The 99,714-nt window shown below is 74.3% G+C and carries 83 protein-coding genes, 1 other RNA gene and 2 pseudogenes (1 of these 86 cut by a window edge); 44 read left to right on the top strand and 42 right to left on the bottom strand.

Features of this window, described 5'->3' with window-relative positions; translation table 11 throughout:
- Positions 1–112: 112 nt before the first annotated feature.
- Positions 113–274, bottom strand: coding sequence for a hypothetical protein (locus tag ACPFP2_RS14035; RefSeq protein WP_424089591.1), 162 nt, complete (start codon positions 272–274; stop codon positions 113–115).
- A 90-nt stretch (positions 275–364) separates the two neighbouring features.
- On the bottom strand, positions 365–1,036 hold the full coding sequence (locus ACPFP2_RS14030) for a bifunctional DNA primase/polymerase (RefSeq protein WP_424089590.1): 672 nt from the start codon (positions 1,034–1,036) through the stop codon (positions 365–367).
- A gap of 250 nt (positions 1,037–1,286) precedes the next feature.
- On the opposite strand from ACPFP2_RS14030, the gene ACPFP2_RS14025 reads away from it, so the two are divergent.
- The 7 genes from ACPFP2_RS14025 (at position 1,287) to mctP (ending at position 8,233) form a co-directional block, all read left to right on the top strand.
- Positions 1,287–2,513 carry a helix-turn-helix domain-containing protein gene (locus ACPFP2_RS14025; protein WP_424089589.1) on the top strand — a complete coding sequence of 409 codons (1,227 nt, stop codon included), beginning with the start codon at positions 1,287–1,289 and terminating at the stop codon, positions 2,511–2,513.
- A gap of 16 nt (positions 2,514–2,529) precedes the next feature.
- Positions 2,530–3,108: a flavoprotein gene (locus ACPFP2_RS14020; RefSeq protein WP_424089588.1), complete on the top strand. Its 579-nt coding sequence runs from the start codon at positions 2,530–2,532 to the stop codon at positions 3,106–3,108.
- Between the two features lie 274 nt (positions 3,109–3,382).
- Positions 3,383–4,255, top strand: coding sequence for a Nif3-like dinuclear metal center hexameric protein (locus tag ACPFP2_RS14015; RefSeq protein WP_424089587.1), 873 nt, complete (start codon positions 3,383–3,385; stop codon positions 4,253–4,255).
- Positions 4,245–4,982, top strand: coding sequence for a zinc ribbon domain-containing protein (locus ACPFP2_RS14010; protein WP_424089586.1), 738 nt, complete (start codon positions 4,245–4,247; stop codon positions 4,980–4,982). The genes ACPFP2_RS14015 and ACPFP2_RS14010 overlap by 11 nt, the downstream gene beginning before the upstream one ends.
- Positions 4,983–4,985: 3 nt before the next feature.
- Positions 4,986–6,185 carry a bifunctional RNase H/acid phosphatase gene (locus ACPFP2_RS14005; protein WP_424089585.1) on the top strand — a complete coding sequence of 400 codons (1,200 nt, stop codon included), beginning with the start codon at positions 4,986–4,988 and terminating at the stop codon, positions 6,183–6,185.
- Positions 6,186–6,335: 150 nt separating this feature from the next.
- Positions 6,336–6,578 carry a DUF3311 domain-containing protein gene (locus tag ACPFP2_RS14000; protein WP_424089584.1) on the top strand — a complete coding sequence of 81 codons (243 nt, stop codon included), beginning with the start codon at positions 6,336–6,338 and terminating at the stop codon, positions 6,576–6,578.
- Complete coding sequence (gene mctP / locus ACPFP2_RS13995; RefSeq protein ID WP_424089583.1) at positions 6,578–8,233, top strand: monocarboxylate uptake permease MctP; 1,656 nt, start codon at positions 6,578–6,580, stop codon at positions 8,231–8,233. Before ACPFP2_RS14000 ends, mctP begins: the two co-directional genes overlap by 1 nt.
- Before the next feature lie 57 nt (positions 8,234–8,290).
- On the opposite strand, the gene ACPFP2_RS13990 is transcribed toward mctP, so the two are convergent.
- The gene (locus ACPFP2_RS13990) at positions 8,291–9,052 is read right to left on the bottom strand and encodes a sulfite exporter TauE/SafE family protein (protein ID WP_424089582.1); all 762 of its coding nucleotides are present in this window, start codon (positions 9,050–9,052) and stop codon (positions 8,291–8,293) included.
- A 141-nt stretch (positions 9,053–9,193) separates the two neighbouring features.
- Here ACPFP2_RS13990 and ACPFP2_RS13985 point away from each other — a divergent pair, with 141 nt between their 5' ends.
- From ACPFP2_RS13985 to ACPFP2_RS13965, 5 genes are all read left to right on the top strand, one after another.
- A complete protein-coding gene (locus ACPFP2_RS13985; RefSeq protein ID WP_424089581.1) occupies positions 9,194–9,712 on the top strand; it encodes a SigE family RNA polymerase sigma factor in 519 nt (172 codons plus the stop codon).
- Positions 9,709–11,127, top strand: a complete 1,419-nt coding sequence (locus ACPFP2_RS13980; RefSeq protein ID WP_424089580.1) for a hypothetical protein — start codon at positions 9,709–9,711, stop codon at positions 11,125–11,127. Before ACPFP2_RS13985 ends, ACPFP2_RS13980 begins: the two co-directional genes overlap by 4 nt.
- Positions 11,128–11,213: 86 nt before the next feature.
- Positions 11,214–11,631, top strand: an RNA gene (gene rnpB, locus ACPFP2_RS13975) — RNase P RNA component class A.
- A gap of 391 nt (positions 11,632–12,022) precedes the next feature.
- Positions 12,023–12,256, top strand: coding sequence for a hypothetical protein (locus ACPFP2_RS13970; protein WP_424089579.1), 234 nt, complete (start codon positions 12,023–12,025; stop codon positions 12,254–12,256).
- A gap of 274 nt (positions 12,257–12,530) precedes the next feature.
- Entirely contained in the window at positions 12,531–13,316 is a 786-nt protein-coding gene (locus ACPFP2_RS13965) for a maleylpyruvate isomerase N-terminal domain-containing protein (RefSeq protein WP_424089578.1), read from the top strand.
- A 203-nt stretch (positions 13,317–13,519) separates the two neighbouring features.
- Here ACPFP2_RS13965 and ACPFP2_RS13960 read toward each other — a convergent pair whose 3' ends face one another.
- The 4 genes from ACPFP2_RS13960 to ACPFP2_RS13945 all read right to left on the bottom strand — a co-directional run bounded on the left by ACPFP2_RS13960 (position 13,520) and on the right by ACPFP2_RS13945 (position 17,668).
- The gene (locus ACPFP2_RS13960; RefSeq protein WP_424089577.1) at positions 13,520–14,110 is read right to left on the bottom strand and encodes a dihydrofolate reductase family protein; all 591 of its coding nucleotides are present in this window, start codon (positions 14,108–14,110) and stop codon (positions 13,520–13,522) included.
- Positions 14,111–14,176: 66 nt separating this feature from the next.
- Complete coding sequence (locus ACPFP2_RS13955) at positions 14,177–15,016, bottom strand: helix-turn-helix domain-containing protein (protein ID WP_424089576.1); 840 nt, start codon at positions 15,014–15,016, stop codon at positions 14,177–14,179.
- 86 nt (positions 15,017–15,102) lie between these two features.
- Entirely contained in the window at positions 15,103–15,621 is a 519-nt protein-coding gene (locus tag ACPFP2_RS13950; protein WP_424089599.1) for a dihydrofolate reductase family protein, read from the bottom strand.
- Positions 15,622–15,697: 76 nt separating this feature from the next.
- The gene (locus ACPFP2_RS13945) at positions 15,698–17,668 is read right to left on the bottom strand and encodes an AfsR/SARP family transcriptional regulator (RefSeq protein WP_424089575.1); all 1,971 of its coding nucleotides are present in this window, start codon (positions 17,666–17,668) and stop codon (positions 15,698–15,700) included.
- A gap of 105 nt (positions 17,669–17,773) precedes the next feature.
- Here ACPFP2_RS13945 and ACPFP2_RS13940 point away from each other — a divergent pair, with 105 nt between their 5' ends.
- Entirely contained in the window at positions 17,774–18,652 is an 879-nt protein-coding gene (locus ACPFP2_RS13940; RefSeq protein ID WP_424089574.1) for an alpha/beta fold hydrolase, read from the top strand.
- A gap of 15 nt (positions 18,653–18,667) precedes the next feature.
- Here the strand turns inward: ACPFP2_RS13940 and ACPFP2_RS13935 are convergent, their stop codons facing one another.
- Positions 18,668–19,951 (bottom strand): MFS transporter, encoded by a 1,284-nt coding sequence (locus ACPFP2_RS13935; RefSeq protein ID WP_424089573.1) that lies wholly within the window; start codon positions 19,949–19,951, stop codon positions 18,668–18,670.
- A 174-nt stretch (positions 19,952–20,125) separates the two neighbouring features.
- Between ACPFP2_RS13935 and ACPFP2_RS13930 the strand changes: the two genes are divergently transcribed.
- Entirely contained in the window at positions 20,126–20,887 is a 762-nt protein-coding gene (locus ACPFP2_RS13930) for a PH domain-containing protein (protein WP_424089572.1), read from the top strand.
- Between the two features lie 172 nt (positions 20,888–21,059).
- Here ACPFP2_RS13930 and ACPFP2_RS13925 read toward each other — a convergent pair whose 3' ends face one another.
- From ACPFP2_RS13925 to ACPFP2_RS13915, 3 genes are all read right to left on the bottom strand, one after another.
- A complete protein-coding gene (locus tag ACPFP2_RS13925) occupies positions 21,060–22,103 on the bottom strand; it encodes a superoxide dismutase (RefSeq protein WP_424089571.1) in 1,044 nt (347 codons plus the stop codon).
- An 18-nt stretch (positions 22,104–22,121) separates the two neighbouring features.
- The gene (locus tag ACPFP2_RS13920) at positions 22,122–22,637 is read right to left on the bottom strand and encodes an NUDIX hydrolase (protein WP_424089570.1); all 516 of its coding nucleotides are present in this window, start codon (positions 22,635–22,637) and stop codon (positions 22,122–22,124) included.
- 82 nt (positions 22,638–22,719) lie between these two features.
- Positions 22,720–23,151: a hypothetical protein gene (locus tag ACPFP2_RS13915; protein WP_424089569.1), complete on the bottom strand. Its 432-nt coding sequence runs from the start codon at positions 23,149–23,151 to the stop codon at positions 22,720–22,722.
- A gap of 165 nt (positions 23,152–23,316) precedes the next feature.
- Between ACPFP2_RS13915 and ACPFP2_RS13910 the strand changes: the two genes are divergently transcribed.
- The 4 genes from ACPFP2_RS13910 (at position 23,317) to npdG (ending at position 26,851) form a co-directional block, all read left to right on the top strand.
- Positions 23,317–23,520, top strand: coding sequence for a hypothetical protein (locus ACPFP2_RS13910; RefSeq protein WP_424089568.1), 204 nt, complete (start codon positions 23,317–23,319; stop codon positions 23,518–23,520).
- Between the two features lie 83 nt (positions 23,521–23,603).
- Complete coding sequence (locus tag ACPFP2_RS13905; protein WP_424089567.1) at positions 23,604–24,533, top strand: histone; 930 nt, start codon at positions 23,604–23,606, stop codon at positions 24,531–24,533.
- Positions 24,534–24,598: 65 nt separating this feature from the next.
- Complete coding sequence (locus tag ACPFP2_RS13900) at positions 24,599–26,032, top strand: RNB domain-containing ribonuclease (RefSeq protein ID WP_424089566.1); 1,434 nt, start codon at positions 24,599–24,601, stop codon at positions 26,030–26,032.
- Between the two features lie 120 nt (positions 26,033–26,152).
- Positions 26,153–26,851: an NADPH-dependent F420 reductase gene (npdG, locus tag ACPFP2_RS13895; RefSeq protein WP_424089565.1), complete on the top strand. Its 699-nt coding sequence runs from the start codon at positions 26,153–26,155 to the stop codon at positions 26,849–26,851.
- 102 nt (positions 26,852–26,953) lie between these two features.
- On the opposite strand, the gene ACPFP2_RS13890 is transcribed toward npdG, so the two are convergent.
- The 3 genes from ACPFP2_RS13890 to ACPFP2_RS13880 all read right to left on the bottom strand — a co-directional run bounded on the left by ACPFP2_RS13890 (position 26,954) and on the right by ACPFP2_RS13880 (position 30,323).
- A complete protein-coding gene (locus ACPFP2_RS13890; protein ID WP_424089564.1) occupies positions 26,954–27,364 on the bottom strand; it encodes a hypothetical protein in 411 nt (136 codons plus the stop codon).
- 197 nt (positions 27,365–27,561) lie between these two features.
- Entirely contained in the window at positions 27,562–28,407 is an 846-nt protein-coding gene (gene panB, locus ACPFP2_RS13885) for a 3-methyl-2-oxobutanoate hydroxymethyltransferase (protein WP_424089563.1), read from the bottom strand.
- Positions 28,408–28,562: 155 nt separating this feature from the next.
- Complete coding sequence (locus ACPFP2_RS13880) at positions 28,563–30,323, bottom strand: NAD+ synthase (RefSeq protein WP_424089562.1); 1,761 nt, start codon at positions 30,321–30,323, stop codon at positions 28,563–28,565.
- Between the two features lie 214 nt (positions 30,324–30,537).
- Between ACPFP2_RS13880 and glnA (ACPFP2_RS13875) the strand changes: the two genes are divergently transcribed.
- From glnA (ACPFP2_RS13875) to ACPFP2_RS13865, 3 genes are all read left to right on the top strand, one after another.
- Positions 30,538–31,887, top strand: a complete 1,350-nt coding sequence (glnA, locus tag ACPFP2_RS13875; RefSeq protein WP_088975400.1) for a type I glutamate--ammonia ligase — start codon at positions 30,538–30,540, stop codon at positions 31,885–31,887.
- A gap of 108 nt (positions 31,888–31,995) precedes the next feature.
- Complete coding sequence (locus tag ACPFP2_RS13870) at positions 31,996–32,421, top strand: DUF350 domain-containing protein (RefSeq protein ID WP_424089561.1); 426 nt, start codon at positions 31,996–31,998, stop codon at positions 32,419–32,421.
- A 500-nt stretch (positions 32,422–32,921) separates the two neighbouring features.
- Positions 32,922–35,942: a carbohydrate binding domain-containing protein gene (locus ACPFP2_RS13865; RefSeq protein WP_424089560.1), complete on the top strand. Its 3,021-nt coding sequence runs from the start codon at positions 32,922–32,924 to the stop codon at positions 35,940–35,942.
- 124 nt (positions 35,943–36,066) lie between these two features.
- Here ACPFP2_RS13865 and ACPFP2_RS13860 read toward each other — a convergent pair whose 3' ends face one another.
- From ACPFP2_RS13860 to ACPFP2_RS13850, 3 genes are all read right to left on the bottom strand, one after another.
- The gene (locus ACPFP2_RS13860; RefSeq protein ID WP_424089559.1) at positions 36,067–36,516 is read right to left on the bottom strand and encodes a hypothetical protein; all 450 of its coding nucleotides are present in this window, start codon (positions 36,514–36,516) and stop codon (positions 36,067–36,069) included.
- A gap of 76 nt (positions 36,517–36,592) precedes the next feature.
- On the bottom strand, positions 36,593–37,546 hold the full coding sequence (locus ACPFP2_RS13855; RefSeq protein ID WP_424089558.1) for a S66 peptidase family protein: 954 nt from the start codon (positions 37,544–37,546) through the stop codon (positions 36,593–36,595).
- A gap of 28 nt (positions 37,547–37,574) precedes the next feature.
- A complete protein-coding gene (locus ACPFP2_RS13850; protein ID WP_424089557.1) occupies positions 37,575–37,991 on the bottom strand; it encodes a VOC family protein in 417 nt (138 codons plus the stop codon).
- Between the two features lie 78 nt (positions 37,992–38,069).
- On the opposite strand from ACPFP2_RS13850, the gene ACPFP2_RS13845 reads away from it, so the two are divergent.
- Genes ACPFP2_RS13845 through ACPFP2_RS13835 form a run of 3 tightly spaced genes read left to right on the top strand, consistent with a single transcriptional unit; the run spans position 38,070 to position 42,504 of the window.
- Positions 38,070–38,705 carry a TetR/AcrR family transcriptional regulator gene (locus ACPFP2_RS13845; RefSeq protein ID WP_424089556.1) on the top strand — a complete coding sequence of 212 codons (636 nt, stop codon included), beginning with the start codon at positions 38,070–38,072 and terminating at the stop codon, positions 38,703–38,705.
- Positions 38,706–38,714: 9 nt separating this feature from the next.
- Positions 38,715–39,482: a type 1 glutamine amidotransferase gene (locus ACPFP2_RS13840; RefSeq protein ID WP_424089555.1), complete on the top strand. Its 768-nt coding sequence runs from the start codon at positions 38,715–38,717 to the stop codon at positions 39,480–39,482.
- 1 nt (position 39,483) lies between these two features.
- Positions 39,484–42,504 (top strand): bifunctional [glutamine synthetase] adenylyltransferase/[glutamine synthetase]-adenylyl-L-tyrosine phosphorylase, encoded by a 3,021-nt coding sequence (locus tag ACPFP2_RS13835; protein ID WP_424089554.1) that lies wholly within the window; start codon positions 39,484–39,486, stop codon positions 42,502–42,504.
- 12 nt (positions 42,505–42,516) lie between these two features.
- Here the strand turns inward: ACPFP2_RS13835 and ACPFP2_RS13830 are convergent.
- Both ACPFP2_RS13830 and ACPFP2_RS13825 read right to left on the bottom strand, forming a co-directional pair.
- Positions 42,517–43,110 (bottom strand): annotated as a pseudogene (locus ACPFP2_RS13830) (class I SAM-dependent methyltransferase); the annotation flags it as partial.
- 36 nt (positions 43,111–43,146) lie between these two features.
- Positions 43,147–44,124 (bottom strand): annotated as a pseudogene (locus ACPFP2_RS13825) (NAD(P)/FAD-dependent oxidoreductase); the annotation flags it as partial.
- Positions 44,125–44,213: 89 nt separating this feature from the next.
- Here ACPFP2_RS13825 and ACPFP2_RS13820 point away from each other — a divergent pair.
- A complete protein-coding gene (locus ACPFP2_RS13820; protein ID WP_424089553.1) occupies positions 44,214–44,825 on the top strand; it encodes a helix-turn-helix domain-containing protein in 612 nt (203 codons plus the stop codon).
- Between the two features lie 341 nt (positions 44,826–45,166).
- Here the strand turns inward: ACPFP2_RS13820 and ACPFP2_RS13815 are convergent, their stop codons facing one another.
- Positions 45,167–46,813: a hypothetical protein gene (locus ACPFP2_RS13815; RefSeq protein ID WP_424089552.1), complete on the bottom strand. Its 1,647-nt coding sequence runs from the start codon at positions 46,811–46,813 to the stop codon at positions 45,167–45,169.
- Between the two features lie 44 nt (positions 46,814–46,857).
- On the opposite strand from ACPFP2_RS13815, the gene mptB (ACPFP2_RS13810) reads away from it, so the two are divergent.
- Together mptB (ACPFP2_RS13810) and mptB (ACPFP2_RS13805) are read left to right on the top strand one after the other, a co-directional pair.
- Positions 46,858–48,258: a polyprenol phosphomannose-dependent alpha 1,6 mannosyltransferase MptB gene (gene mptB, locus ACPFP2_RS13810; RefSeq protein WP_424089598.1), complete on the top strand. Its 1,401-nt coding sequence runs from the start codon at positions 46,858–46,860 to the stop codon at positions 48,256–48,258.
- Between the two features lie 14 nt (positions 48,259–48,272).
- Positions 48,273–49,769 (top strand): polyprenol phosphomannose-dependent alpha 1,6 mannosyltransferase MptB, encoded by a 1,497-nt coding sequence (mptB, locus tag ACPFP2_RS13805; protein WP_424089551.1) that lies wholly within the window; start codon positions 48,273–48,275, stop codon positions 49,767–49,769.
- 208 nt (positions 49,770–49,977) lie between these two features.
- Here the strand turns inward: mptB (ACPFP2_RS13805) and glnA (ACPFP2_RS13800) are convergent, their stop codons facing one another.
- A complete protein-coding gene (gene glnA / locus ACPFP2_RS13800; RefSeq protein WP_424089550.1) occupies positions 49,978–51,402 on the bottom strand; it encodes a type I glutamate--ammonia ligase in 1,425 nt (474 codons plus the stop codon).
- Positions 51,403–51,700: 298 nt separating this feature from the next.
- On the opposite strand from glnA (ACPFP2_RS13800), the gene ACPFP2_RS13795 reads away from it, so the two are divergent.
- Positions 51,701–52,102, top strand: a complete 402-nt coding sequence (locus tag ACPFP2_RS13795) for an RDD family protein (protein ID WP_424089549.1) — start codon at positions 51,701–51,703, stop codon at positions 52,100–52,102.
- Between the two features lie 58 nt (positions 52,103–52,160).
- Here the strand turns inward: ACPFP2_RS13795 and ACPFP2_RS13790 are convergent, their stop codons facing one another.
- A complete protein-coding gene (locus ACPFP2_RS13790; RefSeq protein WP_363879948.1) occupies positions 52,161–52,850 on the bottom strand; it encodes a DUF4191 domain-containing protein in 690 nt (229 codons plus the stop codon).
- Between the two features lie 196 nt (positions 52,851–53,046).
- On the opposite strand from ACPFP2_RS13790, the gene ACPFP2_RS13785 reads away from it, so the two are divergent.
- Together ACPFP2_RS13785 and ACPFP2_RS13780 are read left to right on the top strand one after the other, a co-directional pair.
- Entirely contained in the window at positions 53,047–53,217 is a 171-nt protein-coding gene (locus ACPFP2_RS13785; protein WP_172892394.1) for a hypothetical protein, read from the top strand.
- Between the two features lie 221 nt (positions 53,218–53,438).
- Complete coding sequence (locus ACPFP2_RS13780) at positions 53,439–56,333, top strand: helix-turn-helix transcriptional regulator (RefSeq protein ID WP_424089548.1); 2,895 nt, start codon at positions 53,439–53,441, stop codon at positions 56,331–56,333.
- A gap of 167 nt (positions 56,334–56,500) precedes the next feature.
- Here ACPFP2_RS13780 and ACPFP2_RS13775 read toward each other — a convergent pair whose 3' ends face one another.
- Both ACPFP2_RS13775 and lipA read right to left on the bottom strand, forming a co-directional pair.
- Complete coding sequence (locus ACPFP2_RS13775) at positions 56,501–58,231, bottom strand: DUF423 domain-containing protein (RefSeq protein ID WP_424089547.1); 1,731 nt, start codon at positions 58,229–58,231, stop codon at positions 56,501–56,503.
- 62 nt (positions 58,232–58,293) lie between these two features.
- Positions 58,294–59,340: a lipoyl synthase gene (lipA, locus tag ACPFP2_RS13770; protein ID WP_424089546.1), complete on the bottom strand. Its 1,047-nt coding sequence runs from the start codon at positions 59,338–59,340 to the stop codon at positions 58,294–58,296.
- Positions 59,341–59,733: 393 nt separating this feature from the next.
- Here lipA and aspS point away from each other — a divergent pair, with 393 nt between their 5' ends.
- A complete protein-coding gene (gene aspS / locus ACPFP2_RS13765) occupies positions 59,734–61,020 on the top strand; it encodes an aspartate--tRNA(Asn) ligase (RefSeq protein WP_424089545.1) in 1,287 nt (428 codons plus the stop codon).
- A 114-nt stretch (positions 61,021–61,134) separates the two neighbouring features.
- On the opposite strand, the gene lipB is transcribed toward aspS, so the two are convergent.
- Entirely contained in the window at positions 61,135–61,776 is a 642-nt protein-coding gene (lipB, locus tag ACPFP2_RS13760; protein ID WP_424089544.1) for a lipoyl(octanoyl) transferase LipB, read from the bottom strand.
- Between the two features lie 53 nt (positions 61,777–61,829).
- Positions 61,830–63,653, bottom strand: coding sequence for a DUF2079 domain-containing protein (locus ACPFP2_RS13755; RefSeq protein WP_424089543.1), 1,824 nt, complete (start codon positions 63,651–63,653; stop codon positions 61,830–61,832).
- 190 nt (positions 63,654–63,843) lie between these two features.
- Between ACPFP2_RS13755 and ACPFP2_RS13750 the strand changes: the two genes are divergently transcribed.
- Complete coding sequence (locus ACPFP2_RS13750; protein ID WP_424089542.1) at positions 63,844–65,064, top strand: PHB depolymerase family esterase; 1,221 nt, start codon at positions 63,844–63,846, stop codon at positions 65,062–65,064.
- Between the two features lie 104 nt (positions 65,065–65,168).
- Here the strand turns inward: ACPFP2_RS13750 and ACPFP2_RS13745 are convergent, their stop codons facing one another.
- Together ACPFP2_RS13745 and ACPFP2_RS13740 are read right to left on the bottom strand one after the other, a co-directional pair.
- Positions 65,169–66,068: a TIGR01777 family oxidoreductase gene (locus tag ACPFP2_RS13745; protein WP_424089541.1), complete on the bottom strand. Its 900-nt coding sequence runs from the start codon at positions 66,066–66,068 to the stop codon at positions 65,169–65,171.
- Between the two features lie 54 nt (positions 66,069–66,122).
- Positions 66,123–67,130: an aldo/keto reductase gene (locus tag ACPFP2_RS13740; RefSeq protein ID WP_424089539.1), complete on the bottom strand. Its 1,008-nt coding sequence runs from the start codon at positions 67,128–67,130 to the stop codon at positions 66,123–66,125.
- Positions 67,131–67,185: 55 nt separating this feature from the next.
- Between ACPFP2_RS13740 and ACPFP2_RS13735 the strand changes: the two genes are divergently transcribed.
- A complete protein-coding gene (locus ACPFP2_RS13735) occupies positions 67,186–67,563 on the top strand; it encodes a MerR family transcriptional regulator (protein WP_424089536.1) in 378 nt (125 codons plus the stop codon).
- Between the two features lie 132 nt (positions 67,564–67,695).
- Here the strand turns inward: ACPFP2_RS13735 and ACPFP2_RS13730 are convergent, their stop codons facing one another.
- Positions 67,696–68,610: an LLM class flavin-dependent oxidoreductase gene (locus tag ACPFP2_RS13730; RefSeq protein WP_424089534.1), complete on the bottom strand. Its 915-nt coding sequence runs from the start codon at positions 68,608–68,610 to the stop codon at positions 67,696–67,698.
- On the opposite strand from ACPFP2_RS13730, the gene ACPFP2_RS13725 reads away from it, so the two are divergent.
- Positions 68,601–68,942, top strand: a complete 342-nt coding sequence (locus ACPFP2_RS13725; protein ID WP_424089533.1) for a hypothetical protein — start codon at positions 68,601–68,603, stop codon at positions 68,940–68,942. The genes ACPFP2_RS13730 and ACPFP2_RS13725 overlap by 10 nt on opposite strands.
- A 4-nt stretch (positions 68,943–68,946) precedes the next feature.
- Here ACPFP2_RS13725 and ACPFP2_RS13720 read toward each other — a convergent pair whose 3' ends face one another.
- The 3 genes from ACPFP2_RS13720 to lpdA all read right to left on the bottom strand — a co-directional run bounded on the left by ACPFP2_RS13720 (position 68,947) and on the right by lpdA (position 73,847).
- Positions 68,947–70,278, bottom strand: coding sequence for a low temperature requirement protein A (locus ACPFP2_RS13720; RefSeq protein WP_424089531.1), 1,332 nt, complete (start codon positions 70,276–70,278; stop codon positions 68,947–68,949).
- A gap of 244 nt (positions 70,279–70,522) precedes the next feature.
- Positions 70,523–72,382 (bottom strand): 2-oxoglutarate dehydrogenase, E2 component, dihydrolipoamide succinyltransferase, encoded by a 1,860-nt coding sequence (sucB, locus tag ACPFP2_RS13715; RefSeq protein WP_424089529.1) that lies wholly within the window; start codon positions 72,380–72,382, stop codon positions 70,523–70,525.
- 73 nt (positions 72,383–72,455) lie between these two features.
- Positions 72,456–73,847, bottom strand: coding sequence for a dihydrolipoyl dehydrogenase (lpdA, locus tag ACPFP2_RS13710; protein WP_424089527.1), 1,392 nt, complete (start codon positions 73,845–73,847; stop codon positions 72,456–72,458).
- A 178-nt stretch (positions 73,848–74,025) separates the two neighbouring features.
- On the opposite strand from lpdA, the gene ACPFP2_RS13705 reads away from it, so the two are divergent.
- Positions 74,026–74,355, top strand: a complete 330-nt coding sequence (locus ACPFP2_RS13705) for a hypothetical protein (RefSeq protein ID WP_424089526.1) — start codon at positions 74,026–74,028, stop codon at positions 74,353–74,355.
- A 254-nt stretch (positions 74,356–74,609) separates the two neighbouring features.
- On the opposite strand, the gene ACPFP2_RS13700 is transcribed toward ACPFP2_RS13705, so the two are convergent.
- Complete coding sequence (locus ACPFP2_RS13700) at positions 74,610–76,181, bottom strand: leucyl aminopeptidase (RefSeq protein ID WP_424089525.1); 1,572 nt, start codon at positions 76,179–76,181, stop codon at positions 74,610–74,612.
- 165 nt (positions 76,182–76,346) lie between these two features.
- Between ACPFP2_RS13700 and gcvT the strand changes: the two genes are divergently transcribed.
- Positions 76,347–77,474, top strand: a complete 1,128-nt coding sequence (gene gcvT, locus ACPFP2_RS13695; RefSeq protein ID WP_424089523.1) for a glycine cleavage system aminomethyltransferase GcvT — start codon at positions 76,347–76,349, stop codon at positions 77,472–77,474.
- A 138-nt stretch (positions 77,475–77,612) separates the two neighbouring features.
- On the opposite strand, the gene ACPFP2_RS13690 is transcribed toward gcvT, so the two are convergent.
- From ACPFP2_RS13690 to ACPFP2_RS13675, 4 genes are all read right to left on the bottom strand, one after another.
- Complete coding sequence (locus ACPFP2_RS13690) at positions 77,613–78,908, bottom strand: DUF2314 domain-containing protein (protein WP_424089521.1); 1,296 nt, start codon at positions 78,906–78,908, stop codon at positions 77,613–77,615.
- A 64-nt stretch (positions 78,909–78,972) separates the two neighbouring features.
- Entirely contained in the window at positions 78,973–79,746 is a 774-nt protein-coding gene (cobS, locus tag ACPFP2_RS13685) for an adenosylcobinamide-GDP ribazoletransferase (protein WP_424089520.1), read from the bottom strand.
- Positions 79,736–81,712, bottom strand: a complete 1,977-nt coding sequence (locus ACPFP2_RS13680; RefSeq protein WP_424089518.1) for a bifunctional adenosylcobinamide kinase/adenosylcobinamide-phosphate guanylyltransferase — start codon at positions 81,710–81,712, stop codon at positions 79,736–79,738. Before ACPFP2_RS13680 ends, cobS begins: the two co-directional genes overlap by 11 nt.
- Before the next feature lie 48 nt (positions 81,713–81,760).
- A complete protein-coding gene (locus tag ACPFP2_RS13675; RefSeq protein WP_424089516.1) occupies positions 81,761–83,803 on the bottom strand; it encodes a protein kinase domain-containing protein in 2,043 nt (680 codons plus the stop codon).
- Between the two features lie 146 nt (positions 83,804–83,949).
- Here ACPFP2_RS13675 and ACPFP2_RS13670 point away from each other — a divergent pair, with 146 nt between their 5' ends.
- Both ACPFP2_RS13670 and ACPFP2_RS13665 read left to right on the top strand, forming a co-directional pair.
- A complete protein-coding gene (locus ACPFP2_RS13670; protein ID WP_088975355.1) occupies positions 83,950–84,150 on the top strand; it encodes a hypothetical protein in 201 nt (66 codons plus the stop codon).
- Entirely contained in the window at positions 84,150–84,947 is a 798-nt protein-coding gene (locus tag ACPFP2_RS13665; RefSeq protein ID WP_424089514.1) for a site-2 protease family protein, read from the top strand. Before ACPFP2_RS13670 ends, ACPFP2_RS13665 begins: the two co-directional genes overlap by 1 nt.
- A 521-nt stretch (positions 84,948–85,468) precedes the next feature.
- On the opposite strand, the gene ACPFP2_RS13660 is transcribed toward ACPFP2_RS13665, so the two are convergent.
- Positions 85,469–86,467 carry an aldo/keto reductase family protein gene (locus tag ACPFP2_RS13660; protein ID WP_424089512.1) on the bottom strand — a complete coding sequence of 333 codons (999 nt, stop codon included), beginning with the start codon at positions 86,465–86,467 and terminating at the stop codon, positions 85,469–85,471.
- A gap of 58 nt (positions 86,468–86,525) precedes the next feature.
- Positions 86,526–91,292: a WG repeat-containing protein gene (locus ACPFP2_RS13655; RefSeq protein WP_424089511.1), complete on the bottom strand. Its 4,767-nt coding sequence runs from the start codon at positions 91,290–91,292 to the stop codon at positions 86,526–86,528.
- Positions 91,293–91,583: 291 nt separating this feature from the next.
- Here ACPFP2_RS13655 and ACPFP2_RS13650 point away from each other — a divergent pair, with 291 nt between their 5' ends.
- The 3 genes from ACPFP2_RS13650 to ACPFP2_RS13640 are packed head-to-tail and all read left to right on the top strand — an operon-like array spanning position 91,584 to position 94,115.
- Positions 91,584–92,303 (top strand): ABC transporter permease, encoded by a 720-nt coding sequence (locus tag ACPFP2_RS13650; RefSeq protein WP_424089509.1) that lies wholly within the window; start codon positions 91,584–91,586, stop codon positions 92,301–92,303.
- A gap of 28 nt (positions 92,304–92,331) precedes the next feature.
- Positions 92,332–93,147 (top strand): ABC transporter permease, encoded by an 816-nt coding sequence (locus ACPFP2_RS13645; protein ID WP_424089508.1) that lies wholly within the window; start codon positions 92,332–92,334, stop codon positions 93,145–93,147.
- Positions 93,144–94,115, top strand: a complete 972-nt coding sequence (locus ACPFP2_RS13640; RefSeq protein ID WP_424089506.1) for an ABC transporter ATP-binding protein — start codon at positions 93,144–93,146, stop codon at positions 94,113–94,115. The genes ACPFP2_RS13645 and ACPFP2_RS13640 overlap by 4 nt, the downstream gene beginning before the upstream one ends.
- A 70-nt stretch (positions 94,116–94,185) precedes the next feature.
- On the opposite strand, the gene ACPFP2_RS13635 is transcribed toward ACPFP2_RS13640, so the two are convergent.
- The 3 genes from ACPFP2_RS13635 to nadA all read right to left on the bottom strand — a co-directional run bounded on the left by ACPFP2_RS13635 (position 94,186) and on the right by nadA (position 97,646).
- Positions 94,186–94,830: a DUF3043 domain-containing protein gene (locus ACPFP2_RS13635; RefSeq protein WP_424089504.1), complete on the bottom strand. Its 645-nt coding sequence runs from the start codon at positions 94,828–94,830 to the stop codon at positions 94,186–94,188.
- A gap of 35 nt (positions 94,831–94,865) precedes the next feature.
- The gene (murA, locus tag ACPFP2_RS13630; protein WP_424089502.1) at positions 94,866–96,221 is read right to left on the bottom strand and encodes a UDP-N-acetylglucosamine 1-carboxyvinyltransferase; all 1,356 of its coding nucleotides are present in this window, start codon (positions 96,219–96,221) and stop codon (positions 94,866–94,868) included.
- 225 nt (positions 96,222–96,446) lie between these two features.
- Positions 96,447–97,646, bottom strand: a complete 1,200-nt coding sequence (gene nadA / locus ACPFP2_RS13625; protein WP_424089500.1) for a quinolinate synthase NadA — start codon at positions 97,644–97,646, stop codon at positions 96,447–96,449.
- A gap of 68 nt (positions 97,647–97,714) precedes the next feature.
- On the opposite strand from nadA, the gene ACPFP2_RS13620 reads away from it, so the two are divergent.
- From ACPFP2_RS13620 to ACPFP2_RS13610, 3 genes are all read left to right on the top strand, one after another.
- Complete coding sequence (locus ACPFP2_RS13620; protein ID WP_424089498.1) at positions 97,715–98,851, top strand: glycerate kinase; 1,137 nt, start codon at positions 97,715–97,717, stop codon at positions 98,849–98,851.
- 160 nt (positions 98,852–99,011) lie between these two features.
- Positions 99,012–99,380: an iron-sulfur cluster insertion protein ErpA gene (gene erpA / locus ACPFP2_RS13615; protein ID WP_088975347.1), complete on the top strand. Its 369-nt coding sequence runs from the start codon at positions 99,012–99,014 to the stop codon at positions 99,378–99,380.
- Positions 99,381–99,588: 208 nt separating this feature from the next.
- A protein-coding gene (locus ACPFP2_RS13610) for a carbohydrate kinase family protein (protein ID WP_424089495.1) crosses the window boundary here: on the top strand, positions 99,589–99,714 show its 5' portion. The gene runs 852 nt beyond the window's last position; the window shows 126 of its 978 coding nt (coding positions 1–126); its start codon is at positions 99,589–99,591; its stop codon lies off the right edge, out of view.

Below are 99,714 nucleotides of genomic sequence, written 5' to 3'. Positions count from 1 at the left end.
CGCAGCGATCTTGCAGTTTTGGTGGGGACAAATAGGTGCATCTCACTTGTATCGCGCACCCAAAGTGCAAGATCGCCGCGGGCGGGGCGGGGCGGGGCGGGGGCGGGGCGGGTTAGCGGGCGGGGCGGCGGGTGCCGGCGGGGTGGGCGGCGGCGGGGCGGGCGCGTTCCGGGCGGGATCCGCCCGGGCGGGTGCCCGACCAGCGGTACGGCCGGCGGTGGTGCGGTGGCGGTTCGGCGCCGCCGGGGTGCCGTGCCGCGTCGTCCCTGGACATCTCGTACCCCCGCTCCTGGCGCGAGCGCGCCCTCACCGGTTCAACGACCCGGCCGCCGGGCGGGTCGCTGTCGGACACCGTGGAGTCGGATCAGTGACCCCGGCGGGGCAGCGGGAGCTGGCCGGGGAGCAGTTCCGGGGTGAGCGTCACCCCGGTGGCCCGCAGCGCCTCGACGACGATGTTCTGCACCAGGTACGAGTCGGGCAGCCGCCAGCGCGCCTGCTCCGGGGCGACCGCCCACCGCACCGGGCCCTCCGGCAGCCGGGTCGGCGGGGCGGCGACCCACGAGCCGGGCCCGTGGCGTACGACGTGGAAGCAGTGCTCCAGCTCGGGGCGGAGCGGGTCGCCGGGGCGGACCAGGAACATCCACCGGCCGGTCGGGGTCACCAGCACCGGGCCACGTACGGCCGGGCCGGCGGGGTGCGACGGGATCGCGTCGAGGACGTGCCGGCCGAGGTGGGCCGCCACCTCCAGCACGTCGAAGGCGCGTCCGGTGGGGAGCAGCACCCCGTGCGGGCGGCTGCGCCACCAGGTCGCCACCCGGGCCGGGTCGGCGCTGGCGGCGTGCTCCCAGTCCTCCAGGGCGGGGTGGCAGCCGACGGTCGGGCAGCCGGCCCGGCCGCAGACGAAGCGGCTGCGGGCCAGGCAGGCGCCCGGGGTCACCTCCCAGCCGTGCACGGCGTACCGCACGGCGATCCGGCGCAGCCGGACCCGTTCGATCGACGACAGTTGAGCGACCCGCGGTCCGACGTTCCCCCACATTCTCCTGATCTCCCCTCGCCCCGAACGAACGTCCCGTCAGGCGACGTGTCGAGCGCCGTCACTGCCGTAACCCGCGATCGTTGAGCTGTCGAACGGCTCGTGCAACTTGCACGAAAAGTACGAGGACTGGCCGTACGGCTGACGCACAACCTGTGCGACCAGCGAAAACCTGATTCGGACGGACCGCCGCGCCCGCGTGGGGGTCGGCCGGGTGATCCACCGGACGGCTGACGAGGGGGAGGAGCAAAGGATGGACGAGCTACCCATAGGGCGGCGGGTCGCCTACTGGCGCGGGCGGCGCAAGATGTCCCAGCAGGTCTTCGCCGACCGGCTCGGCAAGTCCAAGAGCTGGGTCGACAAGGTCGAGCGGGGCGTACGCCGGCTCGACAAGTTCTCCGTCCTCTACGAGATCGCCGACATCCTCCAGGTCGACGTGCAGCTGCTGCTCGGCAAGGACCCGGAGCGGCGCACCGACGCGCTCAACTGCATCGACCAGATCGAGGTGCAGGAGATCCGGGCCGCCCTGGAGCGGTACGACTCGATGAGCGCGTACTTCGACGCCGCGCCGTACCCGCCGCCGCTGGCCGACATGCGCAAGGCCGTCAACCACGCCTGGCTCACCTACCAGTACGGCCGCTACGGAATGCTCACCCGGGCCCTGCCGAAGCTGCTGCGCGACGCCCAGGCCGCCGACGCCGGCTACGGCGGCGAGCAGGCGAAGGAGGCCGCCCACCTGCTCGGGCAGGTCTACCAGATCGCCTCCTCGGTGCTGCGCAAGCTCGGCGAGTGCGACCTGGCGTGGCTGGCCGCCGACCGGTCGATGGCGGTCGCCCAGCGCGCCGACGACCAACTGCTGGCCGGCGTGGCCACCACCCGCGTCTGCAACGCCCTGGTCGCCATGGGCCGGGCCCGCCCCGCGCTGGAGCTGAACGTCACCATCGCCAACCGGCTCGCTCCGGGCGGCATGAACGACGCCGGGCCGGAGCGGCTCTCCGTCTACGGGATGCTGCTGCTCCAGGGCGCGATGGCCGCCGCCCGGATCGGCGACTCGGCGACCGTGGACGACCTGTTCAACGGCGCGCACGAGGCGGCCACCATGCTCGGCAGCGACCAGAACCACTACTGGACCTCGTTCGGGCCGACCAACCTGGAGCTGCACCGCGCCGCCGCCGCGATCGAGCTGGGTGACGGCGGCCGGGCCGTGGACATCCACCAGCGCATCCCGGAGCCGGCGTTCAACGCGCTGCTGCCCGAGCGCCGCGCGCACCACCTGCTCGACATCGCCCGGGGGTACGCCCAGATCGGCGACGTCGCCAACGCCGGGGAGATGCTGCTGCGCGGCGACCGGCTCGCCCCCTCGGAGATCCGCTGCCGGCCGATCGCCCACGAGGTGATGTCGGACGTGCTGCGTCGCACACGGGGTGCGCCGCCTCCGCCGATTGCGGAGTTGGCTGAGCACATGGGAGTCGGAGTATGAACGCGGTGCCGGCCGGATGAGCGGTCCGCACCCCACCAGCGAGCGCCGCGAGGTGCTCTACGTCATCGCCTGCGGTTCGCCGCTGGCACGTCACATCGGTCGCCTCGTCGAGCTGGCCCAGCAGGACGGCTGGGAGGTCTGCGTGGTCACCACGCCGGACGGGGCGAAGTTCGTCGACCGGGCCGCGCTGGCCCGGCAGACCGGCCATCCGGTGCGCACCCACTACAAGAACGCGGGTGACCCGGACCTGCTGCCCCCGGCCGACGCGATGATCGTCTGCCCGGCGACGGTCAACACCGTCAACAAGTGGGCGGCGGGGATCACCGACACGCTCGCCCTGGGCCTGCTGATCGAGGGGCAGGGAAAGGGGCTACCGGTGGTGGCGGTCCCGTTCACCAACGCCGCGATGGCCGCGCACCCGGCGTTCCAGACCGGCCTGGCCCGGCTGCGGGAGTGGGGGACCACGGTGCTCTACGGCGAGCACGTCGTACCGCTGCACCCGCCGGGCACGGGTGAGCGTCACCTGCACGCCTTCCCGTGGGAGGCCGCCGTGGCGGCGCTGCCCGGCCGGTGCCGCGCCACCTCGGCCGCCTGACCCGGACCCGCCCCGCCCGTCCCGGCCCGCCCGCGCCGCCGGCGGCGCGATCCGTCCGGCTGATCGACTCCGTGTCGGCGTCATGGCGGTGTCCCACCACCGCGCACCCCGCCACATCGCCGACACGGAGTCGATCATCGGCGTGCGGGGCGGGCACGACCTCGGGCGGGCGGCCGGAACCCGAGCCGGAACCTGGGGCGGGCCGGCTGTGCCGGGGAACACGGCCGACGGCCGTGGCCGTGCTTCCCGGTCCGCGCCGGTAAGCTGACCGGCCGTGAGCACAACCGCAGCCCCACCGACCGTGGCCGACGTGGTGGCGGCGCTGGAGCGCCGGTACCCACGGGCCTGGGCCGAGGAGTGGGACCGGGTCGGCCTGGTGCTCGGCGAGCCCACCACCGTCGTACGCCGGGTCGCCTGTGTGGTCGACGTGGTGCCGGAGACGGTCGCCGAGGCGCTCGCCGCCGGGGCGGACATGATCGTGGCGCACCACCCGCTGCTGCTGCGCGGCGTCTCCTCGGTCGCCCCGACGACGTACAAGGGGCGGATCGTGCACGACCTGATCCGCGCCGACGTGGCGCTGTACGTGGCGCACACCAACGCCGACGTCGCGGACCCGGGCGTCTCCGACGCCCTCGCCGCCCGGTTCGGGCTGACCGGGCTGCGCCCGCTGCACCGCCCGGCCCCGGGCTCGGCGGCCGACGGGCCGGGCCGGGGGACCGGCCGGATCGGTGAGCTGCCCGCCCCGATGACCCTGGCCGAGCTGACCCGGCACGCCGCCGCCGTGCTCCCCGCCACCGCCTGGGGTGTCCGCGCCGCCGGCGACCCGGAGCGGGTGGTGCGTACCCTCGCGGTCAGTGGCGGCGCCGGCGACTCCTTCCTCGCCGACGCGACCGCCGCCGGGGTGGACGCCTTCCTCACCGCCGACCTGCGGCACCACCCGGCCGGCGAGCACCTCGCCGCCGGCGGTCCGGCCCTGCTGGACGCCGCCCACTGGGCGACCGAACGACCCTGGCTGGACGACCTGGCCGCCCACCTCCGGGCCGACCTCGGCGTGGAGACCGTGGTGTCCGACCTGGACACCGACCCCTGGACCGTGCACGCCGCCGCGCCCGCACTGGACGACAAGGAGCCCCACCGTGAAGGCTGAACCCCAGGTCCAGCGCCGCCTGCTCGACCTCCAGGCGATCGACACCTCCCTGGCCCAGCTCGCCCACCGCCGCCGGGCGCTGCCCGAGCGGGCCGAGCTGGAGGCCCTCGCGCGTGAGCTGTCCGCGCTGGAGGACGAGCGGGTCCGTGCCCAGGTCGCCGTCGACGACCTGGACCGTGACATCGCCCGGCTGGAGAAGGACATCGACCAGGTCCGCGCCCGCAAGAGCAAGGACGAGGCCCGGCTCGCCGCCGGCACCGGCCCGGCCCGCGAGCTGGAGGCGCTCCAGCACGAGCTGGTCTCGCTCAACCGCCGGCAGGGCGACCTGGAGGACGCCGAGCTGGAGCTGATGGAGCAGCGGGAGACCGCGCAGGGCGTACTCGACGGCATCGAGGCCAAGCTGGCCGACGCGCGTGAGCGGCGCGCGGCGGCGGAGCAGCGCCGTGACGACAGCCTGGCCGAGATCGCCAAGGAGGAGGAGTTCAAGAAGACGGCGCGCAAGCCGCTCGCCGCCGACCTCCCCACCGACCTGGTCACCCTCTACGACAAGATCCGCGCGGACACCGGCCTGGGCGCGGCGCTGCTCACCGCCGGGCGCTGCGGCGGCTGCCGGCTGGAACTCTCCGGCGCGGACCTGGCCCGGATCCGCAAGACGGCCCCGGACGACGTGGTCCGCTGCGAGGAGTGCCGCCGGATCATGGTCCGCACCAACGAGTCGGGTCTGTAGCCGGTGGCGGTGCGCGCGGTCGTCGTCGAGGCCGACGGCGGGTCCCGGGGCAACCCCGGGCCGGCCGGCTACGGCGCGGTGGTCCGGGACCGGGACTCCGGTGAGGTGTTGGCGGAACGCTCCGAGGCGATCGGGACGACCACCAACAACGTCGCCGAGTACCGGGGGCTGATCGCCGGTCTGGAGGCCGCCGCCGAGCTGGGCGCGTCCGAGGTCGAGGCGCGGATGGACTCCAAGCTGGTGGTCGAGCAGATGTGCGGTCGCTGGCAGATCAAGCACCCGGGGCTGCGTCCCCTGGCCGCGCAGGCCGCCGCGCTGGTCGACCGCTTCGACTCGGTCCGGTTCAGCTGGATCCCCCGGGAGCGCAACAAGCACGCCGACGCGCTGGCCAACGCGGCGATGGACGCCGCCGCAGGCAAGGCGGTCCAGCGGGTCGAGGCCCAGGCGCCGCGCGAGGTGGCCGCCCCCGACTCGCCGGCCCGGGTCGCCGCCCGGGAGGCGGCCGCCCGCGCCGCGACCCGTACCGCCGGCAGCGACCCGGCGACGGTCAAGCCGTCCTGGGAGCCGCGGCCTAGCTTCACCGCCACCCGGCTGATCCTGGTCCGGCACGGCGAGACCGAATGGACCGTCCAGCAGCGCTACGCCGGCCGTGCCGACGTGCCGCTCTCCGACACCGGCCGGGCCCAGGCCCGGGCCACGGCCGCCCGGGTGGCCCAGCTCGCCCCGTCCGTCGCGGCCGTGCTCAGCTCACCGCTGTCCCGGTGTACGGCCACCGCCGAGGCGATCGCCGTGGCCCTGGGCGACCTCCCGGTACGTCGGCAGGACGACTGGATCGAGTGCGACTTCGGCGACTGGGACGGCAAGACCTTCGCCGAGGTGCGCGAGGGCTGGCCCGGTGAGCTGGACGCCTGGCTCGCCTCGACCCGGATCGCCCCGCCCGGCGGGGAGTCGTTCGCCACCGTCGCCGAGCGGACCGCCCGGGCCGTGGCGGGGCTGCGGGAGGCGTACCCGGGGGAGACCGTGGTCGTGGTCTCGCACGTCTCGCCGATCAAGCTGGCGCTGCGCGACGCCCTGGCGGCCGGCGACGATTTCCTGCACCGGCTCTACCTGGACGCGGCCGGCATCTCCGTGTTCGACATGTGGCCCGACGGCGGGGTCGCGGTCCGCTCGGTCAACGACACCGCCCACCTCGCCGCCCGCTGACCGCCCGGCCGCCCGGCCGTCGACCTGTGCCGTTCGGCGCAGGCCGGCGGCCGTTCGGCGCACCGGGCTCCTCCGATTGAACGTGACCGCGCTCACACGGTCGTAGCCTCCGGCCGTCACATGGCGAGTTACGACTTACCGGAGGTGTGTATGGCTGCACCGGACCCGGAGACGCCGCAGGCGGCGTCGTCCAGGGCGAAGGACCACAGTCCCTGGAACTGGTTGCTCTTCATCCCGATCGTGGTGCCGCTGATCCCGGCCCTCTTCAACACGGACTCGCCCCGGATCCTCGGCTTCCCGCGCTTCTACTGGCTGCAACTGGCCTACATCCTGCTCGGCGTGGCCACCACGACGCTGGTCTACCAGATGACGAAGAAGCGGGGTGGCCGCTGATGTGGCGTGACCATCTCACCGAGATCATCATCTTCACGGCGCTCTTCCTGCTGGTCAGCGCGATGGGTTTCGTGGCGGCCCGGTGGCGGGCGCCGCGCGACATGGCCCATCTCGACGAGTGGGGGCTGGGCGGACGCAACTTCGGCGGCTGGATCACCTGGTTCCTCGTCGGCGGTGACCTCTACACGGCGTACACCTTCGTGGCGGTGCCGGCGCTGGTGTTCGGCGCGGGCGCGATGGGCTTCTTCGCGGTGCCGTACACCATCGTCATCTACCCGCTGGTCTTCCTGGTGCTGTGCCGGCTCTGGTCGGTCTCGCACCGGCACGGCTTCGTCACCCCGGCCGACTTCGTCCGTCGCCGGTTCGACTCGCCGGTGCTGGCGCTGCTGGTGGCGATCACCGGCATCGTCGCGACCATGCCGTACATCGCGCTGCAACTGGTCGGCATCGAGGCGGTGCTCAAGACGATGGGCGTGACGGGGGAGAGCGCCCTCGCGCGGCACCTGCCGATCATCATCGCCTTCGCGATCCTCGCCGCGTACACGTACCAGTCGGGGCTACGGGCGCCGGCGCTGATCGCCTTCGTCAAGGACACCCTGATCTACATCGTGATCCTGGTGGCGGTGCTCTGGCTGCCGTACAAGCTGGGCGGCTGGGGTGCGATCTTCGACTCCGCCGAGGCGAAGTTCGCCGCGTCGCCGAACCCGGGCGACGGGATCCTGCTCAACGCCAACAACCAACTCCAGTACGTCACCCTGGCGTTCGGCTCGGCGCTGGCGCTCTTCCTCTACCCGCACAGCATCACCGGCGTGCTGGCCAGCCGGAACCGGGACGTGATCAAGCGGAACATGTCGGCGCTGCCCGCGTACAGCCTGCTGCTCGGGCTGATCGCGCTGCTCGGTTACATGGCCATCGCGGCCGACGTGAAGCCGCTGCCCGGGGCGACGGCCGGCAGCACCGACGGCAACACCGTCGTGCCGGTCCTCTTCGACCAGCAGTTCCCCGACTGGTTCGCCGGGGTGGCGTACGCGGCCATCGGCATCGGCGCACTGGTGCCGGCGGCGATCATGTCGATCGCGGCGGCGAACCTGTTCACCCGCAACATCTACAAGGAGTACCTGAAGCGCGACGCCACCGCGGCTCAGGAGGCCAACGTCTCGAAGATCACCTCACTGGTGGTGAAGGTCGGCGCGGTGGCCTGCATCGTCTTCCTCGACCCGCAGTTCTCCATCGACCTCCAGCTCATCGGCGGCGTGATCATCCTGCAGACGCTGCCGGCGGTGGCGCTGGGCCTCTACACCCGGTGGTTCCACCGGGGCGCGCTGGTCGCCGGCTGGGTGGCCGGCATGAGCCTGGGCATGTGGATGCTCTACCAGATCGGCAACCCGGTGACCGGCCGCAAGCACTTCGCCGGCTCCGCCTTCCCGCTGTCGGAGTTCGGCTTCGACACCAAGAAGACGATCTACGTGGGCATCGTGGCCGTACTGGTGAACCTGGTGGTCGCGGCACTGGTGACGCTGGCGCTGCGGGCGGCGAAGGTCGCCGACGGGGTCGACGGCACCGCGTCCGACGACTACTTCGCCGACGAGGGCGACCCGCGGGTAACCCCCGGCTCCACCCGGGACGCCGACGCCGCCCCGGAACCGGTCGCCTGACCGGGCACAACCGCCCGGGTGACGCGTGTTCCGCGCGTCGCCCGGGCGGTCGGCGGCTCACCGCAGTGCGCGCCAGAGCAGGTACAGGCCGATCACCGTGCCGAAGACCACGATCAGCGTCCTGAGCAGCGCCGACGGCAGTCGGCGGACCAGCCGGGCGCCCGCGTACCCGCCGACCAGCGTGGCCGGCGCGACCACCGCGACCGCCGCCCAGTTCACCGGCCCGAACAGCGCGAACACCGCCACCGTGGTCACCCCGACCACCGCCGAGAGCAGGTTCTTCACCGCGGTCACCCGGGCCAGCGTCGCGTCCAGCACCAGGCCCAGGCCGGCGACCAGCATCACCCCCAGCGCCGCGCCGAAGTAGCCGCCGTACACCGCGCCGACAGCGACCATGGCCTGCACGGCGACGGTACGGCGACGCGGCGACAGGTCACGCGGATGCCCGACCAGCCGGCGCAGCGGCACCTGAAAGGCCAGCACCGCGGTCGCGCCGAGCACCAGGAACGGCACGACCAGTTCGAACGCCCGGGCCGGGGTGGCCAGCAGCAGCAGGCAGCCCAGCAGCGTGCCCGCGACGGTGGTCGGCACCAGCGTGGCCAGCTTCCGGCCCGGCGGCAGGTCGGCCCGGCTGCCCGCCACGCTGGACAGGTAGCCGGGGCAGACCGAGACGGAGTTGCTGACGTTCGCCGGTACCGGCGGCAGCCCGACCGCGATCAGCGCGGGAAAGGTGATCAGCGAACCCCCGCCGGCCACCGCGTTCACCGTGCCCGCGGCGAGACCGGCGGCGAGCAGGAGCGCGGCGTCGGAGAGATCCATGGTGCCCCGAGGCTAGTACGCCCCGGTCGGGAACGCTCGGGGTCGGGTTCTCTCAACCTTCGAGGCCCCTGCCGCGTCGTTCCCTTCGACGGAGCGCGACGAAGGGAGCCGAGGTGCGGGATCGACACGGGGGGCCGGGGCGTGGATGACGCCGACTTCCGCGAGTTCGTCGAGGCGCGGTACGCGGAGCTGTTGCGCACGGCGTACCTGCTGACCGGCAGTCGCGACGCCGCGCAGGACCTCGTGCACGACACCCTGCTCAAGGTGATGCGGCACTGGCGCCGGGTCGACGAGCCGATCGCGTACGTGCGTCGGGCGATGGTCAACGAGCGCAACAGCCGGTGGCGGCGGATCGGGCTGCGCGAACTGCTCACCTCCGCCGTGCCCGACCGGTCCGGCCCGGACTCCGCCGACGCCGTCGTCGCCCGCGACGAGCTGCTGGCCGCGTTGGACCGGCTGCCCGCCCGGATGCGCACCGTGCTGGTACTGCGCTACTGGGAGGACCTGCCCGAGGCCGAGGTGGCGCAGACGATGGGCTGTTCGGTCGGGACGGTGAAGAGCCAGGCCGCGCGCGGTCTGGCGCGGCTGAGGGGCGTGCTGGGACGTGGGGTCGTCGAACGGCCGGGGCTGACCGGCAGGCTGATGGGGGAACGGGCGTGAGCGTGGACGAACTCCGGGCGGGACTGTCCCGGATCGCGGCGACGGTGGTGCCGGACGAGGACCCGTACGGCCGCTTCCTGCGACACGCGCGGCGTCGGCGTCGGCGGCGTCGGCTCGCGAGCTTCGGCGCGGTGCTGGCCGCGGTCCTGGCGGCCACCCTGGCCGGTCCCGGTCTCCTCGGCACGGCCGGCCCGGGCCGGACGGTGGACGACATGACCGTCCACGGTCACCCGGTCGACTCGGCGTGGACCTGGCGACTGATCGACTCACCGGCCCGGGGGAACCTGGCCGGGGACACCCGCTTCCTCGCCGAGCTGACCGGGCGGCTCCGGTCCACCGACCGGGTGTCCGTCGCCCCGGAGCTGTCGACCGTGAAGGTGCTCTGGGCGGACGACTCGACCGGCCTGCGCAGTGTCGTCCTCGCCTACCACTCCGACACCGCCGCCGCGCTGGTCAGCTTCCGGGCCGCCGCCGGCACCCCGCCGAGGGACCTGGTGCGGGGCGGCACCATGGAGGCGAACCTGCCGGCGGAACCCTTCGTCGCCCTGGACGTCAGCCACGACGAGCACCGCCGGCTGCTCGGGCTGGCGCCGGCCGGCTGCACCCTGGCGTACGACCGCTCCGGCCGGCTGACCGGCGCGGTGTACCGGCGGTGGAAGCCGGCACCCGGCGGCGACCACCTGATGGTCGAGCACACCCTCGCCCGCGGCTGGTGGCGGGTCGAATGCGACGGCCGCCTGCGGCAGGCGGGACCGCTGCAACCGCACGGCTGGCGGGTCGACACCAGCTGGCGGAGACCACCGGGCGTCCGGCCGGATCCGGCGAGGGCCGACTGGCCCACGGTGCGGGGCGCGGACGTCACGTACCGGAACCTGGTGGACCTCAGCGCCCTGGTCGGCGCGTCGCCGCCCGAGGTGCGCTGGGCGGGCCGGCTCGACGGGGACGAGGCGGTCCTCGCCGGGACGTCCGGGAGGGACAGCCCTCTGGTGCTCCAGGTGGGTGCCGGCGGCGACGGGCTGGTCGCGCTCGCCCCCGCCGGGCAGGCCGGACCGGACACCCCGCGCGCGGACCAGCCGGGGCAGGGCAGGCTCCCGCTGGTCGCCACCGGCGTGACCGCCGCGTACGACGTGGCCGCCGTCCGGGTGCCGGCCGTCGTGGACGGGTACCCGGTGCTCACCGACCGCCTGCTGGTGGTGCCGCGACGCAGCGCCGTACGGGTGGAGGCGGTCGCGGACGGCCGGGTCCGCGCCACCGGCCCGGTACGCGACGGCGCCGCGCTGCTCACCCTGCCGCTCGGCGCGCGGGTGACCCTGCGCGCGGTGGACGGCACGGGCGGGGTGGTCGGCTCGGGGGTGCTGCGGGAGCCGGCCCGCGGCGAGCGGCTCTTCAACGAGCCACTGGTCCGGGACTGGTAGCGGGGGAGCCGTCGACGGGGGCACGGCCCGGTGGCGGGGTGGAAATGGGCGCGGCCCCCGCGTCGTTAGGATGAAGGCGCGACGGACGAGTCGACCGGGCGGTCGCGTCGGCGGGCTCCGGCCCGCCGCCGAGGAACGTCCGGACTCCACAGGGCAGGGTGGTTGCTAACGGCAACCCGGGGTGACCCGCGGGACAGTGCCACAGAAAACAGACCGCCGGCCCGATACGGGACGGTAAGGGTGAAACGGTGGGGTAAGAGCCCACCAGCACCCCGGGTGACCGGGGTGGCTCGGTAAACCCCACCCGGAGCAAGGCCAAGAAAGGGCCGTCACCGCAAGATGACGGCTCGGCGCAGACGCTCGAGGGCTGCCCGCCCGATGTCTGCGGGTAGGCCGCAGGAGCCTGTCGGCGACGGCAGGCCGAGATGGATGGCCGCCGCCGGCGCGGATCCCGCGAGGGGTACGCGCCGCGCACAGAATCCGGCGTACAGGTCGACTCGTCCGTCGCCCACCAGCTCAGAGCCGTGATCAAGGCTCTGAGCTGGCCTCTTATCTGGCGCCGTTGGTTGACCTTGGTCATCGTCGCGTGGTGTTTGACGGCCTGGCCACGGCCTGGGACGGCCTGGAGACGGCCTGGGCGCCGGGTCAGTTGGCCTCGCCTCGGTCTGGCGCGCTCTGCCGTCTGAGGACCCTTCCCGGCCGGCGCATGGGGACCTGAGTCGATGGCCGGCGGCGGTGGGGAGGCCCCACGTCCTGGCGGCGGAGCTGGTGCCGCGACCGGGTGATCCGGTGGCAAGCCGGTTCCGGTGTTGGACTGGCGCGGCAGCCGGAAGCCCCGACGCACGACCAGGCCGACCGCTGGCTTCCGTAGCGGCCTCCGTGGTCCCATCCGTGGATGGGATGGGACGAGCGCGTGCCGGAGCTGCTGGCGCACTTGGGGGAGATGGGTCTGATCGGGCTCGTCAAGGTTGACGGCGAGCGGGAGCACAAGCCCTGGACAGTGGTGATCTCTGGCCAGCGGCTCGAAGGTGCGTCGATCAGGCTCGACGGCAACAGCCTTGACTACTGCCTGCGCCATGCGGTCGCCGCGCTTCGTGAGCGCTTTCCGGGCGAAGTCGCTCTGGGCTGAGCTTCGATCGTGGGGGGTGTCCCGGCGGCTGTCGGTGACCTGATGCCGGCCAGCGAGGAATGTAGCCGCCGCGCAATCGATGATCTTTTCCAAGAACCCCCGTCCGCAGGCTGATGTACGACCTTGGTCGAGTGGCAGCCGTACGAGTGATTCTGCGCGTTGCGGATGTCGTTCTCCGCGCGTCATCCAAGGGCACGTATCAGTGCCGGGGCGGCCGCCGCGTCGGCTGCGAAATTCGCTGTCCGGTCGTCGGAGCACAGTGGTAGAAAGCCGGGTGCACAAGATTCTCACGTTCTCTGATCATCTGCGGCTGATCAGCGAACGGTCGACCGCCTTCCGCGCTGCGGTCGCCGCAGCACCCAGCCTCGACCTGCAGGTGCCGACCCATCCTGAGCGGACGCTGTTCGACCTCGTGCAACACGTGGGAATGGGCCGCCGCAAATCAGCCGCAATCGTCGCAGCAGGGCCCGCAGACGCGCCTCCGGAGAAGTCGGCTTGGGAGGACGGCCTGGGTGCGCCTCGGGAACGCGAGGCTCTGCTGGCCTGGTGGACCGAGTCCGTCGAGCAGTTGACGAGCGCGCTGCGTGAGGCCGGCCCGGATCGCGGTTGTTGGACGTGGTGGGATGACTCGCCGTCACCGCAAACCTCTGGTGCATGGGCGCGGCGCCAGGTTCCCGAGATCGCGGTGTTCACCTACGACGCCCAGCTCACGGTGGGTGCCCCGCAGCCGCTACCGGAGGAGGTCGCCCTCGACGGTTTCGACGACTGCCAGTTCACCCTCTGCGCGACGACGGTCGCCTGGCCACACGACCCCGCCATCGTCGATTACCACGCCACCGAGGGCCACTCCTGGCGCCTTCGGCTTTCCCACGACGGAGCGCAGGTCGCCCACCTCACGCCCGCTGCCGGCGAGGACCCCGACACGGCCGACGCCTCCGCCCGTGGCACGGCCAGTGACCTGGTCCTGTTCTTCTACGGCCGCATACCGCTGGATTCGCTGACGTTCGAAGGCGACCGTCGCATCTTCGATCAGCTCGCAGCCTGGGACCCGTCCGTGTGACAACCGACGACATGCGATCTTCGCACCTGCGACGTCTGACGGCCTGCAGCGGCTGTCGCCAGGCTCCGCCCCCGGTCAGCACGGGTGCGATGATCTTAATCCGGCGACCAGGTCGACTCGTCCGTCGCCCACCGGCTCAGAGCAGCTATCAAGCTCTGAGCCGGCCGTTTTGTCTGGTGCCGTTGGTTTCTTCGCGTACCCGCTCAGCTCGATCGGCGGCGCACCCGATAGCGCAGGTGAAGCACCCGGTTGCCCTGAATCACCACGTCAGGATCCTCCAACAGGTGCTGCGCGTCGACCGACCCGAAGTAGCGCTTGCCGGACCCGAACACGACAGGTACGACGTCCATGCGTACCTCGTCGACCAGGCCTGCGGCAAGCACCTGGCCACCGACCTCGCCGGCGGCGACCTCGACCATGCGGTCACCCGCAAGCTCCTGCGCCTTGGCCACGGCTGCCTCGACGCCGTCGACGAAGTGGAACGGCGCCTCGGGGTCCCAGCCCTCGGGCTCCGGCCGGTGCGTCACGACGACCACGTGGTCGATTCCGCCCGGAGGCTTCCCGTCCCAGCCGTCCGTCATGTCGAAGACGTGGCGGCCGACGATTGTCGCCCCGATCTGCTCCCAGTACGGCCGGGTGTAGTCGTAGGACGTCTGCGACACCGTCAACTCGCCGCTGGAGTCCAACGGGACGTCACCGCTGGACAACCAGTCGAACAGCGGTCCGGGCTGGTCATTCTCGTCCGCGACGAAGCCGTCCACCGACACCGAGCTGTACATGACCACCTTGCCCACGGGGCGCTCCTCTGCTTTGGGATGCCCCCATATTGGCGTGTCGTGAGCTGTCGCTCTTGTACGAAATCAATCGGCCGGCAGCGGCCAGCTGTCCAGTACGTGGCCGGGATGCTCGCGCAGGAACTGCCGCCGGACTTCGACGTACCGGGTCGGCGTCAGCCCGGTGAACGCCCGGAACTCATGGCCGAAGTGGGCCTGGTCGAAGTAGCCTGCGCCACCGGCGAGGTCGCCCCAGTCGATCGGTCCGGCGGGGTTGATCGCGAACACGGTGGCGGCGAAGCGGCAGGTGCGGGCCAGCCGCTTCGGCGTGACGCCGATGAGCTCCTTGAACCGCTGTGCCAGATGAGTGCTGCTGACACCGGCTGCCACCCTCAGGTCGCCGATCGCCACCGCCCCGCTGGTCGCTGCGATGACGCTGCTCGTACGGCGGACCAGCCCCAGGCCGGCGGTCTCGGACAGCCGTCGCATCAGCTCCTGCTCGAGCAGCGTCAGCATCTCGTGCGGTCCGTCCGCCGTGGCCAGCCGGTCTCGCAGCTCAGCAATGGCGGGCCGGCCCCACACCTGCTCCACCGTCACCGGCCGGTCACACAGCTCGGCCGCGGGCATCGGCAGGAACGGCGCCAGCCCCCACGGCTTGAAGTGCACGCCGACGGACCGGGTCTCCGGCGGATAGCCGAACTCGAAGGCGCGGGTGGGCACGGTGACCACGCAGCCGTCGGCGTACTCGGCCGTCTCGATGTCGGTGCCGGCGCGGATGCGGAACGGCGCCCCGAGGTTGACGATGAGCAACGCCGCCGGCATCGGCGGCAGCGTCAGCCGGGCGTACGGCGACGCACCCTCCAGGTAGTAAAGGTCGTCGATCAGCCCGTCCAGCGGCGGTCGCGGCACTCCGGACACGTACTCCACGCCCACAGCATCGCCGACGCCCCGCCTCGAAACACAGCGCCACGAGATCCTCGGATAGGCCCGGAGCCCCGGGCCTATCCGAGTAGTCAGCGCTTTGTCTCGTACCTGGTCAGGACCACGCCGCCAGGGAACGTCCGGGTCTCCAGCAGGGTCAGGTTCACCCAGTTGTCCAGGGCCGCGAAGAACGGCGTGCCGCCACCCACCAGGACCGGATGGGTGACGATCGCGTACTCGTCGATCAGCCCGTTCCGCATGGCCACCGCGGCGAGTGTGGCGCCGCTGATGTCCATGGGGCCGCCGTCCTCGGCCTTGAGCCGGGTGATCTCGGTGACCGCGTCGCCGGTGACCAGGCGGGTGTTCCCGTCGACCGTGCTGGTCGTCGAGGAGAACACCACCTTCGGCATGTCCCGCCAGCGGCGGGCGAACTCGATCTGCGCCGGTGTGGCACCCGGTTGCTGGTCGGCGGTCGGCCAGTGGGAGCTCATCGTCTCCCACAGTTTGCGTCCGTACAGCGCCGTGCCTGTCGCCCCCACCCGGTCGGACCACCACTGGAACAGCTCGTCGCTCGGCACACTCCAGCCGAGGTCGTCGCCGGGCGCGGCGATGTAGCCGTCCAGCCACCATCCCGCAGTGGGCCTGGCGGTCCGCGACGGCCTGGATCTGCTGGCCGAACTCTCCTGCTCATCGGGTGCGGCGGAGGGCCGCGTCGAGGTCGTCGAGGTGACGTGAGACGGGGCCGGCGGTGAGCATGCCGCTGCCGGCCCCGGCCAGTTCGTCGGCGGCCGGCAAGAGTTCGATCCGGGCGCGTCTCATCACCGTCCGGTCGTCCAGGGCGATCGCGGCTCGGGCGGTGAGGCACCACAGGGCCTCGAACAGCAGGTCGCGCGGCGGATCCGGAACCTGCCGCAGCGCCGCGGCGGCATCGGCCGGGCGGTTGCGTCCCAGCAGGACGAGGGGACGCACCCAGGGCGTGTGCGGGCCCCATTCGGTCCCGTCGTCGAAGTGGGCTGGTTCCCCGTGCGACACCCGCAGGCACAGCAGGGCCAGCGGTAGGAGGCCCCGCTCGACGCCCGGCATGCCGGCGTCGGCGAGCCGTGCCGCCCCGTCGCGGTAGGCCGCTTCCGCGGCCTGTGGCGACGGCTCGGTCGCGGCCAGTCGCAGGGCGCGGTACCACTGGGTGAACACGCCGACCAGGGGGCGGTCGTACCGCTCGGCGAGCCGGTCCGCTGCGGCTGCGTGCCGGTCGCCGGTGGCGAAGTCCGCGAGCGCGCTGCGGGCCTGCAGCCGGACGAGATGACCGAGGATCTCGAACGTCCCCAGTCCGTGCCGAGCGGAGAGCGCGACGAGCTCGGCACCGATCCGGTCCCGTTGGGGAGCCAGGCCCGCGCGGTGAAAGGTCTGCATGAACACACCGTTCAGCGCGAAGGCCAGCAGGGCCGGGTCGCCCAGGCGGCGCGCGATCCGCTCCGCCTCCTCGGCGGCCTCGAGTCCGCGCGCCGCGCGGGTCCCGCGTGACTCCACCGCGATCGTGGCCAGCAGTCGGGCTCGGGTGGCCTCGGACGAGTCGGATCCTAGGGCGGTCAGGGTCCGCTCGGCCGCCGCCACGATCTGCGCCGCCTGCACCGGATCGTCCGACCGCGTCCAGATCGCGGGCACGTCGTAGCCGCCGATCACCCGGGCGGTGAGATCAGGATCGCCCAACTGCTCGGCGGCGGCGATGGCCGCGATCCGCTGCTCCCGGGCCGCCTCGAGTCCGCTCGCCCCCGTCACGGCGAGACTTCGCAGCAGGCCGACCGTCGACTCCAGCCGAGAGCCGGAGCCGGACGCCACCGTACGGTCGTACGCCGCTGCGGTCTCCGCCCAGACCCGTTGCGGTCCCGGTGAACCCGGACCGTCGCCGACCCGATCGGCCTGGCGGAGGATGTCGGTCTCCAGGCGGCGCAGTCGCGGGCTCGGATCGACGCCCAGCTGTTCCAGGAGCAGGCTGCGGGCTCGGCGCAGCACCGCGAGCGCATCACCCTGGCGTCCCGTGCGGTACAGGGCGAGCGCCAGCAGCCGCCACGCCTCCTCCCGCCACGGATGCTCGGCCACGTGCGCGTCGAGATCGGGTACGACGTCCGAGGCGCGCCCGACGTCCAGTCGCGCCTCGGCCCGCTGCTCGATCGCGTTCAGCCGTACCTGTTCGAGGCGGGAGCGCTCGACGCGCGACCACGGCTCGTCGTCGACGCCGGCCAACGCGGGCCCCCGCCACCAGCTCAGGGCACGATCGAGCCTCTCGAGTGCCTCGTGCGGGGACGCCGTGGACGCGACGGCGACCTCGTCCTCGAACCGCCAGGCGTCGACCGCATCCGGCGCCAACCTGAGCGCGTAGCCCGGGCCCTCCGTGACCAGCAACCGAGCCGACTCGCGCGGTGCACGCTGCGGCTCCAGCGCCCGCCGCAACGCCGCCACGAACGTGCGGACGCTGCCCACCGCTCCCGGTGAGGGCTCCTGCCACAGATCATCGACGAGGCGGTCGACCGGTACGACCCGACCGCGCGCGACGACGAGTCGCGCCAGCACCGCGCGGTGTTTCGGCCCTTTCAGGTCCAGCGGCGCGCCGACGCCGTCCCAGGCGACGACCGGCCCGAGAACACCGATGCTGACCTGCACTGACCGAACCGCCCTCCGCATTTGCGCTCAACGTATCGCGCTCATCGTCTGCTCATCCGCGACCGGCAGGCTGGGGATCGTCCGGCCGACGAGAAAAGGACGATCATGACAATTGCCATTCCCGGGTTCGACTACCAGCGCGTCGCGGTCGACGATGACGTGACCTTGAACGTGGCGGTGGGAGGTACGGGCAGCCCGATCGTGCTGTTGCACGGCTTTCCCCAGACCCACCTCATGTGGCGGCACGTCGCCGGCGACCTCGCCACCGACCACACCGTGATCTGTCCCGACCTGCGCGGCTACGGCGCCAGTGACAAGCCCGCCGCGCGCGAGGCCGACACGTACTCCAAGCGGACCATGGCCGCCGACATCGTCACCCTCGCCGGCAAGCTCGGCCACGAGCACTTCGCCCTGGCCGGGCACGACCGCGGTGCCCTGGTCGCCATCCGCGCCGGCCTCGACCATCCCGCGACGATCACCCACCTCGCCGTCCTCGACGTCCTGCCGACGCTGGACATGTGGGACATCCTGCACGGGTCCTCCGCCGCTGTCGCCTTCCACCTGTACCTGATGGCCCAGCCGCCCGGCCTGCCCGAGCAGATGATCAGCGCCAGCCCGGACGCCTTCTTCGGCTACTTCCTCGACCTGTGGGCCGAGAACCCCCGTGCCATTCCCGCGGACCTTCGGGCGGAGTACCTGAGAGCCTCGCGCGAGGCCGTCCCCTCCATCGTCGCCGACTATCGGGCCTCGGCCGGCATCGACATCGAACAAGACCGGGCCGACCGAGCCTCCGGGAATCGGCTGCCCATGCCGGTCACCGTCGTCCAGCAGGACTGGGGAGCCGTACTCGGCTACGACGCCGCCGCGCTGTGGCACACCTGGGCTGCTGATCTGGACCACCGAACCACGTCGGTCGGGCACTTCATGGCCGAGGAAGCGCCGGACGAGATCGTCAAGGCCCTGCGCTCCCTGCTCGCGCGGTAGCGAAGCCGTGTTGCGTCATCCCGGCTGGTGCGCGTACGGGCGGCTGCGCTCGGCTGCCCGTACCACGGTCGGGATGGCCAACCCCACCAGCACGAACACGCCGCCGAGCAGGAGCCAGCCGGGTGCGCCCCAGGTGACGCAGAACAGGGCGAGGACGGACGGCGCCGCGACGTTGGCCAGCCCGGTGCCGAATCCGAAGAGCCCGGTGTACTGGCCCTGCGCGTGTGCCGGCGCCAGCCCGAAGCGCAGTTCCAGCGAACCGGCGCTGTGCCACAGTTCGCCGACGGTGTGCACGCCGATGCCGACGAGGACGACGGCTGCGGCGAGCCTGCCCGGTAGTCCCGCGGCCGCCGCCATCGCCGCCATGCCCAGCAGGAACGCCACGCCGGAGCGGCGCATCACCCGGGCGGCGGCGGTGGTGGTGTCGACCCCACGACTCGCCCGGACCTGGAGCAGCACCACCAGGGCGGTGTTGAGCAGGGCCGCCGCGCCGACCAGCCACCGGGGCGCGTCGGTGTGCCCGACGATCCACAGCGGCAGGGCGAAGAGCAGCACCTGGTGGTGGATCGACAGGACGCCGTCGAGCACGGTCACCGCGAGGTACCCGCGGTCCCTCAGCGCCGTCCACCGTCCGCTTCGGGGAGGCGCCGGCAGGGGTGGCAACGAGGGCAGCGCCGCGACGACGGCGGCGCAGGCCAGGAAGCTGACCGCGTTGCCGAGCACGAGGGCCACGTACGCCGTACGCGTGTCGAGGTGGACCGCGAAGCCGGCGGCGACAGCGGCGCCGCTACCGGCGAGATTCGCCACCGAGCGCAGGTACGCCCGGTAGCGGGCGAGCCCGTCACCGCCCACGCCGCGCACCAGCGGCCCGCGCGCGGCCATGCCGGCCGCCCGGGCCAGCTCACCCACGCAGAGTGTCGCCACGAAGAGCCAGAAGGAGTGGACGAGCACCAGTGCGGCCATCGCCAACCCCTGTACGCAGAGGGTGAGCAGGTAGATCTCCCGTGGGCCGCGCCGGTCGGCCAGGTGTCCGACCGGCACCCCGGCGAGCAGCCCGACCACGCCGGCGATGCCCATGCCGAGGCCGACCTGCGTGACGGAGAGCCCGACGGAGCGGGTGAAGAAGAGCGCGGAGGCGACCATGAACACACCGCTGCCGACCATGTTGACGAAGGTGGCCAGGGCGAGGACGCGTTGGGACCGGGTCGGCGGCACCAGTCCCCGGCGGATGAGCCAGGACCCCCTGGCGGCTGCGGTGCCGGACGTCTGGACGTCCGGTAGATGAGGCGCGACGGGCATGGCGAATCGTCCTTCCCCCGTGGAATGCAGGCCGATACTGCCGAGGTCGGCGGTGCCGGGGAATCGGCTCGATGCTCGATACCGGCGGGTGGGGAACGCTGATAGTTTCGTTACCGAGGATGAGCGGCACGAACGGCTTCGATCCGGTGGTGCGGCCGACCTAGACTGCCGGCGGTGGACCCCCGTGCCGCCCGGTTGCTCGCCTGGCCCTTCGCCCTCGCCGCCGCCGCGCTGCGCTTCGCCTCCGAGTGGTGGCTGGAACCGCTCACCTGGCGGCTCACCTCCGCCGCCGCCGGCCTGGTCGCCTGGCTCGCCGTGGGCGCGGCCGGCATCCTCGTCCCGCTCGGCGTCTACCTGCTGCTGACCCGCAGCGCACGTCGTCGTCCGGCCACCTTCGAGGTCGACGGGCGGGCCCGTCGGTTCACGGCCCCGACCGCCCCGGCGTGGGTAGGACCGTGGTCGATCGTGGTGGGCTGGCTGACCGGTGGCGTCGTCATGGTCGAGCGGGTGCCCGGCGAGGACCGGGTACGCCTCTTCGACACCGGCGCCGTCCTGGTCGTGGAACTGGTGGTCGTCGCGCTCGTCCTGCTGCTCATCGGGGTCTTCCTCTGGTCCGACCGGCCCCGCCTGACCCTCGATTCGCAGGGCATCACGGTGCGGGGCCTGTTGCGCCGCACGACCGTCCGGTGGGACCGGCTGGTGCCCGGCGGACCGCCGGCCCCGTCGGGGAAGAGCACCGGCGTGCTCGTCCTGGCCGAGATCCCCGTACCGCCGGGACCCCGCGCGGTGCCGCGTACGGTGCCGGTGGGCCGGGCGCACGTCGATCCGGTCTTCCTGGCCGGCGCCGTCCGCCACTACGTCGCGGCCGCGGAACACCGACCGGCCATCGGCACCCCGGCCGAACTGGACCGGCTGCGCGCCGCCCTGGCCTCCTGAGCCGCGCGGCCGTCACAGGTCGACCCGTCGCGGTACGCCCGCCGGAGCCAGGCGGCTGTGCTGGTCGTGCGGGCGTCGGCCGACCGGCCCGGGACCGGGAGCGGCGGCCACCCGGCGATGGGTGACCGCCGCCGTCCCTCCTGGTTCCGCCGGCCCTCCGCCCCCGGCGGAACTACAGCGGCAGCCGAACGATGTCGTACTCGACGTCCGGCGCCGGCGTGGTGTCGAACCGGCCGTTGACCACGTACAACGACGAACCGAAGCGATCCCCGGTAGCCGGCACCTGGAACGCCGGGGAATCGAGTTCCCGGACCAGGGTGCCCGACGTGAACGTCGCGTCCAGCCGGATCTCGGCCGCCAGGTTGGTGAGGTTGCGGATGACGTGCAACGTGTGGCCACGCAGCACCAGCCCGTCACCCCGGGACAGCGAGTACCCGCCGAGATCGACGACGCGACTGGCGCCGGTGGTGGCGTCCACGCGGACCAACCGTCCGAGGAGCATCTGCACGACCAGCAGGTCCCCGTCGGGCAGCGCGACGATGCCGTTGTTGAAGGCGCCCGCGTCGGCGGCGGGACCGGACAACGTCAACACCTCGACGGCGTCGGCCTCGGGCAGCCGATCGCCGGGTCCCAACGGGACCACGTAGAGGACCGGGCGGGTCGAGTCCGTGAAGTACGCCGCCGTCCGCGTGATCACCAAATCGTTGATCAGACTCCCCGGCTGGTCGGTGAACTGGTACTGCTGGAGCCGGGCGCCGGTACGGGCGTCGTAGACGGTGGCGCCGCCTCCCGAGAAGTCGGCGGTCCAGAGCCGGTTGTGTCGGTCTACCTTCAGACCGGCCTTGTCGGTGCCGGGCGTGCCGGGGATGAAAACCGCACCCCGGCCGGTACGGAGGTCACCCCGCCAGACGGCGCCATCGAGGATCGATCCCACGTAAACGGTGGTGCCTCGGCCGATGGTCAAACCTTCCGGTGCGAAGCCGTCCGGCAACGAGATGGTGGTCGGGAAAGCACCGGTGGCGGCCGCCGGCCCACCGGTGCTGCCGGTCACCACGACGGTGATCAGCGGCACGAGCAGTGACGCGAGAAATGTGCGCAAGTGGAACCACTCCCTCACTCGTGATGGGTCTGTCACAGAAGGGAGCACCTTGATGCGCGGACCGGTTGTCACGGCCGGGCGACTCTTCGATGTCGGTGCTCGACAGCAGCCGGACACGACGGGGTCGCCCGAGCCTCACCGGACGGATCGGCCCGCGTCGTCGAACTCGTCCCAGGTCGTGCCGGCGGGCAGGTACCACGTGCCGGGGTCGGTGCCGAGGGCACGGGCGATGACCAGGCGGGCGTGCGCGTCCAACTCGGGCAGCCGGTCCGGCGGGAACCACTCGACCGCCACCGACTCGTCGTCGTTGACCCGTGCGGTGCCGGAGAGCAGCCGGCAGTGGAAGCCGAGGTTGAGGTACTCGCAGCGGTCCCCGTTGGGGTACGTGTGCGGGTGCGAGACGACGCTGCTCAGCCGGATCGGCTCGACGACCAGCCCGGTCTCCTCCTCGACCTCGCGCACCACGGCGGTGGCCGGCTGCTCGCCCGGCTCGACGAAGCCGCTCACCACCGACCAGCGGCCGTCGTCGGCGCGCCTGCCGAGCAGCAGCGCGCCCGCGTCGTCGCGGACCACCGCGCTGACACTCGGCAGCCAGAGCAGTTCGTGGCCGACGTGCTCACGCATCCGCAGGATGTAGTCCGGTACGCCCATCCGGCGACCCTAACCGCCCGCCGCACCGCCCGGCCCGCCGTCACGCCGCCCGGACCGTCACGTCGCCCGGCCGTCCGGACCGTCACGTCGGGCAGGGCACCCGCTCCATCGCCGCCGGTCCGGGGCCCGGGCCCACCACCTGCGCGAAGCACCCCGCCGCGGTGGCCCGCTGCCAGCCGAACAGGCTCGTGGCGGTCTTCACCACGCGTACCCGGAAGACCAGCCGGACCCCGGCGGCGCCGGACTCCACGGCGAGCACCTCGACCCCGTCGACCCCGCCAGCGACCCGGCGCAGCGCCGCCTGCCCCGCCGTCGGATCGGCCAGCAGTTGTGACCGGGTCCGTTGCGCGGTCGCGGTCACCGCCCGGTCCGCCCGCTGCTCCAGCCGGTGCTGCGAGCGGTCCCGCAACAGCGGCGCCGCCACCGTCACCACCGCCACGGCCAGCACCGCCACCACGCCCCCGGCGACCAGGCCGCGCCGTGCCCGTGCCGATGTTCCTCCCCCGAAACGCACGCCCGGATTCTCCGTCACCGACCCCCGCTCCGGCTGCCCCGTCGCACCGGGGCGCGGGTTCCGCCGTTCCGGCCCGCCCGCTCGGCAGCACGTCTACTGTGGAGACGGCGCGGGTATTTGCGCGATCCGGTGGCGGTCGGGCTGCTCCCGGTGCACAGTGATCTCATGAACGACAGCGGAAGTGGTGGGCACTACTACTGGTGCACGCGACACCACCGGGTCGAGACCGATGCCGACGTGTGCCCTGCGAAGCACGTTCTCGGACCGTACGACTCGGCTGCCGACGCGGAGGGCGCCCTGCAGAAGGTGCGGGAGCGCAACGAGGCGTGGGAGGCCGAGGACGCCCGCTGGGCCGGGGAGGGCAGCTAAACGGCGCGGGACGGCCCGCGTCGAGGAACTCCGTGCCTCCGTGGCGGGGCACGCGAGCGCATGTCCCCAAGGAGGGAACCGAGATGGCCGAAGCACAACAGGCCACCACCCGCCCGGCCGCCAAGAAGTCCGCCGCGGCGGCGCGGACCGCCGGCGCGACCCGGAGCACCGCGGCACGCCGGACCACGACCACGGCCACGGCGGCGGCCCGGAAGGCGCCGGCCGGCAAGGCGTCGCCCAGCGCGGCGGGCGCCGGGTCGGGGCGGTCCCCGGCCACCACGGCGACCGCGGCCAGGAGGACGGCCGCCGCGAAGAAGACGACCACGGCGGCGAAGAAGGCCCCGGCGAAGAAGACCACCACCAGGACGACGGCGAAGACGGCTCCGGCGACCAGGGCCACGGCGAAGAAGGCCCCCGCGAAGAAGGCCGCCACCCGGACCACGACCGCGGCGAAGAAGACCACCCCGGCCAGGACCACGACCGCGGCGAAGAAGACCACCGCGGCCAGGACCACGACTGCGGCGAAGAAGACCACCGCGGCCAGGACCACGGCGGGGGCGAAGAAGACGACCGCCGCGGCGAAGAAGACCACGGCCGGGGCGAAGAAGACGACCGCCGCGGCGAAGAAGACCACGGCCGCGAAGTCCGCGACCGCCGCCCGCAAGGTCACCTCCACCGGCCGCAAGGCCACCACCGCGGTCAAGAAGACCACCGGCGCGGCGAAGAAGACCACCGGCGCGAAGAAGACGACCACGGCGGCGAAGAAGGCCCCGGCGAAGAAGACCACCGCCAGGACGGCGCCGGCCTCGAAGACGACCGCCAAGAAGGCCCCCGCGAAGAAGGCCACCGCGACCTCCTCGACGACCGCGCGCAAGGCGGCGGCGAAGAAGGCGCCCGCGAAGAAGGTCACCGCCAAGAAGGTCACCGCCCGCAAGGCCCCTTCGCGTACGGCCACCGCCCGCGCCGCCGCGCCCGCCGCCGCCCGGTCCCGCGCCCGGAAGGCCACCGGCTGACCGTACGACGAACGCCGCCGCCACGCCGGAGAGCGGATCTTCCGCCGGGCTGCCAGGATTGACCCGTGGTCATCCGACGCGTAGTGGCGCCCCGTATCGACTTCGGCGCGCTGCGCCGTGAGCTGGGCCTGCCCGAGGGCTTCCCGGCCGCGGCGCAGCGCGAGGCGGACGAGGCGGCCGCCGCCGGGCCACCCGCCGGGGCCGACCGTACCGACGTCGCGTTCGTCACGGTCGACCCGGCGACCTCGCGCGACCTCGACCAGGCGATGCACCTCAGCCGCCGCCCCGGCGGGGGCTACCGGGTGCGGTACGCGATCGCCGACGTCGCCGCGCACGTGCGTCCCGGCGGCGCGCTGGAGGAGGAGACCTGGCGGCGCGGGCAGACCGTCTACCTGCCCGACGGCAACGTGCCGCTGCACCCGCACACGCTCAGCGAGGGCGCGGCCAGCCTGCTGCCCGACGTCGACCGGGCGGCGGTGGTGTGGACCATCGACCTCGACGGCGACGGCGCGACGGTCGCCGTCGCGCTGGAGCGCGCCCGGGTACGCAGCCGCGCCAAGCTCGACTACGTCGGGGTACAGGCCGCCGCCGACGCCGGGACGCTGCCCGAGCCGATCGCCCTGCTACCCGAGATCGGCGCCCTGCTGACCGAGCGTGGGCTGCGCCGGGGTGCGGTCAACCTGCCCCTGCCCGAGCAGGACGTCGAGCCCGACGGCGACGGCTGGCGGCTGGTGCTGCGCGGCCCGGTGCCGATGGAGGACCACAACGCGCAGATCTCGCTGCTCACCGGGATGGCCGCCGCCGACATCATGCTCGCCGGCGGGATCGGGCTGCTGCGGACGATGCCACCGCCGAAGCCGGAGGCGGTGGCCCGGCTGCGCGCCGCGGCCGCCCCGCTGGGCGTGCACTGGCCGGACGGGACCGGCGTCGGTGAGCTGCTGGTCGGGTTGGACGCCTCGCAGCCCCGGGCGGCGGCCTTCATCGACCAGGCGGCCGAGCTGATGCGGGGCGCGGCGTACACGGCCTTCGACGGCGCGCCGCCCGAGCAGCCCGGGCACGGCGGGGTGGCGGCCGCGTACGCCCACGTCACGGCCCCGCTGCGCCGGCTGGCCGACCGGTACGCCACGGAGGTCTGCCTGGCCCTGCACGAGGGGCGTGCGGTGCCCGACTGGGCCCGCGCGGCGTTGCCGAAGCTGCCCGAGGCGATGGCCACGACGGACCGCACGGCGGGCGCGGCCACCCGGGGCGCGATCGAACTGGCCGAGGCGGTGCTGCTGGAGCACCGGGTGGGGGAGACCTTCTCCGCCGCCGTGCTGGACGTCGACGCCCCGCCGAACGGGCAGCCGAAGCCGGGGCGGCAGCCCGGCGGCACGGTGGCGCTGGACGACCCGCCGGTACGCGCACGCTGCGTCGGCGACCTGCCGTTGGGTGAGCGGATCCGGGTCCGCCTGGTCACCGCCGACCCGGTGCGGCGCGCGGTGACCTTCGAGCGCGCCTGACCCCGCCCGCGCACCGCCCGGGTCGGGCATCCGCAGGCCGGGTGGCGGCAGGCCGGGCAGCGGGCATTGTCACAGCGCCGGACGCTGCTGGTGGGCGGGACGGTTTGCGAGGATGGCCGCATGGCTTACGACGCGACCACGCTGCCCGACGTCTCCGGGCTGACCGTCGGCATCATCGGTGGCACCGGCGACCAGGGGCGGGGTCTCGCCTACCGGTTCGCCCGGGCCGGGCAGACGGTGCTGATCGGTTCCCGTACCGCCGAGCGGGCCGCGCAGGCCGCCGCCGAGATCGCGGCGATGCCGGGGATGCCGGCCGGGGCCGAGGTGAGCGGGGCCGGCAACTCCGAGGTCGCCCGCCGCAGCGACGTGGTCGTCGTCGCGGTGCCCTGGGACGGGCACGCGGCCACCGTCGCCGAATTGGCCGAGCCGCTCGCCGGCAAGATCGTGGTGGACTGCGTCAACCCGCTCGGCTTCGACAAGCAGGGCCCGTACGCGCTGACCGTCGCCGAGGGCAGCGCCGTGCAGCAGGCTGCCGCCCTGCTGCCGGACTCCCGGGTCTGCGCGGCGTTCAACCACGTCAGTGCCCCGCTGCTGGCCGACCCGGAGATCGACCGGATCGACCTCGACGTGCTGATCTGCACCGAGGACCGGGAACTGGTCGACATCGTCGGTGCGCTGGCTGCTCGGATCCCCGGCATGCGCGGCATCTACGCCGGCCGGTTGCGCAACGCCCACCAGATCGAGGCGTTCACCGCCAACCTGATCGCCATCAACAAGCGCTACAAGGCGCACGCCGGCATCCGCGTCACCGACCTCTGAGCGCCGCACCGCCCGATCGTGGCAGGAGAGCGCCCCTTCCTGCCTTCCTGCCACGATCCGCGGGTGCCGACCGGCCGGCGTGCCGTGGCCGACGGGTACGGCTCAGAAGTTGAGGTCGACGCCGACCTTCTTGCAGGCGCCGTTGGCCTTCGTGCCGGCCTGCTGGAAGGCGGGGCTGTCCGCCGCCGTGGTCATGTCGGCGGCGGTAGCCACCTTGCCGGCCTCGGTGCCGAACGCGGTCAGCGCGGCGGCCACCTCGCTGCCGGAGTCGCCGGTCGCGGCGGTCGCCGCCATCCCCTTGGCCATGTCGGCGTACGCCTGCTTCAGCGCCGGCGTCGGATCGGCGCCCGACGACGCGGCCTTCACGACGGCGCTGCGCGAGTCGTCGGCGATCTTCTTCGCCGACTCGCAGAGCTTCTTGTCGGCTGCGGGATCCGCCGCGGCGGCGGAGGGGGACACGGACGGGGCCCCGGTGGTGGCGGACGCGGCGGCGGACGGCGAGGGCAACGTCACCGGCGACGGGTCCTCCCGCCACACGCGGAGAGCGCCACCACGGAGGCGCAGGCCAGGACAATGGTGAGGAAACGAGCACGATCCACGGGTGGGTACCCTAGCCGCTCCGCCCGGCTCGCGCGTGCCGCCCTCGGCGGAGACGGGCCAGCCCGGCCGGTGGACGGCGGGCCGACCGCCGTCCACCGGGCCCGTGGGCGTCAGAAGGTGTGCTCGGCGGCGGGGAACTCGCCGCCACGGACCTCGTCGGCGAAGCGGCGGGTCGCCTCGGTCAGCACGTCGGCCAGGTCGGCGTAGCGCTTGACGAACCGGGGCGCCCGGCCGGTGCGCAGACCGGCCATGTCCTGCCAGACCAGCACCTGGGCGTCGGTGTCCGGCCCGGCGCCGATACCGACGGTGGGGATGGGCAGCTCCGCGGTGATCCGCTTGGCCACCTCACCCGGCACCATCTCCAGCACCACCGCGAACGCGCCCGCCTCGGCCACCGCGTGCGCGTCGGCGAGCACCTCGTCGGCCGCGTCGCCGCGCCCCTGCACCCGGTAGCCGCCCAGGGTGTGCTCGCTCTGCGGGGTGAAGCCGACGTGGGCCATCACCGGGATGCCCGCGCCGACGATCGCGGAGATCTGCGCGGCGCAGCGCCGGCCGCCCTCCAGCTTCACGGCGTGGCAGCCGCCCTCCTTCATGAACCGCACCGCCGTGCGCAGCGCCTGCGTCGGCCCCTCCTCGTACGAGCCGAAGGGCAGGTCGCCGACGACCAGCGTCTGCCTCGTCGCCCGGACCACGGCCCGGACCAGCGGCAGCAGTTCCTCGGCGGTGACCGGCAGGGTGGTCTCGTAGCCGAAGACGTTGTTCGCCGCCGAGTCGCCGACCAGCAGCACCGGGATGCCGGCGGCGTCGAAGATGCCGGCCGTGTACTGGTCGTACGAGGTGAGCATCGACCAGCGCTCGCCGCGCTCCTTGGCGGCGATCAGGTCGCGGGTACGCACCCGTCGGGTGGCCGGTCCGCCGTAGAGGGCGGTCACCTCGGGCGGGGTGGACTCCACCATGACTGTCTCCTTTCCTCGAGGCCGCCTTCGCGGTCCCCGGGTTCCGCCGCGATCGTCGCACCGCGCCGGCCGCCGGCGGCAGGGTGGAGTGCAGGATTTCACTCCACCCCGCCGCTGCCGTCCGCGTCGCGCGCCCTCGCCGTGGCGGGAGCGGATCAGCCGTGCTCGCGCCAGCGGTTGGTGATCGGCAGCCGGCGGTCCCGGCCGAACGCCTTCATGGAGATCTTCGTGCCGGGGGCGGACTGCCGCCGCTTGTACTCGGCGATGTCCACCAGCCGGAGCACCTTGTCCACCACCGCCGGGTCGTGCCCGGAGGAGACCAGCCCGTCCCGGCCCAGGTCGCCGTCGACGTAGCCGATCAGGATCGGGTCGAGCACGTCGTACTCGGGCAGGCTGTCGCTGTCGAGCTGGCCGGGGCTCAGCTCCGCCGACGGCGGCTTGCCGATGGAGCTCTCCGGGATCGGCGGGGTCTGGCCCCGGGCGTCGGCGTCGGCGTTGCGCCACTTCGCCAGCCGCCAGATCAGCGTCTTCCAGACGTCCTTGACCGGGTTGAATCCGCCCACCGAGTCGCCGTACAGGGTCGAGTAGCCGACCGCCAGCTCGCTCTTGTTGCCGGTGGTGAGGACGAGGTGGCCCTCCTGGTTCGACAGCGCCATCAGGATCACGCCGCGCACCCGGGCCTGGAGGTTCTCCACCGCCACCCCGGACAGCGACAGGTTCGCCAGGAAGCCGTCCACCATCGGCTGGATCGGCTCGATCCGGTAGTCCAGGCCGGTCCGCTTGGCCAGGTCCTCGGCGTCGGCCCGGGAGTGCTCGGAGGAGTGCTGGCTGGGCAGGGAGACGCCGACGACCCGGTCCGGCCCGAGCGCGTCCACGGCGATCGCCGCCACCACCGCCGAGTCGATGCCGCCGGAGAGCCCGAGCACCACCGACGGGAAGCGGTTCTTGTTGACGTAGTCGCGCAGGCCCAGCACCAGCGCCTGCCAGACCTCGGCCTCGTCGGCGACCGGCGCCATCGTCCCGCCGTCGGCCGCCGGGCCCGCCGGGGCCGCCGGGATCGCCTCGACGCTACGCCGCAGCACCCGCATCCCGTCGGCCAGCTGCTCGGTCTCCGCGCCGACCGGGCCCGCCCCGGGCAGCTCGACGTCGTGCACCAGCAGGTGCTCGACGAACTGCGGGGCGCGGGTGAGCAGCGTGCCGTCGGCCGTCACGATCATCGAGTCGCCCTCGAAGACCAGCTCGTCCTGGCCGCCGACCATGTTGACGTACGCGATGGTGGCCCCGGCCTCGGCGGCCCGGCGGCGGACCAGCGGCAGTCGGACGTCGTCCTTGTTCAGCTCGTACGGCGAGCCGTTGATGTTGACGACCAGCCCCACGCCGGCCTGCCGGGCCACCGCGAACGGGCCGCCGGCCTGCCAGAGGTCCTCGCAGATGGTCAGCGCGACGTCCACGCCGCCGACGCGCACCACCGTCAGCGCGTCGCCGGGCACGAAGTAGCGGTCCTCGTCGAAGACGCCGTAGTTGGGCAGGTGGTGCTTGAAGTAGGTGGCGGCGATCCCGCCCCGGTGCAGCAGCGCGGCGGCGTTGCGCGCCCCCCGCCCCGGCTCGGCGTCCCCGGCGACCTGCGGGGGGCCGTCCGCGTCGAGGTAGCCGACCACCACCGGCAGGTCGCCGAGACCGTCGGCGGCGAGGTCCGCGGCGAGCCGCTCCAGCGCGGCCCTCGACGCCGCCACGAAGGAGCGGCGGAAGACCAGGTCCTCGACCGGGTAGCCGGTCAGCATCATCTCCGGGAAGGCGACGAGCTGCGCGCCGGCGTCGGCGGCCTTCCGGCTCCAGGAGCGGACCAGCTCGGCGTTGCCGGCGAGGTCGCCGACGGTCGGGTTGACCTGGGACAGGGCGAGACGCAGGGTGGGCATGTCCTCATCTTGCCCCAGCCGTCCGGCGCCGACCGGGCCGCTCCGGGGAGACGGCGGCCACCCCGGCGGGGCCGGGGACCGTCCGGCGGGACACGGCGGGACGGGCGGCGGCGGGTCGCGTAACGTCGGCGTAACGAGGCCCGGGGACACTGGGCGGTCAGGTCGGGTGAAGCCCGGTCGAAGGCGGACAAGAGTGTCGCGGAAGGTTGGGGAAGTGGACCGTCAGCAGGAGTTCGTCCTCCGTACGCTGGAAGAGCGCGACATCCGGTTCGTCCGGCTGTGGTTCACCGATGTGCTCGGCACCCTCAAGAGCGTGTCGGTGGCCCCCGCCGAGCTGGAGGCGGCCTTCGAGGAGGGCATCGGCTTCGACGGCTCGGCGATCGAGGGCTTCGCCCGGGTCTTCGAGTCCGACATGGTGGCCATGCCCGACCCGACCACCTTCCAGGTCTTCCCGTTCGAGGGTGGGGTCAGCGGCGAGAGCGCCCGGATGTTCTGCGACATCCTGCTGCCCGACGGCAGCCCGTCCTGGGCCGACCCGCGGCACGTGCTGCGCCGGATGCTGTCCAAGGCGGCCGAGAAGGGCTTCACCTTCTACACCCACCCCGAGATCGAGTTCTTCCTGCTGGAGAACGGCCCGATGGACGGCTCGGTGCCGACCCCGGTGGACACCGGCGGCTACTTCGAGCACACCACGCACGCCGTCGCGCGCGACTTCCGCCGCCAGGCCGTGCTCGCCCTGGAGCGGATCGGCATCTCGGTGGAGTTCAGCCACCACGAGGTCGCCCCCGGCCAGCAGGAGATCGACCTGCGCTACGCCGACGCGCTGACCACCGCCGACAACATCATGACGTTCCGGCACGTGGTCAAGGAGGTGGCGCTCTCCACCGGGGTGCAGGCCACCTTCATGCCGAAGCCCTTCACCGACCAGCCGGGCAGCGGCATGCACACCCACCTGTCGCTGTTCGAGGGGGAGCGCAACGCCTTCCACGACTCCGGCGACCCGATGAAGCTCTCCAAGGTGGCCAAGTCGTTCATCGCCGGCCTGCTCACCCACGCCCGGGAGTACACCGCGGTCACCAACCAGTGGGTCAACTCGTACAAGCGGCTCTTCCCGCAGGCGCTGCCGGACCGGATCACCGAGAGCCCGGCGTACGTCTGCTGGGGCCACCTGAACCGTTCCGCGCTGGTCCGGGTGCCCGCGTACGGCAAGCCGAACTCGGCCCGGGTGGAGGTCCGCTCGCCGGACTCGGCGACCAACCCGTACCTGGCCTTCGCGGTGATGCTCGGCGCCGGGCTCAAGGGCATCGAGGAGGGCTACGAGCTGCCGCCGGGCGCCGAGGACGACGTCTGGTCGCTGTCCAGCGCCGAGCGTCGGGCCATGGGGTACGAGGCCCTGCCGGAGAACCTGGCCGAGGCGATCGACGTGATGGCCGGCTCCGAGCTGGTCGCCGAGGTGCTCGGCGAGCACGTCTTCGACTTCTTCCTGCGCAACAAGCGCGCCGAGTGGGAGCAGTACCGCCGCGAGGTCACCCCGTACGAGCGGCAGCGCTACCTGTCCCTGTAGGCCGGTCCGCCTCGGCCGTGCGGGTCTGCCGTTGGTGGCGCGCGGGCGCTATCGTCTCGATCACCGTGCCGGCGCCCCTGCCGGACGAGGGTGGTCGGGAGGCAGTCGGTGCTGGAGGATCTGCTCAGCGGGGCGTGGCAGAGCGTGGTGTTCGGGGTGGTCGGAGTCGCCCTGATGGCCGCCGGGTTCCTGCTGGTCGACATGCTCACGCCCGGGAGGCTGCGGGAGCTGATCTGGGTGCGCCGCAACGGCAACGCCGCGCTGCTGCTGGCCGCCAACCAGCTCGGTATCGCCGGGATCGTCTTCACCGCGATCCTGACCAGCTACAGCGACTTCACCAAGGGGCTCGCCTCCACGGTGGTCTTCGGGCTGATCGGCCTGCTGATCATGGCGTTGGCGTTCTTCGTGCTCGACCTGCTCACCCCGGGCCGGCTCGGCGAGATCATCTGCTCGGACGAGCCGCACCCGGCGGCCCGGGTCAGCGCCGCCACCCACTTCGGCGCTGCGCTGATCGTCTGCGCCTGCATCGCCTGAGCGCGGGCTGTCGTACCCCCGGGCCTGGCCTGCCGGGGCCGGCCGCGCGGGGCCGCCGCGCTGCGCAAGCTGTTCGCGTGGCTGCCGGCCGCCGACGCGGCCGAGGCGCACCGGCGGACCCGGATTCTGGGGCGTGCTGTCGGGGGCGCGAGGTGGGGCGGGAGACGCTACAGACCTGATCGCATGGACGGATCGGACCGGGATGGTCGGCCGATCCATCCATACGATCAGGTCCGCAGCGTCCGACCACCGCGTCCTTCCCCACCGTCTTACGGTCGAGACCGTCGAGACCCGTCAGCTTGCTTCATGCCTCGAAAGGCATTCCCGCAGGTGCAAGCTCTTTCAGTGATCGGCCGCAAAACACTTCCCGTATGTCGATTGTGAACCTCTAGTTTCATCCCATTCAAGCTGGTAACTTCCTGGCACCGCGTTCGCAAGTTCTTGCAACGCCTTCAGTTACTTGCGCCCTCCGCATAGGCGTGAGTGTCAGGAGAGCCACCATGAGGCGGACAACCACCACCACCCGTCGCCGGTGGGGCGCGCTCGCGCTCGCCGCCGGCCTGGCCGCCGGCCTGCTGCCGCTGACGGCAGCGGCGGCGGCCGACACCGTCACCGTCTACTACCAGCCCCCGACGGCCTGGGGATCCTCGGTCAACATCCACTACGGCGTCGACGGCGCGGCCTGGACCCCGGTGCCCGGCGTCGCCATGGACGCCGCCTGCACCGGCTGGCGGCGCAAGACCATCGACCTGGGCGCGGCCGGCGGCCTCCAGGTCGTCTTCACCAACGGCGCCGGCGTCTGGGACAACAACAACGGCGCCAACTACCGGCTCGGCACCGGCACGGTCACCGTGGCCGCCGGGAAGATCGGCTCCGGCGACCCGTGCGCCACCTCGAGCCCGTCACCGAGCCCGTCGAGCAGCGCCGGCCCGTCGCCCGGCGAGGCCGCCGCCGAGGTGTACTACCACCTCGCGACGCGCGGGTGGAGCGCGGCGAACATCCACTACCGGCCGAACGGCGGCACCTGGACCACGGCGCCGGGCGTCGCCATGGAGGCGGCCTGCGCCGGCTGGGCGAAGCGGACGATCAGCCTCGGCGCCGCGACCGGGCTCACCGCCGCCTTCAACGACACCGCCGGCACCTGGGACAACAACAACGGGGCCGACTACACCATCGGCGCCGGCCGCAGCACGGTGAAGGCCGGTGTGGTCACCGCCAACGCCGCCGACCCCTGCGTGCCCGTCGCCCCCGACACCACCGCGCCGTCCGTGCCGGGCGGCCTCACCGCCGCCGCCGACGGGCTGTCGGCGACGCTGGCCTGGACCGCGTCGACCGACGACCGGGCGGTGACGGGGTACGAGCTCACCCGTACCGGCGGTGCGACCGGCACGGTCACCGTCACCACCACCGCCACCCGGTACGTCGCGTACGACCTCGCGCCGCGCACCGCGTACTCCTGGACCGTGCGCGCCCTCGACGCGGCCGGGAACCGGTCGGCGGCGAGCGCGCCCGCCACGGCGACCACCGGCGCCGCACCGCCGGTGGGTGGCTCGCCGCTCGGCGGCGACCCGCGTGAGGACAGCATCTACTTCGTGATGACCGCCCGCTTCGCCGACGGCGACGGCGGCAACAACCGGGGCGGCAGTCAGCACGTGAAGTCCGGCAACGCGGCCAACGACGACCCGATGTTCCGGGGCGACTTCAAGGGCCTGATCGACAAGCTGGACTACGTCAAGGCCCTCGGCTTCTCCGCGATCTGGATCACGCCGGTGGTGCTCAACCGCTCCGACTACGACCTCCACGGCTACCACGGCTGGGACTTCCACCGGGTCGACCCGCGCCTGGAGAGCCCGGGCGCGAGCTACCAGCAGTTGATCAACGCGGCGCACGCCAAGGGCATCAAGATATTCCAGGACGTGGTCTACAACCACAGCTCCCGCTGGGGCGCCAAGGGCCTGTTCACCCCCACCGTGTACGGCACCCGCGACGAGCAGTGGAAGTGGTGGTACGACCAGCCGCAGGCCGGCCGGGCGTACGACCCGATGGTCGAGCACGACGGGAACGACCCGACGCTGACCGCGGCGCAGAACGCCAAGGCCAAGGGTCGGCCGTACACCGGCGACCTGTGGTCGTCCACCGCGCCGGCCGGCAACCAGTGCCTGCGCTGGGGCACCCCGAACGGCTCCTACAGCCAGGAGGGATACACCGTCCACCACTGCCAGTGGCCCAGCCCGACCAGCAAGCTCTTCCCGGCCGACCTCTACCACCAGTGCTGGATCGGCAACTGGGAGGGCGAGGACTCCCGCAGTTGTTGGCTGCACGAGGACCTGGCCGACTTCAACACCGAGAACGCCACCGTGCAGCAGTACCTGATCGACGTCTACAACAAGTACATCGACATGGGGGTGGACGGCTTCCGGGTCGACACCGCCGTGCACATCCCCCGGGTCACCTGGAACCGGCGTTTCCTGCCGGCCATCCAGCAGCACGCCGTGGCCCGGCACGGCGAGAAGGGCAAGGACTTCTACGTCTTCGGCGAGGTCGCCGCGTTCGTCAACGACAAGTGGAACCGCGGCTCGGTCAACCACTCCGCGCAGTTCTTCACCTGGAAGGAGCGCAAGGAGTACAGCCCGGACGACGTCCGCGCCGCGATCGAGCAGTACGACTACGAGCAGCTGCTCGGCCCGAACGGTCAGCCCACCAGCGACAACGCCTTCCTGCGCGGCAACGCCTACCACGCGCCGGACCACTCGAAGTTCTCCGGCATGAACGTCATCGACATGCGGATGCACATGAACTTCGGCGACGCGCACAACGCCTTCGGCAACGGCAAGGACTCCGACGACAGCTACAACGACGCCACCTACAACGTCGTCTACGTCGACAGCCACGACTACGGGCCGAACAAGTCGAACACCCGCTACGCCGAGGGCACCGACGCCTGGGCGGAGAACATGAGCCTGATGTGGACGTTCCGGGGCGTCCCCACCCTCTACTACGGCTCGGAGATCGAGTTCCAGAAGGGCGCGAAGATCGACTGCGGGCCGACCTGCCCGCTCGCCACCACCGGCCGGGCCTACTACGGCGACCACCTCGCCGGCAGCGTCACCGCCAGCGACTTCGGGGTGGCCGGCAGCGCCAGCGGGGCCGTCGCGGCCACCCTGGACAAGCCGCTGGTCAAGCACGTACAGCGGCTCAACCGGATCCGCCGCGCCATCCCCGCCCTGCAGAAGGGGCAGTACTCGACCGAGGGGGTCAGCGGCGGCATGGCCTACAAGCGCCGGTACACCGGCGGCGGGGTGGACAGCTTCGCGCTGGTCACCGTCTCCGGGGGCGCGGCCTTCACCGGCGTGCCGAACGGCACGTACCGTGACGCCGTCACCGGGGACGTGAAGACCGTCACCAACGGCACCCTCACCGCCTCGGTCAGCGGCAAGGGCAACCTGCGCGTCTACGTGCTGGACCTGCCCGGCAACCCCGCGCCGGGCAAGATCGGCGCGGACGGGCCGTACCTGCGCTGACAGCGCACCCCGTCCGCCCGGACGGACGGTTCCGCTCCCGGTTCGCGGCGTGTCGCGGTGTCCACTCGTTCGGACACCGCGACACACCGCAAACGGGGACGCGTCCGGGCGAGGGCCGCCCCGGTCAGCTGCCGGCCGGACCGCCGCCGTGGTGGCCCCGGCCGCCCGGGCCCGGGAAGACGCCGGACTCGGCGGCCTTCGCGATCGCGTCGGCCTGCTCCTGGGTGAGCTTGCCGTCCTCGACGGCCTGGGCCAGCCGCTCCTTGAGCCTCGCCTGCCGGTCCTCGGTCGACGGGCGCTCCGGCCGGTCGGCCCTGCGCTGCTCGTGCAGCTTCTCCAGGGCCGCCGTCACCTTGTCGGCCGGGACGCCCAGCTCCTTCGCCAGCGCCTCGGCGAACTCGGCCTGCCGCTCCGCCCGGCGGTCCTGCCGGTCGGTGTCCTGCCTGGTGCTGGCGCTCGGTGACGGCGTGGCGTCCTCGGCGAAGGCCACCGTCGGGGCGGCGATCCCCACGCCGAGCACCCCGGCAGCGGCCAGTCCGGCCAGCAGGTGTTTCTTCGACATCGTGCGGGACATCGGTGTCTCCCTCTCGTCGGTGTGTGTTGCCGTCACCGACGGTGACCCCGATACCTGGGACGAACCCGTGCCGACCCTATGAATGCGCTGACAATCCCGCCCCACGGACGGCGGGGGCGACGGTGAGGGTGCCGGCGGTGGCGTCGAGCACGGCCGGTGTGCCCACCGGGACGGTGAGCTGGCCGACGCCGTGCCCGATCGGCAGGCCGCCGAGGACGGGGACGCCCAGGTCGCCGAGGCGTTCGGTGAGCACGTCGGCGACCGTGGTGTCCCAGCCGTCGGCGCACTCGGTAAACTGGCCCACTGCCACCCCGGCGAGCCCGTCCAGCGCCCTGGCCCGACGCAGGTGGGTGAGCATCCGGTCGACCTTGTACGGCGGCTCCTGCACCTCCTCGACGAGCAGCACCGCACCGGTGAGGTCCGGCATGTCCGGGGTGCCGATCGAGGCGGTGATCAGGCAGAGGTTCCCACCGAGCAGCGGTCCCTCCGCCCGCCCCGGCACCCGTACGCCGAAGGTCTCCTCCTCGGCGACCGCCGCGACCGTCACCGGTTGCGTGGTCATCAGCGCGGCGTGCAGCGACTCCGCCGAGCGGGGTGGGGTGCGCTCGTCCAGCCAGGCCGCGCCCGGCCCGTGCACGCCGGCCAGCCGGGCGCCCCGCCAGAGCGCGAACTGCAGGGCGGTGATGTCGGAGAAGCCGGCCACCACCTTCGGGTCCCGGCGTACCGCGGCCATGTCGATCAGGTCGACCACCCGCTGCGCGCCGTAGCCGCCCCGGGTGCAGATCACCCCGCGCACCTCGGGGTCGGCGAAGGCGGTGTTCAGGTCGGCGGCGCGCAGCGCGTCGTCACCGGCGAGGTAGCCGCGCCGGGCGTACACGTTCGGGGCGAGCACCGGGCGCAGCCCCCAGCCGGTCAGCAGCTCGACGCCCCGGGCCACCCGCTCCGGCCGGGTCGGCCCGGACGGCGACACCAGCATCACCGTGTCGCCGGAACGCAGGACCGGCGGGCGCAGGCAGTCGTCGGTGATCACAGCGGCAGAGCCTAGTGCGCGGGCGGGCTCACGCGTCGACGTACCGGGCGGCGTACTCGCCGGTGGGTGGGACGGGCGTGATCACGTCCACGAGCACGCCGTCGGGGGCGGCGACGATGAAGTGCCGTTGGCCGAAGTCCTCACTGCGCAGCTCCAGCTCGACCGTGAGGCCGCTGCGGACCACGAGCCGCTCCCACTCGGCGTCGACGTCGTCGACCTCGACGTTGAGCAGCAGGCCCCGCACCGGCGCGCGGTACGCCTCGGGGAGCGTCGGGTGGGTGTGGTCGAGCAGCGCCAGCTCGTACGCCGGCGGACCGGGGCGGCGCAGGCTGACGTACCAGTCGGCCTCGAAGGTGGTCTCGAAGCCGAAGTGGCGGCGGTAGAAGTCGTGGGACTCGTCGAGCGTGCGGGTGCAGATCACCGGATAGAAGCTGGTCAGATTCATGGCACGATTCCCTTCGCATGCCATCGGTATGCGAGAGGACGGTAGTTCGCATACCGTCGGTATGTCAATGGAGGGGCGATGGCGCAGGGCGTACGGGCGCAGCAACGGGAGCAGACCCGCCGGGAACTGCTGCGGCAGAGCCGGCGGCTCTTCGCCGACCGCGGTTACGCGGCGGTCGGGCTGGCCGAGATCGTGCGGGTGGCCGGGGTGACCAAGGGCGCGCTCTATCACCACTTCGCCAGCAAGGAGGAGCTGTTCCGGGCCGTGCTCGCGCAGGCCCAGGACGAGGTCGGCCGGCGCGTCGCGGCCGCCGCCGACGCGCACGACGACCCCTGGACCCGGTTCACCGCGGGCTGCCAGGAGTTCCTCACCGCCAGCACCGACCCCGACCTGCAACAGATCATGCTGGTCGACGGCCCCTCCGTGCTCGGCTGGCACGAGTGGCGGGCGCTGGACGAGGCGGCCTCCGGCCGCCACCTGGCCGAGGCACTCACCGACCTGCTGGCGGCCGGACTGATCCCCCCACAGCCGGTCGCCCCGCTCACCCACCTGCTCTCCGGCGCCATGAACGAGGCGGCGCTCTGGCTCGCCCGCTCGACCGACCCGGCGGATCTCTCCGCCACCCGAGCGGCGCTGAGTCGGATGCTCGACGCCCTGCGCGCCGACAGCACGGGCGGGCCGTGCCGCTCCGACGCTGTCCACGCCACCCGATAGCCTCGACCCGTGGCGACCGCGCTGGTGATCGAGAACGACCCGACCGACGACCTCCGCAGGCTGGGGGAGTGGCTCACCGAGGGGGGCCTCGACCTGCGGGTGCTCCGTCCGCACGCGGGCGACGCGCTCCCCGCCGACCTCGAGGGGTACGCGGCCCTGGTGGTGCTCGGCGGCGAGCAGCAGGCGTACCCGCGGCCCGACGGCACCCCGGGGGCGCCCTGGTTCCCCGCGCTGGAAGGGCTGCTGCGCAAGGCCGTTCGGCACCGGGTGCCCACCCTCGGCGTCTGCCTCGGCGCGCAACTGCTGGCGACCGCGCACGCCGGCGTGGTGGAACGCAGCCCGTCCGGCCCGGAGGTCGGGCCCGCCGTGGTCGGCAGGCGGGACGCCGCCGAGGCCGACCCGCTCTTCCGGTACGTGCCGCTCATCCCGGACGTGCTGCAGTGGCACACCGACGAGATCACCGAGCTGCCCCGGGGCGCGACCCTGCTGGCCGCCTCCACCCGGTATCCGCACCAGGCGTTCCGCCTCGGCGACCGGGCCTGGGGTCTGCAGTTCCACATCGAGTGCGACACCGCGATGATCGCCGACTGGTCGCGCGACTCGGCGCTCCTGGCCGAGCTGGGGTACGACCCGGAACTGGTGGTGGCCGCCTGCGACCGGGTGATGGCCGACGTGGAGGAGGTCTGGCAGCCGTTCGCGATCCGCTTCGCCGCCCTCGCCCTCGGCGAGCTGGGCGACGACACCGTCCGCACCGGCCTGCCCCTGCTCGGGCACTGAGATGACCCGACCGGCCAGGGGACGTTTCGCCCGGTACGGCTTCGCCGAGGGCGACGGCGGGGCCCGCGCGGCGGACCTGCTCGGCCCGGACGGGCTCGGGCTCTGGCGTACCGAGGAGCAGGAGCCCGCCGACGAGCCGGCCGCCGAGCTGCTGGCGGCGCTGTCCCGGGCCGCCGATCCGGACCTGGCCCTGCGCCAGTTGCACCGGATGGTCGAGGCGGAGCGGCGCGCCGCGGCCACCACCCCGGCCGACGGTTCCGCGCTGATCGCCGCGCTCTGCGACGACCCGGGACTGCGCCGCCGGCTGGTCGCCGTGCTCGGCGCCTCCTCGGCGCTCGGCGACCACCTGGTGGCCAATCCGGAGCAGTGGACCGTGCTGCGTACCGCCCCGGACGGGCTCGCCCCCACCGCCGACGGCACGCTCGACCTGGCCCTCGCCGGGCGGCTCACCGCCTCCACCCAGCCGGTGGCGGTGCTGCGGCAGGCGTACCGGCTGGCGCTGCTGCGGATCGCGGCGGCCGACCTGACCGGCGGGCGCGGCCTGGAACAGACCATGGCGGCGCTCTCCGCGCTGGCCGACGCCACCCTCGCCGCCGCGTACGAGATCGCGGTCGACGAGCTGCCCGAGGGGACGCCCCGACCCCGGCTCGCGGTGGTGGCGATGGGCAAGTGCGGCGGCGACGAGCTGAACTACGTCTCCGACGTCGACGTGATCTTCGTGGCCGCCGACGACGCCGACCTGGCCGCCGGCACCACCGTCGCCGCCCGGCTGATCGGCGTCTGCGGGCTGGTCGCCTGGCCGGTCGACGCCGCGCTGCGTCCCGAGGGCAACCGGGGGCCGCTGGTGCGCACCCTCGCCAGCCACCTCGCCTACTACCAGCGATGGGCCCGCACCTGGGAGTTCCAGGCGCTGCTCAAGGCCCGGCCGGCGGCCGGTGACCTCGACCTGGCCCGGCAGTGGGCCGATGCGCTCGCCCCGCTGGTGTGGCGGGCCGCCGAACGCCCCGAGGCGGTCTCCGACGTCCGGGCCATGCGTCGCAAGATCATCGAGAACATCCCGCCGAAGGAGCTGGAACGCGAGATCAAGCGCGGTCCGGGCGGGCTGCGGGACATCGAGTTCGCCGTCCAGCTGCTGCAACTGGTGCACGGCCGCGGCGACGAGTCACTGCGGCCGCCCGGCACCATCCCCGCGCTGCGCGCCCTCGTCGCCGGTGGCTACGTCGGCCGGGCCGACGGCGAGGCGCTGCTGCGCGGGTACCGCTTCCTGCGCGGCGTCGAGCACCGGCTCCAGCTCCAGGGCCTGCGCCGTACCCACACCGTGCCGACCGAGCCGACCGCCCTGCGCTGGCTCGCCGCCGCGCTCGGCTACACCGCCACGCCCGGCCGCAGCGCCGTCGAGGCGTTCCGCGCCGACTGGGTCGCCCACGCCACCGAGGTACGCCGGCTGCACGCCAAGCTGCTCTACCGGCCGCTGCTGGAGTCGGTGGCCCGGGTGCCCGCCGACGGGCTGCGGCTCACCCCGGAGGCGGCCCGGCACCGGCTGGAGATCCTCGGCTTCGCCGACCCGGCCGGGGCGCTGCGCCACCTGCAGGCGCTCACCGGCGGCGTCAGCCGGACCGCCGCCATCCAGCGCACCCTGCTGCCGGTGCTGCTCAGCGAGTTCGCCGACGCCCCCGAACCGGACCGTGGCCTGCTCAACTACCGGCAGGTCTCCGACAAGCTCGGCAGCACCCCCTGGTACCTGCGGCTGCTGCGCGACTCCGGGCCGGTGGCCCGCCGGCTGGCCCGGGTCCTCTCCTCCTCCCGGTACGCGGCGGACCTGCTGGCCCGGGAGCCGGAGGCGCTGCGCCTGCTGGCCGAGGAGAACGAACTGGCCCCGCGTTCGCGGGAGGTGCTCTGCGAGGGCTTCACGGCCGCTGCCGCCCGGCACGACGACCCGGTGGAGGCCACCCGCGCGGTCCGCGCCCTGCGCCGCCGGGAACTGGTCCGGATCGCCTGCGCCGACGTGCTCAGCCGGGCCGGCGGGCTCGCTCCCCGCCCCGAGCGGGGCTCACCCGCCGTCCCGCTGGCCGACGTCACCGCCGTCGGCACCGCGCTCTCCGACGTCACCGACGCCACCCTGGCCGCCGCGCTGCGCACCGCGCGGGCGGCCCACCCGGCGCTGCCCGGGCTGCGCCTGGCGGTGATCGGCATGGGCCGCCTCGGCGGGTACGAGTCGAACTACCTCTCCGACGCCGACGTGCTCTTCGTCTACGACCCGCCCGCCGGGGCGGACGAGAGCGCGGCCAGCGCCGCCGCGCGCGACATCGCCGAGGAGCTGCGCCGGCTGCTCGGGATGCCCGCCCCCGACCCGCCGCTCGGCGTCGACGCCGACCTGCGCCCCGAGGGTCGGCAGGGCCCGCTGGTCCGCAGCCTCGCCGCGTACGCCCAGTACTACGCCCGCTGGTCGAAGGTGTGGGAGGCGCAGGCGCTGCTGCGGGCCCGCTTCGTCTGCGGCGACGCCGGGCTGGGCGCGGAGTTCGAGGCGATGGTCGACCCGGTCCGGTACCCGGCCGACGGACTGACCCGCGAGCAGGTGGTGGAGATCCGCCGGATCAAGGCCCGGGTGGAGAACGAGCGGTTGCCCCGGGGCGCCGACCCGGCCACCCACACCAAGCTGGGGCGTGGTGGCCTGGCCGACGTCGAGTGGGCGGTGCAGCTGCTCCAGCTCCGCCACGCCGGGGCGCGTCCGGCGCTGCGCGGCACGCGTACCCTCGACGCGCTCGCGGCGGCCCGCGACGCCGGTCTGGTCGATCCGACCGACGCCGCGGAGTTGGCCGCCGGCTGGACCCTGGCCGCGCAGGTCCGCAACGCGCTGATGCTGGTGCGCGGCCGCGCGGGGGACCAGCTGCCCCGGCACGGGGTGGAGCTGGCCGGGGTGGTCCGGCTGCTCGGCCACGACGACCCGGGCGAGTTCCTCGACGAGTACCTGCGTACCGGCCGACGGTCCCGGGCGGCCATGCAGCGGGTCATGGAGTCCTGACCCGCGCCGCCGTCAGCGGCGGCGCACCAGCACGAGGTTGTCGACCAGCGTCCCCGTCTCGCCGTCCGGGCCGGTGCCCTCCCGGTGCAGCGTCTCCACCCGCTCGGTGTGCCAGGCGTCCGGGTCCAGCTCCAGCGCGGCCAGGGTCTCCTGCGGGGTGGGGAAGCACACGTCCGGGTGGTGCGCGCGGGCCCAGGGCGGCATCTCGCCGTGCTCGACGATCAGCAGCCGGCCACCGGGGGCGACCGCCCGGGCCGCCGCCCGCAGCACCCGGTCGCGCGGGAACTCGATCGGTGACTGGAGGAACTGCGCGGTGACCAGGTCGAACCGCCCGTCGGGGAAGCTGCGGGTCAGGTCGTGCCGGCGGAAGTCGATCCGCTCGGCCACCCCGGCGGCGGCCGCCTCGGCCGCCGCCCGCTCCAGCGCGGTACGGGAGACGTCGACCGCGGTCACCCGCCAGCCCTGCCGGGCCAACCAGACCGCGTCGCCGCCCTCACCGCAGCCGAGGTCCAGCACGGTTCCCGGCGACAGCGCGCCGGCCACCTCGACCAGGTGCGGATTGGCCCGCCCGCTCCAGTACCGTTCCCGCGCGGCGTACAGCTCGTCCCAGTGCCGTGCGGTCTCCTCGTCGACCGCCCCGGTGCCCGCCTGCGCCGCGCGCCGGGCGGCGACCGCCCGGTCGGTGTCCTCGGCGACCAGGTCGGCGTTGACCGCCGCGCCGGCCCTCATGCCGCCGGCGGCGGCCACCACCACGGTGGCCCCGAGATCGGTCACGTTGCCGGCCACCCACACCCCGGGAACCGACGTGGCCCCCGTCGGGTCGGCGGGCACGTGCGCGCCGACCACCTGACCGGCCATCACGAACTCGCCGGTGGCCAGCCCGAGGCCGGCGAGCAGGTCGGCTCGGGCGTGGAACCGGGGTCCCACCGCCAGCGCCTGCCGGGCGACCACCTCGCCGCAGGCCAGCCGGACCCCGGTGAGCCGGTCACCGGCCACCTCCAGCGCCGCCACCGCGCCCTCGACGACCCGTACGCCCCGGGCGGCGAGCTGTTCCGCCTGCTCCGGCGGGAGCGCCGGCGCGGTGTGCGCGAACAGCACCACGTCGTCGGTGAGCTGACGGAACAGCAGCGCCTGGTGGACGGCGGTCGGCCCGGTGGCGAGCACGCCGACCGCCCGGTCCCGGACCTCCCACCCGTGGCAGTACGGGCAGTGCAGGACGTCGCGGCCCCACCGCTCGGCGAGCCCCGCCACGTCGGGCAGCTCGTCGACCAGCCCGGTGGTGACCAGCAGCCGGCGCGCCCGGACCCGCCGCCCGTCGGCCAGCTCCACGTCGAACCGGAGCCCGTCGGGGTCGTCCCGCCGACGGGCGGTGGTCACCGTGCCGTCGACCACCTCGACGCCGTACCGGGCGACCTCCGCACGGCCCGTCGCGTACAGCTCGGCCGGGGGCACGCCCTCGTTGGTGAGGAAGTTGTGCACCTGACCGGCGGGGGCGTTGCGCGGCTCGCCGCCGTCCACCACCAGCACCGAGCGACGGAAGCGCCCCAGCGCCAGGGCCCCGCTGAGCCCGGCCGCGCCGCCACCGACCACCACCACGTCGTACGTCGAGTCGTGCGTCATCGTCCCCGTCTCCTCACCGGCGGGCCCGTCCCGCCGACGTTCCGGATCGTCCGCGCGGACCGGCCGGGGTGACAACTATCGTTGCGAGAATGGCAAACGATTCGGGTCCCGGCGACGAGGAGACCCTGACCTCGGTCGGGCCGCGCCTGCGGGCGCTGCGCCAGCAGCGCGCGGTGACCCTGGCCCAGCTCTCGGCGGCCACCGGGATCTCGGTCAGCACGCTGTCCCGGCTGGAGTCCGGTGGCCGCCGGCCGACCCTGGAACTGCTGCTCGCGCTGGCCCGGTTCCACCGGGTGCCGCTGGACGACCTGGTGGGCGCGCCGGAGACCGGCGACCCGAGGGTGCACCCCCGGCCGGTCCGGCGGGGCGAGGTGACCATCCTGCCGCTGACCCGCCGCCCCGGCGGTGTCCAGGCGTACAAGATGATCTACCCGCCGGGGGCGCGGGCCGGCAACCCCGAGCAGCAGGTGCACGAGGGCCACGAGTGGCTGTACGTGCTCTCCGGCCGGTGCCGGCTGCTGCTCGGCCGGCACGACCTGACCCTGGAGGAGGGGGAGGTCGCCGAGTTCGACACCCGCACGCCGCACTGGTTCGGCAACCCGTACGACACCCCGCTGGAGATCCTGAGCCTCTTCGGGCCGCAGGGGGAGCGCCTGCACGTCCGCGCCCGCCCGTCCCCGACCCGCCCCGATCCCACCTGACCGCCCCCGTTCGGGAGTGGCCGGCGCTGCCGGTCGCGGTGCCGGTGGCGGTGCTGGTCGCGGTGCCGGTGGCGGTGCTGGTCGCGGTGCTGGTGGCGGAGGTTCGGTCGGGTCCGGCTCTGGTGCGTGCTGTCCGGCATGGGGGTGAGGTGGAGGCGCTACGGACCTGATCGCATGGATGGATCGCAGGGTGGGCGGGGCGATCCATCCATGCCATCAGGTCCGTAGCGTCCGAGCACCGAGGTCCGTTCCCACCGGCGTCCCGCCGAGATCGCCGACGGCCGGGCGGGCGGATCCGGGTGGGGCCGGGCGGAGCCGGATGGGTACGGGCGGATTGCCCGTCAGCTCCCGAGGGTGTACGTGCCGGCGCGCGGGACGCTGACCGTCGTCCAGTCCCCGTCGGCGGCGACCGTCGCGCCGCCGGAGGCGGTCAGCCAGCGGCTGTGCCGCACCCGTACCGGCACCGTGCCGGGGCCCGCCGTCCGGAACGTCACCGAGGCGCCGTCCTGGTGGAGCAGCTCACCGGGGGCGGCGACCAGGGGTTTCGGCTCGCTCACCGCGTACAGCCGCCACCGGTCGTCCGACCAGACCTCGGTGAGGTACGGCAACCCGGCGGCGACCAGCTCCGCCTCGGTCCGGCCCACCCAGGACAGCGGTGCGTCGGGCACGGCGACGTACTGCACGGCGTTCTCGTCCAGCCAGGCGCGGTAGCTGTCGGCGGTCAGCGGCACCCCGGTGCCGGCCGCTCCGGGCACGGTGGTGAAGAAGAGCGGGTTGCGGGCGATGTCGGCCTGCCGCAGCCAGCCCCGGGCCAGCGGCGTCTCGCCGAGGTGGGCGGCCTCCCAGTAGTCCCGGGTCGGCGGCACCTCCACCCGGCCGGTGAGCCCGCGCCGGTCCAGCTCGTCGCGGAGCGGGTCGAAGAAGGCCCGCCCGGTGGTCGGGTCGCCGATGCCCCGCAGGTCGGCGGCGACCACCGGCGGCTGCCACCAGGCGACCGCCACCAGCAGGCCGGCCAGCGTCACCGCCCCCACCACCCGCCCCGGGCGCCCCCGCCCGGCCCTCGGTCCGGCCGAGTCGTCGCCGAGGTGCGCGGGCAGCCGGTCGGCCAGCCACCGGGGCGGACGTGCGGCGGCGGCCAGCAGCGGCAGCGCGAACATCACCACCAGGCGGGTCGCGTTCAGCCCGACCGGGGTGTGCACCAGGGCCGCCACCAGCACCCCGGCCGCCGACAGCAGCGCGCCCACCCGCACCGGCCGGTACGTCACCAGCGCCGCGACCAGCAGGCTGGTCAGCACCGCCCGGACCGTGTCGGTGCGGCTGATGTTCATCCAGCCACCCTCGCCGAAGAGCAGCCCGGTCACCCCGAGCGGCAGCGCGGCGGCGACGCCGAGCAGCAGGCCGTCGGCGTACCGGCGGGTGAGCAGCAGCGCCGCGCCGGCCAGGCCGACGAAGAGGCCGGCCACCGGGCTGGCCGCCGACGCCGCCAGCGCCCCCGCCACGACCAGGACCGGCCGGAGCACCCGCCGGAGCCGACCACGCCCGACGACCGGCGGCGGGGCGTGCGTGGGCAGGGTCAGCGCCAGCAGCGCGGCCACGCCGAAGGCCACCCCCAGGGCGTACGTCACCCGGCCGGAGACCAGGTTGCCGGCGATGGTGAGCACCCCGACCAGGCTGCCGAGCAGGGGCCGGGGCACTCCGGTGCGCACCAGCAGCGCGGCGAGCGCGACGGCGGCCCCGACCAGGGCGAGCGCGCCGGTGACCCGGACGCCGAGGGCGGCCATCAGCGGCGGCGACACCAGGCTGTAACCGAGCGGGTGGATCCCCCCGTACCAGCGCAGGTCCACCAGGGCGTCGCCGTGGGCGGCGAAGAAGTCCGCCCGGGCCACCTGCGCGGACAGGTCCGAACCCATCCGGGGCAGGGCCAGCCACACCCCGGCCAGCACGGCGGCGCAGCCGGCGGAGAGCCCCACCACCCTGCTTCCCCGCATGCCCACCTCCGGTCCGCGACCACCGTACTGGCAGCATGTCCGACGTGCCTCACCACCTCTCGCGCTGGACCGGACTGGCCGGTTCCGTCCTGCTCGCCGTCGCCGCGTACCTCGGCGGCGCGTTGCCCGACGGAGAGCTGCGCCCCACCCCCGTCAGCATCTGGCAGGGCCGGCACGGTCCGCTGATCATCGCGAGCTGGCTGGTCGGGACCGGGCTGATGGCGTGGGCGTGGTGGTCACTGCGCGAGCGGGTGCCCTCGGCCCGGTGGGCGCTGGTCACCGCCGGGCTCTGGCTGCTCCCGCTCCTGGTCGCGCCGCCGCTGGGCAGTCGGGACGTGTACGCGTACAGCTGCCAGGGCGCGAGCTACGCGGCCGGGATCAACCCGTACGAGCAGGGCGTCTCCGCGCTGCCCTGCCCCTGGCTGGACACCATCTCGTACATCTGGCGGGACACGCCGGCACCGTACGGGCCGCTCTTCGTGATGATCTCCGGCGCGATCGTCGGGGCCACCGGCTCCCTCTACGCCAGCATGGCGCTGTTCCGGCTGGTCGCGGTGGCGGGGGTCGCGCTGACCGCCGCCTGCCTGCCGGTGCTGGCCCGCCGCTGCGGGGTGCCGGTCGGTCGGGCGCTCTGGCTGGCGTTGGCCTCCCCGCTGGTCGGCGTGCACCTGGTCTCCGGCGCGCACAACGACGCGTTGATGGTGGGCCTGCTGATCGCCGGGCTGGCCGTGGTGGCGAGCCGGCCGGGGCGCTTCTGGCCGTTGCTGGCCGGGGGAGTGCTGCTCGGCCTGGCCGGCGGGATGAAGGTCACCGCCCTGGTCGTGGTGCCCTTCGCCGCCCTGGCGGCGATGTCCGGGCCGTACTCGATCACCAGGCTGCTGCGCGACGGCGGCCCGGTGGCCGGCGGCGCGTTGGCCGCGGTGATCGGCGCGACCCTCGCCGCGGGCCTGAACTTCGGCTGGATCGCCGGGCTGGAGCAGGGCGGCCTGGTGGTCGCCTGGACCTCGCCGTCCACCGCGCTCGGGCAGACCGTCGGGTACGTCGCGGCGCTGTTCGGCGCGCACGTCGACGCGCTGCCGGTGACCCGGGCGATCGGCGTGCTGGTCCTCGCCGTGCTGCTCGTCTGGCTGTGGTGGCGGGCCCGCACCCGCGATCCGCTCCGGTACGCCGGGCTGGCGCTCGCCGCGACGGTCGCCCTGGCCCCGCTGTTCCACCCCTGGTACTGGATGTGGCCGCTGACCGTGCTCGCCGCCACGGCGCACCGCACCGGTTGGTTCAGCCTCGTCGCGCTGGTGTCGTCGTTCCTGGTGCTGGCCGACGGCACCGGCCTGGCCCGGTACACCAAGATGCCGGGAGCGCCGCTGATGACGTTGTTGGTGATCGTGGTCGTCGTGCGGTTGGTACGGTCGGCACGGGCGGCTCGCCGGCCGGCCCCCGCCGACTGAGGAGAGGTCCGCCGGTGACCGAGCCCGGCTCGCCGTCCGACGCCCGCGCCCGGTCCGCCCGGTACGCCGGCCTGGCCGGCGCGGCGCTGCTCACCGTGGCGGCGTGGCTCGGCGGCGCGATGCCGGCCGTCCCGCCGGTCGGCCCGGGGGCGATGCCGTACGGCCCGGCCGCGCTCGGCTGCTGGCTGCTCGGCACCGCGCTGATGGTAGGCGCCTGGTGGTCCCTGCGCCACGGTGCGCCGTCGGCCCGGTGGGCGTACCGCACCGCCGGACTGTGGCTGCTGCCGTTGCTGGCCGCGCCCCCACTGGCCAGCCGGGACGTCTACTCGTACGCCTGCCAGGGCTGGGCCTACGCCGCCGGGCACGACCCGTACACGGTCGGGGTGGCGGCGGCGGGCTGCCCGTGGGTCGACTCGGTCGCGCCGATCTGGCGGGACACCCCCGCCCCGTACGGGCCGCTGTTCCTGCTGCTGGCGGCGCTGGCCGCCACCCTCGGCGGCGGCCTGCTCGGCACGCTGGCGCTGCTGCGGTCGCTCGCTCTGGCCGGGGTGCTGCTGGCCGCGTGCTGCCTGCCGGGGCTGGCCCGGGCCTGCGGCGTGCCCATCCGCCGCGCGGTGTGGCTCGGGCTGGCCAGCCCGCTGGTCGGGGTGCACCTGGTCGCCGGCGCGCACAACGACGCGGTGATGCTGGGGCTGCTCCTGCTCGGCCTGCTGGTGCTCGTCCGGCTGCCCGGCAGGCCGCGTGCGCCGCTGGCCGTCGGGCAGTCGGGCGCGTTGCTGGTCGCCGGGGTGCTGCTCGGCCTGGCGGTGGCGGTGAAGGCGACGGCGGTGGTGGTGCTGCCCTTCGCCGCGCTCACCGCGGTGCGCGGCCGGCACACCGTCGGGGCGCTGCTGCGCGACGGCGGCCTGCTCTCCGGCGGGGCGGCGATCGCGCTGGTGGTGGCCTCCGTCCTGTCCGGCCTCGGGCTGGGCTGGGTCGGCGGGTTGGCCCGCAGCGGTGACTCGCAGCAGTGGACCTCGCCCCCGACGGCCGTCGGCTTCGTCGTGGACTACCTCGGCGAGTTGGTCGGGCGGGAGGCGGGCGCGGTGCCGGTGGCCCGGGCGGTCGGGCTGGTGCTCCTCGCGGTGCTGCTGGTGGCGCTCTGGTGGCGGGCCTGGGCGACGCTGCGCGGACGCGACGACGTCCGCCCGGCCGCCGCCGCGCGTACCGCCCTCGTCGCGGCAGGCGTAGCGCTGGCCGCCACGGTGGCCCTGGCCCCGGTGTTCCATCCCTGGTACGCGACCTGGCCGCTGCTGGTGCTGGCGGTCTCGACGACCCGGACCACCTGGTTCACGCTGCCCTGCGCGGTCGCCGCCTTCCTGACCCTGCCGGACGGCACCTCGCTGGCCCGCTACACCAAGGCGCCGGGGGCGATCGCGATGACGGCGCTGCTGCTGGTGCTGGCGGTGCTGGCGGCCCGGGCGCTGCGGCGCCCGCCCGAGCCCGGGCCCACCTGGCGACGGCCAGGTTGATCGACACGGTGGCGCCGACGTGGCGGGGTCCGGGGGCGCGCTGACACCGCCACCTCGGCGACACGGAGTGGATCATGCGCCGGGCCCGCGAAGCCGGCCGGGCCCGACGAGGTCAGGCGCGAACGGGGCCGGGCACGACGCGGCCGGGCCGGCCCCGCGAGCGGAGCCGGCCCGGCCGGTGCTGGTGGAACGTGTGTCCGACGACTGCTCAGCAGTCGAAGTACATCGCGAACTCGTGCGGGGTCGGGCGCAGGCGCACCGGGTCGACCTCGTTGGCCCGCTTCCAGCCGACCCAGGTGGAGATCAGGTCGGGCGTGAAGACGCCGCCGTCGAGCAGGTAGTCGTGGTCGGCCTCGAGCGCGTCGAGCACCTCCGGCAGCGAGCCCGGAACCTGCTTGACGTTGCCCCACTCCTCCGGCGGCAGGTCGTACAGGTCCTTGTCGATCGGTGCCGGCGGCTCCATCTTGTTCTTGATGCCGTCCAGGCCGGCCATCATCATCGCCGAGAAGGCGAGGTACGGGTTGCTGGACGGGTCCGGCACCCGGAACTCGACCCGCTTGGCCTTGGCGTTGCTGCCGGTCACCGGGATACGGGTGCACGCGGAGCGGTTGCGCTGCGAGTAGACCAGGTTGACCGGCGCCTCGTAACCCGGCACCAGCCGGCGGTACGAGTTGACCGTCGGGTTGGTGAAGGCCAGCAGCGACGGGGCGTGGTGCAGCAGGCCGCCGATGTACCAGCGGGCGGTGTCCGACAGGCCGGCGTAGCCGGTCTCGTCGTAGAACAGCGGCTCACCGTTGAGCCAGAGGCTCTGGTGGGTGTGCATGCCGGAGCCGTTGTCACCGAAGATCGGCTTCGGCATGAACGTGGCGGTCTTGCCGGCGGCCCACGCCTCGTTCTTGATCAGGTACTTGAAGAGCTGGAGCTGGTCGGCCGAGTGCAGCAGGGTGGAGAACCTGTAGTTGATCTCCGACTGCCCGGCGGTGCCGACCTCGTGGTGCGAGCGCTCCACGGTGAAACCGGCGTCGACCAGACGGCGGACCATGCTGTCGCGCAGGTCGGCGAGGTGGTCCACCGGCGGCACCGGGAAGTAGCCACCCTTCATGGCGGTCTTGTAGCCGCGGTTGCCGCCCGCCTCCTCGCGGCCGGTGTTCCACGCGCCCTCGATCGAGTCGATGTAGTAGAACGACTGGTGGGCCGAGGTCTCGTGGCGGATCGAGTCGAAGATGTAGAACTCCGCCTCGGCGCCGAAGTACGCGGTGTCGGCGATGCCGCTCGCCGCCAGGTACGCCTCGGCCTTCTTCGCCACGTTGCGCGGGTCCCGGGAGTACGCCTCCCGGGTGAACGGGTCGTGGACGAAGAAGTTCAGCGCGAGGGTCTTCTGCGCGCGGAACGGGTCGATGAAGGCGGTGGCGACGTCCGGGAGCAGGAGCATGTCCGACTCGTGGATCGACTGGAAGCCACGGATCGACGAGCCGTCGAACGCGAGGCCGTCGGTGAAGACGCTGTCGTCGAAGGACTCCACCGGCAGGTTGAAGTGCTGCATCACGCCGGGCAGGTCACAGAAACGTACGTCGACGAACTTCACGTCCTCGTTCTTGAGGTATCGCAGGAGTTCCTCGGGATTGGCAAACACACGTCCTCCTGGCACGTCCACTCCGGGGCTTGGCACTGGCGACGGTATGGCCGCAGGGTTGCCCGGCCGTGTCTCCTCTGTTTCCGCCGTGTTACGTCGCTCGCGGAGCGTCATCTGGGCCGCTCAGTCGTCCCCGGATCTCCGTTCGGACGATACCGGCTGGGGCGGTGTATCGCATATTGATGCGTTTGGCCCGTTTTCCCGACCCGCGCCGACGACCCTGTCCGGACCGTGACCGACACCCCTGGTGGCCGCCTCCGACCGGGACCCGGCGCCCGCCCTCGCTACCCTGACCGCTGTGAGCAACCCCGCCGCCGTACCGGTGCCGCCCGCCGCGGACCCCTCCTTCACCCCGCCGAGCCTCGGGCGTCGATTCGGCGCGCTGGTGATCGACTGGGTGCTCTGCCTGCTGGCGTCCAACTTCTTCGCCGACCCCGTACGCGACGGCTGGGCCCCGGTGCTGGTGCTGATCGTCGAGTACGGCTTCTTCCTCGGCCTCTTCGCCCAGACCCCCGGCATGTGGATCACCCGGATCCGCTGCCTCGCCTGGGCCGACGGCGGCCGGATCGGGCCGGTCCGGGCCCTGCTGCGCGGCCTGCTGCTCGCCCTCGTCGTGCCCGCCCTGATCATGGACGAGCACCGCCGGGGCCTGCACGACCGCCTCACCGGCTCGGTCATCGCCGCCGCCCCCCGCCCCTGAGGCGTACGACGAAAGAGCCGGGCCCGACGGCCCGGCTCTTCGCGTACGTCGGAAGGGGTCAGCGGCCCCGCGACTGGCGGAACGCGCCGCGCGGCGGCCGCATGTTCTTCGGGATCGCCCCCTTGGGCATCTGCGGGCGGGCGGTGAGCGCCTTCAGCCGCTTGTCCAGCGAGTTGACGTCCTTGCCGCTGAGGGCGCGCGGCAGCCGCATCAGGGTCATCCGCAGCTTGCGGACCGGCAGCTCACCCTCGCCCTGGCCGATCACGTAGTCGTGCAGCGGGGCGTTGCCGATCACCTTCGCCAGCCGGCGCTTCTCCTGGCCGAGCAGGCCGCGTACCCGCTGCGGGTTGCCCTCGGCGAGCAGGATCACGCCGGGCCGCCCGATCACCAGGTGGACCATGTCCATCTGGGTGGTGGAGCTGACCGCCGGAGTGACCCGCCAGTCGCCGCGCATGCTCTCCATGATCTGGGCGGCCGCGCCGGGCTGCCCCTCCGCCGCGTTCATCATCGCGGCGTTGGACCGCAGGTTGAGCACGATCAGCACGGCGAGCAGGGTGAACAGGATGCCCAGCGGCAACCAGAGCCAGCCCCACAGGATCACCGCGACCACGGTGAGCGCGAGCGGGATCAGCACCGCGCCGGCGACCAGCGGCGCGAACCACCTGTCCTGCTTGGCGGTGAACTTGAACACCATCCCGATCTGCTTCAGCCGTTGGCCGAACGAGACCTTCTCCTGGGGCTTTGCCATGCCGCAGAGTCTAGTGGTCGCCGCACGCCCGGTTGATCCGCAGGCCGGCTGAGTACCTTACGTCGCTCGGACGGCCGATTCCGGCCCGGGTAAGGAGGGGCGGCAGCCGAAGATCAGGCGGCGCACCCATGCCCCGGGGCCACCTTCGCGCGCAGAGTCGGTGTCAGCGAACGACGACGATCCGAAGGAGCCCGACATGTTCGGCAACGACGCAGACTTCCTCCTCTCCCTCCACCGCAGTCACGCCGCCGAGCTGCGGGCCGACGCCGAGGCGGACCGCCTCGCCCGGTCCCTGCCGCGCCGGCACGCCCGCGGCTGGCTGAGCCGACGGCAGCGCCCGGGCCGTACCGACGCCGCCCGCCGGTGACCCCGGCCCCGCCCCCGGCGGCGGCCCCGGCCCTCGCCGCCGGGCCGACGGCGCCGCGCACCGCCTCCGGCCCGACCGTGGCCCCGGCCCCACCGGCCGGGGCCACCGCCGTTGCGACCCACGCCGACGGCCCGGCGGGCGTCGACACCACGGCCGTGGGGACCGACCGGACCGGACCGCACCGCCCGGCCGGCCGGGACGGCGCCGGGAACGCACGTGGCATGCTCGACGCCGTGACCGTACGCGCCGCCAGCACCGTCCTCGTCGGCCGGCAGGACGAGCTCGGGTCGCTGCGCGCCGCCCTGGCCCGCGCCCGGGCCGGACAGGCCAGCACCGTCCTGGTCGGCGGGGAGGCCGGGGTCGGCAAGACCCGCCTGCTGGAGGAGTTCGGCGCCCTGGTCACCGCGGGCGGCGACCGGATCCTCGTCGGGCAGTGCCTGGAACTGGGCGAGGCCGGCCTGCCCTTCGCGCCGTTCGCCGCCGCGCTGCGCGAGGTGCTGCGCCGCGACGGCCCCGCCGTCTTCTCCGGGTACGAGCCGGAGTTCGCCCGCCTCCTGCCGGAACTGGCCCGGGTGCCCGCCGCGGTCGCCGCCCCGCCCGGTCCGGCGCTGTCCGACACCCCTCGGGGCTACCTGTTCGACCTGGTGGGGGAGCTCTTCCACCGGCTCGCCGCCGCCCGGCCGCTGGTGCTGGTGATCGAGGACCTGCACTGGGCGGACCGCTCCACCCGCGACCTGATCGGCTTCCTGGTCCGGGCCGCCCGCACCGCCCGGGTGCTGCTGGTCTGCACCTACCGCACCGACGAGCTGCACCGGGGACACCCACTGCGCCCGTTCCTCGCCGAACTGGACCGGGCCCGCAGCGTCGAGCGCATCGAGCTGGGCCGCCTCGACCGGGACGGCACCGCCGCGATCCTCACCGACCTGCTCGGGGCCGAGCCGGCGGCCCGCGCCGTCGACGACGTGCACGAGCGCACCCAGGGCAACCCGTTCTTCATCGAGGAACTGGCCGCGGCCGGCGACCCGGTCGGCTGCGCCACCCTGCCGGAGACCCTGCGCGACCTGCTGCTCGCCCGGGTCGACCGGCTCCCCGACACCGCGCAGCGGGTGCTGCGCATCGCCGCCGCCGGGGGCACCCGCTTCGCCCACCAGCTCCTCGCCGAGGTCGCCGGCCTGCCCGAGCCCGAGCTGGAGGACGCGCTGCGCGCCGCCGTCGCCGCCCAGCTCGTCGTCGCCGACCCGGAGGGCGACTACGAGTTCCGGCACGCCCTGGTCCGCGAGGCGGTCCACGACGAGCTGCTCCCCGGCGAGCACGCCCGCCTGCACGCCCGGTACGCCGCGGCCATCGAGGCGCAGCCGAACCTGGTCGCCGCCGGCCGCGCCCCGGCCGAGATCGCCCACCACTGGTACGCCGCCCACGACCATCCCCGGGCCCTGCTCGCCGCCCGGGTGGCGGCCCGCGCCGCCGGCGACCGGTACGCGTACGCGGAGCAGAGCCGGCTGCTGGAACGGGTGCTGGAGCTGTGGGAGCTGGTGCCCGACGCCGCCGACCGGCTCGGCATGGACCACCTGGCCGTGCTGGAGGAGACCCTCGACGCGGCCACCACGGCCGGCGACTACGGCCGGGCGATCACCCTCGCCCGGGCCGCGCTGGCCGAGGTCGACGCCGACGCCGAGCCGCTGCGCGCCGCGCGGCTGTTCGACCGGCGCGGCCGGCTGCTGGCCCTGCTCGGCAAGAGCGACGGCAGCGTCGAGCTGCGCGAGGCGTACCGGCTGGCGGCCGGGGTGCCGGACGGCCCGCAGCGGGTCCGGCTGCTCGCCGACATCGCCGCCCACCTGGTCCGGATCGACCCGGAGCAGGCCGCGGCGGTGGCCGCCGAGGCGCACACCGCCGCCGAGGCGCTCGGTGAGGACCTCGCCCTGCTGCCCACCCGGATCGCCATGCTCTGCCGCAGCGACCAGGCACCGGACCTCGGGCTGGCCGAACTGCGCCGGGCCGAGGCCCGGGCCCGCGCCGCCGGCAACGCCCCGGCGCTGGTCAGCGCCCTGGTGCACCTCTCCGACGTGCTCTTCGAGCTGGGCCGGTACGCCGAGTCGGCCGAGGCGGCCGCAGCCGGGGTGGCCGAGGCGCGCCGGGTCGGGATCAGCCGGTCGACCGGGGCGTACCTGCTGTCGAACCGGGCCGAGGCGCTGATCGCCCTGGGCCGGTGGGACGAGGCCGACGCGGCCTGCGTCGAGGCGTCCCGGATCGACCCGCCCGGGGTGTCCGGGCTGCACTGGCTCCAGCTGCGCGCCGGGCTGCGGCTGGCCCGGGCCCACCCGCGCGCCGACGAGCTGGTCGGCCGGGCGCTCGGCTTCCTGGCCCGGCCGTACCTGTGGCCGAACCACCGGCTGCCCCTGCACGAGCTGCGCATCGAGGCGGCCCTCGCCGCCGACGACAAGGTGGAGGCGGCCCGGGCGGCCCGCGCCGCGCTCGCCGACGACCGGCTGCCGCACCTGCCTCGGGAGGGGTGGCCGGTGCTCGGCGCCGCCGCCCGTACCGCCGCCCGGATCGACGACCGGGACCTCGCCGCGTCGGTCGCCGCGCTCGCCGCCGACCTGCCGGCCCGCCACCCGGCGGAGCGGGCGCACGCCGCCCAGGTCGCCGCGCTGCTGGCCCCCGCCGGCCGGGCGCTGCCCGCCTGGCGTGCCGCGGTCGAGGCGTGGCGGGCCGACGGCCAGCCGTACGCCCTCGGCCGGGCGCTGCTGACGCTCGCCGAGGCGGCCGCGGCGGCGGGGGAGCGGGAGCAGGCCGGGGCAGCGGTCGAGGAGGCCAGCGCGATCGCCGGGCGCCTCGGCGCGACCCCGCTCGCCGAGCAGGCCGCCACGCTGGCCCGACGGGTCGGCCTGCGCGGGGCGCGGGCCGGGACGGCGCTGCTCACCGCCCGGGAGCGGGAGGTGCTGCGGCTGGTCGCCGAGGGGCACAGCAACAGCCGCATCGCCGAACGGCTGTTCATCTCGCCGAAGACGGCGAGCGTGCACGTCTCCCGGATCATCGCGAAGCTCGACGTCGGCAACCGGATCGAGGCGGCCGCCCTGGCGCACCGCCTCGGCCTGCTCGACCCCGACCGCGGCTGACCCTTCCGGCCGGTGACGACTCCGGGCGTCGAGCCGGACCGACTGCCGGCGGCCACGGAGGCAGGCTGAGCGCGCCGGTGGTCCAGGCCGGGCGGGTCCGCCAGGTTCGGCCGTTCGGCGGCCCCGCCCCGCCCTTCGGTGTGCCCCGCCCGACGGGGCCGGCGCGTTCAGCGCGGCGGCAGCCAGATCTGCCAGCCCTCGACCGTCAGCACCCGCGCGCCGGCCGGGGGCCGCCGGTGCAGGGTGCCCGCCAGCGGCGAGCCGACCGGGGCCACGTACGCGGCGGCGTCCGCCGACGTGACCGCCCGCCGGTAGCCGGGCAGCCGGTCGAAGCCGGGGCGCAGCCGCGCGTCGACGACCGCGCAGACGATCTCCTCCCGGGCGGCGAAGGTGAGCCGGTTGCAGGTCCAGTACTCGCCGTACACGTGCCGGACGCCCTGCTCGCGCAGCGTGTCGAGCATGGCCCGGTGCCGCCGCGCCTCCGCCCGGTTCTCCGGCACCGTGCCCAGCGTGCCGGCGGTGGCCACGGCGGCGGTGGCGAGCACGGCGGCGAGGACACCGACCGCCGCGACCCGTACCAACGCCGCGCGGCCCGTCACGCCGAACAGCCCAAACCCGCCGGTCGGCCCGGACCCGTCGGTCGGCCGGCGGGCCGCCCGCCAGAGCGGCCAGAGCAGGGCAGGCATCGAGATCAGCAGGCAGGACAGGTAGCGGGAACTCTCCACCGGGGTCCGCCCGGCGGCGCTGCTGACCGTGTACGCGGCCAGCGTCCCGACCGCGCCCGCCACCAGCGCCAGCCGCACCGCCGCCCCCGCCCGCACCGCCGCCTCGCCCGATCCCTCGATCGATCCCGCTTGCGGGATGTCGCGGCGTTCGAGGGGCTCCGACACCGCGACACGCCGCAAACGGAGTGGATCACGAATCGGGCCCGAGGTGGCGGGGCCGGCGCGCAGCCCGTGCCAGGCCGACAGCGCGGCCAGCGCCAGCAGCACCGGCAGGGCCGCCGACCACCACAGCTGCCAGGTCGCGCAGTGGCTCGGCGCGCAGAGACCCATGCCCAGCGCCGGCCCGAGCACCAGCCCGCCGTGCAGCCGGTCGGCCCAGCCCGCCGCGGCGTCCCCACCGCTGGCGGCGAGCACCGCCGAGACGGGATCACGGCCGTGGACGAGGCTGTGCCCGAGCAGCGGCGCGGCGCCGAGCACCGCCGCGCCGGCCAGCAGCGCGCCGCAGCGTCCGCGCAGCTCCCGCCGGACGGCGCCGACCAGCACCGCCGCGAGCGGGAGCAGGTACGGCAGCAGCAGCGGGTCGACCCAGACGGTCAGCCCGGCGAGGAACCCGAACGCGGCGAAGCGCCACCGCCGGCCGTCCGGTCGTCCGGCGGCGAGATCCAGTGTGAGCAGGGCCAGCCCCACCCCGACGGGGTTCAGTTCGGGGTAACCGCCGCCGGCGATGAGCTGGTTCTTGACGATCCGGTCCGAGCCGAGCGCCAGCACCGCGACCACCAGCAGGGCGAACCAGCGGTCCCCGCCGAGGCGACGGGTCAGCCGCCAGCTCAGGTACAGGAAGAGGGCGTACAGGGCGAGCAGTGGCAGCCGCAGCGCCGGCCAGGACGGGCCGGCCACGGCGACCAGCGGCGCGGCCAGGTACGCCTCCAGCGTGCCCATGTACGCCTGGCCGTAGAAGAAGACGGGGAAGTCCTCGCCCCGGGCGATACGCAGCGCGGCGAGCCCCATGGTCGCCTCGTCGCTGTTGGTGCGCGGTGTGTCGGCCAGCAGCAGCGCGCACCGGTACGCCACCGCGGCCAGCCCGACGATGAGGGCGAGCAGGCTCGGCACGGGCCACCGGGGCGTACGCGGACGGGCCGCGTCGCGCGGCTGCGGGCGTACCCCGGTGGTCATGCCTGTGATCATGGCATCCGCGGCCCCGGCGCAGGACCGGTGACGCGGACGCCGGCGCGGCCTCAGCCGGCGGCGGTGACGCCCTCGCGGGCCGCCAGGGCCTGCTGGTAGAGCCGACCGGCGCGGTACGACGAGCGCACCAGCGGCCCACTCATCACGCCGGCGAAGCCGATCTCCTCGGCCTCCTCGCGCAGCTCGACGAACTCCTCCGGCTTGACCCAGCGGGTGACCGGGTGGTGCCGGGGGGAGGGGCGCAGGTACTGGGTGATGGTGATCAGCTCGCAGCCGGCGTCGTGCAGGTCGCGCAGCGCCTGGGAAACCTCGGCCCGCTCCTCGCCCATGCCGAGGATCAGGTTGCTCTTGGTGACCAGGCCGTCGGCGCGGGCCTGGCGGATCACGTCCAGCGAGCGGTCGTAGCGGAACGCCGGCCGGATCCGCTTGAAGATGCGCGGCACCGTCTCGACGTTGTGCGCGAGCACCTCGGGACGCGACCCGAAGACCTCGGCGAGCTGCTCGGGGACCGCGTTGAAGTCGGGGATCAGCAGCTCGACGCCGCAGCCGGAGCGCAGGGCGTGGATCTGCCGGACGGTCTCGGCGTACAGCCACGCGCCGCCGTCGGGCAGGTCGTCACGGGCGACACCGGTGATGGTGGCGTAGCGCAGCCCCATCGCGGCGACGGACTCGGCGACCCGGCGCGGTTCGTCGGCGTCGAACTCGGCCGGCTTGCCGGTGTCGATCTGGCAGAAGTCGCAGCGCCGGGTGCACTGGTCGCCGCCGATGAGGAAGGTGGCCTCGCGGTCCTCCCAGCATTCGTAGATGTTGGGGCAGCCGGCCTCCTGGCAGACCGTGTGCAGCCCTTCGCGCGAGACGAGCCCGCGCAGCTGGGTGTACTCCGGGCCCATCTTGGCCTTCACCTTGATCCACGGCGGTTTGCGCTCGATCGGCGTCTCGGCGTTGCGGGCCTCGATCCGCAGCATCCGCCGCCCCTCGGGGGCGACCGTCGCGGAGGGCGTTGGCTGCTGAGTCGTCGGCGCGGAGTGCTCGATCGTCACGAAAACGAGCCTACGCCGGTCGGTCGCGGTCGATGAACGGCGGGCGACCGGCGTCACGCCACAGATGTTGTGACACCGGACACCTGGGCCGGGAAAATGTCGTCATAGCGCGCGGGATCCGGTGCTAGCCTCCCCGGCAAAGCTGTGACGGAGCCGAGTAGCGCACCGATCCGCCAGCGCAGAGAGCCGCCGTTGTGCTGGAAGGCGGTCTGGCGCCGGAGCGTGAAGACCCTCCCGAGCCGCGGGAAGAACGGCACGCCCCCGCGTGCCCAGTAGAGCCCGCCCGGCTGGCCCCGGTGAAAAGGCGACGAACGAGGCTCCCGCGCAGGCGGGGGCGAAGGTGTGGTGGCACCGCGAGGTTCCCGCTCGCCCACACCTGCCGGGGCCGAGGCGATGCTTCGCCGCCCGAGGGCGGCGCAGGCGTCGCGATCGACCAAGGAGCAGCCCACCATGCAACGCATTCTGTCCTCCCAGCTCACCCGCCATGTCGGCGGGACCGTGAAGATCGCCGGCTGGATCCACCGCCGCCGGCTGCTCAAGTCGGTGGCCTTCCTGATCGTGCGGGACGCCGCCGGCCTGACCCAGGTGGTGGTCACCGACGCCGCCGTCCGCGCGACCGTGGAGTTACTGCCGGAGGAGACCGTCGTCGAGGTCACCGGCACGGTGGTCGCGAACGCCACGGCGCCCGCCGGGGTCGAGCTGACCGACCCGACGGTACGGCCGCTCGGCCCGCCCGCCGTGCCGCCGCCGTTCGACCTGTACCGGCCGGCGCTCACCGCGACCCTGCCCACCCAGCTCGACCACGCGCCCGTGGCGCTGCGCCACCCGACCCGCTCGGCGGCGCTGCGCGTCTCGGCGGCGGCGGTGGCCGGGTTCCGGGCCGCGCTCGACGCCCGCGACTTCGTGGAGATCCACACCCCGAAGGTGGTCGGGTCGTCCACCGAGAGCGGGGCGAACGTCTTCGCGCTGGACTGGTTCGGCCGGCCCGCGTACCTGGCGCAGTCGCCGCAGTTCTACAAGCAGCTCATGGTGGGGGTCTTCGAGCGGGTCTACGAGGTGGGCCCGGTGTTCCGGGCCGAGCCGCACGACACCGTCCGGCACCTGGCCCAGTACACCTCCCTCGACGCCGAGCTGGGCTTCGTCGCCGACCACCGGGACGTGATGGCCGTGCTGCGCGACACCCTGGCCGTGATGCTGGGGACGGTCGCCGACCGGGCCGGGGGCGCCGTCTCGGCGCTCGGCCTCGACCTGCCCGAGGTGCCGGCGCAGATCCCCGCCGTGCACTTCACCGAGGCGCTGACGATCGCCGGCGCCCCGGCCGACGAACCGGACCTCGCCCCCGCGCACGAGCGGGCGCTGGGGGAGTGGGCCCGGGCCGAGCACGGCTCGGAGTTTCTCTTCGTCACCGGGTACCCGATGGCGAAGCGGCCCTTCTACACCCACCCGGACCCGGCCCGGCCGGCGTACTCCAACGGCTTCGACCTGCTCTTCCGGGGCGTGGAGCTGGTCACCGGCGGGCAGCGGCTGCACCGGTACGACGACTACCTCACGGCGCTCGCGGCGCGCGGCGAACCGGTCGAGCCGTACGCCGGCTACGTCGACGCGTTCCGCCACGGCATGCCCCCGCACGGCGGCTTCGCCATCGGCCTGGAACGCTTCGTCGCCCGGGTGGTCGGCGCGGCGAACGTGCGGGAGGTGACGGCCTTCCCCCGCGACCTGCACCGCCTCACGCCGTGACCCGCTGACGCCGCCCGCCGGGCCGACCCCGGCGGGCGGGCGCGGCGCCGGTCAGGCGGGGCCGAGCAGGTCCCAACGGTGTGACGAGATCCAGCCGCACCGACCCGGCCGCGCTCAGCCGGCGACGATGGTGGGCAGGCGGCGCTCGACCACCGGCAGGACGTCGGCGACGGTGACCGGGCGACCCAGCTCGGCGGTGAGCGAGGTGACCCCGGCGTCGCGGATGCCGCACGGCACGATCCGGTCGAAGTACGTCAGGTCGCAGTCGCAGTTGATCGAGAAGCCGTGCAGGGTGACCCCACGGGCGACCCGGATGCCGATGGCGGCGACCTTGCGGGCCGGGCCCCGGTCGTCCTCGGGCACCCAGACGCCGCTGCGCCCCTCGACCCGGCCGGCGGCCAGCCCGAACTCGGCGCAGACGTCGATCAGCATCTGCTCGGTGCGGCGCACGTACGCGACCACGTCCACCGGGTCGGGGAGCTTGACGATCGGGTAGCCGACGAGCTGGCCCGGACCGTGCCAGGTGATCTTGCCGCCGCGGTCGACGTCGATCACCGGGGTGCCGTCCATCGGCCGGTCCCACGGCTCGGTGCGCTTGCCGGCGGTGTAGACGCTCGGGTGCTCCAGCAGCAGCACCGTGTCGCCCTGCTCGCCGGCCACCACCGACTCGTGCAGCCGCCGCTGCTCGTCCCAGGCGGCCTGGTAGTCGAGCACCCCGGCCTTGACGGCCGTCAACCCGGAAGTCGTCGCAGTCACCCCACCAGCCTAGCCCCGTCACGCTGCGCCGTCGCCAGGTGACACCCGTCGCGTCAGGTGGCGGGGACCTTCCACAGCCAGACGTCGTCGACCCGCTGCGGCTCGCCGAGCAGGGCGGTCACCGTGCGGCGCAGGGCCTCCTCGTCCAGGTCGTACTTGGCACCGTGCACCTCGTCGGGGAGCACGACCACCTCGACGCCCCAGTACCGCAGGTCGTCACGGACGAGACGGATGCTGCCCTCGGTGACGATCGGCACGAGACCGGTCCGGCCGGCCTGGTCCATGAGCGTGTCGAAGGTACGCGGCGGCGGGCCGATCCGGCCCCGGCCGTCCGGACCGCCGGGGCCGAGGAAGAACCCGGCCGGGATACGGAACTCGCCCTGCCGGTGGGCCAGCGCGTGCGCCTGCCAGCGCTGCCCGTCCGGGGTGACGTCCAGGGTCAGCGGGACCGGGGTGAGCACCCCGCCCGGGGAGACGTACTGCCGCCAGGTGCCCGCCGTGATGAACTCCGGGACCGGCGGGCGGGCGCTGGTCAGCAGCGGCGTCGGCAGCAGCGGCAGCAGCGCCGCCGCGAACCCGGCCGCCCACGCCGCGCGGACCCCGCCGCGCGGCGGTTCGGCCCGGAACTGGTCGATCGTGTACGCCAGCAGCAGGCCGAGCACCGGGGTGACCACCAGCGCCAGCCGGGCCGGCAGCGCGGCGTTGACCACCGGCAGCCCGTCGAGCAGGGCGAAGGGGAGCATCTGCCCGGTACGCCGCCCGGCCCAGGTGGCCTGCGGTCCCCAGGAGAGCACCGCGAAGACGGCGGCGGTGACGCCCAGCGCGGCGAGGGTGGCCCGACGGGGCGGCGCGGCGGCCCGCCACAGCGCCACGGAGCAGGCGACGGCGAGCAGCAGCAGCGGCAGCCCGAAGAACGAGTTCTCCTCGGTCGGGTTGGGCGCCAGCGTGGTGTCCAGGCCCGCCGCCCCCGCCAGCGACCGGTCCGGGTACGCCCCGAACGCGGCGACGTCCTCGGAGTGGATCACCGGGTCGAAGCCGGTGCCGTGGAAGCGCTGCGGGCCGGCGAAGTGCAGCCAGAGCGGGTACGCCAGCAGCACCCCGGCCACCAGCGCGGTCACGCCCAGCCCGCGCAGCAGGTCCGGCAGCGCGGCCCGGGCCTCGGCCCGGCGGGCCGGGTGCAGCGCCCAGGCGGTCAGGAAGACGCCGAGCGCCAGCGCGGTGAAGAAGAGCCCCTCGGCGGCGATGGAGAAGGCGACCGCGACCAGCACCCCGAGCACGATCCCGCCGCGCAGCCACCGGCCGGGCCGGCGCAGCGCGAACACCGCCCACACCAGCAGCGGCACCAGCCAGCCGGCGGTCCAGTTCAGGTGGGCGTTGGCGTGCGACACCATGCCGGGGGAGTAGGCGACGAAGAGTGCGCCGACACCGGCGGCGAGCCGGCTGCGGACCAGATGCCGGGAGAGCAGCCAGTACCAGGCCAGCGCGGTGGCGGCCAGGTTGAGGGTGAGGATCACCAGGAAGGTGGCCGGCGGCCCGATCAGGTACGTCAGCGGCGCGAACACCGCCGCGTACACCGTGATCGAGGTGTTGACCGCGAGGTTCACCCCGTCGGGGACGTTGAGCAGGTGGGTGAAGAGCGGGTTCTCCCCGTGGGTGAGCGCGTGCCCGCCGAAGGCGAGCAGCCACTCGAACAGCGCCTGGTCGCTGGCGTTGACGAGGATCACCCGGCTGTTCGGGTCACGCCACAGGCCGCTGGTCACCCAGCCGGCCAGGGCGAGCGCGACCAGCGCGACGGTCAGGTCGGCGCGGCGATCCCGGCGGGCGACGGGGGTGGCGGCGGGGGGCTGGTCGGCGGCCAGGGTCGGGGAGGTCGGCACGGAGCGGACGTTACCAACCGGACCCGCACGCACCGGGCAGACACGGAAGCCGGCCGGCCAGGTCCCACCGACCCATATTCGGCCGTCGATGAATGTGGGGCCGGCGGCCATGTCATCACCCTGTCGCAGCGACGTAACGTCGCGGCAATTCGGGGGTGACCCAGTTCGCATCCGTCGTCAGGAGGTCGCCGTGCGCCGCTGCCCATCCATCCTCACCCGACTCGCCGGGGCGGTCGCCGGGGCCGTCCTCGCGGCGGCCGCCGTGGTCGCCGTCGCCGCGCCCGCCCAGGCCGCCACCCTCACCCAGGTCACCGGTTTCGGCTCCAACCCCGGCAACCTCGCCATGTACGCGTACCGCCCGGACGGGGTGCCGGCCGGCGCGCCGGCCGTGGTGCTGCTGCACGGCTGCACCCAGAACGCCGCCGGCTACTTCACCAACTCCGGCTGGCGCAAGTACGCCGACCTGTGGCGGTTCACCCTGATCGTGGCCCAGCAGCCCTCGGCGAACAACGCCAACTCCTGCTTCAACTGGTTCGGGACCGGCGACACCGCCCGGGGCCAGGGCGAGGCGCTGTCGATCAAGCAGATGGTCGACCACGCGAAGGCCAACTACGGGGTGGACCCGGCCCGGGTCTACGTCAGCGGCCTCTCCGCGGGCGGGGCGATGAGCGCGGTCATGCTCGCCACCTACCCCGACGTGTTCGCCGCCGGCTCGGTCGTCGCCGGCGTGCCGTACCGCTGCGCCACCAGTACGACCAGCGCGTTCTCCTGCATGAGCCCCGGCGTCGACAAGACCCCGGCGGCCTGGGGCGACCTGGTCCGCAACGCCTACTCCGGCTACAGCGGCAAGCGGCCCCGGGTGGCGATCTGGCACGGGACGGCCGACTACACGGTCGCGGTCGCCAACGCCACCGAGTCGCGCGACCAGTGGACCAACGTGCTCGGGGTGTCGCAGACCCCGACCCGTACCGCCTCGCTGCCCGCCGGCACCGGCCTGGAGGTGTACGGCAACGACGCGGTCCGCCTCTACCGGGTCTCCGGCATGGGGCACGGCACCCCCGTCGACCCGGGGTCGGCCACCGACCAGTGCGGCACCGCCACCTCGTACTTCCTGGACACCATCTGCTCGACGTACCGGGACGCGCTCTTCTTCGGTCTCGACGGCGGCGCGACCCCGACCCCGACCGCGACCGCCTCCCCGACCCCCACCGCGTCCCCGACCCCGAGCCCGACCGCGTCCCCGGTCTGCGTCACCGCCAGCAACTACGCCCACGTGACCGCCGGCCGCGCCTACCACTCCGCCGGCTACGCCTACGCCCTCGGCAGCAACCAGCGGATGGGCCTCTACAACACCTTCTACACGACCACCCTCAAGCAGACCGCCCCCGCCCACTGGGTCATCGGCTGCTGACCCCCGTCCCGCTCCACCCTGCGTCGATCATGAAGTTGTTGCCGGCCACCTCGGCGTGTCGTGGCAATAACTTCATGATCAACAAGTGGGGGCGGGGGTGGGGGTTAGTCCTGGAGGGCGGTGTGGAGGGCGGTGGGGAGGTCGGGGTGGGTCCAGGGGAAGTGGGCCTTGGTCAGGATGCCGGGGAGGACCCGGGTGCTGGTGAGGGCCTCGTGGGCGAAGCCGCCGAGGGCGACCTTGAGGGCGAGCGCGGGGATCGGCATGATCGCCGGGCGGCGTAGCTGGCGGGCCAGCTCCCGGGTGAACTCGGCGTTGGTGACCGGGTTCGGGCCGACCACGTTGACCGGGCCGGCGATGTCACCACGGTCCAGCAGGAACAGCACCGCGTCCAGCCAGTCGCGCATCGAGATCCACGGCAGCCACTGCCGGCCGCTGCCCAGCTTCCCGGCGATGCCGAGTCTGAACGGCAGCAGCTGCGGCTTGAGCAGTCCGCCGTCGCGGTGCAGCGGCAGCCCGGTGCGCAGCCGCACCACCCGTACCCCGGCGTCCTCGGCCGGACGGGTCGCCGCCTCCCAGACCCGGCAGACGTCGGCCAGGAAGCCCTCACCGGCCGGGGCGTCCTCCTCCACCGCCCGGTCGCCGGTGTTGCCGTACCAGCCGACCGCGCTGGAGTTGAGCAGCACGGTCGGCCGGTCGGCGGCGGGCAGCCCGGCGATGGTGATGGACAGGGTGGTGGTGCTGTCCACCCGGCTCGACCGGATCAGCGCCCGGTACTCGTCGTTCCAGCGCTTGTCGCCGACCCCGGCGCCGGCCAGGTTGACCACCGCGTCCGCCTCGGCCACCACGGCCGGGTCGAGCTGCGCGGCCGACGGGTCCCACTGTCGTTCGTCGCGGGTGCGCGGGGTTCGCCGCACCAGCCGGACGACCTGGTGCCCGTCGGCGGTGAGGCGGTCGACCAGCCGGGTGCCGAGGAAGCCGGACGCGCCGGCCATGAGGATCCGCATGTTCATATCTTCGGGTACGCGGCCCGATCCGGATGCGTTCAGCCGAACCGACCCTCAGCGGGCCGGCACCCCGCGCAGGTCGGCGAGGAGTCGCTCCACCTCGGCGAAGGCGTCGGCGGCGAGCGGACCACGGGCGAGGGCGCCGATGTTCTCCTCCGCCTGGTCCACCGTCCGGCACCCGGGAATGGGCAGGGTACGCGGGCTGCGCGCCAGCAGCCAGCCCAGCGCGCCCTGGGCGAGGGTACGGCCGTCGGCGGTCAGCGCCGCCCGCACCCGTGCCACCCGGTCGGCCCACTCGGCGGTGGGCACCCCGTCGGTGAACCAGGGCAGCCACTCGGGGGCCACCCCGCGCACGTCGTCGCCACCCCGGGCGGCCGGCGTGCCCTGGTACTTTGCGGTGAGCAGGCCCATGGCGAGCGGGCCCCGGTTCAGGCTGGCCAGGTCGTACTCGTCGCAGACCGCGAACATCTCCGCGTTGTCCCTCAGCACCGACTGGTCGTGCTGGATCGCCGTGCAGTGCGGCCCGGCCGCCGCGAAGGCCCGCGCCGAGGCCGGGTCGTCGGTGCTCCAGCCGTACGCCCGGATCTTGCCCTCGGCCACCAGGTCCTCCAGCGTCTGGACCAGGTCGAGCGCCTGCGGCGCCGGCAGCGCGTTGAGGTGTAGCTGGTACAGGTCGACGTGATCGGTGCCGAGCCGGCGCAGCGAGCCCTCCAGGCTCCGCCGCGCGTACGCCGGGCTGGCGTCCTCGCCGGTGGCCTGCCGGGTGGCCTCGTCCGTGGGGTAGCCGAACTTGGTGGCGATCACCGCCCGGTCGCGGCGTCCGGCCAGGGCGCGGCCGAGCACCCGTTCGCTGTGTCCCGCGCCGTAGTTGCTGGAGGTGTCGAAGAGGGTCGCCCCGAGGTCCAGCGCCCGGTGGACGGTGCGGACCGACTCCTCGTCGTCGACCTCGCCCCAGCCGAGCGGTTGGTCCCCGGCCCAGAGCGGCCCACCGATCGCCCAGCAGCCCATGCCGATGGCGCTGACCTCGATGCCGCTGCGGCCCAGTCGTCGTGTCGTCGTCATGGCCTCCACCTTTCAACCTGGAGCGCGCTCCAGGTCAAGCGCTAACCTGCGGGGCATGAGCGGATACCCACCCTCGGAGGCCGCCCGGCGCAGCGGCTTCAGCCTCGACACCCTCCGCTACTACGAGAAGATCGGCCTGCTCAGCGGGGTCGGTCGGACGTCCGGCGGGCGGCGGGTCTTCACCGACGACGACCTGGGCTGGCTGGAGCTGTTCCGCTGCCTGCGCGACACGGGCATGCCGATCGCCCAGATGTGCCGCTACGCCGAACTGGCCCGCGAGGGTGAGCACACCGCCCGGCAGCGGCAGGAGCTGCTGGAACGGCACGCCGAGCGGGTCGAGGAGCAGATGGCCCTGCTCCGCCGCCAGTACGACCATCTCCGCGCCAAGATCCGTTACTACGAGGGCGTCACCGGGGCGGTCCCGACCGGCTGACCGCGACCGGCGACCGGGGAGCGGTGCACCCCTCCGGGCGCTACAGACCTGATGGCGTGGATGGATCAGCCGGCTCTGCCGGTGCGGTCCCTGCCGGTGTGGGACCGCGATCCAGCTGCGCCATCAGATCCGTCAGGCCAGTCGCGCGAGCACCGGGGTGAGCGGCTCCAGCGCGTCGGCGCGTACCACGAAACGGGTGACGCCCCAGCGGCGCTCGTGGGCGGCGAGCGCCGCGACGATCTCGTCGACGGCGCCGATCAGCACGAACGGTGTGGCCAGCAGTTCCGCGACGGTGAGGCCGAGACGGTCCGCCATCTCCGCGGCGGCGGCCTCCGCGTCGTCGGTCACCACCACCTTCTGCACCAGCGCCTCCAGCGCCGGCGGGTCGTCCCGACCCGCCGACCCGGCGGCGACGCAGGCGAGCTGCGCCTCGATCTGGTCGGCCCGCCACCGCACGTCGTGGGCGTGGCCGTCGGCGAGGGTACGACCGAAGCCCGTCAGCCCGACCACGTCGGCGTGCCCGCCCGCCCAGCGCAGCAGCGTCGAGTTGGCGGTGCCCACGGTCAGCGGAACGCGCCGCTGCACCGGGCGGGGTGACCGCAGCCGCGCCTCGCGCATCGCCAGCTCGGCGGAGTCCACGCTCACCTCGTCCCCGTCGAGCAGGGCGCGGACGGCCTCGGCGACGGCCACGCAGCGGCGTACCCGGCCGGCGACGTCGGGCCGCTCGCGCCCGACAGCCCGCCACTCGGCGGGGGTGTGACCGGCGCCGATGCCGAGCCGGGCCCGCCCGCCCGAGACGAGGTCGAGGGTGGCCACGTCGGCGGCGAGCAGCATCGGCTCCCGGACACCGGCGTTCGACACGTACGACCCGAGGCCGATCGTCGAGGTGACCGCCGCGGCGGCGGCCAGCGCGACGAAGGGGGACGTGACGTCGCCGGGGTGGTCGGCGGCGAGCAGGGCGTCGAAGCCGGCCGACTCGACCCGGCGGGCCAGGTCGAGCCAGTTCGCCGCGTCGGTGGGGGTGGCCTGGAGCGAGAATGTCGTCACCGGCCCAGCGTGCCGCCGGTGGGCCGGTCGGGGCCAGCCCGGACCCGCCGGTTCTGCCGAAGGGCGAATCCGCGGGCGGGCGCGACCGGACAGCCGTGCACCCGGCGCACCTGATGGACACCCCGATGGTGCGGCACAGCGGCCTCACCCCGGCCGTCTCCGTGGACCAGGGCGCGCTGCCCACCCTGCGGCTGGTCGTCGACTCGGCCCTCGACGGCGTGACCGGCCGCTACTTCGACCGGTTCGACGACGCCCGGGCCCACGAGCAGGCGTACGACGCCGAGGCGGTCACCCGGCTGATGGCGGCCACCCGCGCCCTGGTCGGCGATTGAGCGGTCACTGCCGCTGCTCGTCCGGCCCGTCCTCGTGCCAGCGGGCCCGGAACGCCGCCTCCTGCGCCTCGTGGGTGGTGCGTTCCTGGAAGACCACGTCGCGCAGCGCCTGCCGGGCGTCGTTCATGGTGATCACCTCGACCGCCACCAGGCCTACGCAGATCGCGGTGAGCACCGACAGCGTCGCCAGCCCCGGCAGGTGTTCGCTGACCGGGATGGCGGCGGCCAGCAGGAGCACGGCACCGACCCGGCTCCACGACAGGGTGTGCAGGGTACGCAGCTGGAAGAGCATGTTGCCGACGAGGTAGAGGATCACCCCGACGAAGAGCACCGGCGCATGGATGCCCTGCGCCGGCTCGGTGACCGGCACAGCGGGGTTGGTGACGTCGTGGACGATCCCCTCCGCCCCGAGCGCGAACAGGATGATCCCGGCGATCATCGGCAGGTAGCAGTACGCGTAGGCGTCCCGGGCCATCGCCACCCGGGCCCGGCCCAGGGTGGCGTGCAGGGCGATCCGGGCGGCCGGTCCGACCACGTCGTAGTGGGCCCACCACAGGGCGGCCGTGAAGAAGATGCCGAGTACGGCCGCGACGACCGCCGGCCAGCTCGGCGGCTGCCCGAGCAGATCGCTGCCCACCCCGACGGAGATCACCGACTCGCCCAGCGCGATGATCAGGATCAGGTCGTAGCGCTCCGTCCAGTGTTCGGCCGAGGCGACCCCCCAGCCCCAGGTGCCGCCGATGATCCCCGTGCTGTACTGGAGCACCACCACGGCCATCCACAGGCCGTCCCGGACCAGCCCCGCCCGGCCCAGGTCGTCGATGTGGGTGGGGATCAGCGCCGCGCCGAGCAGCAGCAGCGTGCTGAACACGATCTCCGGCAGGAACCGGAACACCTGGCGACGCTCGTGCGGGGTGTCCCGTACGACGTCGATGTACAGGACCATGTGCACGGCGCGGATCACCACGTAGCTGACCGCCACCACCACCGGCCCCGTGGTGCTCCGTCGCGGGTCGCCGAACGCCTGCGGCAGCGCCAGCGCGAAGCAGAACAGCGCGGCCATGCCGACCACCATCAGCACCGGCACGAAACCCTCACCGAGCCGGATCCGGGTGGCCACCACGCTGTGCACCACCCAGGTCCACCAGAGCACCGCCAGCACCAGCATGCCGTGCAGCAGCGCCTGACCGGTGATCTCCACGGCGGTGGCCCGGGTGATGATGAAGAACGAGAAGACGAAGACCAGGTCGAAGAAGATCTCGAACCGGTCCACCCGGGCTCCGGGCGCGACCGCCACGGCCGGTCCCAGCCGACCCCGCCCCCGCCCGCCGCCCACCGGTCGAGTCTGCCAGCGCCCACCCGGGCCCTGGGCCGGAATCGGGGTCTTCACCCGCTCCCGCCCGAGCCGCGCCGCGCCCAGCCGCGCCCGCGCCGCGCCGCCCTCGCGCCGCCTCGCGCGGAGTGGCACACGGCGGGGCGCGGGAGCGGGACGCGGAAGGGTGCGGCGCGGCGCGGGAGCGGGACGCGGAAGGGGCGCGCGGCGGGTGCCGCGCGCCCCTTCCGGGCAGTTTCCTACCGGGTCACAGACCCAGCTCGGCCTCGAAGTTGCCGGCCTCCAGCCGCTCCTTGACCGTGACCAGGAAGCGGGCCGCGTCGGCGCCGTCGATCAGCCGGTGGTCGTAGGACATGGCCAGGTAGACCATCGACCGGACCGCGACGACCTCGCCCAGCTCCGGGTCGTTGACCACGACCGGACGCTTGACCACGGCACCCGTGCCGAGCATCGCCGACTGCGGCGACGGCACGATCGGGGTGTCGAAGAGCGCGCCCCGGCTGCCGGTGTTGGTCAGCGTGAAGGTCGCCCCGGCGATCTCGTCCGGGCTGATCTTGTTGGTCCGGGTGCGCTCGGCCAGGTCGGCGACCCGCTTGGCGATGCCGCCGAGGTTGAGGTCACCGGCGTTGTGGATGACCGGCACCAGCAGCCCGCGCTCGGTGTCCACGGCGATGCCGAGGTGCTCCGCGTCCGGGTAGGTGATCGTCCCGGCGTCGAGGTCCATGCTGGCATTGACGATCGGGTGCGCCTGCAGGGCCTCGATCGCCGCGAGGGCGAAGAACGGCAGGAACGACAGCTTGACCCCGTGCCGCTGCTGGAAGGAGTCCTTCGCCCGGGCCCGCAGCTTGGCGATCCGGGTGACGTCCACCTCGACCACCGTGGTCAGCTGCGCCATCTCGTGCAGCGACTGCTGCATCCGCTTGGCGATGGCCGCCCGGATCCGCGGCAGCTTCTCGGTGGTGCCACGCTTCGCGCTCGGCTGCGGCTTGGCGGCCGGCTTGGCGGCAGCGGCGGCGGCCGGCTGCTGCGCCGGGGCGGGGGCGGCCTTGGCGGCCTTCGCCTTCTCGGCCGCCTCCAGCACGTCCTGCTTGCGGATCCGGCCACCCACGCCGGTGCCGCTGATCGAGGACAGGTCGACGCCGTGCTCGGCGGCGAGCTTGCGTACCAGCGGGGTCACGTAGCCCGCGGCCTCCTCGCCGCCACCCTGGGCGGGGGCGGTCGGACGCTGCGGAGTCGGCGTCGGGGCGGCCGGCTGCGCCGCCTGCTCGGCCTTGGCCGGCTGCTGCGCGACCTCGGCCTCCGCGGCGGGCTCGTTGTACGACATGCCCGGGGTCGGCTCCTCGACCTTCGGCTCGGGCTTCGCCTCGGCCTTCGGCTCCGGCTTCGGCTCGGGCTTGGCCTCCGCCTTCGGCTCGGGCTTGGGCTCCGCCTTCGGCTCGGGCTTGGGCTCCGGCTTCGCCTCGGCCGGGGCGGCGCCGGCCGCACCGATGATCGCCAGGTCGGCCCCGACCTCGGCGGTCTCGTCCTCGGCCACCTTGATCTCCAGCACGGTGCCGGCGACCGGGGACGGGATCTCGGTGTCCACCTTGTCGGTGGAGACCTCCAGCAGCGGCTCGTCCACCTCGACGGTCTCGCCGACCTGCTTGAGCCAGCGGGTGACCGTACCCTCGGTGACGCTCTCGCCCAGGGCCGGCATCTTCACCGGGGTGCCCTCGCCCGACGGCGCGGGGGCGGCCTGCGCCTGCGGCTCCGCCGGGGCCGGCTGCTCCTGCTCCGGCTCCGGGCCGGTGCCCTCGGCGGCGGCCGTCGGCTCGGCGGCCGGCTCGGCCTCCTGGGCCGGGGCGGCCTCGCCGCCACCGGCCTGCTCGCCCTCACCGGCGATGACGGCCAGCTCGCTGCCCACCTCGGCGGTCTCGTCCTCGCCGACCACGATCCGGCTCAGCACGCCCGCCGCCGGGGACGGGATCTCGGTGTCGACCTTGTCGGTCGACACCTCGAGCAGCGGCTCGTCGACCTCGACGGTGTCGCCCTCCTGCTTGAGCCAGCGGGTGACGGTGCCCTCGGTGACGCTCTCGCCGAGCCGAGGCATGGTGACCGATACCGGCATCTTCTAAGACTCCTTCATTCCCCTGGTGCGATCACGCCCGTCTGCCGCCGGACGCCGCGGAATCACTTCTCGATCAGGCGTGCGCGTGCAGCGGCTTGCCGGCCAGGGCCAGGTGCGCCTCGCCCAGGGCCTCGTTCTGCGTCGGGTGGGCGTGCACGAGCTGCGCCACCTCGGCCGGGTAGGCCTCCCAGTTGTAGATGAGCTGGGCCTCGCCGATCAGCTCGCCGACCCGGGCGCCGACCATGTGCACGCCGACGACCGGACCGTCCTCCACCCGCACCAGCTTCACGAAGCCGGTGGTCTTGAGGATCTGGCTCTTGCCGTTGCCGCCCAGGTTGTAGTTGTAGCTCTTGACCTTGTCGGCCCCGTACTGCTCCTTGGCCTTCGCCTCGGTCAGCCCCACCGACGCCAGCTCCGGGTCGGAGTAGGTGACCCGCGGGATGCCGGCCTCGTCGATCACGGCCGGGTTCTGGCCGGCGATCTCCTCGGCGACGAAGATGCCCTGCTGGAAGCCGCGGTGGGCGAGCTGGAGGCCGGGCACGATGTCGCCGACCGCGTAGACGTTCGGCACGCTGGTGCGCAGCCGCTCGTCGGTCAGCACGTAGCCGCGGTCCATCTTGACGCCCTGCTCCTCGTACCCGAGGTTGGCGGTGTTGGGGCCGCGGCCCACGGCGACCAGCAGCAGCTCGGCCTCGACGGTCTCGCCGCCGGAGATGGTCAGCTTGACGCCGTTCTCGGTCTTCTCGACCTTCTCGAACGGCTTGCCGACCTTGAAGTTGATCTTCCGCTTGCGGAAGGCCCGCTCCAGCGCCTTCGACGACTCCTCGTCCTCGGCGGCGACCAGCCGGGGCAGCGCCTCGACGATGGTGACGTCCACGCCGAAGGACTTCCACACGCTGGCGAACTCCACGCCGATCACGCCGCCGCCGAGCACGATCACCGACGAGGGGACGCGGTCCAGGGTCAGGGCGTGGTCGCTGGTGATGATCCGCTCGCCGTCGACCTCCAGGCCGGGCAGGCTCTTCGCGTACGAGCCGGAGGCCAGGACGACGTTGCGGCCGGTGTAGCGCTTGCCGTCCACCTCGACGACGTTCTTGCCGACCAGCTTGCCGGCGCCCGCCACGAAGGTGATGTTCTTCGCGCTGCCCACCAGGCCCTGCAGGCCCTTGTACAGCCGGGAGACCACGCCGTCCTTGTACGAGTTCACCGCCGCCATGTCGATGCCGAGCAGCTCGGCCTTGACGCCGAACTGCTCCGACTCGCGGGTGGAGTCGGCGACCTCGGCCGCGTGCAGCAGGGCCTTGGTCGGGATGCAGCCGTTGTGCAGGCAGGTGCCCCCGAGCTTGCCCTTCTCGATCAGGGCGACGGAGAGGTTCAGCTGGGCGGCACGCAGCGCCGCCGCGTAGCCGCCGCTGCCACCTCCGAGAATGACGATGTCGAAGGTCGCTTCGTTCGGCTCGCTCACGTCCAACTCCCAGGTCGCGTCGCTGCATCGGGGGTCACGGCGGGGTAACAGGCACACCCCACCTCGGTCATCTTGTCACCACTGCGCACAGCGCGCGTAGTGAGGTGCCCAACGACACGTCGCCGACACGTACGCTTGGCACCGACTTCGATGACGCACGGGGGAGGAGAGAAGTCGGGTGGGGTTCTTCCGACGACGTAAGAAGGCGGTCGGTGTCAGCCGTGACCGCCCCGCCGACCGCGCCGACCTCGACCATCTCGAGAACTTCGTCCGCACCCGGCGTGGGGTCGAGGCGTACATCGAGCCGCGGACCACGGTCACCGAGACCACCGTCATCCTGATCGCCGACGACGGGGAGTGGACCCGCCGACGCGTCGAGGGCCCCGAGGGCGCCCGACGCTTCGCCCACCGGCTCGCCATCCCGATCTACGACGTCCGGCTGATGGGCTATCCGCAGCGCATGCGCGACTACAACGAACGCCGCAAGCGCCGCCCCGAACTCTTCTGACCCACCCACCCACCCGTCGCCGCACCGCGCCCGCCCCTCGCCGTCGACCGGCTGCAATTTCACGGAAAGAGTGGCCATTCCGCGCGGAATGGCCACTCTTTCCGTGAAATAGTGCGGATCTTGGGCTGCCGTCGCGGGCGGTGGGGCGGTGGGGCGGTGGGGGTGTGCGGGCAGGGGGTGGGAGTGGGCAAGTGGGGAATGGCGACGGGGCGCCTCCCCGGAGGGAGGCGCCCCGTCGTGGTGTCGGGAACCCGTCAGCCGTTGGCGGCGACGTCCTCGACGAGCTGCACCAGGGTCCGGACCGGGACGCCGGTGCCGCCCTTGGTCCAGTAGCCGGTCGCCTCACCCGAGTGGTAGCCCGGGCCGGCGATGTCGATGTGCGCCCACGCCACCTCCTCGGTGACGAACTCGCGCAGGAAGACCCCGCCCTGGAGCATGTGACCGGCCCGGTCCATGCCCGCGTTGACCTGGGAGATGTCCGCGACGTCGGAGTCCATGCCCTTGCGTACGTCGTCCGGCAGCGGCATCGGCCAGGCCGGCTCGCCGACGGAGTCGCCGACGACCCGGACGCGCTCGCACAGCTCCGGGGTGCCCATCACGCCGGCGATCCGCTTGCCGAGCGCGACGACCTGACCGCCGGTCAGGGTGGAGGTCTCGAACAGGTAGTCGGTGCCGTCCTCGCAGGCCCGGGCCATCGCGTCGGCGAGGATCATCCGGCCCTCGGCGTCGGTGTTGAGCACCTCGACCCTCTTGCCGTTGTACATGGTGATCACGTCGCCCGGGCGGTAGCTGGTGCCCGACGGCATGTTCTCCGCCATCGGCAGGTACGCGGTCACCGCCACCGACGGCCGCACCGCGGCGATCGCCAGCATCGCGGCGCCCACCGCGGCGGCCCCGGCCATGTCGGACTTCATCTCCCACATGCCCTGCGCCGGCTTGATCGAGATGCCGCCGGTGTCGAAGGTGATGCCCTTGCCGACCAGCGCCACCCGCTTGCCGTTGCCGCCGCCGGACGGCGTGTAGGTGAGCTTGACCAGGCGCGGCGGGGCCTCCGAGCCCTGGCCGACGGCGATGATGCCGCCGTACCCGCCGGCGCGCAGCGCCGCCTCGTCGAGCACCTCGACCCCGAGCCCGGCCGCGCGGGCGGCCTCGGCGACCGCCTCGGCGAAGGCCGGCGGACGCAGCTCGTTCGGGGCGGTGTTCACCCAGTCGCGGCTGGTCCGCACCGCACCGGCGACCGCGGTGGCCCGCTCGATCTCGCCGCGGGCGGTGGTGTCGGCGGCGTCCGGCACGGCGATCAGCACCTCGGTGACCGGTTCGCGGCGGGTCGGCTGCGGCTTGGTCTTGTATCCGGCGAACCGGTAGCCGCCCAGCAGCGCACCCTCGGCGACGGCGCGCAGCGCGGCCGGGGCGTCGGCGTCGTCGGGCAGCGGCAGGGTCAGCGCCACGCGCGCGGCGCCGGCGAGCGCCCGGACGACCGCGCCGGCGGCCCGGCGAAGCGTCTCCGGGGCCGGGGCGGCGCCGGTCGGCTCGGGACCGAGTCCGACGGCGGCGACGACCGGGGCGGTGACGGTGCCCAGCGTGGCCAGCTTGGTCACCTCGCCCGGAGCGCCGGTCGCGCCGAGCAGCGCCAGCGTCTCGGTCAGCTTGCCGTCGAAGGCGGCGGCGATGCTCTCCGCGCCGCTGGCCAGCAGCAGGGTGCCGGCGAGGCCGCTCGTGGCGTCCTGCTCTCCGGTCTGGCTGTGCACGCCGATCACGATCGCGTCGACGGCAAGCTCGGCGGGGTCGGTGTCGACCAGGCTCAGGGTGGTGCTGGGCGATGTCACTGAAGCTACTCCGGGCGGGCCGGGCCGGTCGCGTCGTCGCGTACCGGCGATGAAGGTCTTCCGGCGGCAACCTACCCGCCGGAAGCATGGCTGTCCCGCGGAACACTGTCCCGACGGGTCCCGCCGATGCTAACCAGCGGTGCAGCTCCCGGTAAGTTCCCACCCATGACGGACGTGACCCCCGACGCCGCCGCGACCCGGCTGCGCCGTTCCCCGCTGCACGAGCGGCACACCGCTCTCGGCGCCAAGTTCGCCCCCTTCGGGGGCTGGGAGATGCCGCTGGAGTACGCCGGCGGCGGCGTGCTGAAGGAGCACACGGCGGTGCGTACCGCCGTGGGCGTCTTCGACGTGTCGCACCTGGGCAAGGCGCGGATCACCGGGCCCGGCGCGGCCGGGTTCGTCAACTCCTGCCTCAGCAACGACCTGGGCCGGATCGGGCCGGGCCGGGCGCAGTACACGCTCTGCTGCGACGACGCGACCGGCGGCGTGGTGGACGACATCATCGCCTACCTGCACGCCGACGACCACGTCTTCCTCATCCCGAACGCGGCGAACACCGCCGAGGTGGTACGCCGGCTGCGCGCCGCCGCGCCGGCCGGGATCACCGTCACCGACGAACACGAGGCGTACGCGGTGCTGGCCGTGCAGGGCCCGCGCTCGGCGGAGCTGCTCGCCGCGTTGGGCCTGCCGACGGAGCACGGCTACATGAGCTTCTCCCCGGCCACCCTGGCCGGCGCCGAGCTGACCGTCTGCCGCACCGGGTACACCGGCGAGCTGGGCTACGAGCTGGTGGTGCCCGCCGAGCACGCCGTGGCGGTCTGGGACGCGCTCTTCGCCGCCGGTGTCGAGCTGCGGGCGTGCGGGCTGGGCGCCCGGGACACGCTGCGCACCGAGATGGGCTACCCGCTGCACGGGCAGGACCTGTCGCTGGAGATCACCCCGGTGCAGGCCCGCTCCGGCTGGGCGGTCGGCTGGGACAAGCCGGCGTTCTGGGGGCGCGACGTGCTGCTCGCGGAGAAGGCCGCCGGCCCTCGGCGTACGCTGCGCGGCCTGGAGGCGGTCGACCGGGCCATCCCGCGCGCCGGCATGGCCGTGTACGCGGGCGGCGCGCAGGTCGGCACGATCACCAGCGGCACCTTCAGCCCGACGAAGAAGCAGGGCATCGCCCTGGCCCTGCTCGACACCGACCCGAAGCTCGCCGACGGCGATGTCGTCGAGGTCGACATCCGGGGCCGCCGCGCCCAGATGCGGGTCACCCGGCCCCCCTTCGTCCAGCCCTCGGTCAAGAGCTGACCCGACCCCCCCGCACGGCCCTCCCGCCGCACCCCCTCGCCGTTGACCATGAAGTTATCGCCTCCTCGCCCGGCGTGTCAGGGCGATAACTTCATGATCACCGCAGGTGGTGGGCGCGGACGGCGCGGTGGGGTGGGGTCAGTGGGAGGGGTGGGGGCGTTCGCCGGCGTCCAGGACGGCCTGGGTCCAGCCGCCCTCGATCACGCCGGTGCCGTCCAGCAGGGCCCAGTCGACGACGTCCGCGGACTCCACCACGACCGGGGAGCCGATCCGCACCGTCGGGTCGGTGTTGGCGTCGCTGGCGCTCGCCCCGACGATCCGCTCCGGCGTCTCCCACGAGGTCACCCCCGCCCATACGTACTCGGGGCCCTCGTCGCCGGGGAGGCCGTACTTCACCACGAGCTGTGACTCCGGGGGGAGCTGACCGGCGAGGAACCGGGCCCGGATGTCGTCCAGACCGGCCCGCGCGGTGGCGACCGCCCGGCTCATCGCGTCACCCGAGCGGGCGTACCGGACGTCGGGCTGGATGCCGGAGAAGAGCGTGGCGCAGGCCGCCGCGAAGTACTTCCCGTCCGGTCCCGGGTGCCCGGGCGGCGGGCGCAGGCTGAGGAACGAGTCGGCCTCCGGGTCGGTGGCCGGGTCCAGCTCCAGCCGCAGCAGCACCGGGGCCGTCGCGCCGTGCTGCTCCGGATTGCCGTACGCCACCGCGATGTCGTGCCCGGTCACCGTGGCCAGCACCGGCAGCTGCACGAACGCCGGCACCTCCTCGCCGGCCAGCCCGTCGGTCCAGTCCCGCAGCAGCCGGCGGGCCGCCCCGGTCATCACCGCGCCCCAGGCCCGGGTGAGGTGGTCCGGCACGCCCTGGGTCTGCAACTCCAGCAGCCCGAAGCGGCGCAGCCCCTTGGTGGTGAACCAGAGCCCCTCCGCGTCCGAGGAGTACGGCACCAGCACCCAGTCGACGAGGCGTACCCGGCCGTGCTCGTCGGGCAGCGAGCGCAGCGCCGTCGCCGGGTCGAGGAACTGCAGGCCGAAGACGTCCACCACGTCGCCGTCGACGGACTCGGCGACCGCGGCGGCGACCGCCCGGGCCGCCCACTCGTGCGCCGGCGGCCAGCCCGGCCGGTACTCGGCCTGCACCACCACCAGGTGGCTCGCCGCGGCCAGCCGGCCCAGCTGCGCCTCGGTGGCCCCGAACGCGGTGAGCAGGTCCGGCGGCAGCTGCGGGAACTCGTCGATCGACCGGGTGTCCACGCTCATCAGCGGACTGTCCAGCATCTGCGTCGCCAGCCCGTGCACCGGCGGGGCCAGCCGTCCCTTGAGGGCCCGCACCGCGGTCTTCGGGCTCACCCGGGGCAACCCCGCCATCGGCACCAGGTAGGTCGCGCTCAGCGACTCCGGCACCGGGACCGGCAGGAAGTCGTCCGTGATGAGCATGCGTCCCCCAGTGCGCCGCGCCGGTGCCGTCGGGGCAAACGCTACCCGCCGCCGCGCGTCGTGTTCAGCCGGACAGCACGACCCCGAGGTAGACCAGCGTGGTGACCAGCTCCACGCCGGCCCCGAGCACGTCGCCGGTGACGCCGCCGAGCCGGCGTACCACGTGGCGCAGCAGCCCGACCGCGACGGCGAGCGCGACCAGCACGGCCAGCGGCCCCTGCCACGGGCGACCCGGCGCCGCCGGGACCGCCGCCAGCGCGACGGCGACCGTGCCCGCCACCAGCGCCACCGGGCCCACCGTGCCGGCGACCAGCGCGCCGAGCCCGTCCGGCCGGGCCGCCGGCACCCCACGCCGGCAGGCGAAGGCCACCGCGAGCCGGCCCGCCGCCGTCGCGGCGACCACGCCCGCGAGCGCCGCCGGCCACGACCGACCGGCCAGCTCCGCGAGCGCCGCCGTCTGCAGCAGCAGTACGACCACCAGCGCGACCACCCCGAACGGCCCCACGTCCGGCTTCTTCATGATCTCCAGCGCCGCCGCTCCCCGCCGGTACGACCCCAGCGCGTCCACGGTGTCGGCGAGCCCGTCCAGGTGCAGGCCCCGGGTGGCCAGGGCGGCGCAGCCCACCGTCACCCCGGCGGCCACCAGCGGCGGGGCGAACGCGCCCGACAGCAGCAGCACCCCGGCCAGCGCCGCGCCGAGCAGCGCCCCGACCAGCGGGGCGAGCGCCATCGCCCGGCCGGCCACCGCCCGGTCGATCCGACCGGCGCGCACCGGCACCGTGGTGAAGGTGGTCAGCGCCAACCGCAGGGCGTCGGCGCGGCCCGGCTCAGCCGGCACGCCGGCCGGACGGGTCCCGCTCCGGTGGGCCGGTGGGGCCGGCCGGCTCGGGCTCGGTGAAGTCCGGTTCGGTGGTGGTCGGGCCGGGCCCGGCGGGCTCCGGCTCGGCGAAGTCGGGCTCCGACGTGGTCGTCGGCCCCGGCCCGGCCGGCTCGGGCTCGGTGAAGTCCGGCTCGTCGACGTCCGGCCCGCCCAGCCGTGGGTGGGTGGGCAGCCCGGCGGCCAGCGACAGCACCGAGCGCAGCAACGGCAGCGCCGCCAGCGCGTTCGCCCCCTCGCCGAGGCCCAGCCGCAGGTCGAGCAGGGGGGTCAGGCCGAGCACGTCGGCGGCGAGCCGGATCGCCGGGTGACCGCCGTGGTCGGCCAGCAGGCACCAGTGCCGGGCCTGCCCGGCCAGGTCACGGCTGATCATGCCGGCGGCGAGGCCGACCGGGCCGTCCAGCATCACCGGCAGCCGGCGGGCGGTCGCGCCGAGCAGCACGCCGGTGGCCACGGCGACGTCCCCGCCACCCAGCTCGGCCAGCACGTCCTTCGCGTCGCGCGGGGAGCGGCGGGTGCGGTGCAGCGCGTCCCGCACCGCCGCGCAGCGCACCATCCAGGCCGCGTCGTCGATCTCGCCGTCGGCGGTGACCACCCGGCCGAGCACCGCCGGGGCCTCCGCGCCGGCGGTCGCGGCGAGCACCGCGGCGGCCGCCGCCTCGGTGCCCGCGCCGCACGCCCCCAGCACCAGCAGTTGTACGCCCGCGTCCGCGGCCTCCTCGGCCAGTCGCCAGCCGTACCGCAGGGCCGACTCGACGGCAGCGGCCCCCAGCGCCGGCTCCTGCTCCATCGGCGCGGACGACGGGGCGTCCACCACCTGGAGGCTCGCGCCGATCTCGGCGGCCAGGCGGGCCAGGGTGCCCCGGCCGGCGCGGGCCTGCCGGGCGAGACGGGACGACTCACCGGGCGGAGCTCCGGCGGCGGCCCCGCCGGTGTGGTCGCCGTGCAGCAGCAGCACCCGCACCGCCGACCAGGGGACGGGGGTGGGGGTGCCCTGGGTGGCGGCGGCGAAGCCGACCACCCGCGCCAGCGCCCCGAAGCCGGCGCCCGGCACGTCCAGCGTGCCGAGCCGGTCGACCGCCTGCGGCCCGGCGTACTCGTCGGGCATCGGCAGCTCCATGCCGGGCTGGATGACCAGGCCGGTGGCGACCATCGGCAGGGCCATGGTGGGCGCGGCCCAGGTGGTGCCGTCGGCCTGTGCCGCCGGGGCCGGCACGGCCGGAGCCTCGGGGGTCAGCACGTCGGGCAGGGGCGTGTGCGCCTCGGGGGTCGGCGACTCCGGCAGGGACGGCTGCGCCTCGGGGACGGTCGGCGGCGTCCCGGTCGCGCCCCGCACGGCGGGACGGGCCTGCGCGGGCACGTCGACCGCCCGCGCGGCGGCGGCCGGCTTGAGCCAGACCGGCTGGCCGGCGACCACCAGCGCCACCGCGTCGCAGGCGTTGGCGACGGCCCGGTTCGCCGCGCCGAGGGCGTCGGTGAACGCCCGGCCCAGCGGGGTGGTCGGCACCAGCGACAGCCCCACCTCGGGGCTGACCAGCACCACCCGCGCCTCGGTGTCGCGTACCGCCGCCGCCAGTTCGGCCACCGTGGCCACGTCGTCGGCGGGCTGGTGGGCCGGGTCGAGCAGCACGGTCACCCAGCCGCCCAGGTCGTCCACGAGCAGCGTCTCGTTCGGCCCGGCGGCGGCGAGCACATCGGCCAGCCGGCGCGGGTCCGCCGCGGTCTCCTCGGTGGTCCAACCGCCCGGTCGGCGTTCCCGGTGAGCCGCCAGCCGGGCGGCCCACTCGGTGTCCTCCGGGTCGCCGGCGGCTGCGGTCGCCACGTACCGCACCGTCGGCGCGTCGGCCACCAGGGACTCGGCGAACTCCGACTTGCCCGAGCGGATGCCGCCGAGCACCAGGACCGTCTTCCACCCGTCAACGGACATGCCCGTACCTTAAGGCCGCCCGACGCGTCGCCGCCGGGCGGCCCGGACTCAACCGCAGTGCTCGAAACCGCTGCCGTAGCTGGCGCCGCCGGTCGCGCCGCCCCACTTCACGCAGGTGCCGGCGGCCCCGGCCCGGACCGGTCCGGCGTAGTACTCGAACGTGCCGCTGTCGGTGCTGCGGGGCTTGCCCTGCACCTCCAGGTACGCCGACGCGGTGGTCCGCTCGCCGACCGCCGTGTCCTTCATGGTGACCACGCAGTTCGCCTTGACCGTGCCGTTCCACAGCAGGTACACCCGGCCCTTGCGGACGCCGCCGGAGGTCAGCGTCGCCGAGTCGACGACCTGGTAGCCGCTGCCGCAGACCTGCGCCGGGGTGTACGGGTTCTTCCGCTGCGGTTCGCCGGTGGTCGGACCCGGCTGCGGGGCGGTGCTGGTGGACGGGCCGGCCGCGGGCTCTCCGCCGGGGCGCGGGCCGGCCGTCCCGGTGGTGCCGGCGGTCGGGGCCGCCGAAGCCGACCGGGTGCCGGTGCCGCTCGCGCCGGGCCTCGGCGGCGCGCTGCGCGTGCCGCTCGCCTCCGGTACCGGCTGCGGGACCACCGCCGGCGCCGACCCTTCCGGCAGCGCCGTGCCGCCGCCCCGGGCCGGCTCGTCCGGTTGCAGCGCCACCACCGCGCCGACCCCGGCCAGCAGGGCCACCACCGCTCCCGCCACCCCGGCCAGCGCCATCCGGCGCCGCCGGACCCCGCCGCCGGCCGGGTCCTCCCGGGTCGGGCTGGTCTCCGTCGCCGCGTACCGGCTCGGGTAGCCCGCCGGTGGCGTCGCCTGCTGCCCACCCGTCACGCCCGGGTACGGCCCGCCCGGGTACGGCTGTCCGCCGGCCGGGAACGGCGGGGCGGGCGGCTGTCCGGCCGGAGCGGGCGCGCCCGGCGGCGGTGCGGCGAGCGCGCCGCTCTGCTGCCACGGGGGCGCCACGACGCCGGGAGCGACGCCGGCCTGCGCGGCGGCAGCGCCCGGGTGTCCCGGTCCGCCGGGCTGACCGGTGCGGGCCGGTCCGTCGACTGCCAGGGACGGGCCGGCGGCGACCGATCCCCCCGACGGGTCGCCCTCGGCCGGTGCGCCGGACGGGACCGCGCCGGACGGGACCGCGCCGGACGGGACCGTGCCGGACGGGGTCGGTGGGTCGGACGGGACGGGCGGCGTGGGCAGGGCGGGACCCTCCAGCGCCCACGGCGGTCGCGGCGGCGCCGCCAGCACGGCGAGCGTGGCATCGCGGGCGTCCAGGGCGCCGTCGGCCAGGGCCGCCGCGCTGGGCCACCGGTCGCCCGGGCTCTTGGCCAGCGCCCGTTCGATCACCGCCGCCACCGCGGGCGGGGTGCCCGGGGGCAGCGGCGCCGGCTCGTCCTGGGCGTGCCGCAGGGCCACCTGCAGCGGGTTCTCCCCGGCGAATGGCGGCTGCCCGGCCAGGCAGTAGTACGCCACCGCGCCGAGCGCGTAGACGTCCGTGGCCGCCGAGACGGGCTGTCCGGTCGCCTGCTCCGGTGACATGTACGAGGCGGTGCCCAGCACCATGTGCGCCGCGGTGAGCGAGGCCATGGTGCTGGAGCGGGCGATGCCGAAGTCGACCAGCACCACCGTCCCGTCCCGCTTGACCAGCAGGTTGCCCGGCTTGACGTCGCGGTGCACGATGCCGGCGGCGTGCGCGGCGTGCAGCGCGGCGGCGGCCTGGGCCACCACGGACATGGTCGACGCCGGGTCGAGCCGGCCGGCCCGCCGGACCCAGGTGACCAGCGGCTCCCCGTCTACGTACTCCATCACCAGGTAGCTGACCTCGCTGCCGTCGGCGAGCGTCGCCGAGCCGAAGTCGTGCACCGCGACGATGCCGGGGTGCCGCAGCGCGGCCATCATCCGGGCCTCGGCGTGGAAGCGGGTGGTGAACTCGGGATCCTCGACCAGCGACGGCAGCAGCACCTTCACCGCGACCTCCCGGTCGAGCAGGGTGTCGAGGCACCGCCAGACCGCGCCCATGCCACCGGTCGCCACACGTTCGCTCAGCCGGTACCGGTTGCTGAGCACCACTCCTTGAGTCAGCACCGCGCCACCGTACCGGCCGGTGGCGCTGCCGGTGATCACCCGGCGGCCCCTCCCGGCCCGGGTGAGCGTCGCGCCGTCGGGCAGGGAGCCGACTACGCTTGCGGGGTCCGTCCCGGGGACGGTGGAGCGGCGAGGGGAGACGCGGCATGGCGTGGAGCTGGCGGTACGAGGGCGCGGACGGCGCGACGGTCGAGGGGCCGACGGAGTCGTTCGGCAGCCAGGCGGACGCCGAATCGTGGATCGGCCAGACCTGGCGGGAGCTCGCGGCGTCCGGCGTCACCTCGGTCGCGCTCGTCGAGGACGACCGGGTCGAGTACCGGATGAGCCTGCTGCCGACGGCGGAGTGATGGCGTACGACCGCCCGGGGGAGCCGCTGGTGCTCGGCGTACCCCGGGCGGCGTTCCGCCCCAGCCCGGTCTTCCTCGCCCTGGTCGCGCTCTTCGTGGCCAGCGGGGTGATGACCTGGAACGGGTTCGGCAACGTCCGGTTCGACGTGTTCCTCTTCGTGGTGTCGGGCTGGCTGGTCTCGCTCTGCCTGCACGAGTACGCCCACGCGGTGGTCGCGTTCCGGGCCGGCGACCGGGACATCGCCCACCGGGGCTACCTGACGTTGAACCCGCTCAAGTACACCCACCCGCTGCTGTCGATCGTGCTGCCCGTGGTGGTGGTGCTGCTCGGCGGCATCGGCCTGCCCGGCGGCGCGGTCTGGGTGGACCGGCACGCCATCCCGGGCCGGCTGCGGCACACCCTGGTCAGCCTCGCCGGCCCGGCCACCAACGTGCTGTTCACCCTGGTGCTGGTGGCCGCGCTGCGAGTCGGCAGCGAGGCGTTCGGCGGGCCGGTCGAGTTCTGGGCCGGACTGGCGCTGCTGGCGTTCCTCCAGCTCACTGCGAGCCTGCTCAACCTGCTGCCGGTGCCCGGCCTGGACGGCGGCAACATGATCCAGCCCTGGCTGAGCCCGCAGTACCGCCGGATGTACGACCTGTTCGCCCCGTACGGCTTCATCCTGCTCTTCGCGCTGCTGTGGAACCCGCGCATCGGCGGCTGGTTCTTCGACGCGGTCTTCGCCATCGGTGACCTGCTCGGCCTGCCGCCCTGGCTCTACGGGCTGGGCCTGGAGCTGATCCGCTTCTGGCAGGGCTGACCGCCGGTCACCGCCTGCCGGTCACCGCCTGCCGGTCGACGCGTCGGCCGCCGCACGTCTGCGACACCGTCTCCGGCGCTCGGGGTGAGGGTTGCGGACGCTACGGACCTGATCGCACGGATGGATCGGCGGAGCACCGATCCATCCGTGAGTTCAAGTCTGTAGCGCCCACACTTCCTCCCGTCGGAAGGTGGTCGGGCCGGTCACGCGGTCCCGGCTTCGTGGTCGCGTCATGCTCCCGTCACGCAGTCCCGGTCTGTGCCGGCCGGGCCTGCGCAGTTCCGGCCGCGCCGGCACCACACCACCCCGCTGACGCCGGCACGGCCGTAGGCACCGCACGGTTCCGACGAGGTGGCGCGCACCGGCACGCCGCACCGCTACGACGGCCCGATCGGGCCGACGCCTGTGCCGCCGGGAGCCGCCGCGCAGCGGCGGGGCGCGTCAGGCCCGGCGTACCCGGGAACCGGCGTACCCGGGAAGGGGCCGGACCGGCGCGGAGGCCGCGCCGGTCCGGCAGGGTGTCACGGACGCTGGGCCGGGCTCTCGGTCTTGGCCGCGTCCCGCTCGGTGACCGGCTCGACGATCTCGTCGATCGCCTTGAGCAGGTCGGCGTCGAGCTTCACACCGGACGCCTTGACGTTGTCGTGCACCTGCTCCGGCCGCGACGCCCCGATGATCGCCGAGGCCACGTTCGGGTTCTGCAGCACCCAGGCGACGGCGAGCTGCGGCATGGTCAGCCCGGCCTGCTCCGCGAGGGGCTTGAGCCGCTGCACCCGGGTCAGCACCTCGTCGGTCAGCCACTGGGCGATGAACCCGGCGCCCGACTTCTCGTCGGTGGCCCGGGAGCCGGCCGGCGGCGGCTGCCCCGGCAGGTACTTGCCGGAGAGCACGCCCTGCGCCATCGGCGACCAGACGATCTGCGACACGCCCAGCTCCTCGCTGGCGGGCACGACCTCGGTCTCGATGACCCGCCACAGCATCGAGTACTGCGGCTGGTTGGAGACCAGCGGAATGCGCAGCTCCCGGGCCAGGGCGTGCGCCTCGCGGATCTGCGACGCCTTCCACTCGGAGACGCCGATGTAGTGCGCCTTGCCGGAGTGCACGACGTCGGCGAACGCCTCCATCGTCTCCTCCAGCGGAGTGCTGTAGTCGTAACGGTGGGCCTGGTAGAGGTCCACGTGGTCGGTGCGCAGCCGGCGCAGCGAACCGTTGATCGACTCCATGATGTGCTTGCGGGACAGGCCCCGGTCGTTGCGCCCCGGGCCGGTCGGCCAGTAGACCTTCGTGAAGATCTCCAGCCCCTCGCGACGCTCACCCGCCAGGGCCTTGCCGAGCACCTCCTCGGCCCGGGTGCCGGCGTACACGTCGGCGGTGTCGAAGGTGGTGATGCCGGTGTCCAGGGCGGCCCGGACACAGGCCAGCGCCGCCTCCTCCTCGACCTGGGAACCGTGGGTGATCCAGTTGCCGTACGAGATCTCGCTGACCATTAGGCCCGAGCGGCCTAGGTGTCGGAATTCCATGCGTCCGACCCTAGTCCGGTCCGATCATGACCACCCGTCGGCGCGGCGGCGGGGTGGCTCAGAGCACCGGGTGGGCGTCGGCCAGCAGCAGGTCGATCTCGGCCAGCACCGCGTCCCGGCCCGGGTGCACGGGGTCGATCAGCGACGCGCCGTGCCGGTCCAACGCGCCCCAGCGGCCGGTGCCGTCGGTGGCCAGGAAGGCCACCGGGTGGATCACCAGCGCCGGATGGGCCGGCGCCACCAGCACCTTCCCGGCGCGGTCCACCACGCCGCGCAGGCCGCCGACCTCCACCACGGCCAGCCCCTCGTCGGTGAACCCGTCCACCTGCCGGCCGTCGGCCAGCATCGTGCGGAAACCGTGGTAGCGGGGCGGGACGACCATCCGGCCGTCGCGGTTCACCGCGCCCCAGCCGCCCCGGCGGACCGCCGCCACGCCGCCCCGGAACGGACGTACCTCCTCGAAGCCGCCGTGCGTCACCTCGGTGCCGTCCGGCTCGATCGCCGTCCAGTCCGCGTCGCCGCCCCGGGACACCCAGGCCAGGCCGTTGGAGAAGGCGCGCACCGTCGCGTACGCCGGGGCGAGCAGGGTCGCACCGGTCTCGTCGAGCAGCTCCCAGCCCGGGGCGTCCGGGCGGCGCACCCAGGCCGTGCCCTCGGCGAAGGGCTGCGCCTCGGCGAAGGTGTAACCGATCACCAGCTCACCGTCGGCGTCCGCGTAACCCCACAGACCCAGGCCGCCGTCGAACGTGGGCACCGGTGAGCGGCGTCCGCGCAGCACCTCCTCCCGGGTCCGGGGGTACGGCCCGAAGCCGCCCCGGGCCGCCGCCCGCGCGTGCACGGCGTCCAGCGAGATCCTGATCCGCTCGGTCAGCTCCGGGTCGTCGGCGCGGCGCAGGTCCAACGCCCGCTCGAAGTGCTCGCACGCCTCCATCAGCCGGCCCTGGTCGTAGCAGGACCGCCCCGCGTGCTCGTGCAGGGCCGCGCGCAGCCGGTCCGGCAGCTCCGTCGAGTTGGCCTCGGCGAACAGCCGGTCGGCCTCGGCGTGCTCGCCCTTGCGGCGCAGCACCTCCGCCAGCCGGGCCCGGGCCAGGGCGGTCCGCCGCAGCTCCCCGGTCGCCTCGGCGTAGGTGAGGGCGAGCCGGCCGTCGGCGAGGGCGTCGTCCAGGTCGTCCACGACGCGGGAGACCACGGCACGCAGGCTCAGCAGCCGGGCCCGGGCCCGGTTGTCCAGGGAGACGCCGAGCTTCTCGGTCAGCCGCCGCCGGAGCGCCCGCAGCTCGTCCGGGTCGTCGACGACCTCGCACAGGGTGTCCTGGTCGAGCCGCCACCGGTACGCGGCCAGCACCTGCTCCGGGTCGCCCTGGGCGACGGTGGCGGTGGCCGGCGCACCGGCCACCGGAGCGGACTTCGGTGTCGACGGCGCGCTGTCCGGCGCGGTCGTCGTCGGCGCCGTGGCGGCCTGCGGAGCCGGCCCGTCCGTCGGGTGGTCCGCCGGGGCGACCGGGTGCGGGTCGGGCTGGTCCGCCGGCGTGGTGTTCCGCACCGAGGGTGCGCTCGCCGGACGCGGCGGCAGGACGGACGCCGAGGCGGCCGGCGACTCCGCCGGGTGCGTCTCGTCGTCGGGGGCCGGCTGCGCGGCGTCAACCCTGGTGGCCGCGTCCTCGGCCGGCTCCGGGCCGGGACCTCCGGCGGCCGCCGTGGAGCCCGGGTCGTGCTGGTCGACCGGTTCCTCGACGGTGGGGGTCGGCGCGGCGGTCGCGGTCGGCTCCGGGTCGTGTTGGTCGACCGGTTCCTCGGCGGTGGGGGTCGGCACGGTCGACGCCGGCTCCGACGACCCGGGAGCGGCCGTCGCGGAGACGGGGCGGAACGCCTCGTCGGTCGTCGTGGCGACCTCGTCGTCGGCTGCCCCGGGTCGCCGAACCGCCGGGTCCGTCTCCGACGGCGCACCGACGGCCGGCGGTGCGGAGACCTGGGCCGGGGGCGCGGAGACCTGGGCCGGTGGGGCGGACACCGGCCGGGCGGCCAGGGGAGGCCCGGAGACGGGTCGCCCGACCACCGGCGGCACCGGGGCGGCCGGCGGGGGAACGGGCTCCCCGGCGGCGTCGGCAGGCGCGGCCGGGCGCGGCGCCGCCTCGGGCGCCACAGGTGACGGCACCGGGGCAGGTGGGGCGGACACCGGGCGGGCGCTGACCGGCGGCGCCGTCCGGTTCTCCTGCGGATCCGCGACCGGGACGACCGGCGGGGTCGTGGCGGGCCAGACCACCGGCACCGGGCCGGCGTCCACCGGGTCGCGGGGAACCGCGCCGGTCGGCGGCCTCGGGCCCACCCCCGACGATCCATCGTCGTCCACGCCGTCGTGGCCGGCCGGCGTGGAGAGCGACGGTGGGGCCGGGCGGTCCGGGGCGGTGGCGGGACCGGGCGGGGCGGAGACGGGCCGGTCCGACCCCGACGTTCGGCCGGGAGTCGGCGGCGCGGCGTCGGCCGGCGACGCGTCCGGGTTCGCTGCCGGCGCGATCCCGGTCCGCTGCGAGGTCGGGGCCGGCGTCGTCCGAGTGGCGTCCGTGGGGGACTGGCGGGCAGCCGGGGCGCCGGAGGAGGCGCCCTGGTCGGCGGGGGCCCCGGTCGCCGGGGCGTCCTCGGACGGGGGTGGCGCCGGCTTGGCCGGGCGGAACCACGCCGCCGCGCTGTTGGGCACGGAGGTGCGGGCCGGGGGCGTCACGGGGGCGGGAGTGGGCGGCGGTGGGACGTACCGACGGGGGCGTTCCGGAGTGATCTCCAGGGCGGGACCGTCGGCCGCCCGTGCCGCGGGCTGCGGACCCGGCTCGCCGCCGGGGCCGCCGGAGACCGGGCGGGCGTCGGTGGACCTGTCGACGGGCGCGCCGGACGTCGGCCGGGGGACACCCGGACCGTCGGCGGTGGACCAGGTGACGGGCAGGTCGGTACGGGACCGGGCCTGGTCGGGGCGAGCGGGTGCGCCGGAGGTCGGCCGGGGGACACCCGGACCGTCGGCGGTGGACCACGTGACGGGCCGGGTGGGCGCGCCCGAGGTGGGGCGGGTGACGCCCGGACCGTCTGCGGTCCGGTCCGCCACGCGCCGGTCGACGGGTGCGCCGGAGGTGGGTCGGGGGACGCCCGGCCCGTCGGCCGTGGACCAGGTGACGGGCCGGTCGGAAACGGGTCGGGCGGGCGCGCCCGAGGTGGGCCGGGGGACACCGGGGCCGTCGGCCGTGGACCAGGTGACCGGTCGGGTGGGTGCGCCGGAGGTCGGCCGGGCGGTGGCCGGCCCGTCCGCGGTGGGTTGGGCGACGCCCCGGTTCGCAACGGGTGGCCGTCCGGCGTCGACGCCCGGCGGTACCGGCGGCCGGCCCGGGCCCGCCACGGGGACACCCGGGACGGGCGGACCGGACACCGGAGCGCCCGGGACGGGGACACCGGAGGTCGGCGCGGGGGAGATCGGGGCGGGTGAGACCGGCGCGCCGGAAACCGGACGGGCCGGCGTCCCCGGGCCCTGGCCGGGGCCCTGACCGTGGCGGTGGCCCTGACCGTGGCCGTGGTCGGGGCGGGTCGGCGGGACCGGCCCGGCGGTGCCGGGGACCGGGCCGCGCGCGGCGGGCCGGTCGTCGGGGCGGGCCGGCCGGGCGTCGGGCCCGGGCTCCGCCGGGCGGCGCTGGTCGGGACGGGGCTCCGGCCGGCGCGCGTACTCGGGCCGTGCCGGGCCGGGCCGGTGCCCGGCGTCACGGTCGCGGGTCCACGGCTCGCGGTACGCCTCGGCGGGCGGCACGGCCTCCCGTGGGCGCCGGTCCGGGTACGCCTCGGCCCGGCCGGACGACTCGCGCCAGGGGCCGCGCTCCTCGGCGCGCCGGCGCTCGTCGACGTACGGCCGCTCGTCCGGGCGGCGGTACCCGTCCGGCTGCGGAGGCGGGTCGCTGCGCCGCTGGTCGTCGTAGCCGCGCTGCGACCGCTCGTCCGGGCGGGGTGGCAGCCGGTGGCCGTCGTCGTACCCGTGCGGGCGGCGGTCGTCGTACCCGCGCGGGGCCGGCGGGCGGTCGTCGTGCTCGCGGCGGCGCTCGTCGTGCTCGCGGTAGCGGCCGGGGAACTCGTGGTCGGTGCGGCCCCGGTGGTCGCCGGGGACCGGCTCGCGGGCGTCGCGCCGCCGGTCGGGCCCGCCGCCGGCACGGTGCGACGGCAGCGCCTCGCCCGGCTCGGGCAGCCAACCGGGCTCACCACCCCGGACCGGCTCGGGCCGAGGGCCGGGGGAGACCGGGGTGACGCCGGCCGCGGGGCGCTGCGGCCGGCCGTCGTACCGGTCGGGGCCACCACGGTCGGGGGCGCCACGGTCGGGGGCGCCACGGTCGGGGGCGCCACGGTCGGGGGCGCCACGGTCGGGGGTGCCGCGGTCGCGGTGCCAGGCGGCCTCGCGAGAGCGTTCGGTGGGGCCGGGGCGCTGCTGCTCGGGGCGGCCGGCGTGCCGGTCCGGCTCGGGCTGGCGGCGTTCGCGTACCCAGATCCGCTCGCCGGCCGGCGGCCGGTACGGCTCGTCCTCGGGTCGTTCGTCGTCGACCGGGTGTCCGTTCCAGCGGGACAGGTCCTCGTCGTGGTCGGCCCAGGACCGCCCGAGGTACGTGCCGTCGGGGCGGGTCGGGGCGAGCGGGGGCACCTCGGCGCGGCCGACTGCGGCGGCGCGACCGCGCGCGGGCGGCGGGACGTGCCGGGAGCCGATGTCGCCGGGGTAGCGCTGGCCGGGAAACTGGGGGTGCCATTCGGTGGTCGGCTCCACCACCCAGGAGGGCTCGGCCGGGTCGTGCCAGCGGTAGCCGCTGCTCATCGAGGGCCCTCGACGTCGCGCGTGCGGCGCGGCCCGATGCCCGGCTCGCGTCGCTCGCTCACGGCGGTGTCACCTCGTTGGAAATTGTCGTGCCGGGGCCCTCACCTGCCGGTAGAGTCGCCCGCCCCGGCACGGCATGGCTGGATGGAGGGTAGCGGCGTGGGCTCGGTCACCGCCACTGTGGCACCGCCCACGGACTCAAACGTTATCCCACGGTTTCGGACATTTTGGGCCATATCACGATCTGGCTTCCGACGATACGCCACCTACCGGCAGGCCGCCGTCGCGGGCGTGGTCACCAACTCGGTCTTCGGCTTCCTCAAGTGTTACGTCCTGCTCGCCGTGGCCGGCACCGCCGGCGCGGCCGCCGGGTACGACCGGGCGCAGTTGGCGACGTTCGTCTGGGCCGGCCAGGGGCTGCTCGCGGTGGTCCTGCTCTGGGGCTGGACCGACCTGGCCGACCGGATCCGCACCGGCGACGTCGCGACCGACCTGCTCCGCCCGGTGCACCCGGTGACCAGCTACCTCGCCACCGACCTGGGCCGCGCCGGGTACGCCGCACTGGCCCGGATGCTGCCCCCGGTGCTGGTCGGGCCCCTCTTCTTCGACGTCCACCTGCCCACCCGCGCGGCCACCCTGCCGCTCTTCCTCGCCTCGGCGGTGCTCGCCGTGGTGCTCTGCTTCGCCTGCCGGTTCCTGGTCAACGCCACCGCCTACTGGTTGCAGGACGTGCGCGGGCCGATGATCCTCTGGACGCTCGGCTCCGGGGTGCTGGCCGGGCTCTACTTCCCGCTGCGCTTCCTGCCCGAGGGCGTCCAGTGGGCGCTCTGGCTCGGCACGCCGTTCCCGAGCCTGTTGCAGACCCCACTCGACGTGCTGGTCGAGCGGGACCCGACGCCCACCCAGCTCGGGTTGGTCGCGCTCCAGGCCGGCTGGACGGTGCTCCTGCTGGCCGGCTGCCGGTGGGTGCAGCGCCGGGCCGAACGCCGGCTGGTGGTGCAGGGTGGCTGAGCCGTCCGCCGGGACGGCGGCGTGCCAGGTGGCTGAGCCGCGCGGCGGGACGCTGGCCGCGTACCGGGCGCTGCTCGGGGCGCAGGCGCGTTCCCAGACGGCGTACCGGACCTCCTTCGCGGTCGACCTGCTGGGCAATGTCGGGGCCACCGTCTTCGACGTGCTGACCGTCCTGGTGCTCTACGGGGTGACCCGGGAGCTGGGCGGGTTCACCCTGCGCGAGACGCTGGTGATGGTCGGGCTGACCGCCGTCGCGTTCGCCACCGCAGACCTGCTGGTCGGCAACGTCGAGCGGCTGCCCCGGTACGTGCGCACCGGCCTGCTCGACGCCGTGCTGCTGCGGCCGCTGGGCGCGCTGCCCCAGTTGCTGCTGATGGACCTGCCGCTGCGCAAGGTCTCCCGGGCGCTGTTCGGGCTGGCGGTGTGGGTCACGGCGCTGGTCACCGCCGGGATCGACTGGACGCCCGCCCGGGTGGCGCTGGCGGTCGTCGCTCCGCTGGCGGCCGTGGTCTTCTTCGGCGCGGTCTTCGTCGCCACCGCCACCGTCTCGTTCTTCTGGGTGGAGTCGGGGGAACTGGCCAACTCGGTCACCTACGGCGGGCGTGACTTCACCTCGTACCCGGTCACGGTCTTCGACGGCTGGTTCCGCGCGGCCTTCGCGTACGGGCTGGGGTTCGCCTTCGTCAGCTACCAGCCGGCGCTCGCGCTGCTCGGCCGCGCCGACCCGCTCGGCCTGCCGGCCTGGGCCGGCTGGGCCGCGCCGGGCGTCGCGCTGCTCGCCCTCGCCGGCGCGGCCGCGGCCTGGCGCGTCGGTGTCCGCCATTACCGGAGTACGGGGTCATGAGCCTGGTCATCGACGCGCAGGGGCTGCGCAAGGAGTTCACGGTACGGGTCAGGGCCGGCCGGCTGCGCCGGCGCAAGCGCGTGGTCACCGCCGTCGACGGGGTGGACCTGCGGGTCCGGCGGGGCGAGATGCTCGGCTACATCGGTCCGAACGGGGCCGGCAAGTCCACCACCCTGAAGATGCTCACCGGCGTGCTGACCCCGTCGGCGGGGCAGGTCCGGGTCTGCGGGCTGCGCCCGGTGGCCGAGCGCACCCGGCTGGCGCTGCGCGTCGGCGTGGTCTTCGGCCAGCGGTCGCAGCTCTGGTGGGACCTGCCGCTGCGGGAGTCGTTCGACCTGCTCCGGCACGTCTACCGGGTGCCGGCCGGCGAGCACGCGGCCCGGCTGCGCCGCTGCCGGGGCCTGCTCGACCTCGACGGGTTCCTCGACACCCCGGTCCGGCAGCTCTCCCTCGGGCAGCGGATGCGCGGTGAGCTGACCGCCGCCCTGCTGCACGGGCCGCAGGTGCTCTTCCTCGACGAACCGACGATCGGCCTGGACGTGGTGAGCAAGCAGGCGGTCCGGGACTTCCTCGCCGAGCTGGGCCGGGCCGGCGACACGACGCTGGTGCTCACCACCCACGACCTGGCCGACATCGAGCGGCTCTGCCGCCGGCTGGTGGTGATCGACCACGGCCGGGTGGTGCACGACGGCACGATCGCCGACCTGCACGGCCGCTACGGCTCCCGGCGGCTGGTCGTCGCCGAGCTGGACGCCCCGCTGGCCGTAGCCCCGGTGCTGCCCGGCGCGGCGCTGCAGCGGGTGGAGTCCGACGGGCGGCGCCTGGTGTACGCGCTGGAGTCGGCGGGCGTGGCGCAGGTGGTCTCGGGGCTGGCCGGCCTGGCCACGCTGCGCGACATCTCGATCGTGGAGCCGGACATCGAGGAGGTGGTGGCCCGGCTCTACCGGGCCGCCGTCCCGCTGCGCTGACCGCCCGGAAACAACGGACGACGGCCCCCACCCGGTCGGCCGGGCGAGGGCCGTCGGACGGCCGGTCGGGTCAGACCTTGTCGCCGATGTTCACCTGGGGTGCGGGGGCGCGCATCCGGCGGAAGGTGATCGACCGCATGATCGCGTAGAGGTAGAGCGAGCCCATCCGCTCACCGCTGTTCGGGAACCGCTCGCGGACCAGCTTCTTGATCTTCCGCGAGATCAGGATCGAGTCGATCACCACACCGAGCGCGAGCGCCCCCCAGATCACGTTCGAGGCCAGCCGGATCGCCGGCGGCATCGCCTGGTTGGAGCCGATCAGCACGATCAGCGCGCCGCCGAAGAACCAGGTGCCGACCGTACGCCGGGAGTCGACCACGTTGCGGGCCAGCAGCCGCTCGGGGCCCCGGTCACGCGGGCCGCCCTCGCGGCGGAACTCGGCGGCGGCCTCGGCGCGCGCCCTGCGGCGCTGCTCCCGGGCCTCCTCCTTGGTCAGCGGCTTCGCCGGCCCGGCCGGGCGGCGACCGGCGCCGGGACGCTTCGGGGTCTGCACCCCGAGCTCCTTCTTGCTGGGCGTGTAGCCCCGGGCACGCGCGGCGGGCGGCTCCTCGGTCACCACCGGCGTGGTGGCGGAGGAGTCGGAGTCGGCGGACTTGCGACGAAACAGCGACGGCACGAGGTGAAGGGTAGCCAAACGACGCCGCCCGGTGCACATCACGGTGCACCGGGCGGTTCTCGACGTGACTCGCGTTACGGACGCTCGACGTGCGCGCCCAGGCTGGCCAGCTTCGCCTCGAAGTCCTCGTAGCCCCGGTTGATCAGGTCGACGCCGTACACCCGGGAGGTGCCCTCGGCGGCGAGCGCGGCGATCAGGTGGCTGAAGCCGGCGCGCAGGTCCGGGATGACCAGGTCGGCCGCGTGCAGCTTGCTCGGCCCGGCGATCACCGCGGAGTGCTTGAAGTTGCGCCGGCCGAAGCGGCACGGGGTGCCGCCGAGGCAGTCCCGGTAGACCTGGATGTTGGCGCCCATGCTGTTCAGCGCCTCGGTGTAGCCCAGCCGCTGCTCGTAGACCGTCTCGTGGACGATCGACAGGCCGCGGGCCTGGGTCAGCGCGACGACCAGCGGCTGCTGCCAGTCGGTCATGAAGCCCGGGTGCACGTCGGTCTCCAACGCCACCGCGTTGAGTTCGCCGCCCGGGTGCCAGAACCGGATGCCGCCCTCCTGGCCGGCGTCGCCCAGCTTCGGGGGACGGGCGTCGGTGACCTCGTACGCGCCGCCGACCGAGCGGAAGATGTTCAGGAAGGTCATCATGTCGACCTGCTGCGCGCCGAGCACCTCGACGTGACCGCGGGTGGCCAGCGCGGCCGCGGCCCAGCTCGCCGCCTCGATCCGGTCCGGGATCGGCCGGTGCGTGTAGCCGCTGAGCCGCTTCACGCCCTGGATCTCGATCACCCGGTCGGTGTGCACCTTGATGATCGCGCCCATCTTCTGCAGGATGCAGATCAGGTCGATGATCTCCGGCTCGACGGCCGCGTTGCGCAGTTCGGTGACGCCCTCGGCCATCACCGCGGTGAGCAGCACCTGCTCGGTCGCGCCCACGCTCGGGTACGGCAGGGCGAACTTGGTGCCGTGCAGCCCGTTCGGCGCCGACAGGTGCAGCCCCTCCGGGGTCTTCTCCACCGTCGCGCCGAACTCCCGCAGCGCCTGGAGGTGGAAGTCGATCGGGCGCGGCCCGATGTGGCAGCCGCCCAGGTCCGGGATGAAGGCGTGCCCGAGCCGGTGCAGCAGCGGCCCGCAGAACAGGATCGGGATCCGGCTGGAGCCGGCGTGCACGTTGATCTGGTCGGTGCTGGCGCTCTCGACGTTGGACGGGTCGAAGACGAGCTCGCCGTCCTCCGCGCCGTCGCTGACCTTCACCCCGTGCAGGCCGAGCAGACCCTTGACGACCTCGACGTCACGGATGCGCGGCACGTCGAACAACCGGCTGGGGGTGTCGCCCAGCAGGGCGGCGACCATCGCCTTGGAGACGAGGTTCTTCGCGCCGCGCACGCGGATCCGCCCTTCGAGCGGAGTACCTCCGTGTACGACCAGGACGTCATCGGTCAACGCAACCTCCAGCGCGTCGGGTGGTGCCTGTGTCGAGGATCGGGCCTGCGAACCGGTTCGGCTGTCAGCTACCCGCATCGGGATGGGCGCAAAACCGCCCGCGAATGTGTCGTCGCCCCGGCAGCATAGCCCTCGGTGACGAAAATGGAATCGGTCACATCGCCGAGTACGGCACGAACCGGGGTTTCCGGTGCGTATCCGTACCAGTGATGTGACCGTCCGTGATCAGGGCGCCGTCGGCGGCGGGGTGTCCGCGCCGGGCAGCGCGAGCATCTGGTCCAGCGCCACCCGCGCGTGGTGCGCGGTGTCCGGGTCCACGGTGATCTGGTTGACCACCCGACCGGCGGCCAGCTCCTCCAGCGCCCACACCAGGTGCGGCAGGTCGATCCGGTTCATCGTCGAGCAGTAGCAGACCGCCTTGTCCAGGAACATGATCTGCTTGTCCGGGTGCGCCAGCGCCAGCCGGCGGACCAGGTTGAGCTCGGTGCCGATGGCCCACGCCGAGCCGGCCGGAGCCGCCTCGATGGTCTTGATGATGTACTCCGTCGAGCCGACGTGATCGGCGGCGGTGACCACCTCGTGCCGGCACTCCGGGTGCACCAGCACGTTGACCCCCGGCACCCGCGCACGCACCTCGTCGACGCTGTCCAGGGTGAAGCGGCCGTGCACCGAGCAGTGCCCGCGCCACAGGATCATCTTCGCGTCGCGCAGCTGCTCCGCGGTGAGCCCGCCGTTCGGCTTGTGCGGGTCGTACAGCACGCAGTCGTCCAGCGACAGGCCCATCTCCAGCACGGCGGTGTTGCGGCCGAGGTGCTGGTCGGGCAGGAAGAGCACCTTCGAACCCTGCTGGTACGCCCAGTCCAGGGCCCGCTTCGCGTTCGACGAGGTGCAGACCACGCCCCCGTTGCGCCCGACGAAGCCCTTGATGTCCGCCGAGGAGTTCATGTACGTCACCGGGACGGTGTCGGCCGCGACGCCCAGTTCGGTCAGCACGTCCCAGGCGGTCTCGACCTGCGACAGCACCGCCATGTCGGCCATCGAGCAGCCGGCGGCCAGGTCGGGCAGGATCACCTTCTGCGCGTCCGAGGTCAGGATGTCGGCGCTCTCGGCCATGAAGTGCACGCCGCAGAAGACGATGTACTCCGCGTCCGGCCGGGCGGCCGCCTCACGGGCCAGCTTGAACGAGTCGCCCGTGACGTCGGCGAACTGGATCACCTCGTCGCGCTGGTAGTGGTGCCCCAGCACGAAGACCTTCGTGCCGAGCGCGGCCTTCGCCGCCGCCGCGCGCGCCACCAGGTCGGGGTCGCTCGGCGCCGGCAGGTCACCCGGACACTCCACGCCACGCTCGGTGGCGGGGTCGCTGCCGCGGCCGAGGAGCAGCAGCGCAGTGGCGGTGTTGGAGGGCTCAACCCAGGTCGAAGTCACGCCTCCCATGGTCCCACAGCGTGGCGGCGACGCAGCCTCCGCCGGTGTGGGCTGCCACACTGCCAGGCATGCGCGTGCTGCTCTGTCCGGACAAGTTCGCCGGCACCCTGGCGGCCCAGGAGGTCGCCACCGCCGTCGCCGAGGGGTGGCGCGACGTCGCCGCCGCCGACGACCTGCTGATCCGACCACTCGCCGACGGCGGGCCGGGGTTCGTCGCGGTGCTCGCCGACGCGCTCGGTGGCCGGCGGATCCCGGTGCCCACCGTCGACCCGCTCGGCCGGCCCGCCGCCGGTGAGATCCTGCTCACCGACGACGGCACCGCCTACCTGGAGAGCGCCCAGGCGTGCGGGCTGCACCTGCTCGCCGCCGCCGAACGCGACCCGAAGGCCACCACCTCGTACGGGCTGGGGACGCTGGTCACCGCCGCCGTCGAGCAGGGCGCCCGCACCGTCGTCGTCGGCCTCGGCGGCTCCGGCACCAACGACGGCGGGGCCGGCATGGTCACCGCGCTCGGCGCCACCCCGCTCGACCAGGCCGGCCGGGCCCTGCCGTACGGCGGGGCGGCGCTGGTCGGGGTCGCCGCGCTCGACGGCGCGCCCCGGCTGCGCGGGGCGACCCTGGTCGCCGCCACCGACGTGGACAACCCGCTGCTCGGGCTGCACGGCGCCAGCAACGTGTACGGCCCGCAGAAGGGGGCGACCCGGGAGGACGTGCTGCTGCTCGACGCCGCGCTGGAGCGCTGGGCCACCGTGTTGGAGAAGGACCTTCCGGGCTGCCCGCCCGGCCTGGGCGCGCTGCCCGGCGGCGGGGCGGCCGGCGGGCTCGGCGCGGCGATCCTCGCCCTGGGCGGGCGCTGCGAGTCCGGTATCGATCTGGTCACCCGGGCGATCAGGCTGGACGCCGCCCTCGACACCGCCGATCTGGTGATCACCGGGGAGGGCTCGTTCGACCACCAGTCGCTGCGCGGCAAGGTGGTCGCCGGCGTCGCCGGCGCGGCCCGGGACCGGGGGGTGCCCTGCGTGGTGCTGGCGGGACGGGTGAGCACCGGGAGGCGGGAGGCCGCCGCGGCCGGCGTCACCGACGCGTACAGCCTGGTGGAGCACTTCGGCGGGGAGGAGCACGGCGGGGTGGAGGCGGCGATGGGTCGGCCGGCGGAGGGACTGCGGGCGCTGGGCGCCCGGCTGGCCCGGCAGTGGAGCCGCTGAGGCGCCCCACCGGCCGTCCGTTCCGGGCGCAGGTCACGCCACCGGAGGTGACCTCGGCGGGAGCGGCGTACCATCGGATCCGGACCACACCGGGAATCACTGGCCGACGTGCGACGTTGGCCAGTGCGTCCGGACCCATACCGCGCAGGGAGATTTCCACGTGACCACGCCAGCGCAGACCGAGTCGACCGAGGCCCAGGCCCCTACTTCCGTCGTCCTCACCGACGTCGCGGCGCAGAAGGTCAAGGCCCTGATCGAGCAGGAGGGCCGCGACGACCTGCGGCTCCGTGTCGCGGTGCAGCCCGGTGGCTGCTCCGGCCTGCGGTACCAGCTCTTCTTCGACGAGCGGTCGCTCGACGGTGACGTCGTCTCCGACTTCGACGGTGTCGAGGTCGTCGTCGACCGGATGAGCGCCCCCTACCTGGCCGGGGCGACCATCGACTTCGCCGACCGCATCGACGCCCAGGGCTTCACCATCGACAACCCGAACGCGGGCAACTCCTGCGCCTGCGGCGACTCGTTCAGCTGAGTCGCGACACCGTCGCCGTGCAGCGGGGCCGCCCTCCGGGGCGGCCCCGCTGCCGTTCGGCGTCCGGCCGGGGGCGGGCGTACGGGCGGTGACGACCGGGTGGCCCGGGTACGACCGGCGGGTGGCATGTCGTCGACCGACCCTCGACCACCCGCCCGCGCGGACCGGTAGGCTGACCGGCGCCGTGCTCCCGACCCCGAGGGTTGACATGAAGATCGCCGTGACCGGCTCGATCGCGACCGACCACCTGATGAGCTTCCCCGGTCGCTTCGCCGACCAGTTCATCGCCGACCAGCTGCACAAGGTCTCGCTGTCGTTCCTCGTGGACGACCTG

Origin of the sequence: Micromonospora citrea, from assembly GCF_049629545.1 — a bacterium.
Classification (GTDB): Bacteria; Actinomycetota; Actinomycetes; order Mycobacteriales; family Micromonosporaceae; genus Micromonospora; species Micromonospora citrea_A.
The sequence above is the reverse complement of the archived record's forward strand: the minus strand, read 5'-3'. Positions and strand labels throughout refer to the sequence as shown.

Coding starts and splice junctions, on each gene's coding strand:
- ACPFP2_RS13860 (WP_424089559.1), bottom strand. CDS start 36,516: ATGTCCCGCACGATGTCGAAGAAACACCTGCTGGCCGGACTGGCCGCT.
- sucB (WP_424089529.1), bottom strand. CDS start 72,382: ATGCCGGTATCGGTCACCATGCCTCGGCTCGGCGAGAGCGTCACCGAG.
- ACPFP2_RS13775 (WP_424089547.1), bottom strand. CDS start 58,231: ATGACCACCGGGGTACGCCCGCAGCCGCGCGACGCGGCCCGTCCGCGT.
- ACPFP2_RS13620 (WP_424089498.1), top strand. CDS start 97,715: ATGCGCGTGCTGCTCTGTCCGGACAAGTTCGCCGGCACCCTGGCGGCC.
- ACPFP2_RS14020 (WP_424089588.1), top strand. CDS start 2,530: ATGAGCGGTCCGCACCCCACCAGCGAGCGCCGCGAGGTGCTCTACGTC.
- ACPFP2_RS13940 (WP_424089574.1), top strand. CDS start 17,774: ATGACAATTGCCATTCCCGGGTTCGACTACCAGCGCGTCGCGGTCGAC.
- ACPFP2_RS13865 (WP_424089560.1), top strand. CDS start 32,922: ATGAGGCGGACAACCACCACCACCCGTCGCCGGTGGGGCGCGCTCGCG.
- ACPFP2_RS13910 (WP_424089568.1), top strand. CDS start 23,317: ATGAACGACAGCGGAAGTGGTGGGCACTACTACTGGTGCACGCGACAC.
- ACPFP2_RS13990 (WP_424089582.1), bottom strand. CDS start 9,052: ATGGATCTCTCCGACGCCGCGCTCCTGCTCGCCGCCGGTCTCGCCGCG.
- gcvT (WP_424089523.1), top strand. CDS start 76,347: ATGACGGACGTGACCCCCGACGCCGCCGCGACCCGGCTGCGCCGTTCC.
- ACPFP2_RS13820 (WP_424089553.1), top strand. CDS start 44,214: ATGGCAAACGATTCGGGTCCCGGCGACGAGGAGACCCTGACCTCGGTC.
- ACPFP2_RS13815 (WP_424089552.1), bottom strand. CDS start 46,813: ATGCGGGGAAGCAGGGTGGTGGGGCTCTCCGCCGGCTGCGCCGCCGTG.
- ACPFP2_RS13835 (WP_424089554.1), top strand. CDS start 39,484: ATGACCCGACCGGCCAGGGGACGTTTCGCCCGGTACGGCTTCGCCGAG.
- ACPFP2_RS13680 (WP_424089518.1), bottom strand. CDS start 81,712: ATGTCCGTTGACGGGTGGAAGACGGTCCTGGTGCTCGGCGGCATCCGC.
- mctP (WP_424089583.1), top strand. CDS start 6,578: ATGTGGCGTGACCATCTCACCGAGATCATCATCTTCACGGCGCTCTTC.
- panB (WP_424089563.1), bottom strand. CDS start 28,407: ATGGTGGAGTCCACCCCGCCCGAGGTGACCGCCCTCTACGGCGGACCG.
- ACPFP2_RS13660 (WP_424089512.1), bottom strand. CDS start 86,467: ATGGAATTCCGACACCTAGGCCGCTCGGGCCTAATGGTCAGCGAGATC.
- ACPFP2_RS13935 (WP_424089573.1), bottom strand. CDS start 19,951: ATGCCCGTCGCGCCTCATCTACCGGACGTCCAGACGTCCGGCACCGCA.
- ACPFP2_RS13920 (WP_424089570.1), bottom strand. CDS start 22,637: ATGGGCGTACCGGACTACATCCTGCGGATGCGTGAGCACGTCGGCCAC.
- ACPFP2_RS14025 (WP_424089589.1), top strand. CDS start 1,287: ATGGACGAGCTACCCATAGGGCGGCGGGTCGCCTACTGGCGCGGGCGG.
- ACPFP2_RS13665 (WP_424089514.1), top strand. CDS start 84,150: ATGGCGTACGACCGCCCGGGGGAGCCGCTGGTGCTCGGCGTACCCCGG.
- ACPFP2_RS13640 (WP_424089506.1), top strand. CDS start 93,144: ATGAGCCTGGTCATCGACGCGCAGGGGCTGCGCAAGGAGTTCACGGTA.
- ACPFP2_RS13655 (WP_424089511.1), bottom strand. CDS start 91,292: ATGAGCAGCGGCTACCGCTGGCACGACCCGGCCGAGCCCTCCTGGGTG.
- ACPFP2_RS13690 (WP_424089521.1), bottom strand. CDS start 78,908: ATGCTCATCACGGACGACTTCCTGCCGGTCCCGGTGCCGGAGTCGCTG.
- ACPFP2_RS13880 (WP_424089562.1), bottom strand. CDS start 30,323: ATGCCCACCCTGCGTCTCGCCCTGTCCCAGGTCAACCCGACCGTCGGC.
- ACPFP2_RS14035 (WP_424089591.1), bottom strand. CDS start 274: ATGTCCAGGGACGACGCGGCACGGCACCCCGGCGGCGCCGAACCGCCA.
- ACPFP2_RS13725 (WP_424089533.1), top strand. CDS start 68,601: ATGTCGTCACCGGCCCAGCGTGCCGCCGGTGGGCCGGTCGGGGCCAGC.
- ACPFP2_RS13905 (WP_424089567.1), top strand. CDS start 23,604: ATGGCCGAAGCACAACAGGCCACCACCCGCCCGGCCGCCAAGAAGTCC.
- ACPFP2_RS13785 (WP_172892394.1), top strand. CDS start 53,047: ATGTTCGGCAACGACGCAGACTTCCTCCTCTCCCTCCACCGCAGTCAC.
- npdG (WP_424089565.1), top strand. CDS start 26,153: ATGGCTTACGACGCGACCACGCTGCCCGACGTCTCCGGGCTGACCGTC.
- ACPFP2_RS13735 (WP_424089536.1), top strand. CDS start 67,186: ATGAGCGGATACCCACCCTCGGAGGCCGCCCGGCGCAGCGGCTTCAGC.
- ACPFP2_RS13970 (WP_424089579.1), top strand. CDS start 12,023: ATGGGATGGGACGAGCGCGTGCCGGAGCTGCTGGCGCACTTGGGGGAG.
- ACPFP2_RS13850 (WP_424089557.1), bottom strand. CDS start 37,991: ATGAATCTGACCAGCTTCTATCCGGTGATCTGCACCCGCACGCTCGAC.
- ACPFP2_RS14000 (WP_424089584.1), top strand. CDS start 6,336: ATGGCTGCACCGGACCCGGAGACGCCGCAGGCGGCGTCGTCCAGGGCG.
- ACPFP2_RS13790 (WP_363879948.1), bottom strand. CDS start 52,850: ATGGCAAAGCCCCAGGAGAAGGTCTCGTTCGGCCAACGGCTGAAGCAG.
- ACPFP2_RS14030 (WP_424089590.1), bottom strand. CDS start 1,036: ATGTGGGGGAACGTCGGACCGCGGGTCGCTCAACTGTCGTCGATCGAA.
- ACPFP2_RS13670 (WP_088975355.1), top strand. CDS start 83,950: ATGGCGTGGAGCTGGCGGTACGAGGGCGCGGACGGCGCGACGGTCGAG.
- aspS (WP_424089545.1), top strand. CDS start 59,734: ATGCAACGCATTCTGTCCTCCCAGCTCACCCGCCATGTCGGCGGGACC.
- ACPFP2_RS13635 (WP_424089504.1), bottom strand. CDS start 94,830: ATGTGCACCGGGCGGCGTCGTTTGGCTACCCTTCACCTCGTGCCGTCG.
- ACPFP2_RS13780 (WP_424089548.1), top strand. CDS start 53,439: ATGCTCGACGCCGTGACCGTACGCGCCGCCAGCACCGTCCTCGTCGGC.
- ACPFP2_RS13845 (WP_424089556.1), top strand. CDS start 38,070: ATGGCGCAGGGCGTACGGGCGCAGCAACGGGAGCAGACCCGCCGGGAA.
- ACPFP2_RS13745 (WP_424089541.1), bottom strand. CDS start 66,068: ATGCGGATCCTCATGGCCGGCGCGTCCGGCTTCCTCGGCACCCGGCTG.
- ACPFP2_RS13740 (WP_424089539.1), bottom strand. CDS start 67,130: ATGACGACGACACGACGACTGGGCCGCAGCGGCATCGAGGTCAGCGCC.